Below are 112,109 nucleotides of genomic sequence, written 5' to 3'. Positions count from 1 at the left end.
GACGCCCGATCTTTCTTTCAACACCATTATTAGTTTTGTTGTGAACTGCGACCTGCAGCATTACTCAGGCGAAAGTGGTGTGACGTACCTGACCCAGCACATTGTGGTCATGTTCCTCATGTTCGTGAGCTGTGCCACAGGTATTGCGGCTGCGGTGGTCTTTTTCAAGGCTTTCCGCGACAAAACAACGGTCAAACTGGGAAACTTCTGGGAATTTTTTGTCCTGTCCATTACCCGCCTGCTTTTGCCGCTTTCTTTCGTCATTGCATTGGTTCTCGCTTTTAACGGCACGCCGGCCAGTTATGAGGGGAAAGACCAGTACATTTCCCTGCAGGGCGATACCGTTGGCGTATCGCGCGGTCCTGCAGCCGGCATGATCGCCATTAAACACCTGGGTACCAACGGCGGCGGCTGGTTTGGTGCCAATTCGAGCCACCCGCTTGAAAATCCGAATTACCTGACCAATTCGGTCGAGCTCATTGCGCAGGTCATTATTCCGATTGCCATGGTAGTCTGCTTTGGCGTTTTTATTCGCCGCCGCAGGCTATCATGGATCATTTTCGGCGTCATGACGATTGGCATGTTGTTGCTGCTCATCCCTACAGTCAGTTCAGAACTTGGCGGCAGCCCGGCCCTGTCTAAACTGGGGATCTCGCAGGTTTCAGGGGCCATGGAGGGCAAAGAAGTCAGGTTCGGACCCGCAATAACCGGTTATTGGAGCACGGTAACAACCATCATTTCGACTGGTTCGGTCAACAGCATGCATGACAGCGCCATGCCGCTTACCGGTGCCTGGCAGCTGCTGGGTATGATGGTCAACTCTTTTTACGGGGGCTGCGGCGTGGGGCTGCTGAATTATTTTATCTACCTGATCATCGCGGTATTTATTTCGGGCCTGATGGTAGGCCGGACGCCCGAGTTCCTCGGTCATAAGGTCGAGGCGCGGGAAATCAAGATTGCCGCCCTGATCACACTGCTTAGTCCCTTCCTGATCCTGGCCGGTACGGCGATCGCTGCGTACGTGTTCAAGTACCACGGCGATGCGGCCTGGGCGGTACAGCCGCAGAACTGGCTGAACAATCCCGGGTTTCACGGCTTTTCAGAAATGCTTTATGAGGTAACTTCGGCCAATGCCAACAATGGTTCAGGTTTCGAAGGCCTGGGCGATAACAACGTTTTCTGGAACGTGCTGACTGGTTTCGTCCTGCTCCTGGGCCGTTTCCTGCCGATCATTGGTCCGGTGGCCATTGCCGGGCTGCTGGCCTCAAAAAAATTCATCCCCGAATCGGCCGGTACGCTGCGCACCGATACGGTCACCTTCGGACTGATGACCCTTGCCGTAATCATCGTCCTGAATGCGCTTTCCTATTTCCCTGCGCTGGCGCTCGGGCCACTGGCAGAATACTTCACCATGCTTAAATCTTAATACCCTGATGAAAAATTCATCTAATCAATTATTCGAACCTGCACTTGTGCAGGCGGCCCTGAAGCAGTCTTTCATAAAACTTGATCCCAGGCTCATGATCAAAAATCCGGTCATGTTTACGGTAGAGGTTGGAACTCTGGTTATGGCATTCGTGACCGTGTATGCCATGAGCGCCAAGGACCAGGGCTCGGTCGGCTACAATTTTATCATTTTCCTCATCCTGCTGCTTACGGTGCTGTTTGCCAACTTTGCAGAGGCCATTGCCGAAGCCCGGGGCAAGGCACAAGCCGATTCACTGCGCAAAACACGCGAAGAAACCCCTGCAAAGGTCCTCTCTGCAGATGGCAGTATAGAAACCAGGTCTTCATCCCTGCTCAAAAAAGGCGATGTGTTTATCTGCACTGCCGGCGATACCATACCTGCTGATGGCGAGATCATCGCGGGCATTGCCACGATCGACGAATCGGCGATTACCGGCGAGTCGGCACCGGTGATCCGTGAATCGGGCGGCGACAAATCGTCGGTGACCGGTGGCACCAAAGTGCTGTCAGACCAGATCAAGGTGCAGGTGAACACCCAGCCCGGCGAAAGTTTCCTGGATAAAATGATTGCCCTGGTCGAGGGAGCCTCACGGCAGAAAACGCCCAACGAGATTGCCCTGACCATTCTGCTGGCCAGCTTTACGCTGGTCTTCATCATCGTCTGCGTAACCCTGAAACCTTTTGCCGATTACGCAAACACGCCGATTACCATCGCTGCGCTCATTTCACTTTTTGTTTGCCTGATCCCGACCACCATTGGAGGGCTGTTGTCGGCCATCGGCATTGCCGGAATGGACCGCGCGCTCCGGGCCAACGTCATTACAAAGTCGGGCAAGGCGGTCGAAACAGCCGGCGACATTGACGTGCTGCTGCTCGACAAAACGGGGACAATTACCATTGGTAACCGGAAGGCAACCAGCTTTTACCCGGCACCCGGTGTTGACATGGCAGACTTTACCGAGGCCTGCGTCATGAGCTCGCTTGCAGACGAAACGCCTGAAGGTAAGTCGGTCCTGGAACTTGCAGCTGCGCAGGGACAGGCGGTGCGGGCAGTGCCCCAAGGCGCCAGCTTCATCAGCTTCACAGCCGAAACCCGTTCCAGCGGACTGGATACCACCGACGGCAAACGCATTCGCAAAGGTGCTTTCGACTCGATCCGCAACATCGTGCTGCTGGCCGGTAATCCATTTCCGCAGGCGATCCAGGAACGTGTCGAAGCCATCTCAGGCAACGGCGGCACGCCGCTGGTCGTTTCGGTCAACGAAACGGCCCTGGGCGTGATCGAACTGCAGGATGTAATCAAACCGGGCATCAGCGAGCGGTTTGAACGGCTGCGCCGGATGGGCGTAAAAACGGTCATGGTAACCGGAGATAACCCTCTGACCGCCAGGTTTATCGCCAAGCAAGCCGGGGTCGATGATTTCATTGCCGAAGCCAGGCCCGAAGACAAGATGAACTACATTAAGGAAGAGCAGTCGCAGGGCAGGCTGGTGGCCATGATGGGCGACGGCACGAACGATGCGCCCGCGCTGGCACAGGCCGATGTAGGCGTGGCCATGAACAGCGGAACCCAGGCGGCCAAAGAAGCCGGAAACATGGTTGACCTGGACAATGACCCCACCAAACTGATCGAGATCGTGGAGATCGGCAAACAACTACTGATTACCCGGGGCACGCTGACTACTTTTTCGATTGCCAACGATGTGGCCAAGTACTTTGCCATTGTGCCCGCGCTGTTCATCGCTTCTATACCGGCGCTGCAAAGCCTGAACATCATGGGCCTGAACAGTCCGGAAAGCGCCATCCTTTCGGCTGTCATTTTCAACGCCATCATCATCCCCATCCTGATTCCGCTGGCGCTAAAGGGGGTTGCCTACAAACCGCTTGGCGCGAGTGCACTGCTCAGGCGTAACCTGTTGCTTTACGGCGTAGGCGGTGTGGTGGTACCTTTTATCGGCATTAAATTCATTGACCTATTTATTGGCCTGTTCCTTTAAACTTATTCAATCATGAAAAAATACATTTTACCCTCGATCAGGCTTACCGCTGTACTGCTGGTGCTGCTTTGTGTTGTTTACCCGCTGGCTGTTGCCTTTGCCGCCCGTTTTGCACCCGGGGCGGGCGGAGGTGAGAAACTTCAAAAAGATGGCAAGGTGGTCGGTTATGAACGCATCGGGCAAGTCTTCGACAAGCCCGGATATTTCTGGGGCCGTCCTTCTGCCGTTTCTTACAACGCCGCCGGCTCTGCCGGATCAAATAAAGGCCCTTCCAACCCCGACTACCTGAAACAGGTTGCTGACCGCGTCGATACCCTGCTCAAATACCACCCGGGCCTGAAAAAAGCAGACATCCCTGCCGACCTCGTAACCGCATCGGGCAGCGGGCTTGACCCGGAGATATCTGAACAGGCCGCCAGGATTCAGGTAAGCCGTGTGGCCAAAGCGCGCGGACTAGACAAAGCCCGGGTCGCGAAAGTCCTGGCCGAACATACCGAGGGCCCGGTATTCGGCTTGTTTGGGCCGGCGACAGTACACGTTCTCAAACTGAACCTGGCCCTTGATGGGCTTCAAAAATGATACGAACCGTCCCTGTTGGTTTCTTCCGGCGGTCTGGCCAACATGCGTTTGCCAACGTTGGGCCCGGCTTCCGGAAGAATTTCCAGGCATACAGATTATCTATATAAAGTACATGAAAAAACAATTGTTATTTGCTGCCGCACTTGCTGCCGGATCAGCAGTTTATGCCCAGGAGGAACCGAAAATTAAAGTAAGCGGTTACCTGGAAACTTACTATGGTTACGATTTTAACAAACCTGCCGATCATAACCGCCCGGGTTTTGTCTATTCGCACAACCGCCACAACGAACTGAATCTGAACCTCGGCTTTATCAAAGGCAGTTATGAGAGCGACATGGTGCGCGCCAACCTGGCGCTGATGGCCGGCACTTATGCAAACGCCAATCTTGCCGCTGAACCCGGCGTATTGAAGAACATCTTCGAAGCGAATGCCGGGCTGAAGCTGTCAAAATCTGTCAACCTCTGGCTCGATGCCGGTATCTTTTCCTCGCACATCGGTTTTGAAAGCGCCGTATCTAAAGACTGTTGGGTGGTTACCCGCAACATCTCTTCAGACAACACCCCTTATTATGAATCGGGCGCAAAACTGACTTATACGACAGATAACGGCCAGTTTACCGCGACAGCCCTGTACCTGAACGGCTGGCAGCGCATTGCCCGGCAAAATGGCAACAGCCAGCCTGCAGGCGGCCTGCAGCTAACATGGAAACCCGTCGCCGGGGTGGTGCTGAATTACAGCAATTACCTGGGCAGCGAAGGTGCAGACTCGGTTCGTATACAGCGCTTTTATCATAACTTTTATGGTATATTCCAGTTGGACAGCAAGTTCGGCCTGACTGCAGGTGCCGATTATGGTACACAGGAAACAGGTCGCGGGATAACGGGAAAGCATGAAGTTTTCACCGCAGTAGCAATCGCACAGTACCGCTTTGCCGAGAAGTTCGCGTTGGCCGGGCGGGTGGAATATTACAAAGATAAGAACGGCATGATCATCCCGACCGGCACGCCAAATGGCTTTCAGACCATGGGTTATTCGCTGAACCTTGACTACGCGCCGGTCAGCAACGCGGTGCTGCGGCTTGAAGGAAAGGTTTATGATAGCAAAGACCCGGTATTTGTGCGCAATACCGGCCCGGTGCAGGCAAACGCCCTGCTTACGGCAAGTCTGGCCGTTTCGTTTTAACCTGGCTGACCGAAGAATTTTAAAGGCTTGTCCCGTGACTAATCCCATGGGATTTGGCCATTTCAGGACAATACCAATTGCGGAATACAAACCATATGGACCCAAATACTGAGAAATCATCTGTGCGTAAATTTCTTGACCTGGTCAGGAAGTCAAAGCGGGGCAAGCTCAAAATTTACATCGGGATGAGTGCCGGTGTAGGTAAGACCTACCGCATGCTCCAGGAGGCGCATTCCCTGCTCAAAAACGGTGTCGACGTACAGATCGCCTACATTGAAACCCACAACCGGCCCGAAACACACGCACTGCTGGCCGGGCTTCCGGTCATTGCGCGGCGCAGCATCTTTTACCGGGGTAAGGCGCTGCAAGAGCTCGACCTGCAGGCTGTCATGGCCGTGCACCCGGAAGTGGTCATCGTCGATGAGCTGGCGCATTCAAACGTAGAGGGAAGTAAAAACACAAAACGCTGGCAGGATGTGGCCGATATCCTTGATGCCGGCATCAGCGTGATTTCGGCGGTTAACATCCAGCACCTGGAAAGTGTTAATGAAGAGGTAGAGAGAATTACCGGAATCTCAGTTACAGAACGGGTTCCCGACAGGATGCTGGAAACTGCCGATGAGATCGTGAACATTGACCTGACGGCCGATGAACTGATTGAAAGGCTCAGGGCGGGAAAGGTCTATGAAAAATCGAAAGTGGCAGGCGCGCTGGCAAATTTTTTCCAGCCCGAAAAATTGCTGCAACTGCGCGAGATGGCCCTGAACGAGGTTTCGCATTACCTGGAACGCAAGATCAGCGTCGAGGTGCCGCAGCAGATCAAACTGAGACCTGAAAAATTCCTGGCATGCATATCGACCAATCACCAGACCGCCAAAGTGATCATTCGCAAGACAGCCAGGTTGGCTTCTTATTACCGTTCGCCGTGGATCGTGCTGTTTGTGCAGCGCGGCCGCGAGGGGGGCGACAGGATCAGGCTGGACCTGCAGCGGCACCTGATCAACAACCTGAAACTGGCCACCGAATTGGGCGCCGAGGTGCTTAAAGTGAAAGACGAAGATGTGACCGCCACCATCAGCCGGATCGCGGCTGAAAGAGAAGTTACCACGATCTGCATGGGCAGGCCGCGCCTGAAATTCTTTCAGATCATCATGCGCACCGCCCTGTTCAATAAATTGCTGAAAAATATTGCACAAACCGAAACTGACCTGGTAATTCTCTCCTGACTAACGTATAATTGACCCATGAAAATAAAAACGAAGCTTCGGCTCGGATTTGGATTTTTATTCCTGATCGTCCTGCTGTTCGGCGCGACATCGCTGCATTACATCAATAAGATCTCTGTCAGCTCGAAAGTTATTCTGAAAGATAACTACGAAAGCCTCAAATATGCACGCGAGATGCGCAGCATTCTTGATAACCATGACCTGCCGCTTAGCCGCGATGCCTGGAACCGGCTGGCCGCCCAGCTCAGGCTAGAGGCCGGCAACATCACCGAACCCGGCGAGGGCGGAGCCGTCAGGGGGCTGTCTGCAGCGTTCATGAATCTAGGCCCGGCATCCACGGTACACCAACAGCACGCCGCCCTGCGCGCCATGCGCCTGCAGCTGAGTGTGATCGAAGACTTGAACATGAAGGCGATTGCCCGGAAAAACGAAGCTGCGCAGGCCAGCGTGGAGCGTGCCACCACCTACCTGGTCGCGGCCGCTACTTTTTGTTTCATTGTCCTGTTCTCGTTCAGTATAAATTTTCCAGGGTTTGTGGCCAATCCGCTGCGCCGGTTTTCAGAGGCGATCAAAGCAATCAGCCAGAAAAACTATAAACAACGGCTGGACTTTCAGGGAAATGATGAGTTTGCGGCCCTGGCTAAGGAATTCAATGCCATGGCGGGCCAGCTCAATAAATGGGAAAATACGAACCTGGCAAAACTGCAGTCTGAAAAATCTCGCATCGAAGCCATCATCAGCCAGATGCAGGACGGGATTATTGGTCTGAGCGAGCGCAATGACATCCTCTTTGTTAACCAGGTGGCTGCCCAGCTGCTGAACAGGGGTGAGCAGGAGGTGGTTGGTAAAAATGCCGCGGAACTGGCGGCAACAAACGATTTGCTGCTTACCCTACTGCAATCTGAGGGGGGAAGCAAACACCTGAAAATTTTTGCTGACGGCAAGGAATCATATTTCAAACTGGAGCGGCGGGAGATCCTGATACCTGCTTTCGATGAAGCCTCCGAACAGGTAATCAGCGAAGCGACAAAAGCGGCGGGCGAAGTTTTTATCCTGAAAAACGAAACCGAATACAAGGAGCTGGACGAAGCAAAAACCAATTTTATCGCCACGGTTTCGCACGAACTGAAAACACCTATTTCTTCGATTAAAATGAGCCTGAAATTGCTCGACGATGTGCGGGTTGGCGAACTGAACCGCGAGCAGCATGAACTCGTTGCGCACATTGGCGAAGACTGCGGCCGCCTGCTGAAAATTACCAGCGAGCTGCTCGACCTGGCCCAGGTAGAAACTGGTAACCTGCAGTTGAACTATGTCAAATCTGACCCCAGAAAGATTGCGCAGTATGCCATGGATACCGTGCGGCGGCAGGCTGAACACAAAGAAATTGACCTGCAGTTATGGGCTGCAGATAACCTGCCGGCGGTGAATGCCGATACTGAAAAGACGGCGTGGGTACTCGTCAACTTTTTATCGAATGCGCTGCGGTACAGTCCGCTTAAATCAAAAGTGCTCATCCGTGTTGGCCTTTCGGGAAGGGAAGTGGAATTTTCTGTGAAAGACTTTGGCAGAGGCATAGACCGCACGTTCCAGTCGCGCTTGTTTGACCGGTATTTCCAGGTACCCACAGATGGGCAGAACAAAACCGGATCGGGACTGGGCCTGGCCATCTCCAAAGATTTTATCATGGCCCAGGGTGGCAGGATCTGGGTAGAAAGCGAACTGGGTGAAGGCAGCACGTTTGCATTTACGTTGCCACAGGCAGATTAGGGCCGGCATAGCGCTTTTACCGCGTTGCGGAAATGGCTAAGTTTTGATAGGTTGGATTCCTGTTCTAAAGCTTACCCGAGGCGCTCCAGCTTTCCCTTCCGCCTGATCAGGTTCTTGTAATCCCACTGTATATGGCGTGATTTTTCGAGCCAGCGTTTTAGGTCGTCGGTGTTAACCTGCGTTGCCGTGGTGTAGCAAACAGATGCGTCTTTAAATTTGCCAGATCCCGGCTTGAGTTGCGCTTCGTAAAAACCGGCCCCGCTCCAAAACATGAGCCGTATGCCGGCTTTCAGCTTGCTGTAACCGGCAACAGGCTTGCCTTCCAGAAACCAGACCGGGTGTGCATGCCAGATCTTGTTTTCGGCTTCGGGCAGGTATTTGTTTATCTCCTGCGCCAACAGCTCACAGACGGCTTTTTCTTCCTCGTTTTGCTTAGCGTTGTAAGCTTGTATGTTTTCGCTGAGGGTTTGCTTCATGGTTTGAAATCAGGCTGACAGCCGGAATTAAAGTTAGACCTTTTTATTTGAAAATAGGAGAGGACCCTTGTTTTGACGAATCTGGTGATACACATTGGCTTGCCAGTTTCGGAGCGGCGGGCTGCTGTCGGAATGCCTCATCAGTCCGGTGCCGGCCTTGGCTCAACAGCAAAAAGGTGTTATCATGCACAGCCTTGCAGGTACGAATCCGAATAGATACTTTTGAACAGCGTGCGCGGGCGTGCCCCGAACATTGGGCAGCAGCGCAGCGTGCAACCAAACAAACATGATGACAAACGAAGAATGGGCAGCCGGACAGCGTGCGCTGCTCAGTGAAAAGGTGGCTCAGCTGACCAACGGGCAGAAGCGCAAATATGCGGTCAGGTTTCTGGATAGCAGTCTCTTATTTGTACCTGACAGAAAAAAACTCGAAGGTGCAGGGCTTGAAGCGTTCCGCCGGGAGGCCGAAGGTGTGGTAGCCGCCTTGCCGGACGGTGCTGTAGACAATAAGGGAGAAAAAGCTTACCTGAAGGTAATTGCCGCCTACAAACGTATGCTGGTGAAGCAACACAAGATCGTCGCAAACGGCCATTACATGACAGTCTGGATGCCCTTGGGCATTGCCATGGGCCTTCCCTTTGGAGTGGTCTTCAAAAACATAGCATTGGGACTCCCGATCGGGATGGCGACAGGTTCGGCCATCGCCGGCTTCCTGAACGCCCGCGCGAAAAGCCAGGGACTGATCGTTCCCGAATAAGCCACTGGCAGAGCTTCAACAACCGGTATACCGGCTGCCTGTCAGATGATCCCATGCTGCTTAAGGAATTCGCCTAGTCTTTCGGCTGGCTCGGTCATGAGCAGCGTGTGGAGCCCGGCTTTGCGGGCGCCTTCAATATGCTGCGGACTGTCGTCAATAAACAAGGTCTCGGCAGGGTTGAGGCTGTTCTCGCAGATGACCTGTTCAAATATGGCCGTATGCGGTTTGCGCAGTTTCATGTGCTGCGAGAAATAAGCCTTCTCGAAATAGTTATCCAGGTTTTCCAGTTCAAAAGTTGTTTGCAGGTAAGCGGTGATCCAGTTGTAGTGGATTTCGTTGTTGTTGCTGAGCAGGAAGGTACGGTATTTTTGTTTCACCTGCCGCAGCACATCGTGGTTTTGCGGCGGGGTGCCAATGAGCAGGCTGTTCCAGGCTGCATCAATCTCCTCGTCGGTCAGGTCGTTGTTCTCTGCGGCCTGGCGAATGCCGGCGCGGAATTCGGCAGGCGATATTGCTGCCGTTTCAAAATCATCGAACAGGCTGTTGTGGGCCTTGTGCGCAAAGAAGGCGGTTACGTCTTTAATCCCCAGATTGGAAAAGGCCTCCTGGGCACGTTTGAAGTCGATGGTGAAGATGACGTTGCCGTAGTCGAAGATGATGTTTTTGATATTTTCCATGCCGATCGTTTTTAAAATACGCTGCAAATATGTAACATTGCACTCGCAAAAATCGAAAGATTTTTCACTGCGCCTATAGCTCAGTCGGTTAGAGTAGAAGACTCATAATCTTTTGGTCCCTGGTTCGAGCCCAGGTGGGCGCACGAAAAAGCAACCCCTTGGGGTTGCTTTTTTAGTTAGCGGCCACCTGGGCGAGAAGTTATTCAGAGCGACAGCGATGGAAAGACCAGTGGGCGCCCAAGTAAACACGTAAGATTTTTGGGGCTTGCCCTGTGTGTTGACCAGTCAAATTAATAGCTTTCAGGGCCTCATTGATGCTTACGGTGACGGGAGACTTAGATTTGCAAAGGCCTCTCCATACTGGTCAGCTTAAGGGCATTTCTCGCTATATTTGTTCAGCCCTGCATGTATATTCATGAGTACAACGGGGAAAATCAAATCCCTACACCAAGCCCCAAGGGGCTGAAACAGAAACTGCTTGCTTTGAAATCAGTCAACAATTAACCCCAAAAAACTGTTCATTGTCAGACTAGAAAATCACCGAAGAAGGTATTTAGCAGAAGTAGCTACGATCTGAAAAGGTGAACGTTTAAGTTAAACCGGTTATGAACTTTGCCAAACTGATCCCTAACGTGTTATCAAGACATCAACGATGGGCTGAAAATGTTTGCATTGAGGGATAATCAGGCATGTATTATTGTTCAGCAGTGGTAATGCTATATTTTCATCATCTTCAACGCATGTCTTAAAGACAGTATTTAACTGAGAAAATCGTGGGATAAGGGGAGGGGCATTTTGCCGGTATCGGAACGGGCCAGTATCTTCAGCTAGCACAGATGCAATTTGCGGCAAGTGCGCTCTGCTACAGCGTGCTGAAACAGTTTTCGAGCCCTGAAATCGCAGTTGCCCAAAACCTTGCACGCGAACTTTGTTATTAGCATTGCAAATACTATAAAATGGAACAAGAGCGTCTCGAAATACTGCCCAATCGCAAAAAAAGAATTTTGTTGCTTTTTCCCTTAGCAGGGTTGATAGCGCTGGTATGGTATACGTCTAAATTTATGAGTGTTTTGTTTTTGATATATACAGCTGTATTAGTTTGGGCACTGGTCCATCTGATCTTCCGGATATTCAGCAACAAGCCTGTTTTGGTCTTAACAAAGGAAGGGATACTGTCTAATATGACGCCTAATGGAAAAGAGGCTGGCTTAGTATTTTGGAGGGATGTGACGGATATACGCGAAATGAGGACGTTTTGGTTTATACGAAGCATTGCGGTTTTCACGCACGAAAGTAAAAACACCTTCCGGCTACATCTGGCTGATGATGAAGCGGCTATAGACCATGACCAGCTTTTGGCTGTGATAAAACTATATTGGGAGAAGTACCGATAAAGTTTGCGTTGGTAAAACCGACAACTATGAAAAAATTATTATGTATAACGACGCTGCTTTTGACGCTGAGCGCTTCCCAGTTTGCTTACGCACAAAAATCTTACGATAACAAGATTTAAAAGGCATACATCAATAAGGACAGGGCCACATTGACACTTGCTGATGGATACCTGCTAGCCAGCAAGATCGTCATTCATTCCAAGCAAGGTGATCAGCTGTTTCTACCCGCTGACATTGAAGTCGACGAGAATGGCAAACTGCGATTTGATGCTGTTCAAGACGCCGTCAGGCACCGGACTAAAGAAGTCGCGACAATCACCCTTAGTGGCCTTGATGAACATCAGGTTCTACCTACGGTAGGAGCGATCTATTGGGATGGAAAAGCGAAGAGATCAATAATATTTAAAAAATCAGCTGGTGCACAGTAAGATGAAGATCACCTGGTATTTACAAGCCCGCTTACCGTTCTATCTTACCTTCACCGTCGCTGCTATGTTAGTATGCAACGGTGTCCAGGCGGGAACAAAATAAAGACCGGCTCCGCCCTCAATTATCTTTTATCTTTCCTATCCAGCCAAGGCTGGTATGTTTGAAATCATCTGTAAACTTTAAGCCATAACCCAGCATGCGGTCGAATGACGAATGCGCTACCAGCAGAAGGCCACCGGCAATCAGCAGATCCATGTGCATTAAAAAGCCAGCGCCCATCACAGCCAATGCAACGCCACGATGATGAAATATGTTGTAGGTAAAGGCACCCAGGCGCGTACCCACCAGGTAGCCCGCCATAGAAAGATCAGGACTGAAAAAAAGCAGTACCCATATCCAGACAGGCAAACCCAGGTTATATGTCGATAAAAAATAAATGGAAACAGTAGTTATTGCAAGTTCTTCGATTTTGATGGTAAGATCCATCGCTTTTTGCTGGTTCATTATATTCCTTGTTTATGTCAAATAGAGCTGCTCAAAGTTAATGAACGGCTATCTGATCTACAGTGGTTTTGATTTTATCACTTTCCAAAAAGTTAAACAGAGATTCAAGGTCTTGTTGTCGGTTCGACTACCCCATTTTGATCTTTCGTTCACATCCCGGATAACTTTCGGAAAAAAATTATCCGAAATCCAGAAAATAAATGCAACTTTGATGCATCGTGAAGCAGATAAAAAATGATCGACCGTCAGGATGGTGCCAATGGGTTTCCATTTTTACGCTTTCTTTTTTTCTCGCTATGTCATTCATACAGGTGTTTCATGCCCATAACAACGCCGATAGAACCGAATTGTCCAGGCAGCAGGATGCCACTTACCTGGTCGATAAATGCGCAGTTTGCGACCTTCATGTGCACAAGCAGGAAGATAGTCTGCCCGTTGCCTGTACCGCGGTTTTGAAAGCGCCTTCAGCTAGCCCTTTAAGCCATGGTAGGTACATCTGTATCGGCAACTACAAATTCACTTTACAGGGTTTCACCAATAAGGGTCCGCCTTACATCGTCTCTTAGTCTTCAGAAAACGATGTTACATAACGCCTATAGATAAACGATACCGTTCAATCAGGCAATAAAACGTTACAATTCGCTTTTCAAATAGCGGGGAGCGTCTTTCAAATCTGTAAAAAGCTTTAAGCGCCCGACCTGTCAGAAGCGCTCATGGCGGTCTTATGAGCAGCTAAGCGATAGGCAAGGTGGCCGCATGCCCTTTGCTGAGCGTTCATGCCTGCAAATAGATTAAGCCCATGACATGAAATCGCTGGCCGTTCACTTAGCCATGCTGCCGCTGTCGTCGAATGTCAGTACTCCAGGTACCGGCTGTTCCCCGGAAACAGAGCGCTACATTCTATTATTCAAATCATTCAATTTTAAGTAATCCATTATACATGAGATCTATAAAAACAACAGCCATCTTCCTTTTATTTGCAGCAGTTTTCACGGCTTGTAAAAAAGAACCCGGCGAACATCCCGATCCGGAGACACCCAAGCCAAAGATGGAGAATCTGGAACTTGGGCTTGGCAATGCCGGGATTGGCGTGACCGGCGAAGATTTTCATTTTGAAGCTGACCTGCTTGCCGTCGAGAAACTTGATAAAGTTGAAGTAAAGCTGATCCAGAAGCCTGGGGAAACCTACAGCAAAAGCTGGAAACACGAAATTCTCTGGACGCAGTACAAAGGGCTAAAAAACACCAATGTACATAAGCATTTCAAAATTCCAGCCGATGCGGCAGAAGGAAAGTATGATCTGGTTACAACAGTTTATGACGAGAACGGTTCAAAGCTTGAGGTGAAAAGGGACTTTGAAATTTATAGCCGGGCCAATTTGCCGGTCAGGCCCATGTTTACCGGAATCTACGTGCACCGGAATTGGACACCTTTCTACGATTCACATACAGATAAAGAACAGTACCCGGTTCTGCGGCTTAAAAGGGGCGATACACTGCAAACTCAGGTGAATGTATCCTTTGTGAAAGGGGACGGCAAGCTCTACGTGCTGCTGATCAAAAAGCCGGCAAACTACAACCCGAAAACAATCGAAGAAGTGGATTTGAGCAAAGCAATTGTTTATGACGTCTTTGACCACAAGAGTGAAACCAATGTATATGATTTTTCAAATTCAGTCTTTGACTTCAACACCTTTATGCCCGTCCGCTTCATTCCGGATTTGATTATTGGTGCAGAGCGCGATAACAACACCGCAGGGGGCAGCCTGATAAACGGCGCCAGGGCATGGCAGACCGGCGACTACAAGCTCGTGATCATTTACAAAAATACGACAGCAAATAAGACGATCTATAAGTCAGTCCCTTTTGGAATAGACTATTAGATTCCTGAAAGAACGCAGGTATCGAATAAACGAAATGCAAGGGCCGTTGCCGCATTCAAAGCGTAAATAGCCACACATAATAACGAGCTAAATAAAAGTCCCATCAATCAACAAAGAAAATGAAGACAACAAAAATAATTGCACTGACCTTAACCGCCGGCTTGTTTTTAATGAGCGGCTGTAAAAAAGATGCCGATAGCCAGCACGATCAACCTAAGCCGTTCGCTATAACGGAACATTTCGTAGCGGGTACCTTAACGCAAAAAAGCGGAACGAAATACACAAGTGTTTTTTTTATTCAGCTGCTGGAAGATAACAAGGCTTTGTTCGTCAATTCTGCATCTACCAATCTAACAGGTACCTACACGCTCACTGAAACGGAGCTTACATTTGAGGTTACAGGCGGAAATGCCCGCATTGCCCGGTTCAACCTTGACAAGGATAAAAGAATCACATCGGCATACTACAAAGCGTTGGCTACAGAGTATGATGCTACAGGTGAGCTGCTATCCGTCAGGGAAACAAATGAACTCGCCGGGAAGTCATTCAAAGGGGTAGAGTTCAAAATGGGGGAGGTGAGCAACAGGCCGGGGCTGATCTATAGTTTCAATAAGGGCGGAACAACGACTTATGGCTCAGGGACCGACTCAAAAACGATAGACAATACGCTCAATAACTATACACCCATTGGCGGTTCAGGCTTCAAGTATGTCAGCGGAAATAGTGTGGAGCTGGGATTTCTATCCGGCAAAAAACTGACGGTTTTCCGCTCAAGCGGTCTGTATTACTACGGTAAATATGACCAGTTATAGCCGATTGTTATGCATTACATACATTTCAAAGCATGGGTAATGGCCATGGCGGTCATTGCCCTTATGGTATCCTGTAAAAAACAAACTGCGCATAGCCCGGAGATGCTTTCGGTGAATGCAGTCGAGGTAGGTCCCAACAATTCAAAAGTAGCTTATACGGCCAGCGATTTACACCTGGCCGCGAGAATGATAGCGCCAGGGAAGATAGCCGGCATTAAAGTTCAGATCACACTTGACGAAACGAACTACGGCTGGGATTTTGTAAAGACGTACACCTCACCTTACGCAGGACAAAAAAATGCCGATTTTCATGAACATATTGCAGTGCCGGAAAACGCACGGCCTGGTAAGTACACGCTGCTGATGGTTGTCGCCGACGAGTCAGGGGGGAAGGCACAAGGCAAGGCCGGTTTCGAAATCATCAGGGACCTGTCTCTTCCACGCGTCAGTAACGCTTCTTTAATTTCAAGTGGTGCGATATTGAACTTTTCGGGGCTGATAGAGGCTTCCAACAAGATTTCCAGGCTGGTGATCGAGGTGCAGTCCAGCACCTGGGCCAGAACGTTTACCGATACCGCTCCCGACATGGTGGATCAGGCGCGATACCAGGTAAACAAGGACATCGATTTGAGCGCAGCGCCCGCCGGGCACTACCATGTAAACGTTACCGTGTTTGATAAAGTTGGCAAGCAGGCTTTATACGCCTATCATTTTGACAAATAGTTCGGATCAGCGATCATTGATAAACAAAGCAGCCTGATGCACGGATTTAGCCAATCAACCTGTCGTTTCAGCGTAAGGACAGACTATTTGGGTCGCTGCCGACAAGATCACTCTGGCTTTAACTTTTGATAACGATAGAACAATTTCTTTGCAGCAATGAAAAGAAGAGATTTTTTTAAGGGCGCTTCCGCAACAGTGCTGGGAAGTGCATTTTCGAAACCATTCCAGGCCCTGGCAAACCCTAACACCCAGCGGGAAGGCCTCAGAAAGAAAGCGAAAAACATCATTTTTCTGGTGAGTGATGGGATGAGTATTGGCACACTTAATATGGCAGATCTTCTGTTGAGACGGAAGGAGGGTAGGCCAAGTCATTGGATTTCGCTTTATGAGCAAGATAAAGCCCGGCGGGCGTTTATGGATACTGCTTCTGCAAGCTCGCTTGTTACGGATTCAGCCGCTGCCAGTTCGGCATGGGGTGGCGGTAAGCGGGTAAATAACGGCGCATTAAACGTTAATTCCGATGGCTCAGAGAATTTGCCGATCTGGCAAAAGTTTAAGCGGGCAGGGAAATCAGCAGGTTGCGTGACTACTGTTCCGATAACCCATGCCACGCCCGCAGGCTTTTGTGTGGCGAGTGAAGCAAGAAGTGATCAGGCCGGCATTGCACTAAAGTATCTTGACGCAGGTTATGACGTTCTTCTTGGCGGCGGACTCGAATTTTTTGACGCTTCCCTTCGTAAAGACAGAAGAGACGTTTTTCGCCTTTTTCGCGATAAGCATTATGATGTAGTTAAAAAACAAAAAGGATCTGCTGAGCCAGTCCCGCAAAACTGTACTGGGCGTTTTTCAGAAGGATGGAATGCCGTACGCGCTGGATCGCGCTAATGATAAAGATCTGCTGGGGCAGACCCCCTCACTGGCTGAGATGACAGGGAAAGCAATCGAGTTGCTTAACAAAAATCCGCAAGGATTTGCGCTTCAGGTAGAAGGCGGAAAAGTCGATTGGGCGGCGCATGCTAACGACGCTGGTGCACTGATCTATGATCAGATCGCATTTGATGAGGCCATCAGAACGGCAGTAGATTTTGCAGAGAAAGACGGAGAGACGCTGGTAGTCATCACAACGGATCATGGGAATGCAAATCCGGGTCTATTCTACGGCAGCAAAGCGGATGACCATTTTGACCGGATACAGACTTTCAGGCACACAAATGAATGGATACTTAGAGAGGTGAATAATAGTACGACGGCACCCGCACTCATAGATAAAATTGAGTTTGCACAGGGGTACGCGATTACATCGGAAGAAAGCAAACAGGTGCTGGCACACTATCGGTCTCTTGGTGGAGAAAGTCTATATAACCCACGAAATTTACCTTATAAAGAATTAGCCCAAATACAGGCGCGCTATACAGCGGTGGGATGGGGGTCTATGGATCACTCCGCAGATTATGTAGAGCTAGCGATGTTGGGGCCTGGTAGTGAGTTGCTTCCATGTTTTGTAAAAAATTTCCAGTTGCACAATTTGATGTTGGATGCTGCAGGTCTTTCGAGATAATTTTATGGATTCGTAGTTGTTTTAGTTCCGAGGCTTACCCTGGAAAGTCAATTAGTTTACGAACTGTCTGACTTTAACGAGCCTGACTTATTGTAGTCTGCCGTACAGGAGCAATCTTTTAAACGCATAAATGGCAGGAAGCTTGGGGAAATGTTTCGCAATCCTTTGCTGGTATGTAGTGATGAACAGTGTCCTTTCTGCACCTTCAAGACGCTCAAGATAGGGAAGCAATGCCGAGCCAGAAATAAAATCGTATAGTGTCTGGTGATCTTCGGCTATGATCGGATAAACTTTTTGCATGATCTGTATGTCGCTAAGCCCCTGTTCAAAAAGTATCCCGGCATATTCGTCTATACTTAAAACCGGAGAAGATCGCTTCCAGCCTTTTAAAAAACCCTTGAATGGTTCTTCCTGAACGAGGTCAAAAAGTATGCTATTGAGCAGGTTTTCGTTTTGTACTGGCATCTGTACCGCGATCTGTCCGCCTGCATTGAGTTGACCGATAAGCGCAGGAAACAGCGTTTGATGATCGTCAGACCATTGCAAAGCGGCATTACTAAAGATCAAGTCCCATTGCTCTCCGCTGTTGATAACCGCCTCGGTAGACGACCTGCAAAAATGCAGGCGATCATTTTCAAACGTTTCGGACTGGTCCAGCATTTCGGCCGAAGTGTCAACGCCCATGAATACTGCGCCTTTGAATTTATCCGTGAGGATTGCCGTCTGCTCCCCTGTACCACAACCCAGATCGATAGCTTTCATTTCTCCGGCGGGCCGGATAAAAGCTGCCAGATCAAAAAAAGGCTGGTAACGGATATTCTTAAACTTGTTATAGCTTTCAGGGTTCCAGGGCATGAGGGTTTATGATGATATGCGATCTTAATTTAAGGCCGACGTCAGTTGAACAGGAGACACGCCATATTTCTTTTTAAAGGAAAACGAAAAGTGCGATAAGTCTTCAAACCCAACTTCAAGATAGACCTCTGTCGGCTTTTTCCTTTTTTCGAGCAATTGATAATGCGCGAGCTCAAGTCTTTTTTCTGTAAGCCATTTCTGGGGTGTGGTTTGGAAAAGCTTTTTGAAGTCCCTGTTAAAGGTAGACAGGCTCCGGCCGGTGAGGTAGCCCAGTCTTTCCAGCGGCATGTTGAACATGAAGTTCCGCTGCATAAAACTGACCAGGTCAATTTTACCGGGCAGATCAAAATTGGCCAGCACACTGTCTACACAGGGATCGATCGTCCGCAATATACTGATGGCCTCCGTTATTTTTAAAGAAGTGAGATCTTCGGGAAATTGCCCGTCTATATCAAAGTAAGGGATGAGCGAAGCGAGGCAGCTTTCTAATAATGGATGATTGAGAGAGCCCGACGATGTGAGCAGTTCCAGCGACCTCACTCTTTTCCGTCAATCAGTCCTGATAACTTGTCACTAACGGCAGCTACCACCTATGGTAAGCGGCTGTTTTATCTGGTTGCAGAAAAGATTAACCTCTACACAGGAACGGGGAACGGGGTGATCAAGTTTACGTTGGTGACACCTGTGTCTAGAAAAATTACAGGTTCTGGTCAATCAATGTGCGCAAACGACTTATATCAAGCTTACCTGAATAAATAACGCTGCCCGTTTTGCCAATCAGTACAACTTGCGGAAAACCAGTAATCCCGTATTTGGCAGCAATCTTAGGGTCATCTCCTAAAAGTACTGGGTACATGACCCCATACTTTCTTACAAAAAAATCAATCGCTTTAGAATTATCCTCCGTATTGATAGCAAATAAGCTAAACTCACTGTGCTTGTACGCGTGGTATAGGTCATTTAATTTTTTCACCGCTTCGATACAATATCCGCAGTTTTTAATCCAGAATTCCAGCAGAACTACCTGTCCCTTATGTTGTGATAACGTTTCTTTTGTATTGCCGGCCAGATCTGGAAGTGTCCAATCTGGTGCCGCTTCACCTGGTGCAATGATAGATACAGTCTTCCGGTCATCCAGCTCATAGTCATTTAGGTAAGTGGAGTAATACCACGACTTTTCCCCCGGCAGTTCGGACTGTACCTGGATGTCGCTAAAGTCAGTCCGGTTAAAATCCGGGCTTCCTCTTTTGGTCTGTAAGAGCGTTACCGGCAATAAAGTTTTTTTGTCGGCTACAAGTTTATAGCGGAAAGTAATATTGCTTGATGTAGCCGTAAAACCGGTGCCCAGGTAATTTACCAGTTTGTTGCAAAGATCAAATTGCAGCAGATAAAAAGACCGATTTTCAACTACAGTATCTCTGATCTCTTTCACTATACTACCATCATTAATGACAAGGGGTAAAACATTCCGTAGGGTAACGATAGAATTGAATAGCGCGGAAACACCTTCAAATTGTGCAGGTTCAACCGCAGGTATGACTTTGATTGTTCTTGTTTTTGAATTCCCAATAAAGAGTTCTTCATTATTAAATATGGAAAAGCCATCAGTACTGGTATACTGGAATCTGAAACCGACTAAGTCGTTCTCCTTATCAAAATCAACGAACATGTTTCCTCCCGATTTGGACAGATAACTTTCCGACGGATAGTTAAACTCGCGGGCGTAACGGTAGCTAATGTGTTTTAGCGTGAACAATTTTTGAGCGACCTGGTGGAAGATCCTATGGCTGTTTTGTCTGGCTCCGGCTTTGCCGCTGATTAAAATTAGCAGGCCCAACGCAAGTATACCTGGCCGCAGGGAAAAGACGTATGAACCATACATTCTTTCATGGTAACGGTTAGCCTTTTGATATTCCTTCATTGTCGAACGTTATTGTTATCAGGCAAATGTATGTTCGCAACCCTGTACAGCTTTAAGAATTAGACGAATCAAGTCGTATTTTAGACGGAATCCGGTCGCCCACAATTTCGTCGAAAAAATCATGGTTTTTGTCGAAATATGGTCCATGGGCTAATAATGAACCGCAATTAATAGCTTTTTTTACATTATGTCTGATGGTAGGCTGATAGCACGCAAATACTTCATCATAGAGCTTCTCTTTTTATTGCTTATCTGTTATCTTATTCCGGTAATCAGCGATATTGAGTACAGCTATTATGAAGAAAAAAATTTCTTGAACTTTGCCAGGGCAATGGAATACCGCCTTGTGTATGGGACTTTTTCATTTTTCTTTTACGGGCTCTATTACTGGCTGTTTCTAAAGCGGTACTTATTCAAAAAGCGAACATTCCATCTTATATTGAGCGTGGTTGCTTTTATTTTAATAAGCCATGTTTATAACAAATACGAAAACTGGCTGGTTAGCAACATGAACTTCCTTTCTGATAGCTTAAGATTGCGGGCCCTGCAAGACTACAGGGAAACCAAGCTTTATTTTATTGTCAGCTATATCGTGAGCCGCATTGTTTTTACCTTGGTCGGCTTTGCCTACCTCATTCGTTCCCTGCAGCAGGAAGAAGAGGTCAGAACTTTAAAAGAGCAGCAGCTGTTAAGTGAATTAAACTATTTAAAAGCCCAGTTACATCCCCATTTCTTCTTCAATACCTTAAATAACATTTATGCTTTGGCGCTGAGGGGATCTTCCAGTACCGCCATAGTTGTAGCAAAACTGTCAGAAATGATGCGTTATATACTCTACGACGCAAGTCAGAAGCTCGTGCCTTTAAGCAAAGAAATTAACTTTCTGACTAATTTTGTGGAATTGGAGAAGATACGCCATTTTGACAACATCACCATTGATTTCGAGGTGCAGGGAGTACCTGGCGATAAGATGATTGAACCGCTTTTGTTGCTTCCGATCATTGAAAATGCATTCAAACATGGCATAAGGGAAGAGTTAACAACTGGTTTTGTCCAAATTGTAATTCTGATAGCTGATCCTGAACTCACTCTACAGGTAGAAAATAGCAAACCCCAAACCGAATACCCGCCTGCTCATTCCGGAGGCCTCGGGCTAACGAACTTGGTTAAACGCCTGGAACTCTTGTATGGCAAAGAAAAGCACCGGATTGACATCTGTGACAATCACCATACCTATCAAGTAATATTAAGCCTTAAGACACATGATTACCTGTATAATCGTAGATGACGAGCCCCTTGCACAAGAAGTACTTGAAAGCCACATCAAGCGTCACGGACAGTTACAATTGCTGGCGAAATGCAGTAGTGCCGTCATGGCGTTTGAACTATTGCATCACAAACAGGTCGATTTGATATTTCTGGATATACGTATGCCCGGTATTAGCGGCATCAGCTTTGTGAGGTCCCTTAGCAATCCGCCGAAGATCATATTTACTACAGCTTACCCGGAATATGCTTTAGCGGGATTTGATTTGGATGCTGTTGACTATCTGCTTAAGCCTGTTACCTATGAGTTGTTCGCCCGCAGTATACAGAAGTTGCTTAGGATACAACCGGAGATCGTAAGCAAAGACAGGGAGTATACTTACTTTAAAGTTTCCGGAAAGCTTGTCAAAGTCATGCATGCTGATATTATATTCGCGCAGTCGGTTAAAGATTATATTCAGTTGCAGACCGTATCCGGGCGGTTATTAACGCATATGACCATGAAGAATCTGATGCAGATGTTACCCGCACGACTATTCGCCAGAATCCACCGATCATACTTAGTCAATAGAAACATGATTAATATCGTCAGTAAGACCAAAGTACAAATAGGTGCCGAAACTATTCCTGTCGGCAATTTGTACCGTTCAAACTTAAACTTTGATATACCTTGATGATTTATCATCTTAAAATCGTCTGATACGTCGCTATTGCCAATCACCCCCAAGGGCAACGTTATTAAATCCCCGTCTTTGATGATGATGACTGCGGCAACAGCCGGCGCACAAACAGATCAGCAGCTCTTCGACTCGATTGCCTCACATGCGCTGGCATTAAGTAGAACACAGCTGCACTACAAGATCGTCGCCGGTTATATCGTAATCTTTGGGAAATTTATTTATGGCTAATTTCACCGCTTCCCAGCAGATGATTTACGACATCCAGGTATATGATATCGGAATGCCCTATTGCATCTATTATTCCTTTCCTGCGATTTTATTTTAATGGAACAAGTTATTGTATGCAGATGTCGCTCTGCTGCCGCTATATTGATCCCCACCAGATGATCCTGGATTACCTGAAGCCGGGTCGACGGTTTCAGGGCCCTGGAATTCATCTGGTTCGGGGACAAGAGGCGCTGCAAAACAGATGAACAAATTATTTATCTTTAGAGAACAAACCGAGAAGCTTATGATTACTGTCGCCATGAAAAACAATGGACTGAAAAATGCTGAACGTTATAAAGTAACCCCTTTATAACGGTCTACATTTGTGAGAAATGGATGAACAGGCAGAGATGCAAGAGTAGCCATTACACCTTCACCTAATTTTAAATTCTACGCCGTAAATACAGTTTTTGTTAGTATGAATAGTACACGCGGCCGAAAAAACCAGATCATGAAAAAACCATACTTCCTATCAGCTTTGATATTTTTTTCTCTGTCGGTAGATGCTCAAAGTACATCAAAGAAACTGGAACACTTGATGAACACTTATTACAAATTGAGGAAGTTTAATGGAACGGTCTTCATTACGCAAAAGGGAAAGGTCTTACTGGAAAAGGGCTTCGGTTATCAGAATATCAAAAGCAAGGTCCCGAACGGCCCGCAGACAATTTATCAGATCGCTTCGGTAACCAAGCCTTTCACTTCAACGCTCACCTTGAAGCTAGTGGAAATGAACAAGCTTCAACTGACAGATCGAATCAGTAAGTTCTACCCCAATTTTCCCAAAGGCGATAGTATTACCGTCAGGCATCTGCTCAGCCATACCTCCGGTATATCAGACCATGATGCTGACACCACCAAAAAGTTCAGACAAGCAACCGAAGAAGAGACCTTTATAGAGAAGGTAAAATCCCGGACGCCCGACTTTAGCCCGGGTACTGACTGGCGGTACAGCAACTCGGGCTATATTATGCTGGGATACATTATACAGAAGGTAACACAAATGAGTTATTATGATGCGATCAGAAAATATATTTTCAAACCGGCCGGCATGCGGCAAAGTGCCTTTGACTTTGCAGCGTTGAATAGTCCCTACAAAGCAACCGGATACTGGGTTTTTCCGGAAAATGACGACGCAGAACCGGCAAAGCTTATCAATTACGACGCGCCAAAAGCAGCCGGTGCTATCTATTCAACGGTAGGCGATTTGTACAAGTTTCATAAGGCGCTACAATCAGGCTCGCTGGTTTCTCATAAGTTGTTAAAAGAAGCTTATACGCCGGTCATGCTGAATTACGGTTACGGTTGGATCGCGGAGCAGGCCACTAATAAAAAAATGGTCTCCCATAGTGGTGATATCTGGGGTTTTAAAGCAGAGTTCGCCCGCCTGCCTGAAGATGACGTTTGTATAATAATGCTTAGCAATGCAGAGGACTTGGACCTGCATAGCATTACATTTAAGCTTATATCTATTTTATTTAATCAGCCTTATCAGTTCCCGGCTCAAAATAAAATTCAGCTTGATGACGCCACATTAAACAGCTACGCCGGAAAATACGAACTGAGACCAGGTGAGCTTATTGAAGTCCGGGCAGACAATCATCGGCTAATGGCCACTACCGGAACAACTCAGGAAATGTATGCACAGCAAAAGGACCTCTTTTTGCTGGATAACGGAAGGGATAAGAGAACGGTAACCTTTGAAAGAGATGGCGCAGGGAATGTCATTTCACTTTCGTTTATGAATGGCGATCAAAAGATGACCTGTAAAAAAGTGAAATGACAAGGGGCATCTGTCAAAATTAGAAGATAGGTGCTGCATTCGCCTGCTGCGCGGATAACAAGGTTTATGTCATTTGACCAATCCGACAGCGATCGTCGAAATCGCTGTTCAGGAACGCGCAACGACAGTTTGTTAATGACTTCTCCGTAATCGTTTTATAGTTAGTCTTACCGTTTGCTGATGGGCTGAGGCGCTATTCGAGCTGTTAATAAAGTGTTTTTGAAAATATAACCGATGTATGAAATTAATCAGACCACTGTTTGTGCTTTTTCTCCTAACTGCCTGTAACCTTGCGTCCGCACAGGTAGCAGACATTGTAAGCGCCGACTCCATCAGATTCCCGCTGCACAAAACCAACATGGGGCGGATCGTCTTCATGAAAGATACAATCCCAATGGACAAGTCCACTTCTGCAGACTTTTTAAGCGAGATCATTCTGACGCCAAGTGCGAACTTAAGCATGCGTGCTTTTATGCCTAATTCGTTAACCAATCTGCAGCACCAAATGGCGCCACAGCAAACCATTGAACAATTAAACCAAGGCAACTACCAGTTTACTTTTTATGTGGATGGCAAAAAGATATATCAGGAAAATTTGCATAAAGGCGCCGGTTACGCGCGAAATAAAAACTCCCGAACAGTTCTTACGGTAAAATTACTGAGTACCCTGCGTGAAGATATGTGGTCGCGGTATATGTTTAGCCGGTTTATGTTGCGTGGCGGAGAAGATGTGCTCACAACTGGTCATCATACGCTGAAAATAGAGTTGCGGCCATACGTTGCCCTTCCCGCGGTTAAGGTGGGCCAGCTGATAGCACAAGGAGAGATCCAAGTTGTCGTACCGGTTATTGATGTTAAGGATAAAGCTGTACAAGTCATTAAACCCAACAGCGGCTGGGCACTATCAGCAGAAAGCTTTGATAAACAATTAATAGCTGATCTAAACGAGAAAATCCTGCAAAATAAATTCAAAAATGTCAACGGGATTGTCGTGGTCAAAAACGGCAGGCTGATGATTGAGGAGTACTTTAATGGCAGCGGACGCGACAGCCTTCACGATCCGCGCTCGGTGGGGAAAACGTTTGCTTCGGCTATTATGGGTATCGCTATTGATGATGGATATATTAAATCGGAACAACAGGTACTGAAAGACTTTTATGACTTGAAGACTTATCAAAATTATTCTCCACGCAAGGATAGTATTACCCTAAAAAGCCTGCTTACCATGAGTTCCATCTTTGTCGCCAATGACAACGACGATGATTCGCCCGGTAACGAAAACAATATGTACCCTATGGAGAACTGGGTGAAGTTCGCCCTCGACTTAAAAACAGACAGCACCAGAAAGCCTTACACCCAATGGAATTATTTTACCGCTGGCGTCGTCGTATTGGGCGATATCCTGGACAAAAAGGTGCCTGGTGGATTGGAACGTTACGCGGATAACAAATTGTTTAAACCCTTGAATATTCGTAATTATAAATGGCAGTATACGCCTCAACATGTGGCTAATACAGCTGGTGGGATAAGATTGCGCGCTGTGGATTTCGCAAAGTTTGGACAGTTGTATAAGAACAACGGTCAATGGCATGGCAGGCAAATCCTTCCGCAAGCATGGGTCGAAAGATCATTTACAAAACACATGATCTTGCCTGAAGATGTTGCCGGTCCCGGTTATTACGGCTATCTGTTGTGGAACAAAACCTACATGGTTAAGGGTAGACCTTATGAGGCATGGTATTGTACCGGCAACGGTGGCAACAAGATATTTGTATTTAAGGATCAGCCGCTGGTAATTGTAGTCACGGCAAGCGCCTATAACGAAGGATACGCTCACCTGCAGGTTGATAAAATGATGCAGGACTATATTTTACCGGCGGTTGTGCAATAAGTTTACAGCTCATTTGCTGGTCCGGCTACAGGAACAATGAGTGGCGCATTAAACAAGGCTACATCCAGTTGGAAATGGGATATGTTACAACCCGCCAAGAGCTGCAGTTTCAGACGAACGCACCCTGGATAAAATTTAACTGATTGACCAAAAAACGCCAGTACCTCGCCATATCTATCCATACCGCCGGCAGGTTTCGCTGTGCATACTCGTAAATAGGTTTCTTTCGCAAAAAGAATTTGGCCATCCGGCCTTACCATTCCCCTCCAGTCAGGATAGATACCGGGTTCAAAGTTGTTTCAACAGCTCTTCTTTCTTGGATTTAAACTCCTCATCGTCCAGTAAGCCTTCCTCGTGCAATTCTTTCAGTTCTTTCAGCTTAATTTTAATGGAGCTTTGCTGTACAGGCTGCGCGGCAGCATTCAGATTCAGCGCCATGATCATTCCTGCGCCGGCACCGCTTGGGTTGCGGGCCGCCTCGCGCATGGCGATCATCTTTTGCAGTTCATCAAATGATACACCTGCCAATTGTGCCGACTTTACATCCGCCTGGATATCTGATATGCTGGCAATGCGCCTGTTGGTTTCTTCGTCAAACGATGAGCCTTCGATACGGAAATCGAGTAGCTTAAAGCCAAAGTGTTGAAATTCGGGGGCGGTTTTAATGGCTGCTTCGCGGGCTATGTGCTCCAGGTTAGCATCAACATCGGCGTAGGTGAAACGGGCGTTGGCTAGAAAACTTCCAATGGGCTGAGAGATGCGCGACAGCAGCAGCTCCTGCAGATCATAAGCATAATACCGGGCGGTACCTGCTACGACCCGTGTAAAGAATCCCTCCGGATCGGTTATGGCCATCGAAAAATTACCATACGCCCGTAAATTAACAGGAAAGCCATAAACCGGATCATTATAGGTGATGGGCAGGCGGGTACCCCAGCGAATGTTAACGATCTCAGCCGTGCGGTAAAACCAGAGCCCAGTTTTATGATCGCTCTCAAAATAGTTTACAAGCTTTTTAAGCGTCGTGATAAACGGACGGTTGTCAGTTTCTATGTCGTAAATACCTGGCTCGGAAAAAATGCTTTTTACAGTGCCCTCATAAGTAAATATACAGCCCTGCCCGGGTTGCAATACCAATTTCGACAGGTTCTTGATCTCATCGTTACGCTTCTCGTACCGGCGAAAAATCTCCCACTCCTGCGGACCGTCCCACTGCAATACTGAGCGGAATTGGTTTTTGGCTGCGTTGATCAAACCCATATTTTTAAAAATTTATATCATCCGAAAGACTGCTCTTGCTGCTGCTGTAAAGCTCTTGAAAATGGTTGCGCCATTTATCCTGCAAGCTTGTAAAGTATTGGTAATTCTGCGCATAGTCAGCGGCGGTATGGTCTAACAGGTCGCGCTGATAGTTCATATAGTGTACGTTAAGGGTACCCCACTTTCCCAGGTTTATACCATAGCTTTCAAGCACTGTAACCGGGTCCACTCCATGTTCTGCCGCAACAGATTGATGCCAGAGTATTTTTTGATAGGTTTCATAATCTGGCGCCAGTTGCAATATGTCTTCTTTTGATGCTGCCCCGCCAGTTGACCCCGCAAAACGTCCGGCAGCCGGGTTGGCAAACAATTCGCCATAGCGGGTGGCATAGGCCATATCTTCCGTCATAAGCTCGCCCAGGCGGTTGTTCCATTTCTCCACTGTTTCATCCCAAACCGGCTTCTCAAGCTGCAGTATCTCCATAATCTTTTCTTCTGGCATACCCTGGGTCAGGTTGCCACAGGCTGCAGCATATTCTTCAAATGTCACTCCGTTAATCGTTTCCATAAAATATATGTTTTTGGTTTAGATGTGCTTTCTGATTTCGGCCTCCAGGTCGCGCTGCCGGGTGGCCGCCGTGTGGGGTAACAGTTTTATACGCTCGTCAAAGTATTTTTCGTAATAACTGCGCATTGCTTGTACATATCCGGGACCTCCTGCACTGCGTGCGGCTTGCATATTCCTGTACTCATCAAATGCGTTAAAGGCAGCAATGTTGTGCACTACATTCCAGCCTATCGTCTGATACTTGGTTTCAGGTTCGAAGGTATTTATCGCGTTGCAGTACGCGCAGCTAACATACTGTGCCATAAAAAAGTCTCTTTGTATCCGGACGGGTGAATTACACTGGGTGCAAAAAAAGTTGCGGTCGACGAGCTGTATAGCATGGGCGTAATATTTTTTGGAAAGCTGGCCCTCGGTCCGGAATACCCACAGATCGATCTGTCTGTCCATCCATTCGCTCAGTTCATGGCCCTTCTGAGATTCCGCGGGCCAGTAATCGCCATCTGCACGCATCTGCGGTTCTACCTGTTGCTGCCAGGTTTCGCTTACTTTCTGTACCAGATCGTTATATATCTGCGCGCGTACGGCCTGCAATACCCGGTAAGCGCCATAGTAATCGTAGCCGTTTTCATCGAGCGCATCCAGCACGGCTTGCTCGCCGTAGGTTAACGATTCGGTAAAGCGGGCACGCATTTTACCAAGAAATACATTCCAGCGGGCAATCAGCTGCTCCCTCATACACTGCCGGGATTACGCTTTACCAGGACCTCAACGTTCATGAACTTGTAGTGGCAATAATCGCAGCTGCTAACGTTGGTATTCACCGGCCGGGGTGCGCCACAGCGCGGACAGACCACCGTATCGAGTGTTGATTCTGCTTTTATATTTACCCATTTTTTAGACGTTTTCTTAGCATTATCGGCTATCTTTCTAAAAGGATTGCTGCTCATGAAGTTTCCGAAACTGTTTTCTTAATAACGCCGATGCCAGCTAAAAGTTGTCAACGACATGGCGTAGTATGCTACAGTTTACCGTTATCTGCAAAACAGCCCTTGCCTGGTATGCTGAATGCCGTTGAACAGGTTGCCGGTCTGCCTTCTTTCGTTGACATGATTTAACATTTTGGTTATGCGCAGGCGACACTGAGACTTTAGCTTAGCGCGGATGTCACAGTATGGTAAAATGGCCGATATGGAGCTCGTTGCATATCTTGCAACGCAAGATCATGCTGCATTTACTGAAATTTATGACAGGCATTGGCGTTCCCTTTTTGTATATGCTCAGATTATATTAAAGGATAAGGAAGAGGCGGCTGATGTGGTGCAGGATATATTTACCACCCTTTGGAACCGTAGTGCAGATCTGAATATTGCCAACTTAAAGAGCTATCTTTTGATTGCTGTTCGGAACCAGGCACTGAAGGCCATTCATAAAACCAACCGCGCCGATGTCTATGCCGCTGAACTGGCTGCCTGTTTTGACAGAGATGCCTGCAATACTGATGATGCCTTCAATTTACGAGAGCTGTGCAGCATCATTGACCGGGCGGTGGAGAACATGCCTGCGACCATGCGCGCGGTTTATATCAAAACTAAGTACGAAGAGCTTTCCCACCAATCCATTGCCGAAGAATTGGGCATCACTGAACACAGTTCACGTACCATGCTGAACCGCGCTATGAATTCCCTCCGAACAAAGCTGTCCCCATTGCTTTCGTTATTGCTGTTCTTCTGCAAGATTTAAAATAATTTAAATTTCTTGTTGACATTATTCCCTGAAAAGGCTCTTCATATAAACGGCTATTAAAACCGTTTACATGATGAATAAGCAGGAGGCACAAAAACTACTTGAAAAATACCTGAACGGCACCATCACGCCACAGGAAAAAGTACTTTTCGAACAGTTATCCAATCGGGTAACTAAAAAACGTTTGGACCGGTCTCCTGATACAGAACTCCATGACATCGGGGAACAAATCTATGCTAAACTGCCACAGCCGGCACAGAGACCAAGGACAAACTCGTATCGTTTTATCGCAGTAGCTGCGATGGTAATCCTTTGTGTATCTGTATCCCTCCTGGTATTTACCAAAAACAAGAACAAGCCTGAACAAGTTGCACATCTTGCTCCGGGCAGCAATACAGCCACGCTGACACTGGCTAACGGCAAAAAGATCCTATTAAGCAATGCGACCGCCGCGTCACTGTCAGAACAGGCAGGTATCAGTATCAGTAAAACCCGCAAGGGTGAACTGGTTTACACTGTGGGGCAAAGTACAAATTTACCGGTTGAATATAACATTACCGAAACCCCTCGTGGGGGACAATATCGGATAGTGCTGCCTGACGGAACAAAAGTATGGCTGAACGCTTCTTCATCACTGAGATACCCCACACGATTTACCGGCGCAACACGCGGTGTAGAGCTTAAGGGAGAGGCTTACTTCCAGGTGGCACATAATGCAGCCATGCCGTTTAAGGTAAAAACAGACAAACAGGTGGTAACGGTTTTAGGCACCCACTTTAACATAAACGCCTATCCTGATGAACCCGTTTTGAAAACAACCCTGCTAGAAGGCAAGGTTAAAATAGATGCCATCGGCAAAGCGTCATCAGGAATTTTAAAGCCTGGCCAGCAGGCTGCGTTAACCGGGGCGGGATTAACAATTACGGAAGGCGATACCGAGCAGGCCGTAGCCTGGAAAAACGGATATTTCCGTTTCCGGGGTGAGCGTATCGAAAACGTTATGCGGAAGCTGAGCCGCTGGTACAACATTGATGTGAAATACGATACGACCAGCGGGGAAGAAGGCTATTACGGCACAATATCACGTTTTAAGAATCTCAGCCAGGTGTTGGCAGTATTAGCCGAAACGGGATCAGTTCACTTTAAAATTGAAGGAAGGAGAGTTACGGTGATGAAATAGACAAACAGCTAGCACTTTGGGATTCTGCATAAAAAAGGCCAAACCGGTGGCGACCGGATTGACCCTCTGCATGGAATACCCTGACGAAAATTTGAACGATCAGAATAGCAAAATGCCCGCGGCTTCTGAAAATGTGCGGCAAGTTGCAATGAAACCAAGCAATAACAAATGTACACTATTTACCCTAATAAGTTGGTGCGGCGAAGGCGCGCGCTTGATAAAACACTGTTGATAATGAAGCTGACAGCCTTAATCATGATTATAGTCATCATACAGGTCAGCGCGGGAGTCAAAGCCCAGAAGGTGACTTTATCCGAAAATAATGCCCGTATTGACAAGGTATTTGACAAAATACGTGAACAAACGGGCGTTGACTTCCTGTTTAACAACACAATCCTCAACATTGCAAAGCCCATTACCATTATGGTAGAGGATGCCGAGCTCGGCAGTGTGTTAACGAAGATTTTCCGGGAACAGCCTTTAAACTATTTACTAAAAGAACAAACCGTTATCGTCACAAAACGGGCGGATCAGCGTTTTTTACAGACAGCCGCGCCGTTCCGGCCTGCAGTGCCTAACGGGCGTATAGCTGGTAAAGTGATCGATGAAAGCGGCCAGCCACTGGCCGGCGCGAGTATCCGGATCGTTGAAACCAAACAGGCTATGCAATCCAGCCTGGATGGCACGTACAGCTTCAACGTAGAACCAGGCAATTACACGGTCGAGGTAACCCATGTCTCCTATCAAAGCAAACGCATTACTCAGGTACATGCAAGTCCGAACCAGCTAACCAGCCTGAATATTGTACTCATGCAGGCCACCAACGCGTTGGCGCAGGTAACGGTAACTAGCAGCATGCGAAGAGAGTCAACCGCCGCGCTTTACGCACGTCAGAAAAATGAGGCCGGCCTGACCAATGGCATCAGCAGCGAACAAATGGCTGTTTTGCCGGATAAAAACGTGGGTGAAACGCTGAAACGCATCTCCGGTATCAGTACCAATGACAATCGTCGGGTAGTTATCCGTGGCATTGCAGAACGTTATAACCTGGCCATGATGGACGGCGCCATATTGCCCAGCACCGATGTGCAGGTGCGCGATTTTGAGTTTGACATTATCCCCAGCAACCTGATTGATAACGTGGTCATCAACAAAACAGCCACACCCGATATGAGCTTTGGCTTTGGTGGCGGCTTGGTGCAGATCAGCACCATGGCTATACCCGATAACAATTTTACGGCGCTAAGTTTTGGCGGTAAGTATATCAACAGCAGTACGGGGAAAGATTTCCTGGCTTATGGACGTGGTAAAAATGATTACCTCGGCTTTGACGACGGAACCCGGGACCATTTTCCTAAGAACCTGTTTTCATTTGCTGCCGGGCAATATAATCCTGACAAGCCTTACGCTGTACCCACACCTGGCGTTACTGCCATCACCCCTGCCATGATTGGCGAACAGAACAAACGCATTGGCGGATTTGAACGTCTCGGCAGCAGGGTGTACACGGCAATGCCGGGACAAAATTATCAATTGAGCCTAGGCCGCAGTTACCATACTGGTAATAGCCGTTTTGGTTTTGTAGGGTCGTTAAGTTACCGCAATGAACAGGCCATAGATGACATATCACAGTTTAAACGCGGCGAATGGGAAAGGCTGCTTAACGTGAGTTACGATGCAGCAACCGGCGAGGAACTGATGAGCGCTCATGCAAAACAATATAATTTTAATACAACCTGGGGGGCATTATTGAATGCAGGGTGGAATGCGAAAAATCATAAAATCAGTTCGCGAAATTTTTACTCACGTGTATTTCAAAACCAGTTCTCGCGTATACAGGGTTATTCTGCCGATCCTAAACCTTTTGAGGAGATACGGGAGTATGATCGGCCAAAGTTTATTGATTTGCTGCAAAACCGGATAAACGGTGAGCATAGCTTTGGCGCCTTCCGGCTTGATTGGAATGTTGCACGCAACAAGCTGACCAATACAGAGCAGGATGTTATTGAAGCCTGGCTGCTGCCTAACGCAGCAGACGGCACTCAATATAGTATCGTACCAAACACACCTACTGCACCCGGGGGCGGCGTGCTTAACCGCGCGCGTTATGTATATAATGAAACGAATAAAATTGCTGAGGGCGCACTGAGTTATCAATTTAAGGCCCTCGGACAAAAACAGGTCGTGAAAACAGGCTACCAATATCTGGATCGCGAAGGCGCTTATGATTGGACAGTTCTGCCTATAACCAGCGTTGGCGGTCCGTTTGCCAATGTGCCCGTGCGGGAATGGGGGCAATACCTGGACTTTAAAGACCCGCTGAGAGATATCTTTTACTACCCGGCCAGCTTTTCCGAAAACGGCTACCAGGGTAAAAATGTCAACCAGGGAATTTACGGCATGTTTGACAACCGGTTTACCCCCTGGCTACGCCTGGTTTGGGGCGTTAGGGCCGAATCATACAAATACGAAAGACTCAGGAATGGCGCTAATGACAGGATTACCAATGAGCAGATCGTTAATGGTGAAAAGGAAAAATTTGTGGATCCTGAAACGGGTAACATTGTAAGCGCATTTGCAGATCCGGTTAACGAGGAAAAAACCTGGCGTTACCTGCCATCATTCAATTTAACGGCTACGCCTGTTAAAGATCTCAATGTCAGAGCTGCCTATTCAACATCCGTTGTCAGGCCAGCACTGATAGAAAATTCCCGCATGATGCGTTTTGATCCGGTAGTTGGCGGTTACCGGCGCAACGAAGGCGTTCTATCGACAGTCATAGATCATTTTGATCTCAGGCTGGAATGGTACCCTAAAGCCGGCGAGGTCTTATCTGTGGGTTACTTCCACAAGTATTTTGACAAGCCGGTAGAGATTTACCGTACCCAGACAGATGCTACCCGCCGCGTATACCTCGTTACCCAAAACTCTGAGTATGCCAGGGTAAACGGCTGGGAATTTGATATGCGGAAAAGTCTGGGTTTCTTAAATCCTGCGTGGCCGTTTATGGAAGATGTTTACCTGAGCGGTAACGTTACCTTGCAAAGCTCAGAAGTACAAGCTGCCACCTTTAATACCCCCGGTATTGCCAAGGATAAAAATGGAAATAGTTACTTCTATCGCACCAAAAGTTTACAACGCGAGAAACGGCCGCTATTTGGCCAGGTGCCTGTGGTATATAACGCAGGGATGCAATACAACGGCCGCCGTTTAGGGGCAAACGTTGCTTTTAACCACATGGGTTATAAAACCTTCGTTACCGGCTTAACACCTGACCTTGTAGAATACGAGCGGCCGCGCAGCCAGTTAGATGCCCAGCTGAGCTACCGGTTCCTGAAAGACAGGAGGTTGCAGGCAAGATTAAACATGAGCAATATCATGAATTCCCCGTACCGCTTTTACATCAACAGTGAGGAAACCTATCAATTACAGGACAGGTGGAAAGGCATGGGCATCAGTCACATCAACGACGCCGGGGCATTTGACTGGATCGACATTTACGAGTGGAAACCCGGCTTCTCGCAAAAATATGAGGAAGGTACTTATGAAAATTCAGACGATGGTAAAACTAGAACGCGCACAGGCGACAGAGACACCTTTACCAGGCGTGTAGGGGCATCGTTCAGCCTGTCACTTACCTATAACTTTTAAAAATTATTCGTGCATATTATGAAGAATCTGAAGAACTGCCTGATGTTGGTGGCTACCGCACTGTTGCTGGCCTCCTGCAAAAAAAATGGCGAAATTGAAGACAAAAGGAATGTACTGGCGGTTACGTTTAACATTCTGAGTGTGGGCAACACCGGCCTTGAGGCGCGGATCGACACCTTTAAGATAGATATACCTGTCGGGCGTTTTGACTATAGCGACGCTTATGCACTTGCCGGCAATAAGAAAGGAGCAAAACTTACCATTACCGAAAAAGGTACCGGTAAGCTGGTTATGGAGAAAGAACTTAAGAAAGCCGATGGCCGCGCCTTTATCAGTTTCTTTTACATGAACGGCGCGATCGGTACTGTTCCAATTGTTCCTCCGGTTGAGCCGGGCAAGATTAAAATTACGTATATGTTCATGCCGGTGAAAACAAATTATGCAGAGCCGGTTGATATCGTATTGGGAAAATACTACCTGACGCCCAAGGTCTTTGAAGAGGTGGCCCGTATTAAAAATGTAAAGCCGAACGAGTTTACCGAACCCGTAACCATTTCCACGTTTGCCACAGCCGGACATGTGTATAACGGTCAAGCCACATCAGCCACGTTACAGGTTTATATTTATAAAGCAGGGACCAATACATTGTATACAGATGGTACAATTTATCCTTGGAACCCCACGGCATCAAGCGCACCAAAACCCTCTTCTTCAACAGCAGCTTCCAAGCTATATATTTTTAGCGAAGCGCCGACCAGCTACATGGCTTACTTTAAAAACTTTGAGATCTAACCCCAATGAAAACTATTACACACATTACCAGAATTGTAACGCTGGCCTTGCTTTGCTCCGCTTTTGGGGCATGCAAGAAAGAGAAACAGGATGTTGAGCGGGCCATGCATATCGTGCTGAACGGCTACAACGGAAGTGCCGGCCCCTGGCAAATAGCCATTGATACTGTAAAATATACAGCAAATAATTATAGCTACAACCCCGGAACAACCGGCACGTTTAACATCGTTTTTCCTTACCGGGGAGAAAAAGAGCGGTTTCTTACAATTACTGATACCGACACCAAAAAGGTGCTGTACAGCAAACCCCTGCCGCAAAGCGGCTCAAAGGCTGCATTCAACTTTATCTACGCTGATGGCCGAATAGTGGAGGTCAACCCGCCTGCGGCAGATCCTGCTTTAAACAGGCTGGGCTTTTATGTACAGTATAGCATTGACAATGCCCCTTTTGATATTTCTATGTACAGGAAGGATGCTACAACCGGGCAGGAATACCGCTATTACCTGGCAAAAAATGTAAAACCTAAAACATGGGTATATGTCGACTACCTGCCCGTTGAACACTTTTCAACAACCAATGATTTACGAGCAACCGACATCTGTTTTACGAAAGCGGGTACAACAGACCAATGGGCGTTTGAGGATACCGAGACAAAAAGCCAGACAAGCGCATTTGGTTTCCTCATGCCGGTTAACGCCGAGAAAGGTTTGGTGCAGCCGTACTTCGTCGTCCCGGGGCCGGGTGGGCTGCTTTTCAGTCGTCTGTTTTTCTATCCGGAACGGTCGTTGTAAGCGTAGCTTTATGCAGGATATTTGTGATTTCTTATATCCGTTTTAATGTAGGGGTTCCGGGTTACCGGAACCTTTATTTTAAGGGCCTGTTTCCTTGAGCTTGCATCAAAGTCGGCTGCCGGGGAAGCGGGAACAAGGTTGCCTGGTATTACAAAACCTGGCGGTAAATTACAAGTCCCTGCATCGCGGGTGGCCGTATTGGCAAACTCAGGTAATCAAACAGGTCCGGAGCGTTCAGCTTTAATTGAGAACTGAGAAGGGGAGGTGTGATGCGTTTCTTAACTATGAAAAACAAGGTAACTTTCAATAACCGGGTTTAACAAGCTACGGCTCGCTATCCATAAGCCGGCGTTTGCCATGCAAATGTGTTATTTCTTCGAATGCAGCCCTCTGATTGCCTGATAACCACACAATCCTGTAACTTCGAAAAGTGCAGCCGGGAGGTGATGGACCAGGAAGAGCCTATACAAAATTAAGCATAAAAGAAACAGTAGTAATTCAGGTATGGAGACTAAAATACTCAGCGATGAACTCGATATGATTCGTTCGCAGACTAAAGGAAGTACCAAACTCATTCATTTTAACAATGCCGGAGCCTCCCTGCCGCCAGACGTTGTGGTCGACACCGTTGTCGATTATTTACGGGAGGAAGCCTTGGCTGGTGGATATGAAACCGAGGCAAAACATATTGCAGGGATAAATGGCGTTTATGACAAGCTGGCTGAGCTGGTCAATGCAGACCGGGAAGAGATCGCAGTCTTTGAAAACGCAAGTGCGGCCTGGGCGACGGTTTTCAAAGGCCTATCCTTCGAGGCCGGCGACGAAATCATTACCAGTGAGATGGAATATGTAACAGGCCTCATTGGTTTGGCCAGCGCGAAAGAGGCTGGGATTAAAATAAATGTGATTTCCAATGACGCCCTGGGCAACTTCTCGTTAGAAAAGCTAGAGAAAGCGATTACCGCTAAAACCAAACTGATCGCAGTTACCCACGTTTCGTCATCCGGCGGCAGCATTCTGCCGGCCGAACAAATAGGTGAGATCGCTGAAAAGCACGGAATACTGTATTTACTTGATGCCTGCCAGAGTGCCGGACAATTGCCCTTAGACGTTAAGCGAATCAAGTGTGATATGTTATCGGCTACAGGGCGTAAGTATCTTCGTGCACCCCGGGGAACCGGCTTTCTGTTTGTAAAGAAAGCCAGTCAGGATAAGGTAAAGCCCGTTTTATTGGACTTTTTTGGTGCGGGAAATGTTTCGCTGTCTGGCTATACGCTGCGGCAGGATGCACGTCGGTTCGAGTTATATGAGAAAAACCGTGCCCTGACCCTTGGACTGGGGAAAGCCGTTGAGTATGCCCTGAATATCGGAGTAAACCGGATATGGGACCGCATCAAATATCTAGCGGTACTGTTAAGGCAGCAACTTGCGGAGAATCCAGCAATCGCTGTACATGACGCTGGTTACTGGCTGAGTGGTATTGTTACTTTCTCGGTAAAGGGCATGGAAAGCGAAGATGTCAAAAGAAAGCTTGCTGAGCGCGGTATCAACGTTTCCGTGGGCGGCTCACAGGCAACGCCCATCTACATGGAAAAGAACGGGCTTCGTGCGGTGGTTCGTACATCGGTACATTATTACAATACAGAAGAAGAGATCGCCGCGCTGTGCCAGACTCTTTCCCTGCTCATTAACCAAAATAGCAATCTTGAAGTATGAATGGCATGATAAACCGGGGTATGGTGCCTGATCATGGACGCTACAGAATCCACCAGGAGCCCGGTTGGAGCGTTACCACCACCTTGCTGAATGCAGACCGGAAATAAGCCGATGCCAATGATACCTGGCGATGCCATTGTTCCCGGTCTGGCCGAAGCGTCAGGCCCAGATCTTTCAGATCTTGCCCGTACCGGTCGTTATTGTTACCTTGACCCAAAAGACCATTATGCTTAGCACGACACTGAAAACCTTGCTCATCCGCGATCTCAATAAACTGAAAGAGGAATTGGAACTTTATCAAGATGAAGCCAATATCTGGCGCATTGACCATAACATTCTCAACTCGGCCGGTAACCTGTGCCTGCATCTTGCAGGTAACCTCAATGCATATATCGGCGGGGCTCTCGGCCACTCCGGCTACATCCGTAACCGGCCGGAAGAGTTTTCGCAGAAAAATTTGCCAAGAGCCGAGCTCATTGATAAAATTAAGCAAACCATTGCCATGGTCGAAGCAACGCTTCCGCTTCTTACAGACGTTCAAATGCAGACCGAATACCCGGACGAAGTAAACGGTACCCGGCAAACTACGGGGTATTTTCTTGTTCATCTGGCCATGCACCTCAGTTATCACCTGGGGCAGGTCAATTACCACAGGCGGCTCCTTGACCGGTAAGAAAGACAGGATAACCGGTAAGCATGAGCTCGCTTCCCGCCATCCCGGCTGCTATCTGCCAGATTAAGCACATCTTGCACAGCACGATGAAACAAACACCATTCATTTTTCTGAAGACCGCAGCCAGACCAACCGGTTGCGTTTGTCGATGTGGTACACATCCTGCCACCACCGTGCGCCGCCCCGGCAGGCCGAGTACAAGAGTTTCTGTTTGACATTCAGCGTAACATTGCAAAGGCAGGAGCATTTTGCACGTACATCCTGACTTTCCTGCAAGGACTTGAAACGTTTGGCAGCGGGGTCATACAGCCAGATGTTGAACGTTTGGTAAACACCCATCCCGGCATCCGGGAGCGAGAAGGCCAGGTCGTCGTACCCGTCAAAATTGTAGTCTTTGATGTAGGCAGATCTGGCCACATCAGGTGCGTCGAGCGACAGGAAGCTGGGGGTACTTACTTTTCCATCCGGATAGCTGAGCATAAATTGGCTGTCTGCACTGTTCCATGCAAAGCTGATCAACACACCGTGTAGCAGGTATTTTTGCATTTCATCAAACGAAGCAGCTGCTACAGCGGTGAAATTAAACCGCCGCCGGTCTTTATGGCGTAGGTACCAGGCTTCGGTTACTTTTCCAGCCTGTTCGGTAATTCCGTAAATGCCTGTAATTTTCCCGTTCAAGAACTCATTCCACTCATAATGAAAACCCTCGCGCTGCTTATGGGTATTCGTCAAGACACTACCCGTAAATTTTTTAAGCTGCAGTGGTATAAAATCTTTTTGTCTGTTGTTTGTACAAAGGCACCTTTTCCCTCTGTGGTACAGGAAAGGCGCAAGCTGAAAGATGTTGTTTGGTCTGCAAAGGTAAGCTGATAGGTTTTGCCGCTTGCAGGCACAGCAAGCATACTCAGGCACAAAAAGAGTTTTATAAATCGCGTTTTCATGTCAAGACTTATTTTGGCTAAAGCGGTTACCGCTCAGGGTAGTGCCGGCTATCATTTTAACAGGGAAACCACCATTGCAGGGAATAGAGTTTACCCTGTTTAAAAAAAATATTGATGTGCCCGTCAGATTGATTGTTCTCGTCCTCGCGCAATTGCATCACCTGCAGTTTACCCGAACCGGCTACCTCCATCAAACCCACACGCTTGCCGGCTTGCGGAAATAACCTTTTCAACTCAGCCAGTGTCGTATGCCTGTTCAGTGTAATATCATTAAAAACCAGATAGTCGCCATACATGAAATTTATTTGATCTACGGCTACGCGGTCCTGAGCGTTTTCAAACCGTGAGCCGTTTTTAAAGAGATACCTGGTCTGCGGGTCGATCGAGCCATCCGCTTCCTGGAAGATGTTGGTGCACGGTTCCACTTCGCCCAATAATTTGCTGCTGTCTGGCTCGCCAAGTACGGCCTTAAATTGAATCAGAGAGAAATAACGTTTCAGCCGCCCGTTAAACAGAATGGATTTTTCTTCCATTACTTCTATGTCGGTACGCGGTTCTGTCCGGGTGCCGGCAATTTCCGGGAGATTTCGGTTTGACCTGGTGTTGCCTGTCTCTGTCCGGGCTTGTTTTTGTCCGGCCCTCTTTGAATCCTCATCGGCAGAGCCGCTGCACGAATTGAACAGCAAACAAATCAACAGGATTCCCAGATATCTCGACGCAAAGTTCGGTCGGGGCAAAGACATGCGCCAGACCAATTTTAACAGGATCAGCCCTGATGTCGGGCCGCTCATCAGGCATTTGCCTCCGAAAAATGTATTGAAGAGCATCAAGTTTTACTATCTTGTCGATTTATAATCTATATCACAATATTGTGATAAATTTAAACATCCCTGGTCAGAAAGTGCGGTGCTCTTCAAATTTTCCGGCTGTTAAATACGATGGCTCGGGACGGAGTCTTTTAGCCGCCTTTGAGCCAGGAAAAAAGAATGAGGTTGCAGCAAACGATACAATATGGTACGGAAGATCACCAACGGGCCGGTTAGAAATAAGGAACGTACAAAGGCGAACCTGATCAACTCGGTCGGAAAAATACTGGAAATGAACGGTTTCTCAGGTTTGAGCGCCGCAAGAGTCGCCCTTGAAGCCGGGGTAGACAGGCGGCTGATATATGATTATTTCGGAGGCCTGGAAGGACTGGTCAGATCATACCTGGAGTATAAAGACTACTGGAAGATCAATCCCGACGACGTTGCGGATCTCATAGAAAATGCTGGCCAGGATTCCGGAAAAGCGCTTGCCTATGGAGTACTGGAAGATCAGTTTGACAGTTTGTCTGGCAACGAGGAAATGCGCAGGATCATTACCTGGGGGCTGAGCGAAAGGTCGGCAGCTTTAAAAGAACTCGACCTGAAACGCGAGAGGACCGGCGAACAGGTGCTGCTGGAAGTTTTTGACAAACATTTTGATCCAGGCGATAAAAATTTCAGGGCCATGTATGCGTTGCTCATGGGGGGTGTTTATTATTTGACACTGCATGCCAACATGCAGGAAAATCCTTTCTGCGGGATCGATATTCGACAACCCGCCGGACAGCAAGAGATCAAAAAAGCACTCAGGCAATTGCTTGATCTGATCTATCAGTAGCCCATCAGCCGACGGCACGCAAGAGCAGTGCTTACCGTTTCTGAAAAATGACATAAATTGGCTTTGACCTTTTTAGCGACGCCCATGGACCCATTTAAAGACTTTAAACGCTTCGACGACAAGGCGAAACAAACGATTTCAATGACTTGATGGCGCAGGCGGGGGCGTGGCTCCTGGGTTTTAATAAAAACACCCTGCACGAGATAACAAGAGCCGTGGCTGCCGAACTCACAGATGCCGCGTGCGCGGCTTCTGCTTATCAGCCAGCAGCAAAAATGATACAAATCTGCAACGTTCGCTTAAGTTAAAGAAGATATGTTTTTACCCGGACGCCGAAGTATCGCTTGTTTTTGAATCTGACACAGAATATCCGGATATGAACATTTATTGTCTGGTAGACGAATCGTTTGCAATAGCGGATCTCTTTGCAGATCGTAAATGAGGCTGCAAATCGGGCAACGGCATCTGTTGCAACATAGTCCAAACTGCGCGAGGACGGAAATTTTGCACCCGATAACAAGTTAAGTGACGCCCGTTACCTCGAACATCAAATGTGAAACCGGATGATCAAAATGCCCAGGTTTTCAGGAAAAAACTTTTAGTATTTTTCCATTGATCGCTCCCTCAATGCTGAGCTTATATGCATTGACCACTTTCACCATCGGAACCAGGTTATAGCCGGGAAACAAATGTCCGTACCTTTCTGCGCTATCTTCAACCAGTCCGGGGCTGACAACATTGATCCGCCGGTCCTGACGCAGCTCCTGGGATGCTGCCAGAACAAAGCTGTTGATTGCGCCATTGATCGTAGCTACGCAGGACCCATGTCTAGCGGGATGATTGGCGGCAATACCGGAGGTTAGGGTAAATGAACCGCCTTCGGCGAGATATGATTTGCCGATCAAAACGAGGTTAATCTGCCCCATCAGTTTCCCTTCGATTCCTGGCAGCATATCGTTTGCTGTCATGGTGTCGAAGGGGCCATAATAGCCCGTGCCGGCCGTGCAAACGCAGGCATCGATGATCCCACTGGCCCTGAACATTTCTTCAATAGATGTAGCTGAAGTGATATCTACCTGAATGTCTCCCGTAGTTCTGGCGGCGAAAATTAGCTCGTGCTGAAGGCTCAGGCCAGCTGCTACCTTTTTGCCGATCGTGCCATTGCCACCAATCAATAAAATTTTCATTAGCTTTTTTTTTACAAAACTAGCGGGTCTGTCGGCAACCCTGATAGTAAGATCAGCTCAATCTATACCCTGATCGGCTCGAAAATCGGCAGGTGTCATTCCATATTGGTTTCTGAAGATACGGATGAAATAAGAGGTGTTTTCGAAACCACAGGCTGTGGCAATTTCTGCGATCTGACGGTCCGTATTGTTGAGCAGCAAACCTGCCTGCTTTAACCGTTCCCTGTTCATCCATTTTCTGGGTGCACAACCGTACTTGCGCTGAAAATCACGCTTGAAAGTAGCGAGGCTCCGGTTGGTCAGGCTGGCAAGTTCCGCAAGAGATACCGGATGGAGAAGGTAGGTTGTCAGTACGTAATCCAGATCCTGTGCGGTGGCACTTGTAGCCGCTTTTATAAATTGGCCAACTTCTGTTCTGTAACCTGCCGACATCAAAAGAAGCAGCATTTCTTTCTGCTTCGTTTCGAGCAGGGCATCAGCTTCCTGTAAAGGTTGAAAAAAATACTGCCTCAACTGTCTCTTACACATGTTAATCAACTCATTACTTTGAAAGGAAATGAACGGCATGTCCAGTGCGGCCGCGTTTGGAAAAACAAAGGACGCTGCCATCGTTTGCAGTATTTTTGCCGGCAGGAATAGCAGTATAGCTTCGAAATTTGGTTCATTTTCAAGGTATTCTGCCATAACATAGATGCCTTTTTTTAAAAGAACAACCTGGTTTGGACCGGCGGCAAATGTCTGATCAGGAAGATGCAATAGTTTTTGTCCGCTGATTACAAAAATCAGCGTGTGTTCTGTTAAGAACACCAGACGTTTATCAGCTTTTGACTCGACCTTAAGTTTGGCAAATACCCCCGCCCGTCCTTTAATAAAGGTAGCATCAGAGGCAGGGACATCTTTGGGAGGAAATCGGTAAAGTGTTGTCATATGCGAAAATTAATATGCCGGTGCATACGGATATGAATCAAATATAGGGCTTGATTTTAATCCTGAGGTTGCACAAGCGTACTGGTGAGCAAATTCCCCGCCGCCGCACCGACAACTGGCTCGACCGCTAAAAGCAAGATCTATCCGGGCCTAAAGCTAAGCACGCCTCCATGCTCAAATAGCTGTTTTTTAAAATTTGACCAGGATATAAGCAGCAGGTCCCTGCTTTCATAGGCAACGATGCGTACGGGTTATCCCGCAATCTGCCAAACGCTAAACCTGACCTGCAGCGAAGCAATCTTCCTCAGCCATTATCTGAATGCCGTCCACCTGTTTAACCGGCACTGCCACCATAATTTGCCGCGGGATAGTCCGTATACCCTTTTTCACCGCCGGTGTAATACGTGTCCCGGTCACTATCTGAAAGCGGCTGGTGATTCTCAAAACGCTCAACGAGATCAGGGTTGGCAATGAAAGCGGTACCAAAAGATACCAAGTCTGCAATACCTTCGCTTAAAATGGCATTGCCGCTCTCCTGCGTAAAGCCCAGATTTGCCATGAGTGTGCCCTGGTAGTTTTCACGGAAATGGCCGAAATAGTTTTGCTGTAAGGCCGCTACCGGTGTACCGGTCAAATCTTCCGCCGGCCCTTCCAGCTGTAGGTAAGCCAGGTTATAATTGCTTAATTTTCTGAGCATGTACCGGAACAGTGGTATCGTCTCTTCATCGGGCCTAACAATACCCACATTGCTGATGGCTACCGGATTAAACTTTATGCCGACCCGGTTGCTGTTCCAGACTTCTGTAATGGCATCCAGGATGTCAAATACCAGGCGCGCACGGTTTTCAATCCGGCCTCCGTATTCGTCTGTACGTTGGTTGGTGGCCAGACTCAGAAACTGCGGGATCAGCATGCCGGCATGCGCGTGGATCTCTATGCCGTCAAATCCCGCCGCTTTGGCATTTGCGGCTGCCTGCCTGTAATCCTGTATGATCTGTTTGATCTCAGCTACGGTTAGTTCGCGCGGCGTCAGCGTATCTTTAAAGCCGTTCGGGGTGAAGGATTTTGTCTGCGGATTAATGGCAGACGGGCCTGCCGGCAGTTCGCCGTTCAGATGATCCGGATGAGATGCTGCACCGATATGGCCAAGCTGGGAAAAGATGAGACCGCCTTTTTTATGTACCGCTCTTGTGACCAGTTTCCAGCCCTCAACCTGCGCCTGCGTATACAGGCCGGGCACGTTAATGAATCCTATCGAACTGGAGTTTATCCAGGTACCTTCGCTTAAAATTAATCCGGCTGAAGCCCGTTGCGCATAATATTCGGCCATTAATGGTGTGGGCACCAATTCTGCATTCGTGGCGCGGCCGCGCGTCATTGATGCCATGATGACCCGGTTTTTTAATTTCAGGTCGCCCAACTGGTATTTTTCTAATAAAGGTTGCATTTGGTTTTTCAATTTTTTTTTTGAGCAAACCTCGGAGAAACGCGGCAACGGCACAATATGGGTGAAACTAATAACCAGGGGATAAATTTATCCCCTGTGTCCGATTTCGATACAATGCTTATTTTTGATCCGGGAGAAACTGTTATGTATGAAAGAAAGATACCTGTTGCCATCGACTGCGGTCTGCACCTGACCAGGGAGGTGCTGAATGGGAAATGGAAGCCGGCCTTACTCAACGCCATTTCGATGGATATAAAGCGGCCGAGTGAAATGCTTCGGCTGTTCCCCGATGCCAGCCGCAGGGTACTGAATGTGCAGCTGAAAGAGCTGGAGGAGCATGGCATGATCGAGAAAAAAGTCTATCCGCAGCTGCCGCCCAAAGTAGAATACTCTTTAACAATGATCGGCTGGTCTTTGATGCCGGTCATTGATGCCATGAACCAGTGGGGCGATGCCAACAGGCAGTTCCTTGAAACCGTGATCAAACAGAACCCGAGCGTGGGGCAAACCTCAAAATCGGCCTGCCTGAATCTTTCGCAGCGCGCAATACAAAGAAAGATAGGGTAGCGAAAGACTCACGCAGTCGTGGATTTGCCTGCCGGCAAGCCCGCTGGTTGAAAAACTGATATCGGCGTTTCAACGGCCCTTTTTAATTGCCGCAACGATGCGTGTATACGTTTCACATTCGGGGCCTCTTCGAATACTAAAGAGTTTTGCTAACTTAAAGGCCTTGGGGGGCTCCCTGTCTAGTCACGACAGCCGATGGGCAAACCGTCAAAAATGATTAACCAGCAGCGGAAGAAACAACCCGCTGGCGATAGGCTTCCTGAAATGTATTGTTAGAACACACTTAAATTAATAAACCATGAAAACAATGGGTCCGTGGATCAACTTCAACGGGAATGCTGAAGAAGCATTTAACTTTTATAAATCGGTTTTTGGCGGTGAGTTTACAAAGATCATTCGGTTTAAGGATATAGCAAGCGACGAGATGCCGGTCAACGAAAAAGAGGCAGACAAGATCATGACCATCGTCCTTCCGATCGGTAAAAACAATGTGCTGATCGCCAATGATGTTCCTGAGTTCATGGGCCCGGTAAACGAAAAGGAGAACCGGTCTAAAATATTCGTCAACGCTGAAAGCCGGGAGGAAGCCGATAGAATTTTTAACGAGCTCGCCGCAGGCGGGGAGGTGGAAGGCCCGATTGGCGAGAGTCCCTGGGGCTCGTACGGCGGTATGTTCAGGGACAAATACGGCATTGAATGGATCGTTGAATCTGATTCAAATGCTGACTGAGCCAGAAAGCAAGTCGTGCTGCTTAAGGCTAACTTAACTGCCGGTATTCCTGTGGTGTCTGCCCCACGCGTTGTTTGAACAACCTGGTAAAGTGTTGCGGATATTTGAAGCCCAGTTCATAGGCGATCTCGCTCAGCGACTTTGCTGAATCGAATATCCGCAATTTTGCCGCATCGATGAGTTTGGACTGGATGTGTTCGTGCGCAGACTGCCCGGTTTCTTTTTTGATCAGGTCGCCAAAGTAGTTGGCTGATAAGTTCAGCTTTTCTGCACAATATGCCACTGAAGGCAAGCCAAGTTCCTTAGCCTGTCCGGAGTGTAAGTAGTCGTTCAGCAACATATCAAACCGCTCGATCACGCCCTTGTTTGCCTGGTCGCGGGTAATGAATTGCCGGTCGTAAAAACGTACGCTGTAATTCAAAAAAAGCTCAATGGTGTTCACGATCAGCGTGCGGCTGTATTTGTCTACGCCCTGTTCCAGCTCATAGTTAATTTTGCCAAACAGGTCAAGTACGATCTGCTGTTCCTTTTCTGACAAGTGGAGTGCCTCCCGCACATCGTACGAGAAAAAGGAATAGGCCTGGATCTGTTTGCCCAGCGCCGTGGCTTTGATCAGATCGGCATGAAAGAGCAGTGCCCAGCCTTTAGGTTCGGGAGTTTCACTGTTTGGTTGTTTCCCAACGATCTGCGACGGCGCAACAAAAACCAAGGTACCTTCCTGGTAATCGTAATAGTTGCGTCCATAGCGTAATTCACCGCATTTGGTCTGTTTCAGGTAGATGGCATACAGCCCAAAATTGAATATGCGGGCAGGCATGGCCCGGGCTTTCGACAGATCGATGACCGATACGAGCGGGTGCAGTGTGGTGATACCCCGCATTTTATTATATTGATCAACTGTTTCGATCTTTTCTATCTCTTCCATGATCAAATTTAACCATTTACCGGGCGATGGGATAACGACCTGTAAAAATGGTAGGTTTTGCCGTGTTCCATATAAGTGAGAAGCGAAGAACAGGCCGGACATTTGTGCTGTTGAACTTAAGATAGTATAACGATGCAAAAAAGAAAATTAGGAACAAGTGGCTTGGAGGTTTCTGCCTTAGGCCTGGGCTGCATGGGACTTAGCTTCGGTTATGGACCTGCCACCGAAAAATCAGCGGCAATAAAGTTGATCCGCAGAGCGGTTGAACTGGGGGTGAATTTTTTTGACAGCGCTGAAGCTTATGGACCTTATGTGAATGAGGAGCTTGTCGGCGAAGCGTTGGCGCCCTTTCGCAACGACGTGGTGATCGCAACAAAGTTTGGTTTTAAAAATGCCATGACCGCGCAGGGAACAGACAGCCGCCCTGAAAATATCCGTGCGCATACAGAAGCGGCGTTAAAACGGTTAGGCACAGATCATATTGACCTGCTGTATCAGCACCGTGTCGACCCGGCTGTTCCGGTAGAAGAGGTGGCCGGCACAGTGAAAGACCTGATCACCGAAGGCAAGGTCAGGTACTTTGGCATGTCTGAGGCCAGTGAACAGAGCATTCGGAAGGCCCATGGGGTACAGCCTGTAGCCGCCCTGCAAAGTGAATATTCTCTTTGGTGGCGGGAACCCGAAAAAGAAATCTTTGCCACATTGGAAGAACTCGGAATCGGATTTGTGCCATTCAGCCCCCTGGGCAGGGGATTTTTAACCGGCGCCATTCAGGCTGACACCAAATTCAGCGAGGATGACGTGCGTAACCAGGTGCCGCGTTTCAGTGAAGAAAACCGCAAAGCCAATCAGCGTCTGGTCGATGCTTTAGCCAACATCGCGAAGCATAAAGGCGTTACCAACGCACAGGTGGCCATTGCCTGGCTGCTGGCACAAAAGCCCTGGATCGTACCCATACCGGGCACCACCCGGATCAGCCGCCTGGAAGAAAACACAGGCGCTGCCGGGCTGGTACTTACCGCGCAGGAGCTGGGTGAAATTGAAAGTGCCTTGGGTGCTCTGGAAGTGGCCGGCGAACGTTACTCGCAGCAAATGCTGCGCATGGTTGGCAAATGAGTGGTCAGCTGATCACACTAAACAATAAGACAAGAAATAGCAAAAGATCCGTCCAGGCTGAAAGCAACATGGGTGGGGGTGGGTATTCCTTTGCCGAAAACCATCGTCTGATGCTCGGCCGGCATGGGCGGATCGCTTTGCTGGTTTTCAGGGTCGCCTTCATTGCGGTTCGCAGCTTAAAGTACCGTCTACTTACTATTCCCCGATACGGCGATAAGCACCGCTCCGGCTATCATGACCGCGCCGCCAACAACCAGCTGCCAGGTGATCTTTTCTTTAAGAAACAGGACCGACAGCACAATGGCGATGACCAGCGAGGTTCTTTCTATGGTGACCACGTAAGATGCCGGCCCCAGTGACAGGGCCTTGTAAGAAAATAGTGTAGAGAGACTGGTACAGATGCCTGCAACAACAAGAAAGATCCAGGTTTCACGCTCCAGCGTTTTAAGCGTACCGGCACTGCCCTGGTACAAGACCACTGACCAGGTAATGAGCAGGATGAGCACAGCCTGAATGGCAAAAGCAAGACTGGAATCCACATTTTTTAGACCGGCTTTTGTCAATACAATTACCAGTGCAGCCGATATCGCAGCCAGCAGTGCCCATATGATCCACATATCGTTTTTTCTTTATCAAACACCGGATACCTCGTTTAGGTTGTAATAAAACATACATTTTCACCGGTTGGGGGGCGGGAGACACAGCCAAACGTCAAACATCATGTTTATTTAGCGGTAAAGCAGCGAAAAATCAAGCCTTTTGCCTTCTTTGTTCCGTTTGAACTTCTGGATGTATCCCAAGTTAAACCATGGCAGGTGCAACCAACCATGCATGAACTTGCGGCTGACCATTCACTTGATCAGTGCAGCGGCGTCGACCAGGTCGATCCCGCTTAAACGATCAAATAGGAGCGGCTCGGCGGTTGCTGCGTGAATGCCGGGACAAACATGTTCACCTCTTATGCTTTATACCATGGTGCAGGGGCGAAAGCGGAGGGGCCAGGCAGGAGGCCAGGCTGATGACAGATCAATAAAGAAACCGCCCCGGGCGATTCCCTGGGGCGGTTCTCTTTGTGATTTAACGTGCGGGTTTAATAACGTTACGCACTGGCTTAACGTAGCCTTTTTTACTTTCTACGCACAGCAACCCAAACTTCGCTGAAGGCATGCCCTTCTTTGTTCGCATCCATTTTTGTGAAAGAAAAAGTTGGCGCGTCAATCAATTCGAAATCTGAAGACGGAAGCCACTCTGAATAGACCCTGGCCATCGTTTGCTGGAGCGTTGAGGGGAAGGGCCCTTCGTTTGGAAACACCGCCCAGGTATTTGCCTGAACCCGTAAGATTTCTAAACCGTTACCTGCGTGTTCCCGGCTGGTCAGCACGCCGATTAAATGCGTCAGCTCACCTTCTTCTTTCATAAATTGAGAATCGGCGTTATAAGAAACATTCACGATTTCAAATGGCGCAGTATCCTGTAGTGCATGCATTTCCTGTCGCTGCGCTTCGGTAATGCTTTGCGCAAGTTTGACGATTTCATTGTTGACCCCTTCAAACTGCATGGGGACACGTTTGCTTACGCCGGCGAAATTGAACGCCGGCTTTTCTTCAGTTCTGAATTCCATAGTTTTTCCTCCTTTTACGGTAATGATGAATGATAGTTTAGGGAATGATCTGCTGACCCCATTTTTTGCCACATCTGACGGCAGCGCTCCGCACCATTTTTTAAATGCTCTTGTAAACCCATCCATAGATTGATAGCCATATCGAAAAGCCACATCAGTGACCCTGTCGCCATTTAACAGGTCCTTGTTGGCTTCAGACAGCTTCCTGTTTTTGATGTATTCACTGAGCGTTAAGCCGGAAAGGTGAAAAAACACCGTCCGAAAGTGGTAGTCAGAAACGCCGGCATAATCGGAGATCATTTCGAGCGTTAGCTCGTCGTGAATATGATCTTCAATATAGTCGATGACCTGGTTGAGTTCTTTTAACATGATCCTTCCTTTTGTTTTTCAAAATTACCTGTATGCCGCCGCGCATGCTCGACTTTTCGATAGAAATTGCGTCGGATGGTTTTGTGGAAGCAGCGTCCAAACCGCAATGGCGTTGAAACGGGCACGTGCTTTCTGCTGCCCGGAGTGCCTGTATATTAAAGAAACAACCCGCCGCTTTGCGGATCGCTGCGCCACTTTTCCGAGGCTTATGCTTTATCTGGCATAATTTTGACACGCGCAATTGGCAACCATACGCGGTAACTCCGTATTATTACTTCGTCATGCACCTGCACATCCCTTTCTCCCGCAGGTGCCCGCATTGCATTACAGTGGCCCAAAACCTGAAACATGACCATCGAGAAAACGATCCATATGGCTGCCAGGCCAGAAAAAATATAGCGCTACCTGACAGAGCCGCGACTGATGAAACTGTGGATGGGCGAACCGGAAATGAATGTGACGGTAACAACAGACTGGATCGTTGGAAACACGATCGAAATCTCGGGCTTTCACCACACAGGTTTCGTGAATACCGGTAAGGTGCTGCGTTTTGAACCCTGCTCCGTACTGGCCTACAGTTACCTGAGTTCGATATCCAGGCTTCCGGATGTGCCTGAAAACCAGACGCGGCTTACGTTTTCCCTGATCCCATTAACAGCAACGACAAAGTTGAGCCTGCACATAGAAAACTTCCCCACAGATACCATTTATAAACACCTGAACTTTTACTGGCAGGCCACCTGTGTGCTGCTTCGCGATTTGGTCGGGGAGAATGCTTGCTGAAAGTTGGCCTGAATTGTATAATTTATGTCCTTTTAGCCTGTGCTGTTCCTGCGTAAATTTGCAGCATGAACCAGGAAGAATCTTCAGCAGAGCCGCTGGCTGCAAGACAGGTCGTGATCGTGGCCATGACCGGGCACATGCTGCTCGATTTTGCCGGACCGGCAGATGTATTCAGCAGTGCCAACCAGATCCTCGAACTGGCGGGTAAAAAAACCGGTTACCAGGTGCGTGTGGCATCACCAACAGAAAACAGGCAGGTGACCAACAGCGTGGGCATGGAAATCAGCTGTGCCAGCAGCGTACTGGACATTACAGGACCGATTGACACCTTACTTGTTGCCGGCAGCAATGGCATTCAGCACCTGGACGACCCGGCCTATGCCGTGTTTTATGCCTGGCTGGAGAGGGCCTACCCGCACATGCGGCGTGTCGGCTCCATTTGTGCCGGTGCGTTCGTTCTTGCCAAGGCCGGACTGCTGAACGGTAAAAAAGCAACCACGCACTGGGACCGGAGCAGGCTGCTGCAAAAAAATTATCCCCTGGTGCGTGTTGATCCCAATCCCTTTTATACCAGCGATGGCAAAGTACACACCTCTGGCGGGGTATCGTCAGGGATAGACCTGGCACTGGCTCTGGTCGCAGAAGACCATGGTCGTGACATTGCTGCACAGGTGGCCCGCAGGCTGGTCTTTTACCTGAACAGGCCTGGGTTCCAGGTCCAGTTCGGCAACCTGCTGCCGGCCGGGGATCAGCAGCACATTGGCGGCAAGTTGCGGTCATGGCTGGTGGAGCACCTGCACGAACCACTCGATATCCCACGCCTGGCCGACCATTTAAACATGAGCCCGAGAAACTTTACGCGGGTATTTCATAAACAGACCGGCATTTCGCCCGCCAAATATGTAGAGAAACTGCGGATCGAGGCTGCACGGAAACGCCTGGAAGAGACCGATGCTTCACTTGAAGAAATCGCAATACAATGCGGGCTGGGGGGGCTGGTCTCCATGAGAAGAACTTTTTTACGTCACCTGATGGTTACCCCTTCAGACTACCGGAGGGCTTTCAGAACCTCCCTTACCGAAATGATGGCCTGATATAAACATTAATGAAGAGAGTATGAAAATTGCAATTAACGGATTCGGTCGAATTGGCCGGATGACACTTCGGGCCCTTCAGAACAAACCAGGAACAGAAGTCGTTGCAGTCAATGACCTGACTGATATCAAAACACTGGCCCACCTGCTGAAATATGATACTGCCCACGGGCGTTTTCCGGGTGAAGTGCAGGAAGACGGAGAAAATATCATTGTAAACGGTCGTAAAATTCGCCTGTTCAGCGAAAAAGACCCGTCCCGGCTGCCCTGGGCATCGCTGGGTGTCGATGTGGTGGTCGAGTCGACCGGCAGGTTTACAGACCGGTCGGCTGCGCAGGCCCACATTACTGCCGGCGCCGCAAAGGTGCTGATCACTGCGCCCGCTACGGGCGGCGTAAAAACCATTGTACACGGAGTGAACGATCACGAGATTGGTGGCGACCAGATTTATTCAACGGCATCCTGCACCACGGGGAGCATTGCGCCCATCCTCTATATCCTGGACAAAGAATTTGGCGTAGTGTCTGGTTATATGGTTACCGTTCATGCGTTTACAGCCGACCAGAACCTGCAGGATGCGCCGCACAAGGACCTGCGCAGGGCGCGTGCGGCTTCTCACTCCATTATTCCGACCACAACCGGCGCCGCGAAAGCAATCGGCGATGTGCTTCCCGCATTGAAGGGAAAAATGGACGGCTATTCTTACCGTGTTCCCGTTATCGATGTTTCGATCGCCGACCTCTCCGTTAACCTGAAAAGGGAAGTTTCGGTACAGGAGCTGAACAACCTGTTTAAACACTACGCAGAAAATTCGCTGAAAGGCATCCTGGAGTATACCGAAGAGCAGCTGGTTTCGTCTGACCTGTTGGGCAACACACACTCGTCCATTCTCGATGGAAGCATGACCAAAAGCATAGGCAACATGGTCAAGGTTGTAGCCTGGTATGACAACGAAGTTGGCATTTCGAACCGGATCGCCGAACTGGTGAGCATATTATAACAGCAAATGCCTGCCGGAATGCCCCCGGCAGGCATCCTGAATAAGCCGCTGAAGCATATGAACCGGCCCATGACCTGCGGGACGAAATCATTGCTTTACACGCGATGAGCCCGGTGCAGCGGTTCGCCAAAAGTCATACTTGCAGCAGGTTGCTGTACGATGCCTTCAGGCAGGGGCTGTTCACTATTTTTTTGCTCTCCAGTTCAGGAAAAGCTGGTATATGTAAAGTGGTACCGACCACCCCATCCAGAATAAAGAAGGACTGATGTCTTCAAAGCTGCCGAGTTGCTGCACAACCGGTAATTTAACAGCCAGTCCTGAAATCAGGAAAGCCAGTGTAACCAGGTAACTTCTAACCATCCATTCCTGATGGCTTTTGAATTTTTTTTTCAGGGCGGCCATGTAGGCGATCAGCGTAGAACTGATCCAGACACTGACCCAGACCTGAAGGGAGAAGGCATAAGCCCAATTGATTGTATAGGCTGTGGTAAAGGCCAGGGCTACGGCGGTCAGGCTGCTCACAAGTACGGCCAGCAGGTACAGCAGGCCGATGGCCCGGTGTGTGCGTGCACTATACAGCCTCAGCTTTGGCCAGAACTGCAGCAGCCCCAGCAGCAGCGATCCGCCGCCTGCCGTAATGTGCGCAATCAGCGCATAACGCATCTGGAAATATTTGCCCAGTGCTTCGCGCGTCATGGCCAGAAAATGATCCGCACCATGCATAAACAGCCAGGTAAAATAAAACACAACGAGCCAGACCAGCAAAAGGGGCAGGTCGGCCAGGCTAAAGCGAAAACGCTTGTTGGGGGTTCGTGTTGACATCTTGCAGCAGGTTATTTTATTGTATGCTGCAAATTTGAACCACGGCGGGGTAGAAAAAAATAACCGAAAAACGATTCGGTATCACTGAACACTGGCCCCCGGCGAAACATTCGTTATTTTGCATCAAAACTACATGTATGTACAGCAAGAAACAGGAAGAGGATCTGGACTGCGGCATCAGGATCGCATTTAAAATTTTTGGCGGCAAATGGAAAATGTGCATCCTCGATGCGATCAGTCGCGGTATCGTGCGGCCGGCGCTCATTCAGAAAGCAATCGGCATTGCACCACTGCGGGTCATAGAAATGCAGCTGGCCGAGCTGCTGGCAGACGGCGTGCTGGAAAAGCGTATTGAAGAAGGGATTTACCCAAAGAAGTCAATGTATTTCCTGACACCCTTTGGTGAAACCATTCTGCCTGTGCTGACCACGATTGACCGATGGGGAACAGAACATTCAGGTTATGTAAAATCCAGGATGGCGCCACAACCCGACATGGAGATCGTGACCTAAGTTGGCGGCGCCAGGCGCAGCCAATTGCCCCTGGCCGTACCTGCATGAAAAAAGCAATTCCGCCTGGGAATTGCTTATCAGTGTAACAGGAAGCGGGAGTTGCCCGAAACGCAGAATTCAACCTACGCCGTCTCGCTGAGTTGCGCCAATACCTGCTCCAGCTCCACCTTTTCAGCTGCCGTTAAGGGCAACAGCGGTTTTCGGAGTTCTCCGCCGTTTTCACCCAGGAGATCCAGGCCGGTTTTGATTGCCCGGGGCAGGCCCTTGGCCACGATAAATTTCAGCAGGTCCAGCTGCTGCATAAACACGTGCTGTGCGGCAGCCAGGTCGTTTGCGGCAACGGCTGCATACAGATCCATAGTCAAACCGGGAATGAGGTTGGGTGCAGCTGTGCACCAGCCCCTGGCACCGGCTGCGAATGCGGCCAGCGCGAGCGGGTTGGAGCCGTTATAGAAAGCCACCTCATCGCCCAGTTCGCGCCTCAGGGTATGCATGCGCTGTACATCGCCTGTGCTTTCCTTGATCATGGTTACATTGGGAATCTGTAAAAGCTTTTTCAGCAGTGCCGGCGACATATCGATGCCACCGGTTGCCGGATTGTTGTAAGCCATAATGGGAATGGAAATTTTAGACGCCACCGCGTCGAAATGGCTTACAATTTCCTCGTCGGTCAGTTTCCAGTAACTCATCGGGATGATCATGACGGCCGTAGCGCCTGCCTTTTCGGCAAACTGCGCATGGTAAATGGTTTGCGCAGTGGTCAGGTTCGATACGCCGACCAGCGTAGGTACGCGGCCGCCGGCCTGTTGAATGGCGGCCTCTGTGACCGCCTCCTTTTCTTCATCTTTCAGGTAGGGGAGTACACCGGTACTGCCCAGCGGCGCAATGCCGTGTGCCCCGCTTTGCACAAGCCGCTCAACCAGCGACCTGAACAGGCGCAGGTCGACCTGCCCGTTTGCTGTAAAAGGCGTAATGGGATACGCAATAATGCCTTTGAATGGTGTTTCTTTCATCTCGAAATGGATTTAAGATCCTCCCGAAGGAGGATCGCGTTATTTGAATTTTACAGGTCGCGGCCTTCCTCTTCGCGCAGGGCCACCCCCAGGTTTTGCAGCTGAGGCGCATTTTCGCAGGCAATGTATTTAGCGGGTTCAGCGTCGCTCAGGTTCTGGTGCCTGTGCCATGCCCAGGAAGGAATGTACACCGCATCGCCCTGCTGCCATTCCACCTTTTCGCCCTCAATTTCAGTATATCCTCGACCTTCCAGTACGTACAGTACCGTTTCGTAGGTGTGGCGGTGGCGATTCGTCAATTGACCCGGAAGCAGACCGCCGATGGTCATGCTGACGTTTTTGCTGGGCAGGTCCACAAAAAAAACAGGGTGTTTGCGTTCGGTCGAGAACTGGTCATGTCCGCCCGCCTTTTCCACGTTCCTGTGCACCAGGTGCGTTGGCCTGATATAAACCGGACGGGCAAAGGTTTTGTGGAAATCTTTTGAGCTGAATGCCAGCTGTTCATCGTGGGCCGCTATCCCTGCGGCACTTTCACGGAGAATTGATTTGGTGTTCATCATGATTTTAAAGTTTATATGTTCTTGCGTGATTGCCCTGCAAATTTGTTGTATATTTGGACCATCTTGCTGATACAGTTTTTTCATATTTAGCTAGTCCAGATATGCTCCGACCATGGGATTTACAGATACCGATCGATATGCACGGCCAACGTGCGGTTTACATTCAGATCGCAGATGCCATCATCACCGCCATCAAATCGGGTAAACTTAAAAGCGGTGATCCGCTGCCTGGGAGCCGTGGACTTGCTGCGCAACTGAAGGTAAACCGCAATACGGTGATCGAGGCGCTCGACGTGTTACTTGCGGAGGGCTGGCTGACGGCGAAAGAAAGGCGCGGCACCTTCGTCGCGGCTTGCCTTCCTGCTTCATTGGGTGGAAAACGTGCACAGCAGGAACCGGTTGCAAAATCCGCCGGCATCAAGCCTGCCATCGTTTTCGACGACGGGATACCCGACACGCGCATTGCCCCGATAGCCGAGCTGGCTGGGGCATACCGGCAGATATTTAACCGCAAAGGCCGCTGGCAGATGATGGGTTACAGTGAAAGTGCGGGCGATGCAGACTTCAGGCAGGCTATCGTGCAGATGCTCAACTACAAACGGGGAATGAAGCTCGAAGCCGATGAACTTTTCATTACCCGGGGCAGTCAGATGGCCATGTACCTTGCGGCGCACTGCCTGTTGCAGCCCGGCGACATGGTGGCTGTCGAAAATCCGGGATATAAACCGGCCTGGCGGGCATTCGAAAGTGCGGGCGCGCGCCTGGTGCCTGTGCCGGTTGACCGCGAAGGGATGATGGTCGATGAGCTAAAGCTTTTGTTGCAGAACCAGCGCATCAAGGCAGTTTATACAACACCGCATCACCAATTTCCCACTACGGTTACACTGAGCCTGCAACGGCGGCTCGAACTCGTCCATTTGTCGAACACCTTTGGTTTTACGGTGATCGAAGACGACTATGACAATGAATTTCATTTCGGGCAGCGACCAATTTTGCCGCTAAGTAGCTTCGATGGGGCGGGCAGTTTCGTCTATATAGGCACCATGAGTAAGATCGTGGCGCCGGCGCTGCGAATCGGTTACCTGGCCTCGTCAAAAGATCTGATTGCCAGCGTGGCACGGCTGCGGCAGATCATTGATGCGCAGGGCGACAACATGATGGAGCAGGCCGTTCTGCAGCTGATCAACGACGGCCATATCAAGCGGCACCTGCGAAAGGCCACCCTTCATTATAAGAACAAACGTGACTTTTTTGAAAAATTGATCCAGGCGCAGCTGGGCGACAAGGTGAACTTCCGCAAGCCGGAAGGCGGGCTTGCGTTCTGGCTTGAAGCCCGGCAGCAAGTTAACCTGCCCGCGGTTGCCGGACAGCTGCTGCAGAAGGGCGTTCAGGTGCTGTCGCCGGAAAGTTTCAGTTTTGAAAAGCCGGTGAACGGCTTGCGGCTGGGGTATGCTTCGCTGAGCGAAACACAACTCGAACAGGGAATCCAGGCCCTGGGCAGATTGCTCTGATGGTTCTGAGACCAGGCAGAAACAAGACCCCGCCGGTCGGCGGGGTCCCGGGTGTTAACCTTTTACGTCGGCCAGCGAAGCGCCGAAGTTGATATGCAGTACATTGCCGTTTGGGGTGAGCAGGGCGGGAACAGACTGAACGCCTGCCTGCTCCGCTTCGCCGATGCGGTCACTGGCTTCACCCAGGTGTACTACCTCGACATTCGATTCACCGATCAGGCCGATGATGTCTTGTTCAGCGCTTACACAAACCGGGCAGCCTGCATGATAAAAAATTGATTTTGCCATTTTAATGATCTTATGATTTGACCCTATTGTCACTGCAAACTTAAGCAGCCGCTGCAAAGGGCCGCTGATCCAGTTTTCCTGCCAATCGGCTTAAACTGGCCGGTCTAAGGAATACGTTCAGGGCCGCCAGAGGTTTTCTAAAGGTAACGGAGCCACTTTTTGTCCGGATGTCGTGCCTTGTACCGGCCATACCAGCTACACAAAGGATACATCAGCAGTACAATACCTGCCCAGACCAGGTAAACCGCCCACAAAGCAATTCCGCTGCCGCTGGCCGGCCTGCCGAAGCTGGACCCGAAGACCAGGTCGCCCGGACTAAAGCCCTGTACAAATACCATGACAAAAACAAGGGGATGAATAATGTACCAGTGCACCAGGAAATAGAACAACGGCGTTCTACCATACACGGTAACCCGGCGTACCCACCGGGCCCTAAGCCCCTGGGCAGCAGACAGGACCAGGCACATCAAACCCAAAAACAGCAGGCAGAACAACAGGGAAGGGGGATATTTGGTCACATTAAGAAAGGAAAGCACCGTGAATAGATTTTTTTCCTGCACCGCCCATAGCGCCGGATCGCCGTAAACGTTCGTCAACCTGATCAGCAGGAAAAGGCCAAGGGCCGCCAGTCCGGCTTTCAGGAATACTGAACTTTGCTGATCCTGCGGGAGCAGGAAAGTCTTGCCGGCACCAAAACCAACCAGCATGATGCCCAGCCAGGGAACCGGGGGGTAGCCCATAAAAAACAGTCTGTCTTCGGCATAAGGCCATGCACCGGGCAAAAAAAGCGAGGAAAGCAGTTTCATTGGCAAAGAGGCGTTTGCTGAAGGGCTGAAGGCAACCAGGTTGTGCAGGGCCAGGATCGTCAGGCCGGTTATGCCGATTACGCGTTGCGGCAGGCTGATGAGCAGCGCAAGGATGATAAAACCGACGCCGATTGCGGCAATAACCTCAAAGATCAGAAAGCTGAAACGCAGGTCGAACCACATCCCGAAATTGACGAGAGTAAATTCCAGTACGATCAGCCATAGGCCCCGGGTCAGCAGGAAACGCCGGGCCGCCGGCACATCGTTCCTGGCCTGCAGTGACAGGAATGCAGAAGCGCCTGAAAGAAAAACAAAGGTCGGCGCACAGAGGTAGGTAACCCAGCGGGTAAAGAACAAGGCGGTATTCGTGGTATTGAGGTCGGTGGGCGACTGGGTAAGCGAGCTGAGATGGAGCATATCGCGCACATGGTCCAGAGCCATGATGATCATGACCAGCCCCCGCATAAAATCTATACTGTCATTCCTTTTCATTTCAGGTGGCTTTAAGGTAAGAATTTTCTTCGCCCCATTTTTCAACCTGCTGCACCCAGTGCTGCCCTTTCATGGTCAGGCCCATGAGCAGGGCAGAACCGCTGAAAGCCAGGGCGTCGAAGGTGCTGGCCAGCAAATCTCCCCGGTTATCCGTAAAGCCATTTGACAATGTGCCCGGTACGTGAACGAGCCAGACCCACAGAAATATTTTGAGCGAGAGGAGCAGGCTGATGATGCGAATCCGGAAGCCGAGGATAAGGGCAATACCGCCAGCCGTAAGCGTAATGCCGGTCAGCACGGTCCAGAAAACCGGATTTGCCACCCATGCCGGTACGGTGGCCGCAAGCACAGGAGTGTACACCAGGTGCGAAACCCCAAAGCTGCTTATCGTATACAGGAAAAACAAATTACCGTAAGGCATTAACCGGTTTATAAATCCGGTTTGTACTGGCGGGCTGCGAAAGGAGCTTGCCACAATGAAAGCGCCGCCGGCCAGGGCAAGCTCTTTGAGCGGCGCGGTCCAGAGGCCAAGGTGGTAAAGTTTGTTTGGTTGGGAAATGAGCTGGTAACTTAGCTGCGCACCCAGGAAAAGCACCGTCCATACCGCGCCCAGCAGCAATGCAGCCTGTTTCCCCTTGCCGGGTATGAACAGGTAAACCCCCGTCGCTATAAGATACAGGCCAAAAAGACCCGACCAAACGGGGAGCAAGGGAAGGTGTTGCTGGTAGGGCGAGAAAAATACGTCCCTGAACGTTCCGAAATAAAGTTGCTGTATGCCGTACACGAGCAACGCTGAGGCATAAAAAGCCCTGCCGGCAAAGATGAGTCTGTTCATGTGAGGGTCTGCGTTTCCCCAAATCTATAGACCGGTAGCCGTACCTGCCGCGTTTTTCTGTACACGACCGCATCGTCCGGTAAACGGCGTTCACCGGGAAATTCTGTTGTTCGTCGAAATCTGCCCGGGTACAAAGCAGCTAATGGTGTTTATCCAGAGAGAATAGCTTTAATTTGTCACAAAGCAATATATGAAGTTCAACACCCTGTTTTTTAACCTGCTCTTCTGGCTCTTTTACTTTTTGTACCAATGGTTGGGGCTGGCTTCGCTGTATGGCGACTACAACGGCTATTTCCTCAATGCGTGCATGGCCCTGCCCGTTGCGCTGGTCTTTTCGGTGCTGACCGTTCACATTTTTTTCAGGCGGTTGTACCAGCAGGGCCGCAGGGCCCTTTTCTGGCTGAGCCTGTTGATCAGTGCGCTGTTGCTCTTGCTCGTCAGGCGCTATGTCAATTACGATGTGATCTACCCGCGCTACTTTCCCCATGCGCTCTCGATGTCCTTTTTTGCACCGGGCAAACTGCTGGTGGAACTGGTGAACCTGTATACGATCACAGGCCTGTATGCGCTTTCCTTTTTTATCCGCTGGTGGTACGACGAACGGCACCGGGTCCAGGAACTGCTGCAGCACAAAACCCGGGCAGAACTGGATCTGCTTAAAGCGCAGGTACAGCCGCACTTTATTTTTAATACACTGAACAACATTTACTCAACGGCGCTTGCCAGCAGCCCGGAAACGGCCGCGCTGATCGCACGCCTCTCGGGCGTACTCGATTACAGCCTGTACGATGCCTCGCGGGATCGGGTCGCCCTGTCGGCAGAACTCGACTATATCAGGCATTACATTGGTTTGCAGCAAAACCGGTACGGCAGCAGGCTGGAGGTCGAGATGCACGTTCCAGACCGGGTCGATGATCTGCAGCTCGCGCCTTTGCTGTTGCTGCCCCTGGTAGAGAACTCATTTAAACATGGTGTGGCCACTGCTGCGGCGGCGGCATGGGTACAGGTGCGGGTGTACCGGCAAGCCGGCTGGCTGGTTGTGGAAATCGGGAACAGCAGGGAGGAGGCAGCTGCGCCGTTCATCGTGAGGGGAGGCCTCGGTCTGACCAACCTAAGAAAAAGACTGCAGCTCGTTTACCCGGGGCAACACGAACTGCAGGTTACTGTACATGCAAATTCCTGTTCCGTATGCTTAAAAATTCAGACTAATGAAGGTAAGGTGTTTGATCGTTGACGACGAAGTTCCCGCAAGGGAGCTCATCAGGATGCATCTTTCCGGGCTGAAGGGATTCGAGGTGGCCGGCTCGCTGGGCAACGCTGTGGAGGTACCTGCCTTTCTCCGCGAACACAAGGTCGATCTGATTTTCCTGGACATCCGCATGCCCGGATTCTCTGGTCTTGACCTGCTCCGCTCTTTGAACGGCACTCAGCAGGTCATCCTTACAACAGCTTACCGGGAATATGCTGCAGATGCGTTTGAGCTGGAAGCTTTCGACTACCTCATGAAACCCGTTACGCGCGAACGTTTCATGCAGGCGATCAGCAAATACCTGCGTCATGACCGCATCAACGCAAGGCAAGAGCGTGCCGCCCTGGCCGGGCCTGCTTATGTGTTTTTTAAAGTGGGCCGGGAACATGTCAAAGTGTTGCTGAGCGATATCGTTTTTATAGAAGGGCTTTCAGATTACATCAAAGTACACACAGTAACCCGGTCGTATGTGGCTTCTGAGAAACTGGGTGCTATGGAAGAGAAACTTTGCGCCGGCGGTTTTGTCCGCATCCACAAATCATTCATCATTGCGCTCGATAAAATGACCGGCTATACGGCAGACCAGGTGCTGATACAAGAGCGGTCACTTCCGCTGGGTCGGCTTTATAAAGCCGGCTTTATAAAGAGGGTAGAGGCGCCTGGCAGGTGATCACAGACAAACAAGCTGCCTCCGGTAGTTTGCGGAGGCAGCTTGCTGCATTCCATGCACGGCAACCGGACGGTTGCCGCCATTGGCAAATACCCGTTCCTACTGTTTGTTCAGGTAGAAATCATCTCCGTAGGCAGTACCGGTATTCGGTTTATAGAAATACACCACGGCCGATGTATTCGATGCCCCGGTCGTAAAGGTAACCGATCGCTGCTGGTAGGTTGTGCTCGTGATCTGCGTTCCCACTGCAGCGCCTCCGTAATTCTTAACCCCAATGATCACCGACTCTCCGGCAGCGCTTACTTTGCCATAACCGCCAAAAACATACGTGGTATTGGGCAGCAGGCCGGTCACTGTTTGCTCGAGCGAGGTCGTGCTGCCCTGGTGCCGGATCGCTTTGGTTCCCGAGCGCATATTGTTGGTTACCACGGCCGTGTTGGGGCCCGCAGCCCAGGGTGTCAGGCTGGCGTCTTCGAAGCCAGGGTTTATCAGTTCTTCCTGCTTGTAAATCCTGACCCAGTCTACCATCATATTGAACGGAAGGTCTGCGTTGGTAATGGCTCCCGGCCAGCCGGCTCCGCCTGATTGATTTAAGATCAGGTGAAAAGGCCTGTCAAACGGCCATTGCAACGAGGTCGCGTTCGCCGCCCGTGAATAGGTGTACTGCAGCACATTGTTCACATAAAACTGGATAGCAGAGGGCGTCCACACAATGCCATAAATGTTGTAATCGGCGGCGTTGTAAGAAGCGGTATGGGTTGCGGTGCTTCCTCCATTGGCATTGGTCACAGAACCATTGTGGATGGTCTGATGAATAACATTTTCATAGTTTACATGTTCCATGATGTCTATTTCACCGCTGTTCGGCCAGCCACCGTATGAAACAGGCACTTCTGGCATCATCCAGATGGCCGGCCAGGAACCCTGCCCTTTTTTGAACTTTGCCCGTACTTCAACCTTGCCATACCGGATGCTGAATTTGCCCGAGGTCTGGATGCCGCCTGAATGGTACGGAACATTGTCGCCGGCAATAACGGCATTATCCATGTTCAGAACCAGGTCGGTGCCATTAACAGAGGCGTAGTTGGGTGTTGACGTCAGAAACTTGTTCCAGGCCGAGGTTTGCCGCGGACAGTACCCCCATTTGGTGGCGTCGAAATTCCCTGCGGTGTTGAACTCGTCTGAAAATACGAGCCGCCAGGCAGGTACCGCTGCGGTCATAGACGGGATAGAGTTCTGTGCCTGGGTTTCGGCCGGTTCGGCTGTCTGTTTTTGTTTGGAACAGGCGGCCAGCAGCAGGCAGCTGCCAAGTAAAATTGAGATTCTCATAACTATTGGTTTAGTAAATAGTGGTTAGTTGCATCACAATATTAGTTGAGAATCAGCGGTATGGTGTTCGGTATCGTCTTGAAATGGTTCTGTTTTGTCTGAATCGCTACCTGCACCGGGCACCGGTCTGAAGCTAAACAACTTGTCAATTGAAAGTGATTACGTACATTTGGTTGATGGCAGAGAAAAAAAGCAGGTCAGCATGCCCGATCAGTTGCGCGCTGGAAATTTTTGGTGACAAGTGGACTTTACTGATTGTACGGGATATTGCCTTTTTTGGAAAAAACACGTACAACGAATTTTTAAAGTCAGACGAAGGGATCGCCACCAATATACTGGCCAGCAGGTTGGCGGGGCTGGAAGCCGGGGGTATCATTGCTCGGAAAAAACACCCTGCAAGCAGGGCCAAGATTTTTTACGAACTTACGCCAAAGGGAGCCGGACTGGTGCCGGTGCTCCTGGAAATTTCACTCTGGGCCGATGCGCACCTCGACACGCCTGCCCGGGCCAGGGACTTTGCGGCTGCTTACCGGGAAAACCGCGCTGAGGTACTTGGACAGGTAGCTGCACAACTCAATTCAGGTAAGCCGCTGGCCTAAGTTGCGCAGCCCGGTGTCAAACAGCTTCGGTCACTTTCAGCGAACCGCTGAACTGCTGCAGTGCAGCACCGGGAGTGGTCCAGATAGAGTGAATGGCGCCATTGCTGTAATCATGTACCTGCGAAACCGTTACGCCGCTTTGTTCCTGCCAGCATAGCAGGCACAGATCGGGCCGAAGGGATATCAGCTTCAGCGATACGGTTTCAGAGGTGCTTACGGTCTGGCCGTCCTTTTCAAGAATCCGGAAGGTGAGTGAGGTTTCGCTGTTTATCCTGAGTGTAGCCCGGGCCATACCGAAATCAACCATGAGTGTTTTGCCAATGTAATTCATATGTGTTCTATAGCTTTTAAATTGCAAGTTGAAATTAATAATTAACTTTTAATCTGCAAGTTTATTTAAAATCACGGAGCAGTGTGTTCCGTATAAACAAATCGAGATGACAGCGATCCAGATCATACCTGCCGAACAACAGGTGGTGCCCATGCTGCTGCAGCTGTACCAGGCCGTTTCGGCCGATCCTGCAGGCCTGATTCGCCAGCCGGCAGAGGTCAACGAAGAATATGTAAACGGTTTTGTGTCCGAGTCGCTCCGGAACGGATTGATCCTGCTTATGACCGCGCAGGAGCGTATCATAGGCGAAATTCATGCCTATACGCCCCAATTGGCCGCTTTTAGGCACATCCTGACCGACCTGACCATTGTCCTGGCCCCGGAATACCAGGGCAGGGGGCTTGGCAAACAGCTGTTCACTGCTTTCCTGGACCGGGTCAGTTCGGACTTTGCACACATTCTGAGGGTTGAACTTTATGTGCGGGAAAGCAACGAGCGCAACGTTGCCTTTTACCAGCGGCTCGGTTTCATAATCGAAGGACGCCATGTGCACAAGATCTGGGTAGCTGACTCAAAGTTTGAAACACCCCTGCAAATGACCTGGTTTAACCCTGCCTATCGGAACATTACTGTGTAATGTAGAGGCTGGCAAAGCGCAGGTCGCATCGTTGTCGGCAAATCGGGGAAGTTTCGCAGCCTGGTTGTCAAAATCTGTAAAGGTTTTATCAGAATCTGTATTGAAGAGGTGGGGCTCTGGCGATACATTTGAGTAAATGTATTTAAGCTTTTCAAAATGACCCGGATAAATCACCTTTCAGCATCGCTGTTCCTTTTTCTGATTTTGTCTGTCAGTGCAAAAAGTCAGACCCCTACCCGGGCAAGAGCCGGAGACAAATCACACAGCACGTTTCAGAATTTCAATTCAAGGGGGCAGCAAATCGTTCGCTTTGACAACATGGGCGAGGCGGTCGATGCGCATGACGGGGAGATCGCTTTTTTTGATGGGGTATACTACCTCTATGGAACGAGTTATGGCTGCGGGTTTGAATGGGGCAGAAAGGACGCCCCTTTCTGTGGATTTAAAGTATATTCATCGACCGATATGGTCACCTGGACAGACCGCGGTTTCCTGTTCGACGCCACGACACCGGTCTGGCAAAGCCGGTGCAATGGAAATACCTATGGCTGTTTCAGGCCGCACGTGGTTTACAATAAAAAAACCGGTTTATATGTCTTGTGGATCAATGTCTATGACAACCAGGTAGGATTCCGGGTGTTTACAAGCAGTTCGCCCACCGGACCTTTCAAAGAAGTGGCCGAGCCCCGGCTGGCTGTGAACAGCGAGGCGCCGGTGGCCGGCCTAAACAATGGCGACCACGATACGTTCGTGGATGAAGACGGAACAGGCTATATCGCCTACACCGACTGGCGAACGAAGGGAACGATCGTGATTGAAGAACTTACCGGTGATTACCTTTCGGGCACAGGAAAACATGTCAAATCTGTTACTGCAGGGAAAACCGAAGCGCCCGCCCTGTTTAAACGCAAGGGGCTATACTATGTAACGTATTCCGATCCGAACTGTGGTTACTGTTCAGGTACCGGCACAAGTTACAAGACCGCAAAATCGCCCCTTGGCCCCTGGTCTGAAGGCATCCGGATCAGCAACAATTCATGCGGCGGGCAGCCATCTTTCGTCTCGCCGATCGAGCTGGCTACAGGCACCATTTACCTCTATTGCAGCGACCTGTGGAACAATGCGGCCAAAAATGAAGCGCTTGCCAATTTTTACTGGGCACCGCTTGTTTTCAACGAAGATGGTTCCATTCAGCCCATGGCCTGCCAGGAAAAAGTTTCCCAGCCCTTTGAAACCCGCGCAAAACGTTCCAAACGCAGCATCACACCTGCGGGCAGCAGCGGGAACGCCGGCTTTACCTGGTTCAGCGATATCGGGGGCGACCTCAGGCGCAGCCAGTCGTTCCGGGCTGAAAAGAACGGGCTGCTTACAGATGCGGCGATGACAACATTCAGGACCGGCTACCCGGAGGCGGCGCTGCAGGTGCAGTTATTCCGCGCTGACGCGAGTGGGTTGCCGACCGGACAGGCATTGTTCTCAGCAACAGTAGCAGCCGATTCGGTGTCCTGGGCACCCCACCAGATCAGGGTTGCTCCCCGGATCAACGTTGTAAAGGGGCAGGCTTACGCACTCGTTCTGGGTTCTGCTGCGAAATCAGGAAAATATGGATTTGCCTTCAATGATGACCAGCCTTATCAGCGCGGCGTAGCGGCGATCAGTACAGACAAGGGGAAAAGCTTCAAAGCTGAGCCGGGCCGTTCGCTGAAGTTTTATACCCGCATCAGGTAGTGAAGAAATTAGCGGCAGTTCTCGCGGTAGGCGGTCGGATTAAGGCCCGTTTTCTCTTTGAAGAGCTTGGAAAAATAGAAAGCCGATTCGAAATTGAGGTCTAAAGCAATCTCCTTGACCGACATGCGGCTATTGCTGAGCAGTTCTTTCGCCTTCTGGATCTTCAGCTGCAGATAATACTGTCCGGGCGACAGTCCTGTATGACTTTTAAACAGTTTCCTGAAAGAGGAATACCCGATATTGAGTGCTGCGGCAGCCTGTTCTGCTGAGAAGGTATTGCTGATGTTCGAGCGGAACAGCAGCATGGCCCGCCTAATGATCTGCTGTGAATCTTCCTTTACCGCCTCGTTCTGTCTGAGCAGTGAGTGGCAGGTTCCCAACAGGTAAAAGGCGGCGCCTGAAACCTGCGGCTGATAGCCCGGCTGTTCATGGCGGGTCTTTTCCATGATGCACTCATAGAGGTCGATCACCGTCTCGTTAAAGCCAACGTACAGCGTAGGTTTATTGGGCGATAACTGTCTTGCCGCAACCAGGTTGTCTATGATGTTGCCTTTAATGCCCACCCAGTATTCGTCCCAGCCGGTAAACGGATCAGGCTTATACCGGTGCGGTTCGTTTGGAAAAAGTACGATGACCGTTCCCGCCTGTATGGCCACCTGTTTGCAGCTGGCCGACTCGAACACGCCGCTTCCGCGGGTAATGTAAATGACCTGGTATTCCTGCAGGGTTCGCCAGCTGCTCCAGTCGAAATGGTAGTTCGCAGGGTGCCCCTTGAGCGGATACGGTTCGGTGGCGCCTACATTCATACAACCCACATTCAGTACGGTAAGGCCCCAGCTTTCGTCTTCTTTACTTACTGGAAGGTATTTATAGAAGTTGATCATAGTGAACAAATTATGGTGTCAAATCCTGTATGTCTTTTATCAAAAGTTCCATTGGCCCGCGAGTGGCTAAGCTATAGTTTTGAACCAAGGCAGGTTTAAAATAACGAAACCTTTTTAGGCCAGACAACAAATACAACCAAATATGTTAAATAATATGAGCCCCCGGATTGGTTTATTCGGTATAGGCCTTGCAAATTACTGGGATCAATTTGCTGGTTTGCAAAAACGATTAAGCAACTATATCGATGCCATTGCTGCACAGATCAGCCTCTCAGATGCCAGCCTGGTCAGCCTCGGCCTGGTCGATTCATCCGATAAGGCGTTCGAAGCCGGTTTGAGATTCAGGCAGGAAGATGTAGACCTGATTTTCCTTTACGTCACTACCTATGCGCTTTCGGCAACGGTACTGCCGGCGGTACGCAAAGCAGGTGTTCCGGTTATCGTACTGAACCTTTCACCCGAGGCGGGTATCGACTATGCGGCGTTCAACAGCCTGGAAGACCGTGCCGCAATGACCGGCGAATGGCTGGCGCATTGCGCTTCGTGCACGCTGCCGGAAATTGCCAATGTTTTTAACCGGAGCGGGATCGCGTTTCACCAGGTAACCGGTATGCTGCACAATGATCCCCATGTTCTGACTGAAATTGCTGAATGGGTGGCTGCAGCACGCGTGGCGCGCACCATGTACTACAACCGGCTGGGCGTGATGGGCAATTATTACGGCGGCATGCTGGACATTTATACCGATATGACCCTGCAGTGCGCCACGTTTGGTGGCCATATCGAAATCCTGGAGGTCGACGAGCTGTCTGCACTGCGCAGCCAGGTAACTGAAGCCGCTGTCGACGCCGAGCTGGACAAAATACACCGCACATTCGATGTGCAGGAAGACTGCCCCGCGGTAGAGCTGCGCCGGGCGGCAAAAACCTCGGCCGCGCTCCGCAAATTGGTTGAGCGGCACCGGCTGGGATCGCTGGCCTATTACCACAAGGGTACCGGCAACCCCGGAAATGAAACCACGATGAGTTCGGTCATACTCGGCAACTCGCTGCTTACCAGCACAAATATTCCCGTGGCGGGCGAATTCGAGATCAAAAACGCACAGGCCATGAAAATCCTGGACAGTTTCGGCGCCGGCGGCTCCTTCACTGAATTTTATGCTGCAGACTACCGGGATGATGTCGTGCTGATGGGGCATGACGGGCCTTGCCACCCGGGCATTGCCGAAGGGAAGATCAAAGTTCGGCCCCTCAGCGTCTACCATGGCAAGGTTGGCCAGGGTCTGTCTGTCGAGATGTCGGTGAGCCAGGGACCGGTCACCCTGCTCTCTGTGGTAGAAACGGGCAAAGGCTCCCTGAAGCTGCTGGTTGCAGAAGGCCATTCTGTAGCCGGGCCCATTCTGGAAATTGGCAATACAAACAGCCGGTACAAGTTCGCCACAGGTGCAAGAAACTTTATGGAGGCCTGGAATGCCGAAGCCCCGGCACACCATTGTGCAGTTGGCCGCGGACATCTTGCTTCAAAAATCAAAAAACTGGGCAGCATGCTGGGCATCACCGTGGTGGTGGTCAGCTAAGTATGCACATAAATGTTACGGATCAAGTTCAATTTTTAACCAAACGATATGATTAAAGAAACCAACAGGCTGCGGCTCCTGGCACTGCTAGGCATACTGGCCACAGCAAGTCTAACTGACTTGAAAAGCAGGGCTTACGGCTCCACTTTCAAAACCGAAGCGCGACACCCGGACATCCCTGTTGCGGCCAGGCAACAGGCAGACATCAGTGGCCGGGTGCTCGATGAACAGGGCGCTCCGGTACCGGGCGCCACGGTGCGCCTGAAGTCGGGCAAAGGCGCCACCGTTACCGACAGCGAGGGCAGGTTTACACTCAGGGGAGTAGGACCGGCAGAGATCCTGGTGATCAGCTACCAGGGTTTACAAACCATAGAACTTCCCGCCTCGGGCAACCTGGCGGCAGTTACACTGAAAGTAGCGGAAAATGAACTGAACGATGTCGTGGTGGTGGGTTATGGGACCACCCAGAAAAAAGACCTGACCGGTTCTGTTTCGACCGTTTCGGCTACACAGCTGCGCGACCTGCCGGTCACATCGATTGACCAGAAACTGACCGGGCAGATACCCGGCGTGCAGATCACCTCGCCCACGGGGGCGCCCGGCGGCGGTGTCAACATCAAAATACGCGGCACCGGCTCGATCACCGCAGGCAATAATCCGCTGTTCGTCGTAGACGGATTTGCCATATCCAACTCAGGCGGGCAGACGTACAACCCGCTGAATGTGATCAGCCCCGAAGATATCGAGTCGGTTACGGTTCTGAAGGATGCATCATCGACCGCTATCTATGGTTCCAGAGGGTCTAACGGTGTCATCGTCATCACAACCAAACGCGGAAAAACCGGCCGGCCGGTGGTAAGCGTTAACTCGTATGCAGGCATGCAGCACATTCCGCAGAAAGGCCGGCCTGATGTGCTGAACGGCACCGAATATGCCCAGTTCCGGAAGGAAATGATCCAGGACGATTTTGCCTCGAGGGGCCTAACCGCAACCGATGCCGATATTCCGGCGCCGTTCCGCAACCCGGCACAGTATGGCGCGGGGACGGACTGGTATGATGCGGTGCTGCGCAATGCTCCGCAAATCAATATCGACTTAAGCCTGCGCGGCGGTTCAGAAAACACGCGTTATTCGGCTTCGATCGGTCGCCTTGACCAGAAGGGAACCATCAGGTATACAGATTATGAACGGTATTCGCTCAATTTTAACCTGGAGTCAGACATCACCAAAAAACTGAAAGTAGGCATCAGCATTGCCCCGACCGGCGCTGTGCAGAACCGGAATGGTTTTGAGACCGGTATCCGCGATGTGCTGACCCGCACGCTGTGGCTCAGCCCAATCGTGCCCATTACCGATGCCGCAGGAAACCGAACGGTATTTATCACATCGCCGGGCGCCATTGGCGCAGGTAACCCGCTCAACACGCTCGAATTTGCCGGAACAAAGGCCAAATATTTCAGGGGCATCGGAACCGCATTTGCCGAATACAGGATCATCGACGGCCTGAGCGCCCGCTACGGTTTCAATTACGACTACACCAACAACAGTTCTTTTGCCTTCAACCCTTCGTTCGTGATCGGCGAGACGGGCAACCAGAATCCCAATCCTTCCATTCCTTCTTCCAGTACTGCCCAGAATACGACCTCGAACTGGCTGTCAGAGATCACCCTGACCTACGATAAAAGTTTCGGAAAAAACCACCGCATCAATGCGGTTGCAGGGTACACAGCCCAGGAAGAGCGGTATGAGGGGTATTCCTTTGGCGCGACAAACTATCCGGATAACCTGATCGAATCAATCAATGCGGCAACGCTGCTGAACGGCAATGCCGCCGGTATTGAAAAGTGGGCACTCATTTCTTACCTGGGCCGGGTAAACTACACCTTCAAAGACCGCTACCTGTTCACGGCCACCTTCCGTACCGATGGTTCCTCGCGTTTCGGGGCAAATAGCCGCTACGGCATGTTCCCTTCAGGTGCCTTTGCATGGCGGCTGTCGCAGGAAGAATTTTTAAAAGATGTTAGCTGGCTGGACGATCTCAAACTGCGCGCAAGTTATGGCCGCACCGGCAACTTCAACATTCCCAATTACCAGTATGCCTCGAGCATCGGCAATTCGAACTATTCTTTCGGCGGTTCGCTGGCCAGCGGAAGAACCTCAGGTTCCATTGCCAATGAGGACCTGACCTGGGAAAAAGCCGATGAACTTGACCTGGGTGTTGACATGACTGTACTCAAAAACCGGATCGGGCTTGCTGTCGACTATTACAATCGCATTACAAGTTCCCTGCTGCTAAACGCGGAGCTTCCCTCGGCCTCGGGGTTTTCAACCGCTACCGTGAACCTCGGTAAAGTGCGAAACAGAGGCCTGGAGATCGCAGTAAACTCAAAAAACCTGACCGGCGCATTCACCTGGAACACCAATGCCAACATCAGCATTAACCGGAATGTGGTCCTGGAACTGAATCCGGGCAACGGAAATGCACCAATCTACAGCGGGCGCAGCGGGGGTGGGTTTTTTACCCATAAAACCGAGGTTGGCAAGCCAATCGGGCAATTTTATGGTTACGTCTTCGACGGATTGTACCAAAGCGCCGCAGAACTGAACAGCCAGCCTAAACATGGAACCTCGGTCGTCGGCTCTGTCCGGTACAGAGATGTGGATGGCAACGGGATCATCGAAGACCTGAAAGATTTTGACGTGATCGGCAATTCGCAGCCAGATTTCACCTGCGGACTGACCAATACCTTCGGTTACAAAAATTTCGACCTGAACGTGCTGCTTGTTGGCAGCCAGGGCGGTCAGATCATGAAAACTGGAAATGAATTCCTGACCAATACAGATGGTGTCTTTAACGTAGACCGGAAGGTCCTGAACCGCTGGAGATCGCCGGCTAGCCCCGGTGATGGCCGCACACCGACAACTGTTGGCGGCAGAACCCTGTACCGCGAAGTCAGCTCCCTGTGGATCGAAGACGCAGGTTTCCTGCGCATCCAGAATGTTTCATTAGGCTATAACTTCAGACAGAAATTTATTGGGGCTGCCGGCCTGATCAAAACACTCAGGCTGTATGCGAGTGTGCAAAACCTGGCAACATTTACCAAATACACCGGCGCCAACCCGGAAGCAGGCACCAACGACGGGTTCTCGGCACTTACCCCGGGACGCGATTTCCTGGCGTACCCCTTGCCAAGAATCGTGACCGCAGGAATTAACATGACATTTTAATCATTAGGATGATGAAATTTACAAACCTACATAAGCTGTGCGCCACGCTGCTGGTCGCCGCAATGCTGACAGGCTGCAAGAAGGACTTTCTTAACCAGGTGCCTGAAGCCAACCTGACCAATACCAATTTCTGGAAAACCGAATCTGACCTGAAACAGGGCGTTGTCGGAGCATACAGCTCCCTCCGCGGCATGGGCACCTTCAGTTACTGGCTGTTTGGCGAAATGCGGTCAGACAATACGACCTTCCAGTATAACGCCCCGCAACGCGGGCAGGAAAACCGCGAACAGGTAGATCAGTTCCTGGCTACCTCAGCGAATACCCTGATCCAGGATTTCTGGCGTGAAAGTTATACGGCTATCTTCAGGTGCAATGACGTTCTGGACCATGTAGAAGCCATTGCCGCATCTGATGCAGCAAAAAAGCAGGCCGTCGGCGAAACCAAATTCCTGCGTGCTTTCTACTACTTTAATCTGGTCAGGCAGTTTGGCGGCGTACCGCTTCGGCTGGAAGTGACCAAAACCCCAACAGATGCGCCCTCCAAAGGCAGGGCCACTGCAGATCAGGTGTACGCGCAGATCGTCGCCGACCTGAATGACGCCGTGACCAATCTTCCCGACGCCAGCGCGTACGGAGCGGCCGACAAGGGGCGGGCAAGCAAGGGCTCGGCACATGCGCTGCTTGGGAAAGTGTATATGACGCAGCGCAGATTTCCGGAGGCGTTGGTTGCCTTGCGGCGCGTAACCGGCTACGGGCTGATGCCGACCTATTCATCCGTGTTTTCCATACAGAACAAAAACAACATGGAGTCGGTCTTCGAAATCCAGTACTATGTGTCGGGCGGAACCAATTTGTCAAGTAATTTCATGTACCAGTTTGCCCCCTTCAACTCGGGAACGATCGTTACGCAGGATCCCGGTACCAACCTGACGTATACCAGCGGCTGGAACACGCCTACGGCAGACCTCATTGCATCGTACGAGGCAGGTGACCAGCGAAAAGACGTTTCCCTGGCGGAGGGTTTTACCGCCCCGACCGGATTCGTTGCTGTTCCGTACGTTAAAAAATACAACCAGGGTTTCGTACAGCCCGGGCAGACGAATGTGAACTTCCCCGTAATCCGGTATGCAGACGTGATGCTGATGATGGCAGAGTGCCTGAACGAGGCGGGTTTCGTGGCAGGCGGGGAGGCCTTTCAGTTGTTGAACGAAGTTCGCCGCCGGGCCGGCCTGGCACCAAAGACAAGCGGTAATCCTGTGGCCGGTCTGAATGTCAGCTCGCAGGAAGCGTTCAGGGCTGCGATTGAACAGGAACGTAAGATCGAGCTGGCGTTTGAAAATCACCGCTGGTACGACCTGGTACGTACCGGGCGCGCCGTCGAAGTGATGAATGCGCACGGCCAGCGGGAGGTCAGCAAGGCCCCCGCACAGTTTCCAGCCGGTGCATATGCGGTTACGCCGAACAAATTGCTCTTGCCTATACCGCAACGGGAGGTTATTCTCGATAACCTGAGCCAGAACCCCCAGTAACCACCCGGTCATAGAACAGATTGATCCAGGGCAGCCCAATCGGGCTGCCCTCTTTTTTACAAATTGTACAGGCACCTGCTCAGCTGCTGGAGCATGGGTATGTCTTACAGGGTACGGCTGTACTGGTTACCACGTTCGGGATGTCTCACCAGGTTGCCCAAAATTTTCAGGCTGTTTTCCAGTTTTTCATCCCACACCAATCCGTAATTCAGCCGCATGCAGTTGTTGTACTGATTTTGAAGAGAAAACAGGCGGCCCGGTGCAAAGCCGGTTTTGCAGGCCAGCGCCTTTTCGTACAGGCTGATCGTGTCTGTCGGCCCGGGCAGCTGCAGCCAGAGCACGAACCCGCCCTGTGGCCGGCTTAGCATGGTGCCATCCGGAAAGTAGTCGGCTATGGCCCGGTTGTATCGGTGCAGGTTGGCCTGCAGTGTATGCCTTAGTTTACGCAGGTGGTTTTCATAACGGCCGGTTTCCAGGAAAGCAGCAATGGTTTCCTGCGTAATGGCCGGCGAGGAGATGGTGTGGTACAGTTTCAAACGGGCAACCGCTTCCTTAAACCGCCCGGGGGCAACCCAGCCCACGCGGTAACCTGGCGCCAGTGTCTTTGATACAGATCCGCACCACAATACAATGCCGCTGTCATCAAACGATTTGCAGGACCTTGGCCGGTGCGCGCCGAAATAGACGTCGCCGTTCAGGTCATTCTCGATCAGCGGCACCTGGTACCGGTTGGCCAGTCCTACCGCGCTGCGCTTGTGCGCATCGGGCATGCAGCTGCCCAGCGGGTTGCTGAAATTGCTGATCAGCAGACAAGCTTTTACGTCGGTCCGTTTCATAGCCGCTTCCAACGCGTTCAGGTCAACACCGGTTGCGGGATCTGTTGGCAGTTCAAGTACTTTAAGACCCAGTGCCTGCGCAAGCTGGAGCATGCCGAACGATACCGGGCTTTCCATAGCCACGGTATCACCTTTTTCAGCGACCGCCATGAAACAATACGACAGTGCATTCAGGCAGCCGCTTGTTGTAATGACGTCCTGGTGGCTCAGTCCGCAGTCCATGGCAAGAGCCCGGCGGGCAACCTGCCTGCGCAACCTTTCGTTTCCGTCGTTCTTATCATAAACCACGCCGCTGCCGCTCAGTTCGCGGGTGGCCTGCAAAAGTGCTTTGTTTAATTTCGCTACCGGCAATAATTCCTTTGCCGGCGTGCCCAGCGACAGCGGCAAATGGCCGCCCAGCCCGAGGCTGTCGTATACGCGGGCCACCAGTTGGTCTGTGCCGGCATGCGCTGCAACGCCGGCAGGATTGCTTGCCGCCGGCGCCGGCAATTTCCTGGTCCCAGATCTCACGTAATACCCCGACTGGGGCCTGGCTTCGATCAGCATGTTGCTTTCCAGGTGGTAATAGGCGCTGAGCGCCGTGTTCTGGCTAATGCCGTATTCCCGGCAAAGGGTGCGTAGGGAAGGTAGTTTGTCGCCGGCGCGCAGCGTGTTGTCCAGAATCTGCTGTTCAATCAGGGCTGCAATGCGCAGGTAAACAAATACGGATCTCTTTTCCAAAGGATTTTTCATGTTAAACTGCTTACGTCAAATTTAATAAAATTGTAACTGCTATCATTTAAGGGTTTTACACAGCTTTGTAAAGGTCGGCGCTCAGACGCGGCGCCCGACCTCGGTAAACAAACATGGATTCACTGCAAACACTATTCATTATTGGCTCAGGGGCCATCGGCAAAGCGCTGGCGGTTTTCCTGCAGTTGGAGGGTCGCAGGGTCATCCTGCTGAAAGGGCATATCCACCAGGGCCGCAGCGAGACGCAGACCGTGTGTGTTGAAATGGCAGACGGATCGGTTAGTCAAACCGAAGTGACCATCCATACGCTGGATGCCTTTTCCGAGTTGCCCGGCATTGTCGTGCTGGCCAATAAATCGTTCGGGAATGAGCGGCTGGCGCAGCTGCTTCGTGCAAAGACCGGCAATTCGCCCATTGTGCTGCTGCAGAACGGACTGGGCGTAGAAGCGCCTTTCCTCCGGGCGGGTTACCCTTCCGTTTACCGCTGTGTATTGTTCGTAACAAGTCAGGTCCGGGATCAAGGCCGCGTTCGTTTCCGGCCGGTGTCGGTTTGCCCGGTTGGGGTGGTAAGGGGGAATGCCAGCCAATTGAAGGAGGTGGTCCGGTGGCTGGATACAGAAAATTTTCATTTCAGTGCCATCTCAGACCTCGGCCCGATTGTCTGGAAAAAAGCAATTGTGAACTGTGTCTTCAATTCCATCTGCGCCTTGCTCGAAACCGACAATGGCATCTTTCACCGGAACAGCGAGGCATTGGCCCTCGGCAGGCGGGTCATTGCAGAATGCACTTCCCTGGCGCAACTACAGGGCATTGCCGTTGGAGCCGCCGAAGCCGAAGCAAGCTTGCTTGAAATAAGCAGGCGATCAGACGGACAGCAAATATCGACCCTGCAGGACATCCGGATGGGGAGACGAACAGAGATCGATACGCTAAACATCGAGATGGCCAGGATCGCGGTAGGGCTGCAACAGCCGGAGCTGGTACAGCAAACGCAGCTGCTGGGTGAATTGACCAGGCTGAAAGCAGAACTGGCTATGGCCAGGCACCGGCCCGGCGAAATTCTGCCTGACAAAGAAACCTGATAAACGGAAACACTTACGTATGTTGCTCATTTAAATCTGACTATGAAAACCATGATCATTACGGGGGCCAGCCGTGGAATTGGCGCTGCCACGGCCCTTCTTGCCGCTGCAAATGGCTTTGCTGTTATTGTTAACTACCGGCAAAACGAAGCGGCAGCTGCGGCAGTTGCCCGGCATATCCGTGCGGCGGGGGGGCAGGCGGAGACGGTTCAGGCAGACGTCTCGCGCGAGGATGACGTGCTACGGCTTTTTGCTGAAACCGACCGGCTGTTCGGCAGGCCTGATGTGCTGGTTAACAATGCAGGCATCCTGGAACGGCAAATGCGTTTGGAAGACATGGATGTCTTGCGCCTTAACCGCATTTTTGCCGCCAACATTACCGGTCAGTTCATCTGCGCGCGCGAGGCGGTTAAACGCATGTCTCTGAAGCATGGCGGCCGCGGAGGGAATATTGTAAATGTATCGTCGGTTGCCGCTCGAACGGGATCGCCAAATGAATACCTGGATTACGCAGCCTCGAAAGCCGCGATAGATGCGCTGACCATCGGTTTGTCGAAAGAGGTTGCCGGCGAAGGCATCCGCGTTAACGCTGTCAGGCCGGGCTTTATTTATACAGATATCCACGCGGATGGAGGCGAGGCGGGCAGGGTAGACCGGCTTAAAGACAGCATTCCCATGAGGCGGGGTGGCCGCGCTGAAGAAGTGGCCGAAGCGATTCTATGGCTGAGCACAGACAGATCTTCGTATTCAACCGGTATCTTTGTCGATGTTTCGGGGGGCAGGTAACGATTAAACCTTAAAAATGTCGCAATGAGCATTCAAATCTCAAACAAACGCCAGCTTGTAAATGGCGTGGAAATCTTTTACCGGGAAGCCGGCAACCGCAAAAACCCTGCTGTGCTGCTGCTGCACGGTTTCCCGACATCGTCTGTCATGTTCAAAAACCTGATGACAGCGCTTGCAGATAAATATTATCTGGTCGCGCCCGATTACCCTGGCTTTGGCTTCAGCGATTTTCCTGATCAAAAGCATTTCTCATATTCTTTCGACAATATAGCTGCGGTTATGGCAGCATTCGCAGAGGCAATTGGGCTGGATCGCTTTTTCATTTACCTGCACGATTACGGTGCCACCATCGGGCTGCGCCTGTGTCTCAGGAACCCGGCGAAAATTCTCGGACTGATCGTGCAAAACGGAAATGCTTATGAGGAGGGCCTTGGTCCGCAATGGGACGAGACAAAAGACTATTGGGCAAACCCGGCCCCTGAGAAAAAAGAAAGATTCATGTCTTTTTTAAGCGAAGAAGGGACAAAGGCACAATACGTTGCCGGTTTACCCGATCATCTGCTGCCGCGCGTGGGGCCTGAACTCTGGACGCTCGACTGGACGCTGATGAGCAGGCCGGGCAATATTGACATGCAGGCGGAGCTGAATTTCGACTACCGCAACAACCCTCCCTTGTTTAAGACATTTCAGGCCTATTTCAGGGACAACCAGCCGCCCGCCCTGGTGATCTGGGGCCGGTACGACGTCTTCTTTAGTGTCGAGGAAGCGCACTGTTACCAGCTTGACCTGCCTGCGGCCGAACTGCATATTCTCGAGGCAGGTCACATGCCGCTGGAAACGAATTTTGACGAAGTTTCGGCGCTTATCAGCGCCTTCCTGGAACGGCACACCTCATCGTAATCAAGGGATAATCATAAACTATTAAATTCAGTACAATGGAATCCAGTTACCTTTTAAGTGTTGCAAAGCAGTTTGAATATTACCGCTCCCTTGGCGAACGGGCCATGGACCAGTTGCCCGACGAGGCGCTGTTTTGGCAATACAATGAATCGAGCAACAGCATTGCTATCATCGTGAACCACATAGCCGGTAACATGTTGTCGCGCTTCACTGATTTTCTGACTTCAGACGGGGAAAAACCCTGGCGAAACCGCGACAATGAGTTCGAGCCTGCGCTTACAGGCCGGGCTGAACTGATGGCTCGCTGGAACATGGGCTGGGATTGCCTGCTGGGCACATTGGCCGGTCTGGAACAGGGGCAGCTGGAATCGATCGTCTACATCAGGAACGACGGGCATACGGTGATCGAAGCACTAAACCGCCAGCTTGCACATTATCCCTACCACATCGGGCAGCTTATTTACATCGCCAAGATGGCGGCGAACGAAAACTGGAACAGCCTGTCTATTGCCAGGAACAAATCAGGCGATTACAATTCCAGGAAGTTTAGCCAGGACCCTTCAAAGCGCCACTTTACCGACGATCTTTAGCGGCAAGTACCCTACCGGGCGCCGGTCAGCAGGGAACTTATGCCAGCTTACCATTTGCATAGGCTTTCTGCAGGTAGGTCCTTACTTCTTCGTTCAGGTCGTCTGCCGAGAGTAGCCGCAGGTGGTGGTTATAATCGCTGGTTCCCGGTACCTGTGCTATTTTCCGGAAACAGGTTGCTTTCATGGACCGTTTTGAACGGCAGGACCAGGTCAATAAAATTTTTGCCGATCTGGATAATGTAAGCAAAACGGACATCTGCAGCGATCACGATCATTGATTTGGTGGCATGCAGGTTTACCGGTCCGATGTTCCTAAGGGCGCCGGTCAATGCGTCGAGGATTTCCAGGGCCTGCCGGCTTCGCCCAGCCAGAAAATCATTGACGGTTTGGTCACCGCAACAGTGGTGCTGATTGGTCCGTTGAAAATTCCGGCCGCAGGCATTGCAGGTCCACATGTTTTTATTCTGGTTTGCTGCAACGCCTGCGGCGATGCCTCTTAAGTTTATGGTTGGACAGTTCTTTACAGACTATGGGCGCAAAGCTGACTGCTTCACCTCGCAGCAGGTTCAGTCTGCGAACCGCTGACAGGCTTCATCCGCGCATAAGCCCTTACGGGGAACGTGCCCACCCCTTTGAACTTTGGCGGAACGGCGCTGAATGTAAAGCCGTCACGCGGCAGCGCCTGCAAATTACAAAGGTGTTCTGCGATCAGGATCCGGGCGCCGAGCAGGATGCTGTGTACGGGTCTGCTGTTCCCTGATGTGTCGTCGATGTTGTGCGAGTCAATACCCACCAGTTTTACCCCGCAGTCTTTCAGGTAAGCGGCCGCACCGGCCGTCAGGTACGGATGACCTTCAAAGTAAGCTTCCGTGTTCCACTTATCTGACCAGCCCGTGTGAATAAGGACCGCCCGGTTGCGTATTTCATGATTTTCGAGGTGTTCCGGCTGTATGGTCAGCGTTTGTGTGTACGGCACGCTGATCACCACCGCATCGAGTTCGGCAAACCGCTCCAGCACCGTATCTGCAAGGTCTTCGCCATCAGCATACCGGTGAAATGGGCAGTCTACATAGGTGCCTGTATTGCTGACCATTTCAATTTTGCTGATCTGGAATTCGGTGCCGGGCTCATACAGGTCCGCCGAGTCTGCCCTGCTTAAATAATCGCAAACCAATGGGGCAGGGAGGCCTTTGTAGGTCAGGATTCCTTCGCCAATGGTATGGCTCAGGTCGATCAGTCCCGTTTCGCGTACAGCGGCATCAATTGGCGTTCGTTTATGCGGCTCAGTGAGTATTTCTTTGTTCAGGATGTTCACCTTGCCGACCATTAGCAGGCGCAGGTCATCGACAATATAATCTGCCAGTTCCCGGTCGCCGATGTCGTTCCCTGAAATGTCCAGCCTGAAATCTTCACCGCGCAGGCTGCCTCCATTGGTGAAAAATAATTCGAAGTCAAATTTTACTCTTTTTTCCATCGGTTTCATTGAGCGAAAATTAAGGAAAAAATGCCTAACCCGTAATCTTATTCTTTTGCCGGTAGCCTTTCGGCGAAGCGCCGATGCATTTTTTAAACAGGCCTGAAAAGTAATATGGCTTGTCATAACCAAGTTCGGGGACAATGCCCTCTATGTGGTTCGTTCCAAAACACAGCAGCTGGGCAGCAGCATCTAGGGCTGCATTTTCAAGCTTGCGGCAACAGACCCGAACCAGTTGGTTTCCAGTTACGGAACAAGCGCCGCCTGGTGTCGGCCAGGCGGTGCTTTTAGTTAAAATAGGACCGGAATTCAACCGGCGTCTGGCTGGTTTTGCTTTTGAAAAATTTGCTGAACGACTGCGAATGTTCGAAACCAAGGCTGTAGGCAATTTCGGCAACCGAGAGGTCAGTAGCCGACAATTTTTCTTTGGCTTTTTCGATAAGTTTATCATGAATAAACTGCTGGGTGCTTTGTCCCGTCAGTACCTTGAGGAGGGTGCTCAGGTAGTTTGCTGAGATGTTCAGCTCGTCAGCAACGCCCTGAACGCTCGGCAGCCCCTGTGCCCCAAGGTGATCATCTGAAAAGTAGGCATTCAGCAGCTGCTCGAGTTTGTGCAGCACCTGGTGGTTGCTGATTTTTCGCGTCAGGAATTGCCGGTTGTAAAAGCGGTCGGCATGGATGAGCAAAAATTCCAGCTGGTTTACAATCAGCGACTGACTGAAACGGTCCATGTTTGAGCGGTATTCTTTCTCGATATTTTGAAAGATCCCCGCAATTACGGCTTCCTCTTTTTCTGACAGAAAAAGGGCTTCGTTCACCTTGTACTGGAAAAAGTCGTAGCTCCTGATCTGGCCGGCCAGCGGTGTATTCCATAAAAAGTCGGGGTGCAGCAGCAAGAGCCAGCCTGACTGGCAGATATTGATGCCGGGATCAATCTCCACCCGTAGCAACTGCTGCGGCGCAAAGAAAGACAGCACGCCCGAATCAAAATCGTAAGGCTGCTGTCCGTAGTTGAATTTAGCCTGTACATTGCGCTTCAGCGCGAACATATAGAAATCCTGCATCCACTTCAGGTCGCTGATATCAGCCGGGTAGGTGACCTTGCTGTAGTCGATCAGGCTGATCAGCGGATGCTCGGGTTTTGGCAAACCATAATAGCGGTGCAGATCGTGCAGCGTGCGGAAACGGATTGTATCTGCCATGTTCTAAAGATATCTAAATTTTTCTGGTCTGGCCACCCGCATTGCACAGGTGTTCAGTGTTACTTTATTCGCTAATTGCAGTGGATTCTGCAAGTTCCAGGTTTTCGGCAAGTGCCTGCTCAATGACAGCGATCTTTGCTTTTGCAAACTGCGAGGCGCCGACTCCCATAAAGAAATGAACGGGCGGAGCTGCCTGCTTGCTGAGTTCAATAAACACTTCCGCTGCCTTTTTCGGGTCATTCGGCTGGTTGCTGTTGATCTCATTCAGGTGCTGCGCCTCGACCTCGCGGGCGTTGACATACTCAGCTATCGGATTGGCAGGGACCATGGCCGAATCTTTAGCCAGAAAGTTGGTCCTGAAATATCCGGGATACACCAGCGTGGTATGAATGCCAAACGGACGCATTTCTTCTGCCAGGGCTTCGGTATAGCCGGCCATGGCAAACTTGGTCGAGCAATAGATGCCAAAGGCTGGGAAATTACCAACGAAACCTCCAATTGAGGCAATGTTGAAAATGTGGCCCGAGCGCTGCTGCCGCAGGTAAGGGGCCGCATTGCGGATCACGTGCAGCGGCCCGAATACGTTTACGTCGAAATTTTTCCTGACCTCTTCATCGCTCAGCTCTTCCAGGGTGCCGATCTGGCTGTAGCCGGCATTGTTGACAATCACGTCCAGCCGTCCGAACCGTTCGAGCACACGTTCAATAGCCGCTTTTACATCTGCATGGCTGGTCACGTCCATGGCCAGCGGCAGGAAATTTTCATGGTTGCCGGCGGCATCTGTCAGTGCCTCTTTTTTTCTTGATGTTGCCGCTACCCGGTAACCTTCGGCCAACAGGCGCTGAACCAGCTCTGCACCAAGTCCTTTCGATGCGCCGGTTATAAACCATACTTTGTCGTTTTGTTTTTCTTGAGTTGTCATTGCTAAAAAATTGATGATACAAATTTGCAGCAACACGGCCGCGTTCCTGTATCCAATATCTGGATTGTTGTAGCCAAATCTTTTATGCATGCGCCCGGCGTAAATGGGTTAGGCCGCTTCCAGCGGGGAAGTCAATCAAAGCGCTGCTCAGCCGTCTGTGGCCAGGCCCTTTTTTCGATATGCCGCAGGTGTCATACCTGTCCAGCGCTTGAAGGCCTTCAGAAATGCGCTTGGCTCGTTATAGCCCAGGATCGAGGCGATGTCTTTGACCGGGTGGTGTGCCGCCTGCAAATACTGCATAGCCAGGTTTTTCCTAACGGCTTCGACGATTTCTGCAAATGTTCTGCCTTCTTCCCGGAGTTTACGCTGCAGCGTACGCACGCTCATGTTGAAATTGGCAGCCACTGCGTCGAGTGTAAGTGCATATAAAAAGGAATTGGCAAGCAGGTAATTATAGACCTTTGCCTGCAAAACACCCTTGCTTTCGCCAGTAAGCATCAGGTGGCTTACCTGCTGCAGCAAATAGTTCTGCATTTCGTGGTTGGCAGACAGGACCGGCGCCTCCAGCAGGCGTTTCTCAAACGCGATACGGAAAGGTCCTGGTTTGGGCAATATTTTTCCGCGAAACACGCGCTGGTATTCAGCCTGGCCGTTTACCCGGTATGGGAAACACACGGCAGCCGGTTCAATCCGCGCCAGCAGCAACCCGTCCAGCTCATGGAGTACAAAGACCATAAGGTACTCGCCCATCTGCCGGCAGGTGTGGGGATATTGGCTGGCCAGCGTTTCATCGGTATGCAGTTCAAACTGCATCAGGCTACCTTCGCTAACAAGGCGTGCCGTAAACAGGTCTGACAGCAGGGGTACCAGCGCGGCGCCATTGGTCAGCGCATCCAGGACGGTCGAGCTGGTTTGAATCAGCTGGCCTACAACACCCAGTGCGGCCAGTTGCATGCTTTCGCCAAAATGCAGGCCGAACAGGGGGTCGCCCGTCAGGGTAACGGCATTCTGCCAGGCCTTTTCGACTTGCATAGCGGTTAGCCGCAGCGTTTGCTGTTGCTGAAGCGTCCGCATGTCGAGTCCCGAACCGAGCAACAGCCGGGCAGGGTCTATACCGTACCTTGAACCCTGGGCAGTCAGCGCCAGCACCAATTTTTTCTGATAGTCTTCCATCGCTGGCAAAGATATCCCATACACATCAGCAACGTATCAACATGGCATGAAATAACTGTTTTCTGGCATGAATTGACAATCTATAAACCGGCGTGCTGCTGCAACTTTGTATCATACCAAAAACAAAACACCATGTTAAATTTAAAAAACACCCTTTTCGTAAACGCCGCCAGCTCGGGAGCTACCGGCATATTGCTGATCATATTCTCCAATGAAACGGCCAGGCTGTTCGGCCTGCAAGCAGCCGGCCCGTTTACCGCCACGGGCATTTTCCTGGTTGCCTTTGCAGCCCTGGTATTCGCGGCTGCGGGTAAACATACGCATGCAGGCCTCGTTCAGCTCGTTACCATGCTCGACCTGCTGTGGGTAGCCGCCAGTGTGCTGCTCGTCTTATTTGCCGGCAGCAGTTTTTCAGGTCTGGGCATAGGCGCCGTGTTGGCAGTAGCCGGCTGGGTTGCCCTGATGGCCTTTCTACAGGTAAGGGGGTTGCGGTCCCTTCAGGGGGCTGCCTAGCTTGTTGCCTGCGTGGCCGGAACGGGTGCGAACGCCCTTGGTCCTTCAGATGTCATGATGACGCGTTGTATGGTCCCATCGGGATTGTAGTGCAGCGCGTCCAGGCATACAGACCGCCGGTGACTGCCGCCTGTTTCCAGAGCACCGTTGTGGTAAAAGAATAGGCTGCGTCCCTGAAAATCAATGATGGCCGGACGGTTGGTCTCGCAATTGCCGGCCACTTCATTCAAAATTCCTTTAAATGCCCAGGGGCCTTCGCAACTGCGGGACATGCAGTATGCCACGCGCTCAGGCTGGCCGTAACCATAACTGAGGTAATACCAGCCGTCGCGCTTGTGCAGGTGAGCCCCTTCGCGAAAACCGGGCAGTTCCAGCTTGCTTACCGGGCCATCGAGGCTGCGCAGGTCGGCTCTGAGCCTGGCGAAATAACAGACGCCGTTTCCCCACACCAGGAAAATCTTGCCGTCGTCGTCGACAAGCACGGTTGGGTCCAGGTTGGCAAGTTCCAGGTCCTGATCGGGAATCATCTGCTGGTCTACCAGGGGAGCGCCGATCGCATCACGAAACGGGCCTTCCGGCCTGTCGGCTACGGCAAGGGCAATCGCTTTTCCGCCGGAGGCGTTGGTAACCGAAAGGAACCAGTAATACTGGTCCCGGTAAGCGATGACTTTAGAGGCATACGCATCGCCGCTGGCCCATTCAAAGTCGGTAGCACGCAGCGGAATGGGGTGTTCCTCCCAATGCAGCAGGTCGGCCGACGAGAAACAAAGCCAGTGGTTCATGACGTATACATTGCTGCCTTCCGGAGCTTCGTCATGTCCGGTGTACAGGTAGATGCGGCCCCCGCTTTCAATCACAGTCGGATCGCAGGTAAAAGTGTGCCGGATAACGGGATTGCCGTTTAATTGAGTTACTTCCATGGGGATGAGGATTTTAGTTCAAGGACTAAACAATCTGAAGCGCAGAACGGCTTAAAAAAAGTGTATTTTGCTTTTGCGGCCGTTTTTTTCTGTGTAGTTTCACCGCCACTCAAATCAGAACCACACCGCATGTTAAAGAAATACTGCTTCCTGCTTACGCTCTCTTTTACCATCGTGTTCCAGTCCGGCGCAAGGCAGACGCAGCAGGCCGATAAGATGAAATGGTTTGCCGACGCCAAACTGGGCATTTTTATTCACTGGGGAATCTATTCGGTGAACGGCGTTTCTGAATCCTGGTCGTTTTTCAATAATTACCTCAGCCACGAGTCGTACATGAAACAGCTTACGGGCTTTCATGCAAATCAATACAATCCTGAGGCCTGGGCTGCGCTGATTGCCGAAAGCGGCGCCAAATATACGGTCATCACGGCCAAACACCATGATGGTGTATCCTTGTGGGACAGCAAAGCTATGGGTGCCATAACCACGCTGAACCACAGCGCAGCCCGGCGCGACCTGCTTACGCCCTTTGTAAACGCCATTCGGCGGCAAAACCTCAAAACGGGGCTTTATTTTTCTTTGCCTGACTGGTCATATCCGGATTACGATGTTTTTACAAGCATTCGTAAGCGTTACCAGCTGACTGCCGCGCCAGAACGCTGGCAGCGTTTTCAGAGTTACCTGAACAGCCAGCTCGAGGAGCTGAACAGCCAGTATCGGCCCGACCTGTTCTGGTTTGACGGAGACTGGGAGCACCATGCAGCCGAGTGGAATGCTCCGGCTATCCGCGCGAAACTCCTGCAGCAAAATCCTTCGGTGATCCTGAATTCCCGTTTAAACAGCCAGGGAGACTACGATACGCCCGAACAGGGTATACCTGTGAAGCGTCCGGCCTCGAAATTCTGGGAACTCTGTTACACCATGAACGACTCCTGGGGATACCAGGAATTTGACCGCAGGTACAAAACGCCGAACATGATTATCCGCACGCTGATCGATTGCATCAGCATGGGCGGAAACCTGCTGCTCGACATCGGGCCAAAGGCCGATGGCACCATTCCTGACGAGCAGGTGCGTGTGCTGAAGGCGCTCGGACGGTGGACAAAAAAACACGGAGAGGCGATCTTCGGCAGCCAGGCAGGCATATCCGAGAACAATTTCAGGGGGAAAACCACCCGTTCTGCAGACGGCCGAAAAGTCTATTTATTCCTTGACCGCCGCAATATTGGTCAGCTGACCGTGTATGGGACCGAAACACCGCTGCGCTCGGCCCGGGTAATCGGTTACGCCGGTAAAATCACCTTCAAAAAAAATGGCTCCCAGCTTACTATCGATGTTCCGGCGGCAGCCGAAGATGCCGATGCCACTGTTGTTGAACTGGGCTTCGATACCACCCCGGTCTTTGCCGACCGCAAACCCGGCAACCTGAGCCTGGTCGAGATAGCGGAAGAAAAAGAACCGGTTAAACAGATCGCAGCCCTGAGCAGCTCAGTGGCTGCAGGGTACAATCCTTTTCCTGAAAAACGGCTGGAGCCTGACGGGATAGGATTTGAATGGCGCCGAAAAGACGAACTGGCTGCATGGATCAAAAAACATGCGGAGGCACTGTATAAAACCGGTAAAGGACTTCCGTTTACACATTACGATGGGGAGTCGGCCCTTTCTGCAGACAAGCGTACCTTGTATCTTTTTGTAAAGGGGCAGCCCACAGGCCCCATTGCGGTTAAAGGCCTGCAAAATACGATTCAGCGGGTGCGGATCGTGGGGCAGGGTACCATGCTTCCGCATGAGATATACAATAAACTGTATTGGAGCAAGACACCCGGCATCGTTTATATAGACATTCCTGCCAAACTGCTCGATCCCCAAATGACGGTGGTTGCGCTGCTGCTCGACGGGCCCGCGACTATTTTCACCGAGGATACCGGCGCTATACAGAACAACCTCTGATCAGTCTCCCAGGCGCATGGTGAGCAGGTGAGGACTGAATCCAGCTTTTTCATAAGCCCTGATGGCGGGCTCATTTCCCGCATAGACGTCCAACCGGACTTCGCTGATGCCTTGACCGCGTGCCCAGGCCACGAGTGCTTCAATAACCTGCTGGTTAATTCCGCGACCGCGGAAGCCGGGGTCCACGAACATAAAACCCAGGTGTGCATACTGATCAAACAGCTGGTAGGGCTTGGCTGCTTTTAAAATGGCATACCCACCTCCAACCGGCTTTCCGCCAGCATCGGCCACCACCACACAGGCATCTTCTGCAAGGATCATGGCACCAAGGTCGTAGTATTCTATGGCACCCGGCTTCAGGGTGGGGTCAAAAGGGCGTTCGGCCGAAACAATGCCCTGTTCAAAAGCGCGCAGCAGCGGCAGTTCTTCTATTTTCGCTTCGCGGATGGTAATTTGTTGGTCACTGCTCATTGTTCAGAGATTTTGGAGATGATTTGTTTAAGTTGGCCAATGTGCCTCTGGGTGTGTACCTGCACAAAGGCGAGCCATTCCAGTCGGGTCAGCGCACCGAATCCTGGCAGCTCGAAACCCAGGCAGGTGGGCTGCAGGTCTTCGGTTTTGGCAAAGTGCGTAATCTGCGCCGTAATGCCTTGCAGTGCTCCGGTCAGTTCAGGTTTTGGAATGGGCCGGGCATCGGGAACAAGTTCAGCCGGCGACTGCATTTTGACGTCCCGGTCCAGGAACATGCGGCGCAGCTCCGTTACGTGCGCATCTGCCGGTCGTGTGGTGGGCTTTAATGGGCCCTGCAGCACCGACAGGACCTGGTAAGACTTAAGCAGGTGCTGGCCCAATTGTGAGGCGGTCCAGCTTCCACTGAACGGAACGGTGTCCAGCTGGTCCTGGCTCAACCCGTCGAGCTGTATCAATAACTCCTGGAAACTGTGCGCTAATTTTTGTTGCAGTTCTTGCATGGGGATGTGATTTTAGGTTTCCAAAGTTAAGCGCTGCCGGCGGGACTGCAAAGTTATTTGTCTGGACTTAACTGATGTAAACGGTTTTGATGTTGACAAACTCGTGAATGCCAAATTCACCAAGTTCGCGGCCGTAGCCTGACTGGTTAATGCCGCCAAAGGGCAGGCGGGGGTCAGAACGCACCAGGTCATTGACAAAACAGGACCCAGCCTGCAGCTGGTTGCGGGCCAATGACTCGGCCAGCGCCGCATTGCGCGTAAAGACTGCTGCGCCCAGCCCGAATATGCTGCCATTTGCCAGCTCGACCGCATGCCGGGTGTCGCGTGCGCGGATAATGGAAGCGACCGGGCCGAAGATCTCTTCGCTGAAAGCGGGCATGCCTTTTTTAACGCCCGAAAGTACGGTAGGCTGATAAAAGGCATGGTTGCCCTGCTTTTGCGGAACCGTGCCGCCTGTCAGGCACCTGGCACCGGCACGTATGTTCTGCAGTACCTGTTCATGCAGCTCGTTGCGCAGGTCAGCCCGCGCCATAGGCCCCAGATCGGTTTCCGGATCGAAGGGGTCGCCGGTGGTTCGCCGGGACATTTCTGCGCAGAACAATGCGGTAAAATCCTTTTCAACGCTTGCCGCTACGATAAAACGTTTGGCGGCGATGCAGCTTTGCCCGTTGTTGATCAGCCTGCTTGATGCGCAGGCTGCAGCTGCCTCCCCGAGATCTGCGTCGGCAAGGACCAGGTAGGGGTCGCTGCCTCCCAGTTCGAGCACCGTTTTCTTGAGCAGGCTTCCTGCCTTTTCTGCAACTTTCCTGCCTGCTTCGGTGCTCCCGGTCAGTGTGACAGCTTTCACCAGCGGGTGCGCAATCACATCGTTCATAGCCCCCGAGCCAAGCAGCAGGGTTTGAAATACGCCCGCGGGGAAACCTGCTTCTGCAACAAGGCTTTCGATGGCCAGCGCGCAGCCCGGTACGTTCGATGCATGTTTTAGCAAACCGCAATTGCCCGCCATCAGCGCAGGCGCCAGGAACCTGAAAACCTGCCAGAAAGGAAAATTCCAGGGCATGATAGCCAGCACCAGGCCAATTGGCTGAAAACTGACATAACTGCTCGCGGCCGCGGTAGCAACCGCCTGGTCTGCAAGAAACGAAGTGCCGTGTTCGGCGTAATACCGGCAAACAGACGCACATTTGTCTATTTCAGCCCTGCCGTCTTTGAGCGGTTTTCCCATTTCGACGGCCATCAGAATGGCCATTTCCTCTTTGCGCTGCTCCAGCACCAGCGCCAGTTTAACCAGAAGCTGCGCCCGGTCGGCGAGCGCTGTTTCACGCCACTGCAGCCAGCACTGCTGTGCCCGGGTAATTCTCTTACCGGTTTGTGCAGTGCTGTGGGCGGTGTAGCGCTTAACCTGCCGGCCGGTTGCGGGGTTAATGGAATGGAAAATCATAGCAAAGAATATATGTGTAAATCTAACCGGAGTCGCCTGTTTTTGTTTGCCGCAGGCCCACGTTGCCAGAGGCGGAGAAACTGGCAAACCGCAGTTGCGCGCGTCTTTTGCTGCAGGGCGTTCGTCGAGTACGAGGGGCATTATGTCGAAATAAATTTTGCAGGGCGTAACGTAGGTACGAAAGTTTTCGTCTTACAGCCAAACAAAAGAAAACTCAATTGCATCCAGATGAAACTTTTTACAAGCACCTTCCTTATCGTACTGATCTCGGCTACCGCCTCGATGGCGCAGCGTCTTGTTAAGGGACGTGTGCGCGATGAGAAAGCGGCGGGCATACCGTTCGCAACCGTATTGCTTTTTGCCGAGGGCCAAACCGCGCCGGCGGCACAGAAGATCGCCGACAGCGCCGGTAATTATGAGCTGCAGGCCAGGACTGCAGGCAAATACAGGCTCAGGGCATCGGCCGTCGGTTACAAGGAAATAACTAAAGATATCGAGATTGCGCAGCAAACGCTGACAGCAGACTTCGTGCTGCCAGGCTCTGGTCAGCAGCTTTCTGATGTGGTTGTTGCCGGTCGCAAACCCCTGATTACCCGCAAAGCAGACCGCATCGTCATGAACATTGAAAACAATGCGCTTGCTTCGGGCAAGTCCTCGCTTGAAACCATGAGCCTGGCGCCGGGGGTTTTTGTGCGCGATGGCCAGATATCTATAAACGGCAATTCGGGCACCCGGATTATGGTGAATGGCAAACTGCTGCAGCTCTCTGGCGACGACCTGACCAATTACCTGAACGCCCTGCGGAGCGATGAGATCGAGTCGATGGAAATCATCGCCCATCCGCCGGCCGAGTACGATGCGCAGGGAACCGGCGGCATGATTAACATTGTGCTAAAAAAGCAGGGAAAGGCGGGCCTGAACGGGTCTGTGTATTCGAACTACAGGCAGGGTCGTTACGGCGGTTTTGACAATGGTGTGCAGGCCAATTTCAAAAAAGGCAAACTGGGTCTGATCGCGAATTATTCGTATTCAAACATGAAGCGCTTTAACGACATTGATCAAAACAGGAACTTTCCGCAAAACGGCATGTACAGCGCGGTGAACAATGGCATCAGCCGCAATACCGGTCAGCGCCTGCGACTGGGAGGCACATTTGATATTGACGACAAACAATACATCGCACTTGACTATACCGGATCTTTCGGTACATACACAGACGATTTCGTAGCAAGAACGCAGATCGTTTATCCGAATGCCATAAACAATTCTTTAAGCAGCGGGCTGTTTCCCGGCCGCTCGGCGAGCGATTACCAGGCGGCGGGTATCAATTACCACCTGAAAACAGATACGCTGGGCTCTGCGTTGGTCGTCCTGTCAGATTACAGCATTAACAACGCCAGGAACCGGTCGCAGGGCGAAACCTCGTTCTTTAATGCCAACAACCAGTTTGTGCGCGACACGGCGTTCCGAAACTCGACGCCCAGCGATGCGAAGATCTTCACAGCCGATGCCAAATACATCCAATCTTTCGGTAAACTGGGTAAGCTGACCGGCGGCGGAAAGATTTCTGTTACTGACATTGACAATCGCGCCGCATTCGAAGCCTTTACCGGCGGCAACTGGATCGGCAGCGCAGGCCAGGACTTTACCTACCTGTACAAAGAAAATATCGTGGCCGCCTATCTGAAGTTCGATGCCACCCTTGCAGGAACGGATGTTCAGCTCGGGCTGCGCGGCGAAAACACCAATTTGACCGGCACCCTGTTCAACAGGGGGCAAACGACAGAAAATAAGCGGGATTACTTTAACCTTTTTCCCAGCGTATACCTGAAAAGGAACCTGAACAAGGAAGGAAGTTACAACATCAGCGCAAGTTACAACAGGCGGTTCAACAGACCCTCGTTCTTCGATCTTAACCCCTATGTTGGTTATATCGACAACTATTCTTACTCGATGGGCAACCCTTACCTGACGCCTGAGTTTAACAATGCTTACGAGGTGAATTTCACCATGGCCAGCAAATATGTGCTCACGGCAAGTTATACCCGCAACCGCGACGCCATCAACAACATCATCAAAACGGCCGATGACAACCCCGAGGTCATGATTCAGCAACCGAACAACGTCGGCTCGACCGAAAACTACCTGGTCGGCCTGTTTGCACCGGTCAAAGCAGCCAAATGGTGGGACATGCAATATACCCTGCAGTTCAGCAACCAGCGGGTTAACGCGCCGCAGTATGCCATTTCCAAAAACATCCTGACACTGCAAACCAACCACGCTTTCACATTGCCAAACCAATGGTCCATTAATTTGAACGCCTTTTACCTGTCGCGCATTATTTTTGCAAATGCGGTCCTGAACCGCCTGTACGCGGTGAATGCGGGTGTGCAGAAAAAAATGTTCAAGAACAGACTTGTACTGAAGGCCAGCGTAGATGATATCTTTTTCACGAACAAAGTGAGCGGCTCGTTTTATTTCAATGATTTTACGATGAATTTTTCGCAACTGCAGCAGGACCGGCGTTTTTCCCTGGGGCTGACGTATAACTTCGATCTCGGAAAAGCCTTTAAAATGAAAAATATAGAAAGCAGCAGCGATGACGTGAAAAGCCGGCTGAAGTAAGTGCGGCCGGATGCTTCCGGCCGATACCAGTAAAGGCGGCAGCGGGCTTTTTTGAGAAATTTCGCAGCCCATGTATCTTTAACAGGTGAATGCACCGCTTGACCGCCTGCTTGATCGCTTCATCCGCGCCGCTGGTGTTGCCGGGTGCTAAAAACGAGTTTGAAATGGAACATGCAGAAAAAGAAGCCCTGATCAGGACCTATATCCGGGCTTACAATCATTTTGATCTTCCCGGTATGCTGGCTGGCCTGCACCCGGACATCATCTTCGAAAACAGAAGCGGAGCGGAGCTGACCATGCGGCTGGAAGGCCTCGCTGCCTTTGAAAAGCAGGCTGCCGAAGCGCTCAGCTATTTCTCAAACCGGGAACAGCAGATTGCTGCATTGCGGCACATCGGTAGCAGCACAGAGATTGACATCATTTACCGTGCAGTTGCGGCTGCAGACCTGTCGAGCAGCCTGAAAAAGGGCGACCGGCTCGAAATGGACGGCCGGTCGGTTTTTACGTTCAGCGAAGGGAAGATTGCTTCCATTACCGATATCAGCTAAAAGGCGATAAGGTTGCAGCGGCTTCAGGAGCCCGGATCTGCCTGCGGTTGTTCGCAGGCAAGGGTTGTCATACCCGCGCTTTCGAAGGTCAGGTTCACGGATCTGACGCCCCCGGGCCGGGTACGGTGCGGGGTGCCGGCGGGGATGGTCAGCAGCTGGCCAGGCAGGAGCTCAAGGCTGCGGTTTGCCAGATCAACCCATACACTGCCCTCTACAACGAGGAAAATTTCGTCAGAATCGGGATGCAAATGCCAGAAATACGGGGCAGTCATCATACCGATGCGTACCACATGATCATTCACGGTCGAGAGCACATCGTTCTGGTAATCGCCGGTCATTAAACCCGCTACTTTAGCCAGGTCGATGACGTGAACCTCAGATCGCGCCATTATTTTCCGGGTTTCAGCGTTTGCAGCAGAAAATCTTCCAGCGTGGTTTCAGCTTGCAGCCAAACGGTGCCCTGTTTTTGAGGCCCTGCCTGGCCGCTCGCCACCAGCTCGGTCATCTGTATAAAATTGCGTGTGCCATCAGCTGTAAAACCCATGCCTGAAATGACCTGTTCCCACTCCTCCCGGGGAATTTGCCGGGCCTTTACTTCTTTTCCCGAGATCTTTGCAAAAGCGGCGGCCACCTCGTCGGCACTGTATTGGCGCGGCCCTTCTAATTCGTAGATCTTGCTGGCACCCAGGCCTCCGGGCATCAGTTTGGCGGCCAGTGCGGCCACATCGGCCGGCGCCACCATGGGTATCGGCAGGTCTGGAGGGAAAAAGGTGGGCAGCACGCCGGTGCGGATCGCCTCGTCATACCCCATCATCCAGTTGCTGAAATAATAAGCCGGGCGAATAAAGATCTGCTCCACCTCACTATCGGTAAAATTTTGCTCAAGCATAAAAGACATGAGCAGGTTCCCGCTGTTTTCGCTGAACTGAGCGCCCATCGATGAAATGCCCACAATTTTTTGGACAGAGGAGCGCCTGATGGCAAAACGGTAGTTGTCAAGTATGGCCTTGGTTTCGGCGAGGATGTCATTGCTTTGGCCGCTTTCAGGCGTGATAATGAAAAGGGCACGCCCATCCTGGAACGCCCTGATCATGGCTTCCCGGTCGTGCGCGTCGGCAACAAAGGCTTCTGCTCCTTTATCAAGCAGCGCGATGCGCTTTTCTTCAGACCTGACAATACCCCTGACCGGTGCGCCGTCTTTCAGCAGGTTTTCAACAACCATAGAGCCTACCTGGCCCGATGCCCCAACTATAATGTTCATGATGCTTAGAATTTAAATGCCATACCGGTGCCCGGTAACGAGGACAGGGATGACAGGATGAAAACAGCGGGAGGGCAGTGAAAGTTTTCAGCCACAAATCCGGCACACGATCTGGCCTACCGGAGGCGGATTAATTTTGTAAATTGAGCCTATGAAAATAGTCTTGAAATTTCTGCTGTTACTCGTTGTGCCTGTCATAAATAGTCAGGCACAGCGTAAACCGGTATTCGTTATGGTGCACGGGGCCTGGGGCGGCAACTGGTCGTTTAAAAAAACTGATTCGCTGCTGACACGGGCAGGCGTACATGTGTACCGTCCCAGCCTGAGCGGGCAGGGAGAGCGGGTGCACCTGGCTTCGAAAGACATTGGCCTGGCTACGCACATCAAAGATGTGGTCAACACCATTCTCTACGAAGATCTGCACAACGTAGTCCTGATGGGGCACAGTTACGGTGGCATGGTGATTACGGGTGTTGCCGACAGCATTCCTGACCGCATTGCAAAACTGATCTATCTCGACGCCTTTGCACCGAACGACGGGGATAACGCGTTCACCACACACGGGACTGCTGCGCCGGCACAGGTTAGCGGCCAGGACTTCATGATACCCGTATGGGTAAAGGCCGGGCAACGCCCACCGAAAGATGTGCCGCAGGCTACCAAAACTTTTCTGGAGCCCGTTCGGTGGCGAAATCCTGCTGCGCTGAAACTGCCTGCAACCTATATTCTCACCGTTGATCCGGGTAAAACCGCTGCCGCCGATTCTTTCTATCCTTCGTCAAAGCGCGCCCGCGAGCGCGGCTGGAAGGTGGTCGAAATGTCTGCAGACCACAATCCGCAGATGTCTGCGCCCGAACGCCTAGCCATCCTGCTGCTCCCGGAGATCAAATAGCATTGCAACAAATTGCGATTTTTATAATTATTGCATAATATTGCAAAATGAAAGAAATATCTGCAGCCGATGTAAGGCGTGCGCGCAAGGCGACGAAGTCTGTTTTCCTGGTTTGCGGACTGGGTGTAGCCAGCTGGGCCCCAATGGTTCCTTTCGCAAAAGACCGGCTGCAGCTGGACGATGCGGCGTTGGGCATGGTGCTCCTGCTGCTTGGTGCGGGGGCAATCGTCGCGATGCCGCTTGCGGGCCTGCTTGTGCACCGCGCGGGCAGTCGCCTGGTCATGTTGTGTTCCGGTTTGCTGACGGCGGCGACGCTTCCTTTACTCATTTGGCTGGCCACACCAATAACGCTGGGAATTGGCCTGTTCGTTTTCGGTGCGGGCGTGGGGGCGATCGACGTGTCGATGAACGCACACGCGGTCGTGGTTCAGAACCTGTACGGAAAACATATTTTATCATCTTTTCATGGGCTGTTCAGCGTTGGCGGGTTATGTGGTTCATTGGGACTTGGTTTCCTGATCAGCCTGGGCCTTTCGCCGGGTATCGCCGCGCTGAGTATATCGGCGTTGCTGGCCGCCATCCTGCTGCTTCAGTTCCGCTTCCTGCTTGACCGGGGCGCAGAACTGGATGGGGGAGAGCCTGCGGCAGAGCAGGGAGATCCCGGGGCAAGGATGCTATGGCTCAGACCGGCTGTGCTCTTCCTTGGGCTCATGTGTTTTGTGCTGTTCCTTGCCGAAGGGGCCATGCTGGATTGGAGCGCGCTGCTGCTTCGCGAACACCGGGGTATGGAGGCGGCTTTCGCAGGATCGGGTTATGCCGCCTTTTCGGTGGCCATGGCAACCATGCGGCTGCTGGGCGATGGACTGATCGAGCGGTTCAGTTCGCGTAGAATTGTGCTGTGGGGAACACTGCTCGCGGCCTTCGGGCTCTTGCTTGCAGTGAGCACACCCTGGACCATCACGGCCCTGCTTGGTTTTGTTCTTCTTGGCCTGGGTGCAGCCAATACGGTTCCGGTATTTTTCTCTGCTGCAGGAAAGCTGAAACATGTGCCGCCTGCGGTGGCCATTCCGGCGGTCACCACAATGGGTTATGCCGGACAGCTTGCGGGTCCCGGCCTGCTGGGTTTTGTAGCTTTTCACTTTTCCCTGCCGCTGGCGCTGGGCCTGACAGGCGTTGCCATTTGTTTTGCCGGCCTGGCTTTTTATTTCAGACAGGTGAAGGACTAACCGGTATCAGGGATGGATAAACAGCCATCTGCTTGTTGAGAAAAAATGGCTCAGGCCTGTTCGCGGCAGTCGGTTTTTTGCTAAATTCGCATATGCCAGAATTACCTGATTTAGAAGTCTTCGCTGCCAATCTCGATAAGCAGTTTAAAGGCAAAGTGTTAAAAGAAATCGATGTTACCGTTACCAGGAAACTGAATGTTGAGGTGCCGGAGTTAAAGAAAAAACTGGAAGGTCATAAGCTTTCTTCGGTTTCGCGCAATGGCAAAAGCCTCCTGCTTGACTTTGGTAAGGACCGCATGCTGGGACTGCACCTGATGCTTCATGGGGAACTGCAAATGAAAGAAGAAGGTAAAGAACCCCGTTTCCCGATCATCGGATTTGATTTTACCGATGGAAGCGGGTTTTTCATGACCGACTTTCAGAAAGCGGCAACGCCGACGCTGAACCCCGTTATTTCAGAGGTTCCTGATGCTTTTACCATGAGTAAAGAAGCTTTTCTGGAATTGCTGGCCGGTAAAAAGACTGAGATCAAGAGCATTCTCCTCGATCAGAAATTCATCAGAGGTATTGGAAACGCTTACGCAGACGAGATCCTCTGGGAAGCGCGTATTTACCCTTTCTCGCCCGCAAAGGCTATCCCCGCCAAGAATGCCGAAAAGCTCTATGAGGCCATGCAGCGCGTGCTAAAAAATGCCATTGCCGAGATCAGGAAAGCCAATCCGGACCAGTTGAGCGGCGAATTGCGCGATTTTATGAACATACACCACAGCAAGAAAACCGAAAGCCCGACCGGCGCAAGGATCCAAACCCGGAAAGTTGGAGGCCGCACCACCTATTTTACCGAAGAACAGGAACGTTTCGGGCTCAGCTGATCGGTCTGAACACCGTTTTATTGCAATGCTTAATGACGCTGCCGGCCGCAGCTGCACACGCCTTTAGGCTGTGCAATTGCTTTTGTTTCCCGGGGCACCCTGCAAAACAAACCCGCTGCAAGACCTGTTGCTTAACAGGCGGCCAGGCGGCCGAGGCCATGCATGACATACCATAACTGCTTGAACTGGCCGGTGCCATGCCGGAAAGCAGGACTGCCCGGGGCGGCCAAACACACAACTTATGCTTACACACAGATCGGGATACTATACCGGAACCAGCGGACTGCTGCTTCCGGTACGCAATAAATCATTTTATCCGCCAGAATTTCAGGAACGGAGCAGGCTGACCTATTACGGCCACCTCTTTAACAGCCTGGAAGTGAACAGCTGTTTCTACAAAGTACCCCGCGCCCAAACCCTGCAAAAGTGGGCCGGAGAAGTGCCAGAACACTTTCGTTTTACCTTTAAGCTGTGGAAAGGCCTGACGCACAACAAAGGGCTGGAGTTTGACGAAGCTGACCTTGTGACTTTTATGCAGGCCATCAATGCTGTAGGTGACAAAAAAGGTTGCCTGCTTGTGCAGTTTCCCGGCAGTTTCAGGCCTGCCTGGATGCACCGGCTCGACCACCTGTTGCAGCTCATCCGGCAGAATGATCCGGCGGGCGAATGGCACACGACCATTGAGTTCAGGCACGCCGACTGGTACCGGCCGGCCACCTACGAACTGCTCGAAAAACATCAAATGGGCCTGGTGCTTCATGATAAATTGAAACAGGGTATCTTGCTGGGCTCGCTTCAGCCGGGAAATGCGGTGTATCTGCGTTTTCATGGCCCGGGCGGGGACTACCGCGGCACCTATCCGGATGACGAATTATACGAATATGCCAGTTACATCAATGACTGGCTTGACGAGGGACGGACGGTCTATACCTATTTCAACAATACCATAGGCAGTGCGATCGACAACCTGCAAACCTTAAGAAAAGCTGTATCGGGCGGTTAGAGCTGTTGGCCGGATGTCAAGCCCATGCTGCTCTGAGGAACCGGAGCCAGTTGCCATGCATGATCTGTGAAATATCTTCCGCTGAAAAACCCCGGCGGCTAAGCAAATCAGGTATTTTTTGCAGATCGGCTATGGTTTCAAGATCGTAAGGGCACTGTTCGTTGCCAAAAGCGCCGTCCAGGTCAGATCCGATTCCCACGTGCCGGACATTGCCGGTTAACTGGCAAATGTGGTCCAGGTGGTCAATGGCTGCCTCCAGGCCGCAGTTCATGCCTCGCGGGGTCGACTTGCCGCGCTCCCAGCCCGGAACGATCATCCAGGCATCGAGCGCCATGCCGATCACCGCGCCGCGCTCTGCCAGTGCCAGCAGCTGTTCATCGCTGAATTGCCTGTTGTGATTGACCAGACTGCGGCAGTTGTTGTGACTGGCCCATATTGGTCCTGAGAAATGTTCGAGCGCCTGCCAGAAAGCGTCATCGCAGAGATGGGTCGCATCGAGAATGATATTCAGGCTTTCCATTTCCCGCAGCAGGGCCAGGCCCTCGTTTCCCATTCTTCCTGAAGCATCGGTCCCGTTGGCATACCTGCCGGGGCCGTAATGTGCCGGCCCGACAGCCCGCAGGCCGCCTGCATGTGCCGCGCGCAGGTAATCTGGGGTGATGACGGAGTCTGCACCTTCCAGGCTCAGGATATAACCGACCGGCGCCGTTTGCTGGCCGTCTGCTCTTTTCCATCTGGACAGGTGCTGTTCCAGGCCGGCCAGGTCAGTGATCTGCACGAGTTCGTCTTTGTCTTCCATGGCACGGTACCAGGCCAGCTGTCCCTGCGTTTGTGCCCAGGCTTGTTCAGGCGAATGCCAGCCAGGCAACGGATTGTCTGGCGCCACAAAACGCGCAATCTGCGTAGCCACGACAAGTCCGATACCACCTTTTCTCAGTTCGGGCAGCGATACCACCGCCCTGCCGCGGTCGGGTCTGTCCTGTAGTCCGGCCTCGCGGGCATTGATGGCCGCAACCGGCAAAGTAAGGTCGCGGTTCCATTCCATGGCGTTCATGGCGAGATCCAGGTGGGCATCTATTGTAAACATAGGCTGTTTAAATTGTTATTGTTCGTTTGCGTGCCGTGGCGGCCCAGCTGCCGGCGCGTTTACCGTTCTTTATGATGGTGGCTTCTTCATGCAGCGCCACCGTAGGACAAATGTGCCAGGGCAGGGCGTATATCAGCTCGCCGGGTGCATACTGATCCGTTTCGTCTGTTTCAATCATCAGGTGTTCCTCGCTCTGTCCTGCAATGCGGAAGGATGGGTTGAACGGAAAACGCAGGCGCATTTCAAGTTCCATTTCGGCCGCGACAGCCTTATGGCCTATATCCAGGCACAACCGTCCCGGCGCCGGCAACGAAACTACCCGGCCCAGGAGCCAGGCTGCCGGCTGAAAGGGCTGTTCAGGGTATTGTTCGGCGTAGCCGGCATCCCAGTAAATGAATGTTCCGGGGCTACAGGTTACGCGCTCGTCTTGGAGGTGGTAGGGGAAGGTCGGTGTTCCCCCAGCCACGAGCGCTATCGGTCGCGCGATCTCTTCCTCAAGTTCGCTCAGCAGCCTGAACACGGGGTCGAAAGCTTCGGTCCATGCCAGGCGCCGCGCTTCCTGGTTGGCCTGGTGAATGTGGCCGTCGTACGCATGTAAACCAAGCAGTTTCAGGTGAACGGCCTGTTCGGCCTGCCATGCCAGTGCAGGGGCGGCTGCTGCAGGCAGGCCGGTCCTGTGCATGCCAACATCAATATCTATAAACAGGTTAAAGACGGTTCCCTCCCGGGCTGCAGTGGTTTCAAGCTGTTCAAGTACCAGCGGATGATCGACCAGACAGGCAATCGAACTTCCAGGAAATTGCCGGCACAGCCTGGCAAAACGTGCCATGTTTTTGCCTACCGGCTGATAGGCCAGCAGAACCTCCCGGGCGCCCGACAGCGCGAGCATCTCTGCCTCAGCGATCGTGGCACACTTGAATCGGTCAATACCGGCATTGCGCATCAACTGTACCGCTTCTGAAGATTTGCAGGTCTTCACATGCGGCATCAGGCGATGTGTTCCGCCAGCCATTTCTGTCAGCAACCGAACATTGTTCTCGGCAATTGCTGCAAAAATGACCAGGGCCGGTGTCGGCAGCTGGTCTGCCTCAGCGACCAGGAGTTCTTCGGGGATACTCATGGCTCCAGCTCGAACAGCGCTTCGACCTCTACGGGGATGTTGTCAGGCAGGGAGCCCATGCCCACAGCGCTTCTAACCCCAATGCCATTTTCCTGGCCCCAAACAGTGGCAAACAGCTCGCTGCAACCATTAATGATGAAGGGATGTTTCTCAAAATCTGCGGTACAGTTGACCATTCCGAGTACTTTGATGACGCGTTTTACCTTGCTCAGGCTGCCAAAGTTGGTACGAATGGTCGAAAGAATGGTCAGACCAACCTGTTTTGCGGCCTCCTTTCCCTCTTCTGCACTCATGTCTTCGCCAATGCGGCCTATGATCAGGCTCTTGTCGTCCCGAACGGGGCCGTGACCGGAAACGTAAAGGTACTTGCCATCGACAAGGAAGGGTTTATAGACGCCGAGGGGGCTGGGTGCAGGCGGGAGGGACAGTCCGGTTTCTTCGAAACGCTGATCAGGATTTAATGTGCTCATATAGATGTATTTATCAGATAATAAGGTTAAGCAGCAGCACACCTGCCAGACCGGCAACAGCCACGATAGATTCCATGACCGACCAGGACATAAAGGTGTCGCGCATGCTGAGATTGAAATATTCTTTGAAAAGCCAGAACCCGGAATCGTTTACATGTGAGCAGGCGAGGCTGCCCGCGCCGATGGACAGCACCATGAGGTTCGGATCGGCCTGGCCAGACTGGATCAGCGGCAGGATGATGCCTGCAGCCGTAAGCCCGGCAACTGTGGCTGAACCTACGCAAATGCGAATAATGGCAGCAATGAGCCAGCCCAAAACAAGGGGTTCCATGTTCAGGCCCTGTAAGGCGGCCCCGATCTCTGCGTTTACGCCAGACTCGGTGAAAACCTGCTTCAGTGCGCCAGAACCGGCAATGATCAGGATGACCGGCATGACGTCTTTCACCGCGCCCACACTTCGTTCAATGATCTGGGAAAGGCTGTTTCCGCGGAGCAGCCCCAGCGAACAAAAAGCGTAAAACAGGGAGACCATCATCACGACCGATGGGCTGCTGATGAAAGCCAGTATTTTAAGGCCTTTTTCGCCCACTGCAAATACCATGGGAAACAGCGTGGTTGCAATGAGCAGGAAGACCGGAAGCAGCGCTGAAAAAAAGCTGTTGAAGGCGCCCGGAAGTTCCTGGTCGGGCCGGTCGGCGGCAACAAAAGCAGCGAGCGGCTGGGAGGGAATTTTCAACAGGCTGCGTGAAAAGATTGGCCCTGCTATGATTATGGCGGGAATGGCAATGGCGAAACCGTAGAGCAGGGTCATCCCCATATCTGCACCAAACTGGACCACCAGGGCCGAGGGCGAAGGGTGCGGGGGCAAAAAGCCATGGGTAACGGATAAGGCTGCCAACATAGGGATGCCTACCCCGACAGCAGAAAGGCGGTATTTGTAAACGACTGAAAAGATCAGGGGGACCATCAGTACAAATCCAACACCATAAAATAGCGGGATGCCGATGATAAATCCCACCACCATCATGGCCCAGTGGATATTTTTAGGCCCGGTCATGCCCATCAGCACGCTGGCGATCTTCTGCGCCGCGCCGCTGTCTGCAACCAGTTTGCCGAACATGGCCCCGAAAGAGATCAGGATAAGCAGCGATGACAACATATCGCCTATTCCTTTTTCTACGGCGCCAGTGATCCGGTCGAAAGGCATGCCCAGCAGAATGGCAGCGAGGATTGCAATAACCAGGAAAGCGATAAACGGATGAATTTTGACGTAGCTGATCAGCAACACCAGCGCCAGGAGGCACAGGAAAATTAACAGGAATGTCATCACTGCTAATTTAAACTAATTTCCCGGATTGCAAAAAACGCAGAGGCGACAGGTGTTTGCCGGCAGAAAATCTTCTTTTGCCGGCACCTGCTCACGGCAAAGCATTACTTTGCTGAACTTGTATAGATGAAAATGAAAACATCGCAACACCCGTTTCTATACAGGCAACAGTCAAAAGCCATTGCTGTCGCAGCACCTGCATTCCGGATTTTCCCGAAATGGCAGTACCTGGCCGGCAGGATCGCAAAGTTCTTCGGTTTATAACAGCATGCCGGTTCGCTGCCTGCATCTTTTATATTCGCGGTTTGGCAGGCCTCTTGAAGCCCCGAAGCCAGTCTTTTTGCTGCAAAAAAGTATCTTGCGGCCATGGATGAAACATTGCTGGACAACCCGGCATGGTGGGCACTGAATGGCCCGCAGGCTGAATTTGCCAGAGGCGACCCAGATGCAGTACGTTACGCTGACGGGGTGCTGACTTTCGCAGCGTTGCGGGAGCCCACGGCAGCATGCATGGACCAGCTGGCCGGTCAGGTCATACCGGGCGAACAGGTTTACCTGATCGGCGACATACCGCCGCTCAGTTCCCGCTGGACCCTTGTTCAGTCGCTGGACTGTGCCCAAATGCTGGCCGGTCCGGCTGGGTTCTGCAGGCCTGACAGCCAAGGTGCTGTACTCGAACCAGGAGACGAGGCAGCGCTTTACGACCTGGTCAACCTGGTGCAGCCGGGCTACTTTGAAAGGAACACCCATTTACTCGGGCGTTATTATGGCATCCGCGCAGAAGGCCGGTTTGCTGCGGTGGCTGGTGAACGCATGAGGCTGCCCGGGTTTAGTGAGCTGAGCGCAATCGTAACCCGACCCGGCTATACAGGGCGTGGTTTTGCAAAATCATTGATCTCTGAATTGTGTTCCTGGCACAGAAGCCAGGGCGTGCAGTCCTGTCTGCATGTAGCCCTAACGAACCAGCGTGCTGTCGGGATATACGAAGCCATGGGGTTTGTGGCACGCCGAACGATCACGTTTCAAAAGCTGGCACGTAACCGCTGATTACCGGCGGGCCAGCAGTGCTTTGGGTGCAGTCCCGGTAAACTTTTTAAATTCGCGGATCATGTGGCTTTGGTCACAATAGCCATTCATGGCTGCAGCAGCTGTCATGCCGGCTGCCTGCCCCTGAGCCAGACATTGGTAGGTTCTAAGAAAACGTTGCAGGGAAAGGTATTCTTTAGGGGCCATGCCGGTGATCCGCGCAAAATCACGTTCCAGTTTTTTGTAGCCTGTTGCATGCCGGCGTTGCAGATCGGCCAGCCTGAGCGGCTTGCCGGGTGTGGCGTCTAAAGCCTGGATGACCTGGTTGATGGATGGCGGCAACGCCGCTTCTTTGACCGGAAGGGCCTCAAGGAAATCCTCTGTCCGCTTAACATGCTGTAATGCCGGCAGCGCTTGCCCGGGATGGAAGAGTCCGATTACGTCGGTTGGCAGCACGGCGTGTTGTCTCAAGTAGGCTGGCTGCAGGCCGGTGGCGGCAAAAAAAGATGCCGGCTGAAAGCGAAATACGATCAGGAAGTCGCCTGGTTGTTCAAGCTGTAAAGAAAGATTCTCAAAATATGAACTGCCGATCCAGCCGCCTTGCAGAACGACCGTTTTGTTCGCCCTTTGCAGTACAAGACGGCTTTGAGCGTTGGCCGTCAGCACCAGGGTAGGGCAGCCATCGCTGAAGAAAGCAGAATGTGCCGGTATCAAACTTGCCGGGACGATCAGGATTTCGCCAACAAGCTGTCCCAAAGCGGCACGCGGTGCCAGGCGCGCAATGGCAGTCTGACGGTCGGTTTGCAGGTATTTGAAAAGGCTCAGCGGCATGTTACAAAGGTACACTTTCCCCCAGCAATGTGCCAGTCTAAAATGTCCAATACAAATCCTTCCTTGCTGCCGATTTTTGCAATAAAAACATGATTTTACCCATTGTACCTTACGGCGATACCTGGTTGCGCCAGGTGTCGCGGCCGGTTCCCATGCATTGGCAGGGGCTTAAAAACCTGCTCGAAAACATGTGGCACACGCTCGATCATGCCCAGGGCGCAGGGTTGGCAGCTATACAGGTTGGAACAGACCTGCAGGTCTTCCTCGCAGATACGGGCGAAGCCGCAGACGAACCGGTCAGAAAAGCATTTATTAATCCAGAGATCACCTGGTATTCATCCGAACAGCTCCTTGAAGAAGAAGGCTGCCTGAGCATTCCCGGATTGCAGGCTGCTGTTCCCCGCGCTATATCGGTTCGCATGACGTATTTTGATGAGGACTTTCATGCGGTTGAGGCCGTCTTCAGTGGTCCTCTGGCCCGGATCGTCCAACACGAATATGACCACACCCGCGGCCGGCTTTACCTCGATTACCTGAGTCCGCTAAGACGGCAGTTGCTGCGAACCGGCCTGGAACGCATCAGGAAAGGAAAGGCCAGTTGTCCATATCCTCTGCGCCAGGCAGATCACCGGAAATAGGGCAGGCACCGCATCCGGCGGCAGCCGTCAAATAAAAGCGCGCATAAACCGTGATCATTTAAGCCGGAACGGTGCACTTTTTTTCAGAAAGCAACCGTCGAACTAAAAAGATTTAGCAGTCTGCGAAACGAAATTTGGGTTTGAAAATAGCGTTTTTGCTTAAAACGCATCTTGAGAATGTTACAGTTCCGCCAGTCGCAAGGGCCGTGAAAGCACCTGTAATTGCTGTAGATTTACCTGTCATTAACGATTGCACTATGAAAAAAATACTTTTCGGTCTGGCGCTATTAGGTGTTCTGGCTGGCGGATGTAAAAGCAGACAAGCCGGTCAGCAGGCTGGCGCTTATCCTGAAGAGAAACTGGGCTGGAAGCTCGGTTCCCAGGCCTATACTTTTAACCGGTTTGATTTCTTCCAAGCCGTGGCCAAAATAGACAGCTGCAAGCTGCGGTATGTGGAAGCTTTTCCGGGACAACGCCTTGGCGGTGGAATGGAGGGGCGAATGGACTTCCGCATGAAGCCGGAGGTTCGTGAACAGGTGCTGACCAAACTGAAAGCCGCAGGGGTTACCCTCTACGGCTTCGGTGTGGTTACGCCGGGCTCGGAAAAGGACTGGAAGCAGCTCTTCGAGTTTGCAAAGGCAATGGGCATCCGTACCATTACATCTGAGCCTAAGGTTGCCGACCTGGATATGATTGCCAGTTTGTGCGAAACCTATAAGATCAATGTGGCCTTGCACAATCACCCCAAACCTTCTATTTACTGGAACGTAGATTTCGCATTGGAATCGATTGCGGGTAAAAGCAAGTATCTTGGCCTGTGCGCTGACATTGGCCACTGGGTGCGGTCGGGTCTGGACCCGGTGGCCTGCCTGAAAAAAGCGCGGGGACATGTGTTGCACATGCACTTTAAGGATCTGAACGAGCGCAGTGCAAAAGCGCACGATGTGCACTGGGGTTCAGGCGCCTCAGACATTCCTGCTGTACTGGCCGAATTGAAAGCGCAGCGTTTCAAAGGCATGATATCTGCCGAGTACGAATATAACTGGCGAAATAATGCCCCTGATGTGGCCGCGAGTGTGGCATTTTTCAGGTCGGCGCTGTAAAAAAAGAAGGCCACAGCTTGTAAGCTGTGGCCTTCTTTTTTGCGTTATACACTGCTTTCTATGCGTTATACGCTGCGGCAAATTCTGTGGCAAAATCTTCCAGCTTGTGTGAGCCGCTGGGTTTTGCATCCTGTTTCCGGTAATCCTGCAGCAAGATGCCCGAGCCGAGCGCCCGGTTCATTTCGGCATATTTACCGGCTATTTCGTCCGGAAGTCCGGCTGAGCGCATGCCCTGAAGCGCATCTTCGTCGCTGAACTGTATCCATTGCAGGTCAGGCTTGCCGATAGCGGCGCCCAGAACCTTGGCCACCTCCAGCGCGGTGCGTTCGTCGCTGCTGATGTAGGCAATTTCCTTGCCCTGTCCGGGTTGTTCAAGCAGATCGGCTGCAGCTGCTGCGATGTCGGCCGGGTGCACAAGGACCAGCGCGGTGTTGGCCGCATAATTGGTGCCCAGGAAACCGGCATGTTTGATCATGTCGATGTTTGCAAGAAAGTTGGTATAAAAAAATCCGGCACGCAGGAAGGTGATGTCAAGATCTTTCAGGCCACCCAGGATCTGTTCGACCTGGTGAATGCCGGCAATGGGGCCGGTACCGGAGGGCAGATCAGCACCGATGCTGCTCAGGAATACGATCCGTTTCACCCCTGAGGCCTGCAGTGCCTGCGCGTAACTGTCGCCCGCTTCCCTGAAATAAGACACATAATCAGATTGCGAAAAATCTGGAGGCACCATGGCGTAAACCGCATCTGCACCTTTAAAAACGCTTTCCAGGAAGTTATTGTCTGCAATTGAACCGATGGCCGCACTCGCGCCGGTCTGCTCAATGCCTTCTTTTTTTGCAGGGTTGCTGCTTACGACTGTTAGTTGATGGCCCCTGCCGAGCAGGATACGGGCCAGTGGTTTGCTGATGTTTCCGGTAGAACCGGTAATGACGATTTTCATATCTTTTTGGAGTTGTTTTTTTGTAGCAGCAAAGGTATTTTTGTACTTACTTTTTAACAAGTACTTACCCCAAAGTAGGCATATGGCAGCGATCAAAGAAAGTTCCACACAGCAGGCAAATAAGCAGTTAACAGAACTGTTGTGCCCGGTCAGTTATGTAATGAACAAAATTGGCGGGCATTGGAAACCAATTATCCTGTATCAGCTAATGAGCGGGAAAAAGCGTTACAGCGAGCTGAAACGGGCGATACCCTCCGTGACCGAGAAGATGCTGATCCAGCATCTGAAGCAGCTCCAGGAGGACAAGCTCGTGATCAGAACTACGGAGCAAGTTATGCCACCGGTGGTAACTTATGAGTTAAGCGAGTCGGGTGCGCGCCTAACCCCCGTGCTGACCGCTATGGCGCAATGGGCGCGGCAGGAGCACGGAAGGTCTGCCTGACAGGTCCTGGTATTTAAGTCGATACTTGCGCAACCACTGGTGAACCCGGCCGGTGAAAGCACATTTTAGCCAGGCAGTAGGTGGGCCAACATGAATCTTCAATATGGCCTGGCTACCGGTAGCGCAAAAAAGTATTTGTTGATCAGCCACTTCCATGCAGCAGGCGGGAGCGCATAAACAAATTTCCGGGATGCTTGTTCAGTGAAACATGGATGTAAATAAGATCATGAACCAGGCTACAGCATGGCTGATTGCCGTTGGTCCCAGGTTCCTTTTTGGCCTTGTTGTACTGTTTGCAGGGTTATGGTTTATTAAAATATTATCACGCTGGCTGAACAGCAGCATCGACAAAAGAAGGATTGATCCTTCACTCAAACCCTTTCTGATCAGCCTGAGCATTACGGTACTCCGGGTGCTGCTGGTGTTTGGCGTCATGCAAATTATTGGCATCGAAATGACTGTTTTCGCTGCCGTGCTTGGTGCACTGGGTGTCGCGGCCGGTCTGGCCTTATCCGGTACGCTGCAGAACTTTGCAAGCGGCGTGATTATCCTGTTTTTGAAGCCCTTTTCGGTTGGCGACAACATCGTAGCCCAGGGGCAGGAAGGAACGGTCACGGCCATCAAGATCTTTTACACGATTGTCACCACTTTTGACAACCGGGTGGTGGTATTCCCCAACAGTAAACTGTCTAACGAAGTGATCGTTAACATTAGCAGGGAAGGCCGTCGCCGGCATGATATTGAGATCAAATTCAACAATGCGATCGAATTTGGAGCGGTAAAACGGGTGATGGAGGAAACTGCCAGGCAGTCGGCGGACATCCTGGACCCGGATCAGACACGTATTGGTATATCTGCCCTTGAACCGGACGGGTATAAGGTGATGTTTAACGTCTGGTTTAATGCCCACGGTTTTGTTGACAGCAAACTGCGTTTTCAGCAGCAGTTGCTGGAAAACCTTCGAAATTCAGGACTCAAACTCCCGGGTCTGGCTTAAAATACATGAGATATGAAAAAAGTAAAACCGATTAAGGATGATACCGGCGCGCAGCATGTGGATGCGGCAGCACAGAACGTTCACAATTTTGTTAGTGAAGAAACCGACGAGCAATCGCTGGAAGACATCAACGGACGGCACCGAAATGAGATTGCCGGGGCAGACGCCGATTACAAACCTGATCTTGCCCGGGATGGCAGCCCCTTCAGCGATGAGGAGCTCGGACCTGATTCTCCGATGGGGAAAAAATGAAATAAAAGGTAAACTATTTACCTTAAAGTTGGTAACTTTGTGAAAGTTACCAACTTTGCAGGGCTCGAAGTATATCCGGAAGGCGACGGGTAATTGCGTCTTAATTGCGCCGGTGCTGAAAATCAAAGCTTTAAGCCGGCAAATTCAATTTTTACAAAACTTTTTGCCCGCGCAAACCTTCCTAAGATACCGGACATCCGGCTGTTAAACCTAAAACCTATGAAAAAATCAATTTTAGCCCTATGCGTTCTTGGAACGCTGGCATTTGGCGCATGTAACTCTGACAAAAGCGGCACTGGCGGCGACACAGCCACAACCGATACAATGGGTGCTGATCATACCATGACCGATACTGGTACGATGGACACCGTGAAACGAGACAGTATGGACAACCGCCGCGTTGATACTGCGGCTAAAATGCAACCGTAATATGAGCACTTCAAAACAAACGCATAACCATGACGAAATTAAACGCTGGGTCGAATCGCATGATGGCGTCCCGGCAATTATTAAGGGAACCGGCAACGGCAAGGGCGACGGCGTATTGAGGATCCACTTCCCCGGTCACAGTGATGATGACGACAAGTTCTCAAAAGTAAGCTGGGCGGATTTTTTCGAAGAATTTGATAAAAATAAGCTCGATTTCCTGTACCAGGAAAAGAAACAGGATGGAGAACCCAGCACCTTTCACAAATTTGTTGAACGTAAATAAGGCGGTACCGGTATCTGATCTGATGCCGAAAACTTAACCATAATTGCAAAGACAATGGCTAAATATTCTGAAAAAGCGGGCAAAAAGGTCGAAGAGACCATGCACGAGATGAAAGAAGGAAAATTGAAAAGCGGCAGCGGCAAGAAAGTGACCTCTAAAAAGCAGGCGGTCGCAATTGGTTTGTCTGAAGCACGTAAAGAAGGTGCGAAGGTGCCGAAAAAGAAAAGTTAAAATGGAAGAAAACAAAAAAGACCAGGAGAAACAGGATAACCTGACTGACCTGAACGAACAAATGAAAGGCAGTGATGCGGATTACGACCACCAGCTGGCTGAAAACGCACTCAACGGAAATCCCGACCTCACTAACGACAAGGACAGTTCTGAAGACAAGGATTACTTTGCACACCTGGCCGACCAGGTCGATAATAATCCCGGGCGGGACCAGGACGACGCTGCCGAGACTGAGGCGCGCGAAGACGAAAATGAAGACCGGAATTAATCCGGTTTTTTTTTGACCGCAAAAATTTATGGGAGCTAGATCTGCCGGTTTCGGCTTTGATTATAAACTGACTGCCAGCAGCCCGGAAAATTTAGTAAACCTGTTCATTGGGCAAAGCCTTCATGTGCTGGGCAGACAATTCCGCTGAATAAATTGCCAAACCCGGTAAACGAACTGGTGCAGGCATTTGGTTATTTGAGTCTGCCTTAAACTCAAACGAAACCCCATGAATGTAAGAACCGCGCTTATTCTGTGCCTGGCATACCTGATTAACCAGGTAAATGCTCTTGCACAAACTGATCAGCTCTTGAAATTTAAAGCTCCGGCAAAACATTTTACCGAATCATCGCCGGTAGGAAACGGCCGGCTAGGCGCCATGGACTTTGGCGGTGTAAATAAAGGCAGGATTGTCTTGAACGAAATATCCATGTGGTCTGGTGGTGTTGAAGATCCAAACCGTCCCGGGGCTTATAAATACCTGCCTCAGATCCAGCAGCTCCTGGCAGCCGGGCGCAACCGCGAAGCGCAGGATATGCTGCAGCAACAGTTTACGAGTGCAGGGAAAGGCTCAGGTCAGGGCAACGGGGCAAATGAAAAATATGGCAGTTACCAGGTTTTCGCAGACCTGCTGATTGACTGGAAGGACACTACAGGTAACCTGGAATCATACAGCCGCAGCCTTGATCTGAAGACCGCCATGGCCACAACAACATGGACCCGTTCAGGCGTAAAATATACACAGGAAGTGATGACGAGTGCGCCTGACCAAGTGGTCGCCGTACGCATTCAGGCGAGTAAGCCGGGATTGCTTAATCTGAGCATAGGTCTAAGCCGGGCAGCGAACGCGACAATAGCCGCCGGCGGCAACGCGCTGTCAGTTGACGGTCAACTGCCGGCCGGCGACGGCGACCAGGGGATACGTTTTTCAGGCAGGGTAAGGATTTTGCCGGTTGGCGGCCAGATGAAGGCAGCGGGAAACCGACAGGTGATAACCGGTGCAACGGGTGTCGTTATTCTCATTACAATGGCAACCGATCTCAACTGGCCTCAGGTAGCCCTTCGCGGAGCTGATCCGGCTGTTACGACAGACAGACAGGTTAACGCTGCTGCAGGCAAAAGCTGGGAACGCCTGGTAGCCGCCCAGCGTGCTGACCACCAATCTTACTACAACCGGTGCAGCCTGCAGTTTACGGGCGTACAGCACAACGATATTGGCCAGCTCTCGACCAGTGAACGGCTGGAACGGTATGCTATGGGGAAACCGGACGTTACGCTACCAGCGCTCTATTTTAATTTCGGCCGGTATCTGCTGATCTCCAGTTCAAGGCCTGGAGGACTGCCGGCCAACCTGCAAGGCTTATGGGCCGATTCTTACCAGACACCCTGGAATGGCGATTATCATCTGAACATCAACCTGCAGATGAATTATTGGCCGGCAGAGGCAACCAATCTCGGGGCGCTGCACCAACCACTCATCACCTTCACAAAACAACTGGTAGAGCCCGGCAGGCAAACCGCCAGAGCTTATTACAACAGCAGTGGTTGGGTGGCACATATGATGAGCAACCCCTGGAAGTTTACAGCTCCGGGCGAGCACGCGAGTTGGGGATCTACCCTCTCTGGCGGCGCCTGGTTGTGTGAACATCTGTGGCAGCATTACCTGTATAACCCGAACCAAAAAACGTTGGCCGATATTTACCCGGTGCTAAAGGGAGCAGCGCGGTTTTATGCCGACATCCTGATCACCGATCCTAAAACCGGCTGGCTGGTTACCGCACCTTCCAATTCTCCTGAAAATGCGTATCGCACCGAAGAGGGATTCAGCGGACAGACAACGATGGGCCCGACAATGGATATGCAGATTGGCCGCGAATTGCTGGGCAATACCATCGCGGCAGCAAATGCGCTGAAGACCGACCGGGCATTTGCAGACAGCCTGCAACGTATTCTGGGCAAACTTGCGCCGAACCAGATCAGCAAAAAAACCGGCGGCATACAGGAATGGCTTCGCGATTACGACGAGGCTGAGCCGCAACACCGCCATGTTTCGCACCTGTATGGCCTGCATCCTTTCGACGAAATCACGCCGCAGGCAACGCCTGTACTGGCAGCAGCCGCACGCAACACATTGCTGCGCCGCGGCGATGGCGGTACGGGATGGTCCAGGGCCTGGAAAATCAATTTTTGGGCGCGCCTGGGCGACGGCGACCATGCGCTGCAGGTTTTTCGCGCTCTGCTGGCTCCGGCGGCATCCGGAAGCGGCATATCGATGCGGCACGGTGCCGGTACGTATGCAAACCTGTTTTGCGCACATCCGCCATTCCAGATCGACGGCAATTTTGGCGGTACGGCTGCAATTGCAGAAATGCTATTGCAGAGCCACGGAAAGGACAATGTCATCAGGCTGCTGCCGGCACTTCCCCGTGCCGCTGAATGGGCAGCAGGAACCGTACGCGGCATGCGCGCGGCGGGTGGGTTTGAATTGAATTTCAACTGGCGGTCCAGCAGAATCGAGAGCGCTACCCTGATCTCGCTGGCCGGGACCACCTGCCGTCTTGAAATGCCGGAAGGTAAACAGCTCTACGGTCCGAATGGCAAGCCGGTAGCGGTGAACAGGTCAGGCAATATTGTGTCTTTCCAAACGCTGAAAGGCGCCAGGTATCAATTGCGCTAAGTGATACAACGTCGTGTTTTGCCGGGCATCGGCCTGCGGCTTTTGGCATCACGCTTATTTTCCTTAGCTTCGTTTGTGCAGCTTGCCTGAGCCGGAGTCCGGCAAGTTGCGGTACTTCTATGACTGGACCGCACAACTTTCAGAACGATACCGGGTTGCCAGACAGGTCGAACACCGGCCGGCTGCTGTTAAGCCGGCCCATTGCAAACGATCTTGACGATTTTTTTGCGATTTTTGGCGATCCGAAGACCAATCTTTTCAACCCGCTTGGGCCAATTGAAGATAAAACTGTCGCGGCGGCACGTTTAACTCAATTGATAGAACATTGGTATGAGCATGGATTCGGTACCTGGACTGTCCGTGCAGGCAAGGGGGGAGAGGTGCTCGGTTTCGGCGGACTTACCCTCAGGTCTTATGGCGGCGAACAGAAGCTAAACCTGGGTTACCGGTTTCACTTTAACAGCTGGGGCAAGGGGTATGCCACCGAACTGGCCATTTTCTCTTTGCAATACGCCAGGTTCGTGCTTCGCAAGCCATCGGTATGGGCAGTCGTAAGACCGGGAAACCGTTCCTCCATCCGTGTGCTTGAGAAAGCAGGCATGATCTGGGCAGGCCACCACGATGACGTTCCCGGCGAAGCTCCCAGTT

Annotated in this window: 112 protein-coding genes and 1 tRNA gene (2 of these 113 running past the window's edge); 69 read left to right on the top strand and 44 right to left on the bottom strand. The window is 51.0% G+C overall.

What is annotated here, in order from left to right; translation table 11 throughout:
* The 6 genes from kdpA to C7T94_RS14265 form a co-directional block, all read left to right on the top strand.
* Positions 1-1,426, top strand: partial view of a potassium-transporting ATPase subunit KdpA gene (kdpA, locus tag C7T94_RS14290; RefSeq protein WP_107215953.1) — the 3' portion only. The gene continues 296 nt to the left of window position 1, outside the view; the window shows 1,426 of its 1,722 coding nt (coding positions 297-1,722); its start codon lies off the left edge, out of view; its stop codon occupies positions 1,424-1,426.
* Positions 1,427-1,433: 7 nt separating this feature from the next.
* Positions 1,434-3,464, top strand: a complete 2,031-nt coding sequence (gene kdpB, locus C7T94_RS14285; protein WP_204353286.1) for a potassium-transporting ATPase subunit KdpB — start codon at positions 1,434-1,436, stop codon at positions 3,462-3,464.
* Between the two features lie 12 nt (positions 3,465-3,476).
* Positions 3,477-4,043 carry a potassium-transporting ATPase subunit KdpC gene (gene kdpC, locus C7T94_RS14280; RefSeq protein ID WP_107215952.1) on the top strand — a complete coding sequence of 189 codons (567 nt, stop codon included), beginning with the start codon at positions 3,477-3,479 and terminating at the stop codon, positions 4,041-4,043.
* A gap of 112 nt (positions 4,044-4,155) precedes the next feature.
* On the top strand, positions 4,156-5,226 hold the full coding sequence (locus tag C7T94_RS14275; RefSeq protein WP_107216140.1) for a porin: 1,071 nt from the start codon (positions 4,156-4,158) through the stop codon (positions 5,224-5,226).
* A gap of 95 nt (positions 5,227-5,321) precedes the next feature.
* The gene (locus C7T94_RS14270; RefSeq protein ID WP_107215951.1) at positions 5,322-6,452 is read left to right on the top strand and encodes a histidine kinase; all 1,131 of its coding nucleotides are present in this window, start codon (positions 5,322-5,324) and stop codon (positions 6,450-6,452) included.
* Between the two features lie 18 nt (positions 6,453-6,470).
* The gene (locus C7T94_RS14265) at positions 6,471-8,222 is read left to right on the top strand and encodes a HAMP domain-containing sensor histidine kinase (protein WP_107215950.1); all 1,752 of its coding nucleotides are present in this window, start codon (positions 6,471-6,473) and stop codon (positions 8,220-8,222) included.
* Between the two features lie 71 nt (positions 8,223-8,293).
* Here the strand turns inward: C7T94_RS14265 and C7T94_RS14260 are convergent, their stop codons facing one another.
* Complete coding sequence (locus tag C7T94_RS14260; protein ID WP_107215949.1) at positions 8,294-8,698, bottom strand: DUF1801 domain-containing protein; 405 nt, start codon at positions 8,696-8,698, stop codon at positions 8,294-8,296.
* 286 nt (positions 8,699-8,984) lie between these two features.
* On the opposite strand from C7T94_RS14260, the gene C7T94_RS19545 reads away from it, so the two are divergent.
* On the top strand, positions 8,985-9,455 hold the full coding sequence (locus tag C7T94_RS19545) for a hypothetical protein (RefSeq protein WP_204353285.1): 471 nt from the start codon (positions 8,985-8,987) through the stop codon (positions 9,453-9,455).
* Positions 9,456-9,496: 41 nt separating this feature from the next.
* Here the strand turns inward: C7T94_RS19545 and C7T94_RS14250 are convergent, their stop codons facing one another.
* On the bottom strand, positions 9,497-10,132 hold the full coding sequence (locus C7T94_RS14250) for an HAD family hydrolase (protein ID WP_107216138.1): 636 nt from the start codon (positions 10,130-10,132) through the stop codon (positions 9,497-9,499).
* Positions 10,133-10,201: 69 nt separating this feature from the next.
* On the opposite strand from C7T94_RS14250, the gene C7T94_RS14245 reads away from it, so the two are divergent.
* Positions 10,202-10,275, top strand: a tRNA-Ile gene (locus C7T94_RS14245).
* Positions 10,276-11,088: 813 nt separating this feature from the next.
* Entirely contained in the window at positions 11,089-11,526 is a 438-nt protein-coding gene (locus tag C7T94_RS14240) for a hypothetical protein (protein ID WP_107215948.1), read from the top strand.
* 546 nt (positions 11,527-12,072) lie between these two features.
* Here C7T94_RS14240 and C7T94_RS14230 read toward each other — a convergent pair.
* The gene (locus tag C7T94_RS14230) at positions 12,073-12,459 is read right to left on the bottom strand and encodes a DUF4260 domain-containing protein (RefSeq protein ID WP_107215946.1); all 387 of its coding nucleotides are present in this window, start codon (positions 12,457-12,459) and stop codon (positions 12,073-12,075) included.
* Positions 12,460-12,755: 296 nt separating this feature from the next.
* On the opposite strand from C7T94_RS14230, the gene C7T94_RS19420 reads away from it, so the two are divergent.
* The 6 genes from C7T94_RS19420 to C7T94_RS19640 all read left to right on the top strand — a co-directional run bounded on the left by C7T94_RS19420 (position 12,756) and on the right by C7T94_RS19640 (position 17,434).
* A complete protein-coding gene (locus tag C7T94_RS19420) occupies positions 12,756-13,025 on the top strand; it encodes a hypothetical protein (RefSeq protein WP_162618701.1) in 270 nt (89 codons plus the stop codon).
* A gap of 374 nt (positions 13,026-13,399) precedes the next feature.
* A complete protein-coding gene (locus C7T94_RS14220; RefSeq protein ID WP_162618700.1) occupies positions 13,400-14,341 on the top strand; it encodes a DUF4625 domain-containing protein in 942 nt (313 codons plus the stop codon).
* A 119-nt stretch (positions 14,342-14,460) separates the two neighbouring features.
* The gene (locus C7T94_RS14215) at positions 14,461-15,153 is read left to right on the top strand and encodes a hypothetical protein (RefSeq protein ID WP_162618699.1); all 693 of its coding nucleotides are present in this window, start codon (positions 14,461-14,463) and stop codon (positions 15,151-15,153) included.
* A gap of 9 nt (positions 15,154-15,162) precedes the next feature.
* The gene (locus C7T94_RS14210; protein ID WP_107215942.1) at positions 15,163-15,876 is read left to right on the top strand and encodes a DUF4625 domain-containing protein; all 714 of its coding nucleotides are present in this window, start codon (positions 15,163-15,165) and stop codon (positions 15,874-15,876) included.
* Positions 15,877-16,032: 156 nt separating this feature from the next.
* Complete coding sequence (locus tag C7T94_RS19645; RefSeq protein ID WP_239495022.1) at positions 16,033-16,761, top strand: alkaline phosphatase; 729 nt, start codon at positions 16,033-16,035, stop codon at positions 16,759-16,761.
* The gene (locus C7T94_RS19640; protein ID WP_394341002.1) at positions 16,736-17,434 is read left to right on the top strand and encodes an alkaline phosphatase; all 699 of its coding nucleotides are present in this window, start codon (positions 16,736-16,738) and stop codon (positions 17,432-17,434) included. The genes C7T94_RS19645 and C7T94_RS19640 overlap by 26 nt, the downstream gene beginning before the upstream one ends.
* 87 nt (positions 17,435-17,521) lie before the next feature.
* On the opposite strand, the gene C7T94_RS14200 is transcribed toward C7T94_RS19640, so the two are convergent.
* The 3 genes from C7T94_RS14200 to C7T94_RS14190 form a co-directional block, all read right to left on the bottom strand.
* Positions 17,522-18,289, bottom strand: a complete 768-nt coding sequence (locus tag C7T94_RS14200; protein ID WP_107215941.1) for a methyltransferase domain-containing protein — start codon at positions 18,287-18,289, stop codon at positions 17,522-17,524.
* A gap of 24 nt (positions 18,290-18,313) precedes the next feature.
* Positions 18,314-18,829 (bottom strand): helix-turn-helix domain-containing protein, encoded by a 516-nt coding sequence (locus C7T94_RS14195; protein WP_107215940.1) that lies wholly within the window; start codon positions 18,827-18,829, stop codon positions 18,314-18,316.
* 157 nt (positions 18,830-18,986) lie between these two features.
* Positions 18,987-20,210 carry a TlpA family protein disulfide reductase gene (locus tag C7T94_RS14190; protein WP_107215939.1) on the bottom strand — a complete coding sequence of 408 codons (1,224 nt, stop codon included), beginning with the start codon at positions 20,208-20,210 and terminating at the stop codon, positions 18,987-18,989.
* A 187-nt stretch (positions 20,211-20,397) separates the two neighbouring features.
* On the opposite strand from C7T94_RS14190, the gene C7T94_RS14185 reads away from it, so the two are divergent.
* The 5 genes from C7T94_RS14185 (at position 20,398) to C7T94_RS14170 (ending at position 26,097) form a co-directional block, all read left to right on the top strand.
* Positions 20,398-21,498 (top strand): sensor histidine kinase, encoded by a 1,101-nt coding sequence (locus C7T94_RS14185; RefSeq protein ID WP_107215938.1) that lies wholly within the window; start codon positions 20,398-20,400, stop codon positions 21,496-21,498.
* On the top strand, positions 21,473-22,150 hold the full coding sequence (locus tag C7T94_RS14180; protein ID WP_107215937.1) for a LytR/AlgR family response regulator transcription factor: 678 nt from the start codon (positions 21,473-21,475) through the stop codon (positions 22,148-22,150). Before C7T94_RS14185 ends, C7T94_RS14180 begins: the two co-directional genes overlap by 26 nt.
* Before the next feature lie 78 nt (positions 22,151-22,228).
* Positions 22,229-22,384 carry a hypothetical protein gene (locus tag C7T94_RS19415; RefSeq protein WP_162618698.1) on the top strand — a complete coding sequence of 52 codons (156 nt, stop codon included), beginning with the start codon at positions 22,229-22,231 and terminating at the stop codon, positions 22,382-22,384.
* A gap of 490 nt (positions 22,385-22,874) precedes the next feature.
* Positions 22,875-24,206, top strand: a complete 1,332-nt coding sequence (locus tag C7T94_RS14175; RefSeq protein WP_107216137.1) for a serine hydrolase — start codon at positions 22,875-22,877, stop codon at positions 24,204-24,206.
* Between the two features lie 238 nt (positions 24,207-24,444).
* The gene (locus tag C7T94_RS14170) at positions 24,445-26,097 is read left to right on the top strand and encodes a serine hydrolase domain-containing protein (RefSeq protein ID WP_107215936.1); all 1,653 of its coding nucleotides are present in this window, start codon (positions 24,445-24,447) and stop codon (positions 26,095-26,097) included.
* A 288-nt stretch (positions 26,098-26,385) separates the two neighbouring features.
* Here the strand turns inward: C7T94_RS14170 and C7T94_RS14160 are convergent, their stop codons facing one another.
* Genes C7T94_RS14160 through C7T94_RS14150 form a run of 3 tightly spaced genes read right to left on the bottom strand, consistent with a single transcriptional unit; the run spans position 26,386 to position 28,660 of the window.
* Positions 26,386-27,357 carry an SPFH domain-containing protein gene (locus C7T94_RS14160; RefSeq protein ID WP_107215934.1) on the bottom strand — a complete coding sequence of 324 codons (972 nt, stop codon included), beginning with the start codon at positions 27,355-27,357 and terminating at the stop codon, positions 26,386-26,388.
* 4 nt (positions 27,358-27,361) lie between these two features.
* Positions 27,362-27,925: a DUF6620 family protein gene (locus C7T94_RS14155; protein ID WP_107215933.1), complete on the bottom strand. Its 564-nt coding sequence runs from the start codon at positions 27,923-27,925 to the stop codon at positions 27,362-27,364.
* Positions 27,926-27,943: 18 nt separating this feature from the next.
* A complete protein-coding gene (locus tag C7T94_RS14150) occupies positions 27,944-28,660 on the bottom strand; it encodes a hypothetical protein (RefSeq protein ID WP_107215932.1) in 717 nt (238 codons plus the stop codon).
* Positions 28,661-29,113: 453 nt separating this feature from the next.
* Between C7T94_RS14150 and C7T94_RS14140 the strand changes: the two genes are divergently transcribed.
* The 8 genes from C7T94_RS14140 (at position 29,114) to C7T94_RS14110 (ending at position 38,471) form a co-directional block, all read left to right on the top strand.
* The gene (locus C7T94_RS14140) at positions 29,114-29,665 is read left to right on the top strand and encodes an RNA polymerase sigma factor (RefSeq protein WP_162618697.1); all 552 of its coding nucleotides are present in this window, start codon (positions 29,114-29,116) and stop codon (positions 29,663-29,665) included.
* Positions 29,666-29,738: 73 nt separating this feature from the next.
* Positions 29,739-30,848, top strand: a complete 1,110-nt coding sequence (locus C7T94_RS14135) for a FecR family protein (protein ID WP_107215929.1) — start codon at positions 29,739-29,741, stop codon at positions 30,846-30,848.
* A 255-nt stretch (positions 30,849-31,103) separates the two neighbouring features.
* Positions 31,104-34,499, top strand: a complete 3,396-nt coding sequence (locus C7T94_RS14130; protein ID WP_239495021.1) for a TonB-dependent receptor — start codon at positions 31,104-31,106, stop codon at positions 34,497-34,499.
* 18 nt (positions 34,500-34,517) lie between these two features.
* A complete protein-coding gene (locus tag C7T94_RS14125; RefSeq protein ID WP_107215927.1) occupies positions 34,518-35,291 on the top strand; it encodes a hypothetical protein in 774 nt (257 codons plus the stop codon).
* A 5-nt stretch (positions 35,292-35,296) separates the two neighbouring features.
* Positions 35,297-36,082 carry a hypothetical protein gene (locus C7T94_RS14120; RefSeq protein ID WP_107215926.1) on the top strand — a complete coding sequence of 262 codons (786 nt, stop codon included), beginning with the start codon at positions 35,297-35,299 and terminating at the stop codon, positions 36,080-36,082.
* A 504-nt stretch (positions 36,083-36,586) separates the two neighbouring features.
* A complete protein-coding gene (locus C7T94_RS14115) occupies positions 36,587-37,798 on the top strand; it encodes an aminotransferase class V-fold PLP-dependent enzyme (protein WP_107215925.1) in 1,212 nt (403 codons plus the stop codon).
* A gap of 111 nt (positions 37,799-37,909) precedes the next feature.
* Positions 37,910-38,032, top strand: coding sequence for a hypothetical protein (locus C7T94_RS19675; RefSeq protein WP_262503104.1), 123 nt, complete (start codon positions 37,910-37,912; stop codon positions 38,030-38,032).
* Positions 38,025-38,471, top strand: coding sequence for a DinB family protein (locus C7T94_RS14110; protein WP_107215924.1), 447 nt, complete (start codon positions 38,025-38,027; stop codon positions 38,469-38,471). The genes C7T94_RS19675 and C7T94_RS14110 overlap by 8 nt, the downstream gene beginning before the upstream one ends.
* Before the next feature lie 102 nt (positions 38,472-38,573).
* Here C7T94_RS14110 and C7T94_RS14105 read toward each other — a convergent pair whose 3' ends face one another.
* The gene (locus C7T94_RS14105; RefSeq protein ID WP_107215923.1) at positions 38,574-39,203 is read right to left on the bottom strand and encodes an XAC2610-related protein; all 630 of its coding nucleotides are present in this window, start codon (positions 39,201-39,203) and stop codon (positions 38,574-38,576) included.
* Positions 39,204-39,468: 265 nt separating this feature from the next.
* Positions 39,469-40,239, bottom strand: coding sequence for a hypothetical protein (locus tag C7T94_RS14100; protein ID WP_107215922.1), 771 nt, complete (start codon positions 40,237-40,239; stop codon positions 39,469-39,471).
* Positions 40,240-40,423: 184 nt separating this feature from the next.
* Between C7T94_RS14100 and C7T94_RS14095 the strand changes: the two genes are divergently transcribed.
* Entirely contained in the window at positions 40,424-41,056 is a 633-nt protein-coding gene (locus C7T94_RS14095) for a TetR/AcrR family transcriptional regulator (protein WP_107215921.1), read from the top strand.
* Positions 41,057-41,640: 584 nt separating this feature from the next.
* Here the strand turns inward: C7T94_RS14095 and C7T94_RS14090 are convergent.
* The 3 genes from C7T94_RS14090 to C7T94_RS14080 form a co-directional block, all read right to left on the bottom strand.
* Positions 41,641-42,243 (bottom strand): short chain dehydrogenase, encoded by a 603-nt coding sequence (locus C7T94_RS14090; RefSeq protein ID WP_107215920.1) that lies wholly within the window; start codon positions 42,241-42,243, stop codon positions 41,641-41,643.
* A 57-nt stretch (positions 42,244-42,300) separates the two neighbouring features.
* Positions 42,301-43,170 (bottom strand): helix-turn-helix transcriptional regulator, encoded by an 870-nt coding sequence (locus tag C7T94_RS14085; protein WP_107215919.1) that lies wholly within the window; start codon positions 43,168-43,170, stop codon positions 42,301-42,303.
* Between the two features lie 334 nt (positions 43,171-43,504).
* On the bottom strand, positions 43,505-44,617 hold the full coding sequence (locus tag C7T94_RS14080) for an alkene reductase (RefSeq protein ID WP_204353284.1): 1,113 nt from the start codon (positions 44,615-44,617) through the stop codon (positions 43,505-43,507).
* A gap of 144 nt (positions 44,618-44,761) precedes the next feature.
* Between C7T94_RS14080 and C7T94_RS14075 the strand changes: the two genes are divergently transcribed.
* A complete protein-coding gene (locus C7T94_RS14075; RefSeq protein WP_107216136.1) occupies positions 44,762-45,184 on the top strand; it encodes a winged helix-turn-helix transcriptional regulator in 423 nt (140 codons plus the stop codon).
* A 298-nt stretch (positions 45,185-45,482) separates the two neighbouring features.
* Positions 45,483-45,914, top strand: a complete 432-nt coding sequence (locus C7T94_RS14070) for a VOC family protein (RefSeq protein ID WP_107215917.1) — start codon at positions 45,483-45,485, stop codon at positions 45,912-45,914.
* Positions 45,915-45,942: 28 nt separating this feature from the next.
* On the opposite strand, the gene C7T94_RS14065 is transcribed toward C7T94_RS14070, so the two are convergent.
* Positions 45,943-46,839: a helix-turn-helix domain-containing protein gene (locus tag C7T94_RS14065; protein WP_107215916.1), complete on the bottom strand. Its 897-nt coding sequence runs from the start codon at positions 46,837-46,839 to the stop codon at positions 45,943-45,945.
* A 132-nt stretch (positions 46,840-46,971) separates the two neighbouring features.
* Here C7T94_RS14065 and C7T94_RS14060 point away from each other — a divergent pair, with 132 nt between their 5' ends.
* Positions 46,972-47,955, top strand: a complete 984-nt coding sequence (locus tag C7T94_RS14060; RefSeq protein ID WP_107215915.1) for an aldo/keto reductase — start codon at positions 46,972-46,974, stop codon at positions 47,953-47,955.
* Between the two features lie 188 nt (positions 47,956-48,143).
* Here C7T94_RS14060 and C7T94_RS14055 read toward each other — a convergent pair whose 3' ends face one another.
* Positions 48,144-48,572, bottom strand: coding sequence for an EamA family transporter (locus C7T94_RS14055; protein WP_107215914.1), 429 nt, complete (start codon positions 48,570-48,572; stop codon positions 48,144-48,146).
* 509 nt (positions 48,573-49,081) lie between these two features.
* Positions 49,082-49,945 (bottom strand): AraC family transcriptional regulator, encoded by an 864-nt coding sequence (locus C7T94_RS14050; protein ID WP_107215913.1) that lies wholly within the window; start codon positions 49,943-49,945, stop codon positions 49,082-49,084.
* Positions 49,946-50,350: 405 nt separating this feature from the next.
* On the opposite strand from C7T94_RS14050, the gene C7T94_RS14045 reads away from it, so the two are divergent.
* The 3 genes from C7T94_RS14045 (at position 50,351) to gap (ending at position 52,822) form a co-directional block, all read left to right on the top strand.
* A complete protein-coding gene (locus C7T94_RS14045; RefSeq protein ID WP_262503108.1) occupies positions 50,351-50,728 on the top strand; it encodes an SRPBCC family protein in 378 nt (125 codons plus the stop codon).
* A 65-nt stretch (positions 50,729-50,793) separates the two neighbouring features.
* On the top strand, positions 50,794-51,822 hold the full coding sequence (locus C7T94_RS14040) for a GlxA family transcriptional regulator (RefSeq protein ID WP_107215911.1): 1,029 nt from the start codon (positions 50,794-50,796) through the stop codon (positions 51,820-51,822).
* A 22-nt stretch (positions 51,823-51,844) separates the two neighbouring features.
* The gene (gap, locus tag C7T94_RS14035; protein ID WP_107215910.1) at positions 51,845-52,822 is read left to right on the top strand and encodes a type I glyceraldehyde-3-phosphate dehydrogenase; all 978 of its coding nucleotides are present in this window, start codon (positions 51,845-51,847) and stop codon (positions 52,820-52,822) included.
* Positions 52,823-53,005: 183 nt separating this feature from the next.
* Here the strand turns inward: gap and C7T94_RS14030 are convergent, their stop codons facing one another.
* The gene (locus C7T94_RS14030; protein ID WP_107215909.1) at positions 53,006-53,644 is read right to left on the bottom strand and encodes a DUF2306 domain-containing protein; all 639 of its coding nucleotides are present in this window, start codon (positions 53,642-53,644) and stop codon (positions 53,006-53,008) included.
* Positions 53,645-53,781: 137 nt separating this feature from the next.
* Between C7T94_RS14030 and C7T94_RS14025 the strand changes: the two genes are divergently transcribed.
* The gene (locus C7T94_RS14025; RefSeq protein ID WP_107215908.1) at positions 53,782-54,156 is read left to right on the top strand and encodes a winged helix-turn-helix transcriptional regulator; all 375 of its coding nucleotides are present in this window, start codon (positions 53,782-53,784) and stop codon (positions 54,154-54,156) included.
* Positions 54,157-54,278: 122 nt separating this feature from the next.
* Here C7T94_RS14025 and C7T94_RS14020 read toward each other — a convergent pair whose 3' ends face one another.
* Positions 54,279-55,169, bottom strand: a complete 891-nt coding sequence (locus C7T94_RS14020; protein WP_107215907.1) for a dihydrodipicolinate synthase family protein — start codon at positions 55,167-55,169, stop codon at positions 54,279-54,281.
* Positions 55,170-55,219: 50 nt separating this feature from the next.
* Entirely contained in the window at positions 55,220-55,729 is a 510-nt protein-coding gene (locus C7T94_RS14015; RefSeq protein WP_239495020.1) for a cupin domain-containing protein, read from the bottom strand.
* A 101-nt stretch (positions 55,730-55,830) separates the two neighbouring features.
* Between C7T94_RS14015 and pdxR the strand changes: the two genes are divergently transcribed.
* Complete coding sequence (gene pdxR / locus C7T94_RS14010) at positions 55,831-57,240, top strand: MocR-like pyridoxine biosynthesis transcription factor PdxR (RefSeq protein WP_107215906.1); 1,410 nt, start codon at positions 55,831-55,833, stop codon at positions 57,238-57,240.
* A gap of 54 nt (positions 57,241-57,294) precedes the next feature.
* On the opposite strand, the gene C7T94_RS14005 is transcribed toward pdxR, so the two are convergent.
* The 3 genes from C7T94_RS14005 to C7T94_RS13995 all read right to left on the bottom strand — a co-directional run bounded on the left by C7T94_RS14005 (position 57,295) and on the right by C7T94_RS13995 (position 59,661).
* Positions 57,295-57,528: a thioredoxin family protein gene (locus C7T94_RS14005; RefSeq protein ID WP_107215905.1), complete on the bottom strand. Its 234-nt coding sequence runs from the start codon at positions 57,526-57,528 to the stop codon at positions 57,295-57,297.
* A 137-nt stretch (positions 57,529-57,665) separates the two neighbouring features.
* Positions 57,666-58,826, bottom strand: coding sequence for an acetyltransferase domain-containing protein (locus C7T94_RS14000; RefSeq protein ID WP_107215904.1), 1,161 nt, complete (start codon positions 58,824-58,826; stop codon positions 57,666-57,668).
* A 1-nt stretch (position 58,827) separates the two neighbouring features.
* The gene (locus tag C7T94_RS13995; RefSeq protein WP_107215903.1) at positions 58,828-59,661 is read right to left on the bottom strand and encodes a hypothetical protein; all 834 of its coding nucleotides are present in this window, start codon (positions 59,659-59,661) and stop codon (positions 58,828-58,830) included.
* A gap of 190 nt (positions 59,662-59,851) precedes the next feature.
* Here C7T94_RS13995 and C7T94_RS13990 point away from each other — a divergent pair, with 190 nt between their 5' ends.
* On the top strand, positions 59,852-60,895 hold the full coding sequence (locus C7T94_RS13990; RefSeq protein WP_107215902.1) for a sensor histidine kinase: 1,044 nt from the start codon (positions 59,852-59,854) through the stop codon (positions 60,893-60,895).
* A complete protein-coding gene (locus C7T94_RS13985) occupies positions 60,870-61,580 on the top strand; it encodes a LytR/AlgR family response regulator transcription factor (RefSeq protein WP_107215901.1) in 711 nt (236 codons plus the stop codon). The genes C7T94_RS13990 and C7T94_RS13985 overlap by 26 nt, the downstream gene beginning before the upstream one ends.
* 99 nt (positions 61,581-61,679) lie before the next feature.
* On the opposite strand, the gene C7T94_RS13980 is transcribed toward C7T94_RS13985, so the two are convergent.
* On the bottom strand, positions 61,680-62,909 hold the full coding sequence (locus tag C7T94_RS13980; protein WP_107215900.1) for a family 16 glycosylhydrolase: 1,230 nt from the start codon (positions 62,907-62,909) through the stop codon (positions 61,680-61,682).
* Positions 62,910-63,085: 176 nt separating this feature from the next.
* Here C7T94_RS13980 and C7T94_RS13975 point away from each other — a divergent pair, with 176 nt between their 5' ends.
* Positions 63,086-63,508: a winged helix-turn-helix transcriptional regulator gene (locus tag C7T94_RS13975; RefSeq protein ID WP_107215899.1), complete on the top strand. Its 423-nt coding sequence runs from the start codon at positions 63,086-63,088 to the stop codon at positions 63,506-63,508.
* A gap of 16 nt (positions 63,509-63,524) precedes the next feature.
* On the opposite strand, the gene C7T94_RS13970 is transcribed toward C7T94_RS13975, so the two are convergent.
* Positions 63,525-63,839, bottom strand: a complete 315-nt coding sequence (locus C7T94_RS13970) for a MoaF-related domain-containing protein (protein WP_107215898.1) — start codon at positions 63,837-63,839, stop codon at positions 63,525-63,527.
* Between the two features lie 106 nt (positions 63,840-63,945).
* Between C7T94_RS13970 and C7T94_RS13965 the strand changes: the two genes are divergently transcribed.
* Together C7T94_RS13965 and C7T94_RS13960 are read left to right on the top strand one after the other, a co-directional pair.
* A complete protein-coding gene (locus C7T94_RS13965; protein ID WP_107215897.1) occupies positions 63,946-64,476 on the top strand; it encodes a GNAT family N-acetyltransferase in 531 nt (176 codons plus the stop codon).
* A gap of 156 nt (positions 64,477-64,632) precedes the next feature.
* Entirely contained in the window at positions 64,633-66,204 is a 1,572-nt protein-coding gene (locus C7T94_RS13960) for a family 43 glycosylhydrolase (protein WP_107215896.1), read from the top strand.
* Positions 66,205-66,212: 8 nt separating this feature from the next.
* Here C7T94_RS13960 and C7T94_RS13955 read toward each other — a convergent pair whose 3' ends face one another.
* Entirely contained in the window at positions 66,213-67,088 is an 876-nt protein-coding gene (locus C7T94_RS13955) for an AraC family transcriptional regulator (RefSeq protein WP_107215895.1), read from the bottom strand.
* A gap of 217 nt (positions 67,089-67,305) precedes the next feature.
* Between C7T94_RS13955 and C7T94_RS13950 the strand changes: the two genes are divergently transcribed.
* Genes C7T94_RS13950 through C7T94_RS13940 form a run of 3 tightly spaced genes read left to right on the top strand, consistent with a single transcriptional unit; the run spans position 67,306 to position 73,421 of the window.
* A complete protein-coding gene (locus tag C7T94_RS13950) occupies positions 67,306-68,664 on the top strand; it encodes an arabinose isomerase (protein WP_239495019.1) in 1,359 nt (452 codons plus the stop codon).
* A 48-nt stretch (positions 68,665-68,712) separates the two neighbouring features.
* Positions 68,713-71,892 (top strand): SusC/RagA family TonB-linked outer membrane protein, encoded by a 3,180-nt coding sequence (locus tag C7T94_RS13945; RefSeq protein WP_107215894.1) that lies wholly within the window; start codon positions 68,713-68,715, stop codon positions 71,890-71,892.
* 8 nt (positions 71,893-71,900) lie between these two features.
* Positions 71,901-73,421, top strand: a complete 1,521-nt coding sequence (locus C7T94_RS13940; RefSeq protein ID WP_107215893.1) for a RagB/SusD family nutrient uptake outer membrane protein — start codon at positions 71,901-71,903, stop codon at positions 73,419-73,421.
* A gap of 104 nt (positions 73,422-73,525) precedes the next feature.
* Here C7T94_RS13940 and C7T94_RS13935 read toward each other — a convergent pair whose 3' ends face one another.
* Positions 73,526-74,989: an aminotransferase-like domain-containing protein gene (locus tag C7T94_RS13935; protein WP_107215892.1), complete on the bottom strand. Its 1,464-nt coding sequence runs from the start codon at positions 74,987-74,989 to the stop codon at positions 73,526-73,528.
* Positions 74,990-75,102: 113 nt separating this feature from the next.
* On the opposite strand from C7T94_RS13935, the gene C7T94_RS13930 reads away from it, so the two are divergent.
* From C7T94_RS13930 to C7T94_RS13915, 4 genes are read left to right on the top strand one after another with little or no spacing between them, the layout of a single operon-like run.
* Positions 75,103-76,071, top strand: a complete 969-nt coding sequence (locus C7T94_RS13930) for a ketopantoate reductase family protein (RefSeq protein ID WP_107215891.1) — start codon at positions 75,103-75,105, stop codon at positions 76,069-76,071.
* A gap of 42 nt (positions 76,072-76,113) precedes the next feature.
* Complete coding sequence (locus C7T94_RS13925) at positions 76,114-76,857, top strand: SDR family oxidoreductase (protein ID WP_107215890.1); 744 nt, start codon at positions 76,114-76,116, stop codon at positions 76,855-76,857.
* Positions 76,858-76,881: 24 nt separating this feature from the next.
* Positions 76,882-77,757, top strand: a complete 876-nt coding sequence (locus tag C7T94_RS13920; protein WP_107215889.1) for an alpha/beta fold hydrolase — start codon at positions 76,882-76,884, stop codon at positions 77,755-77,757.
* Positions 77,758-77,792: 35 nt separating this feature from the next.
* Positions 77,793-78,347 carry a DUF1572 family protein gene (locus C7T94_RS13915; protein WP_107215888.1) on the top strand — a complete coding sequence of 185 codons (555 nt, stop codon included), beginning with the start codon at positions 77,793-77,795 and terminating at the stop codon, positions 78,345-78,347.
* Between the two features lie 37 nt (positions 78,348-78,384).
* Here C7T94_RS13915 and C7T94_RS19405 read toward each other — a convergent pair whose 3' ends face one another.
* The 5 genes from C7T94_RS19405 to C7T94_RS13885 form a co-directional block, all read right to left on the bottom strand.
* Positions 78,385-78,531 (bottom strand): hypothetical protein, encoded by a 147-nt coding sequence (locus C7T94_RS19405; RefSeq protein WP_162618694.1) that lies wholly within the window; start codon positions 78,529-78,531, stop codon positions 78,385-78,387.
* 366 nt (positions 78,532-78,897) lie between these two features.
* Entirely contained in the window at positions 78,898-79,821 is a 924-nt protein-coding gene (locus tag C7T94_RS13905; RefSeq protein WP_107216133.1) for a cyclase family protein, read from the bottom strand.
* A gap of 287 nt (positions 79,822-80,108) precedes the next feature.
* The gene (locus C7T94_RS13895; RefSeq protein WP_107215885.1) at positions 80,109-81,023 is read right to left on the bottom strand and encodes a helix-turn-helix domain-containing protein; all 915 of its coding nucleotides are present in this window, start codon (positions 81,021-81,023) and stop codon (positions 80,109-80,111) included.
* Between the two features lie 64 nt (positions 81,024-81,087).
* Positions 81,088-81,945 carry an SDR family oxidoreductase gene (locus C7T94_RS13890; protein ID WP_107215884.1) on the bottom strand — a complete coding sequence of 286 codons (858 nt, stop codon included), beginning with the start codon at positions 81,943-81,945 and terminating at the stop codon, positions 81,088-81,090.
* Positions 81,946-82,092: 147 nt separating this feature from the next.
* Positions 82,093-83,118, bottom strand: a complete 1,026-nt coding sequence (locus tag C7T94_RS13885; RefSeq protein WP_107215883.1) for an AraC family transcriptional regulator — start codon at positions 83,116-83,118, stop codon at positions 82,093-82,095.
* A 132-nt stretch (positions 83,119-83,250) separates the two neighbouring features.
* On the opposite strand from C7T94_RS13885, the gene C7T94_RS13880 reads away from it, so the two are divergent.
* On the top strand, positions 83,251-83,631 hold the full coding sequence (locus C7T94_RS13880; RefSeq protein ID WP_107215882.1) for a hypothetical protein: 381 nt from the start codon (positions 83,251-83,253) through the stop codon (positions 83,629-83,631).
* Here C7T94_RS13880 and C7T94_RS13875 read toward each other — a convergent pair.
* The gene (locus C7T94_RS13875) at positions 83,628-84,551 is read right to left on the bottom strand and encodes a family 43 glycosylhydrolase (RefSeq protein WP_107215881.1); all 924 of its coding nucleotides are present in this window, start codon (positions 84,549-84,551) and stop codon (positions 83,628-83,630) included. The two genes, C7T94_RS13880 and C7T94_RS13875, sit on opposite strands and share 4 nt — an antisense overlap.
* Positions 84,552-84,680: 129 nt before the next feature.
* On the opposite strand from C7T94_RS13875, the gene C7T94_RS13870 reads away from it, so the two are divergent.
* Positions 84,681-86,501 carry an alpha-L-fucosidase gene (locus tag C7T94_RS13870; RefSeq protein ID WP_107215880.1) on the top strand — a complete coding sequence of 607 codons (1,821 nt, stop codon included), beginning with the start codon at positions 84,681-84,683 and terminating at the stop codon, positions 86,499-86,501.
* Here C7T94_RS13870 and C7T94_RS13865 read toward each other — a convergent pair whose 3' ends face one another.
* The 3 genes from C7T94_RS13865 to C7T94_RS13855 all read right to left on the bottom strand — a co-directional run bounded on the left by C7T94_RS13865 (position 86,502) and on the right by C7T94_RS13855 (position 88,913).
* Entirely contained in the window at positions 86,502-86,972 is a 471-nt protein-coding gene (locus C7T94_RS13865) for a GNAT family N-acetyltransferase (protein WP_107215879.1), read from the bottom strand.
* Positions 86,969-87,472, bottom strand: a complete 504-nt coding sequence (locus tag C7T94_RS13860) for a DinB family protein (RefSeq protein ID WP_107215878.1) — start codon at positions 87,470-87,472, stop codon at positions 86,969-86,971. Before C7T94_RS13860 ends, C7T94_RS13865 begins: the two co-directional genes overlap by 4 nt.
* 67 nt (positions 87,473-87,539) lie before the next feature.
* The gene (locus tag C7T94_RS13855) at positions 87,540-88,913 is read right to left on the bottom strand and encodes an NAD-dependent succinate-semialdehyde dehydrogenase (protein ID WP_107215877.1); all 1,374 of its coding nucleotides are present in this window, start codon (positions 88,911-88,913) and stop codon (positions 87,540-87,542) included.
* A gap of 228 nt (positions 88,914-89,141) precedes the next feature.
* On the opposite strand from C7T94_RS13855, the gene C7T94_RS13850 reads away from it, so the two are divergent.
* The gene (locus C7T94_RS13850) at positions 89,142-91,538 is read left to right on the top strand and encodes a TonB-dependent receptor (protein WP_162618693.1); all 2,397 of its coding nucleotides are present in this window, start codon (positions 89,142-89,144) and stop codon (positions 91,536-91,538) included.
* Positions 91,539-91,702: 164 nt separating this feature from the next.
* On the top strand, positions 91,703-92,086 hold the full coding sequence (locus C7T94_RS13845) for a nuclear transport factor 2 family protein (protein WP_162618692.1): 384 nt from the start codon (positions 91,703-91,705) through the stop codon (positions 92,084-92,086).
* Positions 92,087-92,109: 23 nt separating this feature from the next.
* On the opposite strand, the gene C7T94_RS13840 is transcribed toward C7T94_RS13845, so the two are convergent.
* Entirely contained in the window at positions 92,110-92,475 is a 366-nt protein-coding gene (locus tag C7T94_RS13840) for a cupin domain-containing protein (RefSeq protein ID WP_239495018.1), read from the bottom strand.
* Entirely contained in the window at positions 92,475-93,347 is an 873-nt protein-coding gene (locus C7T94_RS13835; protein ID WP_204353282.1) for an NmrA family NAD(P)-binding protein, read from the bottom strand. The genes C7T94_RS13840 and C7T94_RS13835 overlap by 1 nt, the downstream gene beginning before the upstream one ends.
* Positions 93,348-93,498: 151 nt before the next feature.
* Here C7T94_RS13835 and C7T94_RS13830 point away from each other — a divergent pair, with 151 nt between their 5' ends.
* The 4 genes from C7T94_RS13830 (at position 93,499) to C7T94_RS13815 (ending at position 97,340) form a co-directional block, all read left to right on the top strand.
* Positions 93,499-94,239 carry an alpha/beta fold hydrolase gene (locus tag C7T94_RS13830; RefSeq protein ID WP_107215873.1) on the top strand — a complete coding sequence of 247 codons (741 nt, stop codon included), beginning with the start codon at positions 93,499-93,501 and terminating at the stop codon, positions 94,237-94,239.
* 47 nt (positions 94,240-94,286) lie between these two features.
* A complete protein-coding gene (locus tag C7T94_RS13825; RefSeq protein WP_107215872.1) occupies positions 94,287-95,465 on the top strand; it encodes an MFS transporter in 1,179 nt (392 codons plus the stop codon).
* A 92-nt stretch (positions 95,466-95,557) separates the two neighbouring features.
* Positions 95,558-96,337: a DNA-formamidopyrimidine glycosylase family protein gene (locus C7T94_RS13820; protein WP_107215871.1), complete on the top strand. Its 780-nt coding sequence runs from the start codon at positions 95,558-95,560 to the stop codon at positions 96,335-96,337.
* A gap of 241 nt (positions 96,338-96,578) precedes the next feature.
* Entirely contained in the window at positions 96,579-97,340 is a 762-nt protein-coding gene (locus tag C7T94_RS13815) for a DUF72 domain-containing protein (RefSeq protein WP_107215870.1), read from the top strand.
* A 16-nt stretch (positions 97,341-97,356) separates the two neighbouring features.
* Here the strand turns inward: C7T94_RS13815 and C7T94_RS13810 are convergent, their stop codons facing one another.
* From C7T94_RS13810 to C7T94_RS13795, 4 genes are read right to left on the bottom strand one after another with little or no spacing between them, the layout of a single operon-like run.
* Complete coding sequence (locus tag C7T94_RS13810; RefSeq protein WP_107215869.1) at positions 97,357-98,427, bottom strand: dipeptidase; 1,071 nt, start codon at positions 98,425-98,427, stop codon at positions 97,357-97,359.
* Between the two features lie 7 nt (positions 98,428-98,434).
* Positions 98,435-99,547 carry a D-TA family PLP-dependent enzyme gene (locus C7T94_RS13805; protein WP_107215868.1) on the bottom strand — a complete coding sequence of 371 codons (1,113 nt, stop codon included), beginning with the start codon at positions 99,545-99,547 and terminating at the stop codon, positions 98,435-98,437.
* Positions 99,544-100,017, bottom strand: a complete 474-nt coding sequence (locus C7T94_RS13800) for a RidA family protein (RefSeq protein ID WP_107215867.1) — start codon at positions 100,015-100,017, stop codon at positions 99,544-99,546. Before C7T94_RS13800 ends, C7T94_RS13805 begins: the two co-directional genes overlap by 4 nt.
* A 13-nt stretch (positions 100,018-100,030) precedes the next feature.
* Positions 100,031-101,344, bottom strand: coding sequence for a gluconate:H+ symporter (locus tag C7T94_RS13795; RefSeq protein WP_107215866.1), 1,314 nt, complete (start codon positions 101,342-101,344; stop codon positions 100,031-100,033).
* 366 nt (positions 101,345-101,710) lie between these two features.
* On the opposite strand from C7T94_RS13795, the gene C7T94_RS13785 reads away from it, so the two are divergent.
* Complete coding sequence (locus C7T94_RS13785) at positions 101,711-102,391, top strand: GNAT family N-acetyltransferase (RefSeq protein ID WP_107215864.1); 681 nt, start codon at positions 101,711-101,713, stop codon at positions 102,389-102,391.
* Here the strand turns inward: C7T94_RS13785 and C7T94_RS13780 are convergent, their stop codons facing one another.
* Entirely contained in the window at positions 102,392-103,201 is an 810-nt protein-coding gene (locus tag C7T94_RS13780) for a helix-turn-helix domain-containing protein (protein ID WP_107215863.1), read from the bottom strand. It lies immediately after the preceding gene.
* Between the two features lie 89 nt (positions 103,202-103,290).
* Between C7T94_RS13780 and def the strand changes: the two genes are divergently transcribed.
* Together def and C7T94_RS13770 are read left to right on the top strand one after the other, a co-directional pair.
* The gene (def, locus tag C7T94_RS13775; protein WP_107215862.1) at positions 103,291-103,839 is read left to right on the top strand and encodes a peptide deformylase; all 549 of its coding nucleotides are present in this window, start codon (positions 103,291-103,293) and stop codon (positions 103,837-103,839) included.
* A gap of 257 nt (positions 103,840-104,096) precedes the next feature.
* Positions 104,097-104,942, top strand: coding sequence for a sugar phosphate isomerase/epimerase family protein (locus tag C7T94_RS13770; RefSeq protein ID WP_107215861.1), 846 nt, complete (start codon positions 104,097-104,099; stop codon positions 104,940-104,942).
* Between the two features lie 58 nt (positions 104,943-105,000).
* Here C7T94_RS13770 and C7T94_RS13765 read toward each other — a convergent pair whose 3' ends face one another.
* A complete protein-coding gene (locus C7T94_RS13765; RefSeq protein WP_107216131.1) occupies positions 105,001-105,885 on the bottom strand; it encodes an NmrA family NAD(P)-binding protein in 885 nt (294 codons plus the stop codon).
* Positions 105,886-105,967: 82 nt separating this feature from the next.
* On the opposite strand from C7T94_RS13765, the gene C7T94_RS13760 reads away from it, so the two are divergent.
* From C7T94_RS13760 to C7T94_RS13725, 9 genes are all read left to right on the top strand, one after another.
* Entirely contained in the window at positions 105,968-106,327 is a 360-nt protein-coding gene (locus C7T94_RS13760; RefSeq protein ID WP_107215860.1) for a winged helix-turn-helix transcriptional regulator, read from the top strand.
* A 208-nt stretch (positions 106,328-106,535) separates the two neighbouring features.
* Positions 106,536-107,324, top strand: a complete 789-nt coding sequence (locus C7T94_RS13755; protein WP_107215859.1) for a mechanosensitive ion channel family protein — start codon at positions 106,536-106,538, stop codon at positions 107,322-107,324.
* A 12-nt stretch (positions 107,325-107,336) separates the two neighbouring features.
* Entirely contained in the window at positions 107,337-107,576 is a 240-nt protein-coding gene (locus tag C7T94_RS13750) for a hypothetical protein (protein WP_107215858.1), read from the top strand.
* A gap of 219 nt (positions 107,577-107,795) precedes the next feature.
* The gene (locus tag C7T94_RS19400; RefSeq protein WP_162618691.1) at positions 107,796-108,005 is read left to right on the top strand and encodes a hypothetical protein; all 210 of its coding nucleotides are present in this window, start codon (positions 107,796-107,798) and stop codon (positions 108,003-108,005) included.
* Between the two features lies 1 nt (position 108,006).
* Complete coding sequence (locus tag C7T94_RS13740; protein WP_107215856.1) at positions 108,007-108,288, top strand: hypothetical protein; 282 nt, start codon at positions 108,007-108,009, stop codon at positions 108,286-108,288.
* A 54-nt stretch (positions 108,289-108,342) separates the two neighbouring features.
* On the top strand, positions 108,343-108,519 hold the full coding sequence (locus C7T94_RS19540; RefSeq protein WP_204353281.1) for a DUF6496 domain-containing protein: 177 nt from the start codon (positions 108,343-108,345) through the stop codon (positions 108,517-108,519).
* Position 108,520: 1 nt separating this feature from the next.
* Positions 108,521-108,787, top strand: coding sequence for a hypothetical protein (locus C7T94_RS13735; RefSeq protein WP_107215855.1), 267 nt, complete (start codon positions 108,521-108,523; stop codon positions 108,785-108,787).
* A 226-nt stretch (positions 108,788-109,013) separates the two neighbouring features.
* Complete coding sequence (locus C7T94_RS13730) at positions 109,014-111,461, top strand: glycoside hydrolase family 95 protein (protein ID WP_107215854.1); 2,448 nt, start codon at positions 109,014-109,016, stop codon at positions 111,459-111,461.
* A gap of 119 nt (positions 111,462-111,580) precedes the next feature.
* Positions 111,581-112,109: the 5' portion of a GNAT family N-acetyltransferase gene (locus C7T94_RS13725; RefSeq protein WP_107215853.1), read on the top strand. It continues 26 nt past the right edge of the window; the window shows 529 of its 555 coding nt (coding positions 1-529); it begins with the start codon at positions 111,581-111,583; its stop codon lies off the right edge, out of view.

Origin of the sequence: Pedobacter yulinensis (genome assembly GCF_003029735.1) — a bacterium.
In the GTDB taxonomy this organism is placed as follows: domain Bacteria; phylum Bacteroidota; class Bacteroidia; order Sphingobacteriales; family Sphingobacteriaceae; genus Pedobacter; species Pedobacter yulinensis.
The sequence above is the reverse complement of the archived record's forward strand: the minus strand, read 5'-3'. Positions and strand labels throughout refer to the sequence as shown.

Excerpts from the sequence above, each read along its gene's own strand:
- kdpB (WP_204353286.1), top strand. The coding sequence starts at position 1,434 with ATGAAAAATTCATCTAATCAATTATTCGAACCTGCACTTGTGCAGGCG.
- kdpC (WP_107215952.1), top strand. The coding sequence starts at position 3,477 with ATGAAAAAATACATTTTACCCTCGATCAGGCTTACCGCTGTACTGCTG.
- C7T94_RS14275 (WP_107216140.1), top strand. The coding sequence starts at position 4,156 with ATGAAAAAACAATTGTTATTTGCTGCCGCACTTGCTGCCGGATCAGCA.
- C7T94_RS14270 (WP_107215951.1), top strand. The coding sequence starts at position 5,322 with ATGGACCCAAATACTGAGAAATCATCTGTGCGTAAATTTCTTGACCTG.
- C7T94_RS14265 (WP_107215950.1), top strand. The coding sequence starts at position 6,471 with ATGAAAATAAAAACGAAGCTTCGGCTCGGATTTGGATTTTTATTCCTG.
- C7T94_RS14260 (WP_107215949.1), bottom strand. The coding sequence starts at position 8,698 with ATGAAGCAAACCCTCAGCGAAAACATACAAGCTTACAACGCTAAGCAA.
- C7T94_RS19545 (WP_204353285.1), top strand. The coding sequence starts at position 8,985 with ATGATGACAAACGAAGAATGGGCAGCCGGACAGCGTGCGCTGCTCAGT.
- C7T94_RS14250 (WP_107216138.1), bottom strand. The coding sequence starts at position 10,132 with ATGGAAAATATCAAAAACATCATCTTCGACTACGGCAACGTCATCTTC.
- C7T94_RS14240 (WP_107215948.1), top strand. The coding sequence starts at position 11,089 with ATGGAACAAGAGCGTCTCGAAATACTGCCCAATCGCAAAAAAAGAATT.
- C7T94_RS14230 (WP_107215946.1), bottom strand. The coding sequence starts at position 12,459 with ATGAACCAGCAAAAAGCGATGGATCTTACCATCAAAATCGAAGAACTT.
- C7T94_RS19420 (WP_162618701.1), top strand. The coding sequence starts at position 12,756 with ATGTCATTCATACAGGTGTTTCATGCCCATAACAACGCCGATAGAACC.
- C7T94_RS14220 (WP_162618700.1), top strand. The coding sequence starts at position 13,400 with ATGAGATCTATAAAAACAACAGCCATCTTCCTTTTATTTGCAGCAGTT.
- C7T94_RS14215 (WP_162618699.1), top strand. The coding sequence starts at position 14,461 with ATGAAGACAACAAAAATAATTGCACTGACCTTAACCGCCGGCTTGTTT.
- C7T94_RS14210 (WP_107215942.1), top strand. The coding sequence starts at position 15,163 with ATGCATTACATACATTTCAAAGCATGGGTAATGGCCATGGCGGTCATT.
- C7T94_RS19645 (WP_239495022.1), top strand. The coding sequence starts at position 16,033 with ATGAAAAGAAGAGATTTTTTTAAGGGCGCTTCCGCAACAGTGCTGGGA.
- C7T94_RS19640 (WP_394341002.1), top strand. The coding sequence starts at position 16,736 with ATGCCGTACGCGCTGGATCGCGCTAATGATAAAGATCTGCTGGGGCAG.
- C7T94_RS14200 (WP_107215941.1), bottom strand. The coding sequence starts at position 18,289 with ATGCCCTGGAACCCTGAAAGCTATAACAAGTTTAAGAATATCCGTTAC.
- C7T94_RS14190 (WP_107215939.1), bottom strand. The coding sequence starts at position 20,210 with ATGAAGGAATATCAAAAGGCTAACCGTTACCATGAAAGAATGTATGGT.
- C7T94_RS14185 (WP_107215938.1), top strand. The coding sequence starts at position 20,398 with ATGTCTGATGGTAGGCTGATAGCACGCAAATACTTCATCATAGAGCTT.
- C7T94_RS14180 (WP_107215937.1), top strand. The coding sequence starts at position 21,473 with ATGATTACCTGTATAATCGTAGATGACGAGCCCCTTGCACAAGAAGTA.
- C7T94_RS14175 (WP_107216137.1), top strand. The coding sequence starts at position 22,875 with ATGAAAAAACCATACTTCCTATCAGCTTTGATATTTTTTTCTCTGTCG.
- C7T94_RS14170 (WP_107215936.1), top strand. The coding sequence starts at position 24,445 with ATGAAATTAATCAGACCACTGTTTGTGCTTTTTCTCCTAACTGCCTGT.
- C7T94_RS14160 (WP_107215934.1), bottom strand. The coding sequence starts at position 27,357 with ATGGGTTTGATCAACGCAGCCAAAAACCAATTCCGCTCAGTATTGCAG.
- C7T94_RS14155 (WP_107215933.1), bottom strand. The coding sequence starts at position 27,925 with ATGGAAACGATTAACGGAGTGACATTTGAAGAATATGCTGCAGCCTGT.
- C7T94_RS14150 (WP_107215932.1), bottom strand. The coding sequence starts at position 28,660 with ATGAGGGAGCAGCTGATTGCCCGCTGGAATGTATTTCTTGGTAAAATG.
- C7T94_RS14140 (WP_162618697.1), top strand. The coding sequence starts at position 29,114 with ATGGAGCTCGTTGCATATCTTGCAACGCAAGATCATGCTGCATTTACT.
- C7T94_RS14135 (WP_107215929.1), top strand. The coding sequence starts at position 29,739 with ATGATGAATAAGCAGGAGGCACAAAAACTACTTGAAAAATACCTGAAC.
- C7T94_RS14130 (WP_239495021.1), top strand. The coding sequence starts at position 31,104 with ATGATTATAGTCATCATACAGGTCAGCGCGGGAGTCAAAGCCCAGAAG.
- C7T94_RS14125 (WP_107215927.1), top strand. The coding sequence starts at position 34,518 with ATGAAGAATCTGAAGAACTGCCTGATGTTGGTGGCTACCGCACTGTTG.
- C7T94_RS14120 (WP_107215926.1), top strand. The coding sequence starts at position 35,297 with ATGAAAACTATTACACACATTACCAGAATTGTAACGCTGGCCTTGCTT.
- C7T94_RS14115 (WP_107215925.1), top strand. The coding sequence starts at position 36,587 with ATGGAGACTAAAATACTCAGCGATGAACTCGATATGATTCGTTCGCAG.
- C7T94_RS19675 (WP_262503104.1), top strand. The coding sequence starts at position 37,910 with ATGCCAATGATACCTGGCGATGCCATTGTTCCCGGTCTGGCCGAAGCG.
- C7T94_RS14110 (WP_107215924.1), top strand. The coding sequence starts at position 38,025 with ATGCTTAGCACGACACTGAAAACCTTGCTCATCCGCGATCTCAATAAA.
- C7T94_RS14100 (WP_107215922.1), bottom strand. The coding sequence starts at position 40,239 with ATGCTCTTCAATACATTTTTCGGAGGCAAATGCCTGATGAGCGGCCCG.
- C7T94_RS14095 (WP_107215921.1), top strand. The coding sequence starts at position 40,424 with ATGGTACGGAAGATCACCAACGGGCCGGTTAGAAATAAGGAACGTACA.
- C7T94_RS14090 (WP_107215920.1), bottom strand. The coding sequence starts at position 42,243 with ATGAAAATTTTATTGATTGGTGGCAATGGCACGATCGGCAAAAAGGTA.
- C7T94_RS14085 (WP_107215919.1), bottom strand. The coding sequence starts at position 43,170 with ATGACAACACTTTACCGATTTCCTCCCAAAGATGTCCCTGCCTCTGAT.
- C7T94_RS14080 (WP_204353284.1), bottom strand. The coding sequence starts at position 44,617 with ATGCAACCTTTATTAGAAAAATACCAGTTGGGCGACCTGAAATTAAAA.
- C7T94_RS14075 (WP_107216136.1), top strand. The coding sequence starts at position 44,762 with ATGTATGAAAGAAAGATACCTGTTGCCATCGACTGCGGTCTGCACCTG.
- C7T94_RS14070 (WP_107215917.1), top strand. The coding sequence starts at position 45,483 with ATGAAAACAATGGGTCCGTGGATCAACTTCAACGGGAATGCTGAAGAA.
- C7T94_RS14065 (WP_107215916.1), bottom strand. The coding sequence starts at position 46,839 with ATGGAAGAGATAGAAAAGATCGAAACAGTTGATCAATATAATAAAATG.
- C7T94_RS14060 (WP_107215915.1), top strand. The coding sequence starts at position 46,972 with ATGCAAAAAAGAAAATTAGGAACAAGTGGCTTGGAGGTTTCTGCCTTA.
- C7T94_RS14055 (WP_107215914.1), bottom strand. The coding sequence starts at position 48,572 with ATGTGGATCATATGGGCACTGCTGGCTGCGATATCGGCTGCACTGGTA.
- C7T94_RS14050 (WP_107215913.1), bottom strand. The coding sequence starts at position 49,945 with ATGTTAAAAGAACTCAACCAGGTCATCGACTATATTGAAGATCATATT.
- C7T94_RS14040 (WP_107215911.1), top strand. The coding sequence starts at position 50,794 with ATGAACCAGGAAGAATCTTCAGCAGAGCCGCTGGCTGCAAGACAGGTC.
- gap (WP_107215910.1), top strand. The coding sequence starts at position 51,845 with ATGAAAATTGCAATTAACGGATTCGGTCGAATTGGCCGGATGACACTT.
- C7T94_RS14030 (WP_107215909.1), bottom strand. The coding sequence starts at position 53,644 with ATGTCAACACGAACCCCCAACAAGCGTTTTCGCTTTAGCCTGGCCGAC.
- C7T94_RS14025 (WP_107215908.1), top strand. The coding sequence starts at position 53,782 with ATGTACAGCAAGAAACAGGAAGAGGATCTGGACTGCGGCATCAGGATC.
- C7T94_RS14020 (WP_107215907.1), bottom strand. The coding sequence starts at position 55,169 with ATGAAAGAAACACCATTCAAAGGCATTATTGCGTATCCCATTACGCCT.
- C7T94_RS14015 (WP_239495020.1), bottom strand. The coding sequence starts at position 55,729 with ATGATGAACACCAAATCAATTCTCCGTGAAAGTGCCGCAGGGATAGCG.
- pdxR (WP_107215906.1), top strand. The coding sequence starts at position 55,831 with ATGCTCCGACCATGGGATTTACAGATACCGATCGATATGCACGGCCAA.
- C7T94_RS14005 (WP_107215905.1), bottom strand. The coding sequence starts at position 57,528 with ATGGCAAAATCAATTTTTTATCATGCAGGCTGCCCGGTTTGTGTAAGC.
- C7T94_RS14000 (WP_107215904.1), bottom strand. The coding sequence starts at position 58,826 with ATGAAAAGGAATGACAGTATAGATTTTATGCGGGGGCTGGTCATGATC.
- C7T94_RS13995 (WP_107215903.1), bottom strand. The coding sequence starts at position 59,661 with ATGAACAGACTCATCTTTGCCGGCAGGGCTTTTTATGCCTCAGCGTTG.
- C7T94_RS13990 (WP_107215902.1), top strand. The coding sequence starts at position 59,852 with ATGAAGTTCAACACCCTGTTTTTTAACCTGCTCTTCTGGCTCTTTTAC.
- C7T94_RS13985 (WP_107215901.1), top strand. The coding sequence starts at position 60,870 with ATGAAGGTAAGGTGTTTGATCGTTGACGACGAAGTTCCCGCAAGGGAG.
- C7T94_RS13980 (WP_107215900.1), bottom strand. The coding sequence starts at position 62,909 with ATGAGAATCTCAATTTTACTTGGCAGCTGCCTGCTGCTGGCCGCCTGT.
- C7T94_RS13975 (WP_107215899.1), top strand. The coding sequence starts at position 63,086 with ATGGCAGAGAAAAAAAGCAGGTCAGCATGCCCGATCAGTTGCGCGCTG.
- C7T94_RS13970 (WP_107215898.1), bottom strand. The coding sequence starts at position 63,839 with ATGAATTACATTGGCAAAACACTCATGGTTGATTTCGGTATGGCCCGG.
- C7T94_RS13965 (WP_107215897.1), top strand. The coding sequence starts at position 63,946 with ATGACAGCGATCCAGATCATACCTGCCGAACAACAGGTGGTGCCCATG.
- C7T94_RS13960 (WP_107215896.1), top strand. The coding sequence starts at position 64,633 with ATGACCCGGATAAATCACCTTTCAGCATCGCTGTTCCTTTTTCTGATT.
- C7T94_RS13955 (WP_107215895.1), bottom strand. The coding sequence starts at position 67,088 with ATGATCAACTTCTATAAATACCTTCCAGTAAGTAAAGAAGACGAAAGC.
- C7T94_RS13945 (WP_107215894.1), top strand. The coding sequence starts at position 68,713 with ATGATTAAAGAAACCAACAGGCTGCGGCTCCTGGCACTGCTAGGCATA.
- C7T94_RS13940 (WP_107215893.1), top strand. The coding sequence starts at position 71,901 with ATGATGAAATTTACAAACCTACATAAGCTGTGCGCCACGCTGCTGGTC.
- C7T94_RS13935 (WP_107215892.1), bottom strand. The coding sequence starts at position 74,989 with ATGAAAAATCCTTTGGAAAAGAGATCCGTATTTGTTTACCTGCGCATT.
- C7T94_RS13930 (WP_107215891.1), top strand. The coding sequence starts at position 75,103 with ATGGATTCACTGCAAACACTATTCATTATTGGCTCAGGGGCCATCGGC.
- C7T94_RS13925 (WP_107215890.1), top strand. The coding sequence starts at position 76,114 with ATGAAAACCATGATCATTACGGGGGCCAGCCGTGGAATTGGCGCTGCC.
- C7T94_RS13920 (WP_107215889.1), top strand. The coding sequence starts at position 76,882 with ATGAGCATTCAAATCTCAAACAAACGCCAGCTTGTAAATGGCGTGGAA.
- C7T94_RS13915 (WP_107215888.1), top strand. The coding sequence starts at position 77,793 with ATGGAATCCAGTTACCTTTTAAGTGTTGCAAAGCAGTTTGAATATTAC.
- C7T94_RS19405 (WP_162618694.1), bottom strand. The coding sequence starts at position 78,531 with ATGAAAGCAACCTGTTTCCGGAAAATAGCACAGGTACCGGGAACCAGC.
- C7T94_RS13905 (WP_107216133.1), bottom strand. The coding sequence starts at position 79,821 with ATGGAAAAAAGAGTAAAATTTGACTTCGAATTATTTTTCACCAATGGA.
- C7T94_RS13895 (WP_107215885.1), bottom strand. The coding sequence starts at position 81,023 with ATGGCAGATACAATCCGTTTCCGCACGCTGCACGATCTGCACCGCTAT.
- C7T94_RS13890 (WP_107215884.1), bottom strand. The coding sequence starts at position 81,945 with ATGACAACTCAAGAAAAACAAAACGACAAAGTATGGTTTATAACCGGC.
- C7T94_RS13885 (WP_107215883.1), bottom strand. The coding sequence starts at position 83,118 with ATGGAAGACTATCAGAAAAAATTGGTGCTGGCGCTGACTGCCCAGGGT.
- C7T94_RS13880 (WP_107215882.1), top strand. The coding sequence starts at position 83,251 with ATGTTAAATTTAAAAAACACCCTTTTCGTAAACGCCGCCAGCTCGGGA.
- C7T94_RS13875 (WP_107215881.1), bottom strand. The coding sequence starts at position 84,551 with ATGGAAGTAACTCAATTAAACGGCAATCCCGTTATCCGGCACACTTTT.
- C7T94_RS13870 (WP_107215880.1), top strand. The coding sequence starts at position 84,681 with ATGTTAAAGAAATACTGCTTCCTGCTTACGCTCTCTTTTACCATCGTG.
- C7T94_RS13865 (WP_107215879.1), bottom strand. The coding sequence starts at position 86,972 with ATGAGCAGTGACCAACAAATTACCATCCGCGAAGCGAAAATAGAAGAA.
- C7T94_RS13860 (WP_107215878.1), bottom strand. The coding sequence starts at position 87,472 with ATGCAAGAACTGCAACAAAAATTAGCGCACAGTTTCCAGGAGTTATTG.
- C7T94_RS13855 (WP_107215877.1), bottom strand. The coding sequence starts at position 88,913 with ATGATTTTCCATTCCATTAACCCCGCAACCGGCCGGCAGGTTAAGCGC.
- C7T94_RS13850 (WP_162618693.1), top strand. The coding sequence starts at position 89,142 with ATGAAACTTTTTACAAGCACCTTCCTTATCGTACTGATCTCGGCTACC.
- C7T94_RS13845 (WP_162618692.1), top strand. The coding sequence starts at position 91,703 with ATGGAACATGCAGAAAAAGAAGCCCTGATCAGGACCTATATCCGGGCT.
- C7T94_RS13840 (WP_239495018.1), bottom strand. The coding sequence starts at position 92,475 with ATGGCGCGATCTGAGGTTCACGTCATCGACCTGGCTAAAGTAGCGGGT.
- C7T94_RS13835 (WP_204353282.1), bottom strand. The coding sequence starts at position 93,347 with ATGAACATTATAGTTGGGGCATCGGGCCAGGTAGGCTCTATGGTTGTT.
- C7T94_RS13830 (WP_107215873.1), top strand. The coding sequence starts at position 93,499 with ATGAAAATAGTCTTGAAATTTCTGCTGTTACTCGTTGTGCCTGTCATA.
- C7T94_RS13825 (WP_107215872.1), top strand. The coding sequence starts at position 94,287 with ATGAAAGAAATATCTGCAGCCGATGTAAGGCGTGCGCGCAAGGCGACG.
- C7T94_RS13820 (WP_107215871.1), top strand. The coding sequence starts at position 95,558 with ATGCCAGAATTACCTGATTTAGAAGTCTTCGCTGCCAATCTCGATAAG.
- C7T94_RS13815 (WP_107215870.1), top strand. The coding sequence starts at position 96,579 with ATGCTTACACACAGATCGGGATACTATACCGGAACCAGCGGACTGCTG.
- C7T94_RS13810 (WP_107215869.1), bottom strand. The coding sequence starts at position 98,427 with ATGTTTACAATAGATGCCCACCTGGATCTCGCCATGAACGCCATGGAA.
- C7T94_RS13805 (WP_107215868.1), bottom strand. The coding sequence starts at position 99,547 with ATGAGTATCCCCGAAGAACTCCTGGTCGCTGAGGCAGACCAGCTGCCG.
- C7T94_RS13800 (WP_107215867.1), bottom strand. The coding sequence starts at position 100,017 with ATGAGCACATTAAATCCTGATCAGCGTTTCGAAGAAACCGGACTGTCC.
- C7T94_RS13795 (WP_107215866.1), bottom strand. The coding sequence starts at position 101,344 with ATGACATTCCTGTTAATTTTCCTGTGCCTCCTGGCGCTGGTGTTGCTG.
- C7T94_RS13785 (WP_107215864.1), top strand. The coding sequence starts at position 101,711 with ATGGATGAAACATTGCTGGACAACCCGGCATGGTGGGCACTGAATGGC.
- C7T94_RS13780 (WP_107215863.1), bottom strand. The coding sequence starts at position 103,201 with ATGCCGCTGAGCCTTTTCAAATACCTGCAAACCGACCGTCAGACTGCC.
- def (WP_107215862.1), top strand. The coding sequence starts at position 103,291 with ATGATTTTACCCATTGTACCTTACGGCGATACCTGGTTGCGCCAGGTG.
- C7T94_RS13770 (WP_107215861.1), top strand. The coding sequence starts at position 104,097 with ATGAAAAAAATACTTTTCGGTCTGGCGCTATTAGGTGTTCTGGCTGGC.
- C7T94_RS13765 (WP_107216131.1), bottom strand. The coding sequence starts at position 105,885 with ATGAAAATCGTCATTACCGGTTCTACCGGAAACATCAGCAAACCACTG.
- C7T94_RS13760 (WP_107215860.1), top strand. The coding sequence starts at position 105,968 with ATGGCAGCGATCAAAGAAAGTTCCACACAGCAGGCAAATAAGCAGTTA.
- C7T94_RS13755 (WP_107215859.1), top strand. The coding sequence starts at position 106,536 with ATGGATGTAAATAAGATCATGAACCAGGCTACAGCATGGCTGATTGCC.
- C7T94_RS13750 (WP_107215858.1), top strand. The coding sequence starts at position 107,337 with ATGAAAAAAGTAAAACCGATTAAGGATGATACCGGCGCGCAGCATGTG.
- C7T94_RS19400 (WP_162618691.1), top strand. The coding sequence starts at position 107,796 with ATGAAAAAATCAATTTTAGCCCTATGCGTTCTTGGAACGCTGGCATTT.
- C7T94_RS13740 (WP_107215856.1), top strand. The coding sequence starts at position 108,007 with ATGAGCACTTCAAAACAAACGCATAACCATGACGAAATTAAACGCTGG.
- C7T94_RS19540 (WP_204353281.1), top strand. The coding sequence starts at position 108,343 with ATGGCTAAATATTCTGAAAAAGCGGGCAAAAAGGTCGAAGAGACCATG.
- C7T94_RS13735 (WP_107215855.1), top strand. The coding sequence starts at position 108,521 with ATGGAAGAAAACAAAAAAGACCAGGAGAAACAGGATAACCTGACTGAC.
- C7T94_RS13730 (WP_107215854.1), top strand. The coding sequence starts at position 109,014 with ATGAATGTAAGAACCGCGCTTATTCTGTGCCTGGCATACCTGATTAAC.